At 71.7% G+C, this 115,343-nt stretch carries 83 protein-coding genes and 2 pseudogenes (2 of these 85 only partly in view); 34 read left to right on the forward strand and 51 right to left on the reverse strand.

Annotated elements, in window-relative coordinates; genetic code table 11:
* Both treY and glgX read right to left on the reverse strand, forming a co-directional pair.
* On the reverse strand, positions 1 to 1,925 hold the 5' portion of the coding sequence (gene treY, locus ACIHAA_RS01465; protein ID WP_399811519.1) for a malto-oligosyltrehalose synthase. The gene continues 427 nt to the left of window position 1, outside the view; only the first 1,925 of its 2,352 coding nucleotides appear in the window; the start codon lies at positions 1,923 to 1,925; its stop codon lies off the left edge, out of view.
* A gap of 135 nt (positions 1,926 to 2,060) precedes the next feature.
* Entirely contained in the window at positions 2,061 to 4,172 is a 2,112-nt protein-coding gene (glgX, locus tag ACIHAA_RS01470; RefSeq protein WP_399811522.1) for a glycogen debranching protein GlgX, read from the reverse strand.
* A gap of 205 nt (positions 4,173 to 4,377) precedes the next feature.
* Here glgX and ACIHAA_RS01475 point away from each other — a divergent pair, with 205 nt between their 5' ends.
* The 4 genes from ACIHAA_RS01475 (at position 4,378) to ACIHAA_RS01490 (ending at position 8,841) form a co-directional block, all read left to right on the forward strand.
* The gene (locus ACIHAA_RS01475; protein WP_399811525.1) at positions 4,378 to 5,178 is read left to right on the forward strand and encodes a Tat pathway signal sequence domain protein; all 801 of its coding nucleotides are present in this window, start codon (positions 4,378 to 4,380) and stop codon (positions 5,176 to 5,178) included.
* Between the two features lie 143 nt (positions 5,179 to 5,321).
* Positions 5,322 to 6,644 (forward strand): copper amine oxidase, encoded by a 1,323-nt coding sequence (locus ACIHAA_RS01480; RefSeq protein ID WP_399811528.1) that lies wholly within the window; start codon positions 5,322 to 5,324, stop codon positions 6,642 to 6,644.
* Positions 6,645 to 6,759: 115 nt separating this feature from the next.
* The gene (locus tag ACIHAA_RS01485) at positions 6,760 to 8,001 is read left to right on the forward strand and encodes an SAV2148 family HEPN domain-containing protein (protein ID WP_399811530.1); all 1,242 of its coding nucleotides are present in this window, start codon (positions 6,760 to 6,762) and stop codon (positions 7,999 to 8,001) included.
* Positions 8,002 to 8,118: 117 nt separating this feature from the next.
* The gene (locus tag ACIHAA_RS01490) at positions 8,119 to 8,841 is read left to right on the forward strand and encodes a 3'-5' exonuclease (RefSeq protein WP_399811532.1); all 723 of its coding nucleotides are present in this window, start codon (positions 8,119 to 8,121) and stop codon (positions 8,839 to 8,841) included.
* Positions 8,842 to 8,863: 22 nt separating this feature from the next.
* On the opposite strand, the gene ACIHAA_RS01495 is transcribed toward ACIHAA_RS01490, so the two are convergent.
* The gene (locus tag ACIHAA_RS01495; RefSeq protein ID WP_399811535.1) at positions 8,864 to 9,727 is read right to left on the reverse strand and encodes a phosphotransferase enzyme family protein; all 864 of its coding nucleotides are present in this window, start codon (positions 9,725 to 9,727) and stop codon (positions 8,864 to 8,866) included.
* Positions 9,728 to 9,909: 182 nt separating this feature from the next.
* Here ACIHAA_RS01495 and ACIHAA_RS01500 point away from each other — a divergent pair, with 182 nt between their 5' ends.
* Positions 9,910 to 10,464, forward strand: coding sequence for a DUF1697 domain-containing protein (locus tag ACIHAA_RS01500; RefSeq protein ID WP_399811537.1), 555 nt, complete (start codon positions 9,910 to 9,912; stop codon positions 10,462 to 10,464).
* A gap of 31 nt (positions 10,465 to 10,495) precedes the next feature.
* Here ACIHAA_RS01500 and ACIHAA_RS01505 read toward each other — a convergent pair whose 3' ends face one another.
* From ACIHAA_RS01505 to ACIHAA_RS01575, 15 genes are all read right to left on the reverse strand, one after another.
* Complete coding sequence (locus ACIHAA_RS01505) at positions 10,496 to 11,260, reverse strand: sirohydrochlorin chelatase (protein ID WP_399811539.1); 765 nt, start codon at positions 11,258 to 11,260, stop codon at positions 10,496 to 10,498.
* A 6-nt stretch (positions 11,261 to 11,266) separates the two neighbouring features.
* Entirely contained in the window at positions 11,267 to 12,214 is a 948-nt protein-coding gene (locus tag ACIHAA_RS01510) for an ABC transporter permease (RefSeq protein WP_399811542.1), read from the reverse strand.
* Positions 12,201 to 12,989 (reverse strand): ABC transporter ATP-binding protein, encoded by a 789-nt coding sequence (locus tag ACIHAA_RS01515; RefSeq protein ID WP_399811544.1) that lies wholly within the window; start codon positions 12,987 to 12,989, stop codon positions 12,201 to 12,203. Before ACIHAA_RS01515 ends, ACIHAA_RS01510 begins: the two co-directional genes overlap by 14 nt.
* 36 nt (positions 12,990 to 13,025) lie before the next feature.
* The gene (locus ACIHAA_RS01520) at positions 13,026 to 14,171 is read right to left on the reverse strand and encodes an aliphatic sulfonate ABC transporter substrate-binding protein (protein WP_399811547.1); all 1,146 of its coding nucleotides are present in this window, start codon (positions 14,169 to 14,171) and stop codon (positions 13,026 to 13,028) included.
* A 234-nt stretch (positions 14,172 to 14,405) separates the two neighbouring features.
* A complete protein-coding gene (locus ACIHAA_RS01525) occupies positions 14,406 to 15,734 on the reverse strand; it encodes a sulfate adenylyltransferase subunit 1 (protein ID WP_399811549.1) in 1,329 nt (442 codons plus the stop codon).
* Positions 15,735 to 15,736: 2 nt separating this feature from the next.
* Positions 15,737 to 16,675, reverse strand: a complete 939-nt coding sequence (gene cysD / locus ACIHAA_RS01530) for a sulfate adenylyltransferase subunit CysD (RefSeq protein ID WP_399811552.1) — start codon at positions 16,673 to 16,675, stop codon at positions 15,737 to 15,739.
* Positions 16,672 to 17,253 (reverse strand): adenylyl-sulfate kinase, encoded by a 582-nt coding sequence (cysC, locus tag ACIHAA_RS01535; RefSeq protein WP_399811555.1) that lies wholly within the window; start codon positions 17,251 to 17,253, stop codon positions 16,672 to 16,674. The genes cysD and cysC overlap by 4 nt, the downstream gene beginning before the upstream one ends.
* 2 nt (positions 17,254 to 17,255) lie before the next feature.
* Complete coding sequence (locus tag ACIHAA_RS01540; RefSeq protein ID WP_399811557.1) at positions 17,256 to 17,966, reverse strand: phosphoadenylyl-sulfate reductase; 711 nt, start codon at positions 17,964 to 17,966, stop codon at positions 17,256 to 17,258.
* Positions 17,963 to 18,142 carry a hypothetical protein gene (locus ACIHAA_RS01545; protein ID WP_399811560.1) on the reverse strand — a complete coding sequence of 60 codons (180 nt, stop codon included), beginning with the start codon at positions 18,140 to 18,142 and terminating at the stop codon, positions 17,963 to 17,965. The genes ACIHAA_RS01540 and ACIHAA_RS01545 overlap by 4 nt, the downstream gene beginning before the upstream one ends.
* Positions 18,139 to 19,830, reverse strand: coding sequence for a nitrite/sulfite reductase (locus ACIHAA_RS01550; protein ID WP_399811562.1), 1,692 nt, complete (start codon positions 19,828 to 19,830; stop codon positions 18,139 to 18,141). Before ACIHAA_RS01550 ends, ACIHAA_RS01545 begins: the two co-directional genes overlap by 4 nt.
* 130 nt (positions 19,831 to 19,960) lie before the next feature.
* Positions 19,961 to 20,044 (reverse strand): putative leader peptide, encoded by an 84-nt coding sequence (locus ACIHAA_RS01555; RefSeq protein ID WP_399813677.1) that lies wholly within the window; start codon positions 20,042 to 20,044, stop codon positions 19,961 to 19,963.
* A gap of 125 nt (positions 20,045 to 20,169) precedes the next feature.
* Entirely contained in the window at positions 20,170 to 20,745 is a 576-nt protein-coding gene (locus tag ACIHAA_RS01560) for a GNAT family N-acetyltransferase (RefSeq protein WP_399811564.1), read from the reverse strand.
* A gap of 114 nt (positions 20,746 to 20,859) precedes the next feature.
* Positions 20,860 to 22,242: a hypothetical protein gene (locus ACIHAA_RS01565; protein ID WP_399811566.1), complete on the reverse strand. Its 1,383-nt coding sequence runs from the start codon at positions 22,240 to 22,242 to the stop codon at positions 20,860 to 20,862.
* Between the two features lie 253 nt (positions 22,243 to 22,495).
* The gene (locus ACIHAA_RS01570) at positions 22,496 to 23,809 is read right to left on the reverse strand and encodes a GAF domain-containing protein (protein ID WP_399811568.1); all 1,314 of its coding nucleotides are present in this window, start codon (positions 23,807 to 23,809) and stop codon (positions 22,496 to 22,498) included.
* A gap of 375 nt (positions 23,810 to 24,184) precedes the next feature.
* Positions 24,185 to 25,819 carry an acyl-CoA dehydrogenase family protein gene (locus tag ACIHAA_RS01575; RefSeq protein ID WP_399811572.1) on the reverse strand — a complete coding sequence of 545 codons (1,635 nt, stop codon included), beginning with the start codon at positions 25,817 to 25,819 and terminating at the stop codon, positions 24,185 to 24,187.
* Between the two features lie 121 nt (positions 25,820 to 25,940).
* Between ACIHAA_RS01575 and ACIHAA_RS01580 the strand changes: the two genes are divergently transcribed.
* Complete coding sequence (locus ACIHAA_RS01580) at positions 25,941 to 27,173, forward strand: YihY/virulence factor BrkB family protein (RefSeq protein WP_399811576.1); 1,233 nt, start codon at positions 25,941 to 25,943, stop codon at positions 27,171 to 27,173.
* A gap of 132 nt (positions 27,174 to 27,305) precedes the next feature.
* A complete protein-coding gene (locus tag ACIHAA_RS01585) occupies positions 27,306 to 28,925 on the forward strand; it encodes a carboxylesterase/lipase family protein (RefSeq protein WP_399811579.1) in 1,620 nt (539 codons plus the stop codon).
* Between the two features lie 121 nt (positions 28,926 to 29,046).
* Here ACIHAA_RS01585 and mmuM read toward each other — a convergent pair whose 3' ends face one another.
* The 4 genes from mmuM to ACIHAA_RS01605 form a co-directional block, all read right to left on the reverse strand.
* Positions 29,047 to 30,003 carry a homocysteine S-methyltransferase gene (gene mmuM / locus ACIHAA_RS01590; RefSeq protein ID WP_399811582.1) on the reverse strand — a complete coding sequence of 319 codons (957 nt, stop codon included), beginning with the start codon at positions 30,001 to 30,003 and terminating at the stop codon, positions 29,047 to 29,049.
* Positions 30,004 to 30,140: 137 nt separating this feature from the next.
* On the reverse strand, positions 30,141 to 32,576 hold the full coding sequence (locus ACIHAA_RS01595; protein ID WP_399813678.1) for a PP2C family protein-serine/threonine phosphatase: 2,436 nt from the start codon (positions 32,574 to 32,576) through the stop codon (positions 30,141 to 30,143).
* 359 nt (positions 32,577 to 32,935) lie between these two features.
* Positions 32,936 to 36,946 (reverse strand): HAMP domain-containing protein, encoded by a 4,011-nt coding sequence (locus tag ACIHAA_RS01600; RefSeq protein WP_399811585.1) that lies wholly within the window; start codon positions 36,944 to 36,946, stop codon positions 32,936 to 32,938.
* A 726-nt stretch (positions 36,947 to 37,672) separates the two neighbouring features.
* The gene (locus tag ACIHAA_RS01605; protein ID WP_399811587.1) at positions 37,673 to 38,452 is read right to left on the reverse strand and encodes an alpha/beta fold hydrolase; all 780 of its coding nucleotides are present in this window, start codon (positions 38,450 to 38,452) and stop codon (positions 37,673 to 37,675) included.
* A 241-nt stretch (positions 38,453 to 38,693) separates the two neighbouring features.
* Between ACIHAA_RS01605 and ACIHAA_RS01610 the strand changes: the two genes are divergently transcribed.
* Positions 38,694 to 39,926 (forward strand): MFS transporter, encoded by a 1,233-nt coding sequence (locus tag ACIHAA_RS01610; protein WP_399811590.1) that lies wholly within the window; start codon positions 38,694 to 38,696, stop codon positions 39,924 to 39,926.
* A gap of 13 nt (positions 39,927 to 39,939) precedes the next feature.
* On the opposite strand, the gene ACIHAA_RS01615 is transcribed toward ACIHAA_RS01610, so the two are convergent.
* The 3 genes from ACIHAA_RS01615 to ACIHAA_RS01625 form a co-directional block, all read right to left on the reverse strand.
* Positions 39,940 to 42,852, reverse strand: coding sequence for a glycoside hydrolase family 2 TIM barrel-domain containing protein (locus ACIHAA_RS01615; RefSeq protein WP_399811593.1), 2,913 nt, complete (start codon positions 42,850 to 42,852; stop codon positions 39,940 to 39,942).
* A 7-nt stretch (positions 42,853 to 42,859) separates the two neighbouring features.
* The gene (locus ACIHAA_RS01620) at positions 42,860 to 44,092 is read right to left on the reverse strand and encodes an ROK family protein (protein WP_399811596.1); all 1,233 of its coding nucleotides are present in this window, start codon (positions 44,090 to 44,092) and stop codon (positions 42,860 to 42,862) included.
* A gap of 154 nt (positions 44,093 to 44,246) precedes the next feature.
* Positions 44,247 to 45,494, reverse strand: coding sequence for an FAD-binding protein (locus tag ACIHAA_RS01625; protein WP_399811599.1), 1,248 nt, complete (start codon positions 45,492 to 45,494; stop codon positions 44,247 to 44,249).
* A 296-nt stretch (positions 45,495 to 45,790) separates the two neighbouring features.
* On the opposite strand from ACIHAA_RS01625, the gene ACIHAA_RS01630 reads away from it, so the two are divergent.
* The 3 genes from ACIHAA_RS01630 to ACIHAA_RS01640 all read left to right on the forward strand — a co-directional run bounded on the left by ACIHAA_RS01630 (position 45,791) and on the right by ACIHAA_RS01640 (position 49,922).
* Entirely contained in the window at positions 45,791 to 47,122 is a 1,332-nt protein-coding gene (locus tag ACIHAA_RS01630) for a radical SAM protein (protein ID WP_399811603.1), read from the forward strand.
* A gap of 275 nt (positions 47,123 to 47,397) precedes the next feature.
* Entirely contained in the window at positions 47,398 to 48,849 is a 1,452-nt protein-coding gene (locus tag ACIHAA_RS01635) for a cellulose binding domain-containing protein (RefSeq protein ID WP_399811605.1), read from the forward strand.
* 56 nt (positions 48,850 to 48,905) lie between these two features.
* The gene (locus ACIHAA_RS01640) at positions 48,906 to 49,922 is read left to right on the forward strand and encodes a threonine/serine dehydratase (protein WP_399811608.1); all 1,017 of its coding nucleotides are present in this window, start codon (positions 48,906 to 48,908) and stop codon (positions 49,920 to 49,922) included.
* A 759-nt stretch (positions 49,923 to 50,681) separates the two neighbouring features.
* Here the strand turns inward: ACIHAA_RS01640 and ACIHAA_RS01645 are convergent.
* The gene (locus ACIHAA_RS01645; RefSeq protein WP_399811611.1) at positions 50,682 to 50,909 is read right to left on the reverse strand and encodes a hypothetical protein; all 228 of its coding nucleotides are present in this window, start codon (positions 50,907 to 50,909) and stop codon (positions 50,682 to 50,684) included.
* A 115-nt stretch (positions 50,910 to 51,024) separates the two neighbouring features.
* On the opposite strand from ACIHAA_RS01645, the pseudogene ACIHAA_RS01650 reads away from it, so the two are divergent.
* Positions 51,025 to 51,558 (forward strand): annotated as a pseudogene (locus ACIHAA_RS01650) (tyrosine-type recombinase/integrase); the annotation flags it as partial.
* A gap of 75 nt (positions 51,559 to 51,633) precedes the next feature.
* On the opposite strand, the gene ACIHAA_RS01655 reads toward ACIHAA_RS01650, so the two are convergent.
* A complete protein-coding gene (locus ACIHAA_RS01655) occupies positions 51,634 to 52,176 on the reverse strand; it encodes a DUF4265 domain-containing protein (protein WP_399811614.1) in 543 nt (180 codons plus the stop codon).
* Positions 52,148 to 58,795 (reverse strand): RHS repeat-associated core domain-containing protein, encoded by a 6,648-nt coding sequence (locus ACIHAA_RS01660; RefSeq protein ID WP_399811617.1) that lies wholly within the window; start codon positions 58,793 to 58,795, stop codon positions 52,148 to 52,150. The genes ACIHAA_RS01655 and ACIHAA_RS01660 overlap by 29 nt, the downstream gene beginning before the upstream one ends.
* Positions 58,796 to 59,583: 788 nt before the next feature.
* On the opposite strand from ACIHAA_RS01660, the gene ACIHAA_RS01665 reads away from it, so the two are divergent.
* On the forward strand, positions 59,584 to 63,621 hold the full coding sequence (locus ACIHAA_RS01665) for a hypothetical protein (RefSeq protein ID WP_399811620.1): 4,038 nt from the start codon (positions 59,584 to 59,586) through the stop codon (positions 63,619 to 63,621).
* A gap of 109 nt (positions 63,622 to 63,730) precedes the next feature.
* Here the strand turns inward: ACIHAA_RS01665 and ACIHAA_RS01670 are convergent, their stop codons facing one another.
* On the reverse strand, positions 63,731 to 65,383 hold the full coding sequence (locus ACIHAA_RS01670) for a DEAD/DEAH box helicase (protein WP_399811623.1): 1,653 nt from the start codon (positions 65,381 to 65,383) through the stop codon (positions 63,731 to 63,733).
* Positions 65,384 to 65,470: 87 nt separating this feature from the next.
* Positions 65,471 to 65,674, reverse strand: coding sequence for a cold-shock protein (locus ACIHAA_RS01675; protein WP_399811627.1), 204 nt, complete (start codon positions 65,672 to 65,674; stop codon positions 65,471 to 65,473).
* A gap of 285 nt (positions 65,675 to 65,959) precedes the next feature.
* Between ACIHAA_RS01675 and ACIHAA_RS01680 the strand changes: the two genes are divergently transcribed.
* The 3 genes from ACIHAA_RS01680 (at position 65,960) to ACIHAA_RS01690 (ending at position 68,939) form a co-directional block, all read left to right on the forward strand.
* Complete coding sequence (locus tag ACIHAA_RS01680) at positions 65,960 to 66,241, forward strand: 4-oxalocrotonate tautomerase family protein (protein WP_399811629.1); 282 nt, start codon at positions 65,960 to 65,962, stop codon at positions 66,239 to 66,241.
* Positions 66,242 to 66,500: 259 nt separating this feature from the next.
* The gene (locus ACIHAA_RS01685; RefSeq protein ID WP_399811631.1) at positions 66,501 to 67,799 is read left to right on the forward strand and encodes a multidrug effflux MFS transporter; all 1,299 of its coding nucleotides are present in this window, start codon (positions 66,501 to 66,503) and stop codon (positions 67,797 to 67,799) included.
* Between the two features lie 204 nt (positions 67,800 to 68,003).
* Positions 68,004 to 68,939 (forward strand): LysR family transcriptional regulator, encoded by a 936-nt coding sequence (locus ACIHAA_RS01690; protein WP_399811633.1) that lies wholly within the window; start codon positions 68,004 to 68,006, stop codon positions 68,937 to 68,939.
* Positions 68,940 to 69,044: 105 nt separating this feature from the next.
* Here the strand turns inward: ACIHAA_RS01690 and ACIHAA_RS01695 are convergent, their stop codons facing one another.
* The 6 genes from ACIHAA_RS01695 to ACIHAA_RS01720 all read right to left on the reverse strand — a co-directional run bounded on the left by ACIHAA_RS01695 (position 69,045) and on the right by ACIHAA_RS01720 (position 77,105).
* A complete protein-coding gene (locus tag ACIHAA_RS01695) occupies positions 69,045 to 69,932 on the reverse strand; it encodes a DUF6282 family protein (RefSeq protein WP_399811635.1) in 888 nt (295 codons plus the stop codon).
* Positions 69,919 to 70,623 (reverse strand): RraA family protein, encoded by a 705-nt coding sequence (locus ACIHAA_RS01700; RefSeq protein WP_399811638.1) that lies wholly within the window; start codon positions 70,621 to 70,623, stop codon positions 69,919 to 69,921. Before ACIHAA_RS01700 ends, ACIHAA_RS01695 begins: the two co-directional genes overlap by 14 nt.
* Entirely contained in the window at positions 70,620 to 72,839 is a 2,220-nt protein-coding gene (locus tag ACIHAA_RS01705; protein WP_399811641.1) for an isocitrate/isopropylmalate family dehydrogenase, read from the reverse strand. The genes ACIHAA_RS01700 and ACIHAA_RS01705 overlap by 4 nt, the downstream gene beginning before the upstream one ends.
* Positions 72,829 to 73,659, reverse strand: a complete 831-nt coding sequence (locus ACIHAA_RS01710) for an alpha/beta fold hydrolase (RefSeq protein WP_399811643.1) — start codon at positions 73,657 to 73,659, stop codon at positions 72,829 to 72,831. Before ACIHAA_RS01710 ends, ACIHAA_RS01705 begins: the two co-directional genes overlap by 11 nt.
* On the reverse strand, positions 73,656 to 74,591 hold the full coding sequence (locus ACIHAA_RS01715; RefSeq protein ID WP_399811645.1) for a hypothetical protein: 936 nt from the start codon (positions 74,589 to 74,591) through the stop codon (positions 73,656 to 73,658). The genes ACIHAA_RS01710 and ACIHAA_RS01715 overlap by 4 nt, the downstream gene beginning before the upstream one ends.
* A gap of 1,878 nt (positions 74,592 to 76,469) precedes the next feature.
* A complete protein-coding gene (locus ACIHAA_RS01720) occupies positions 76,470 to 77,105 on the reverse strand; it encodes a helix-turn-helix domain-containing protein (protein ID WP_399811647.1) in 636 nt (211 codons plus the stop codon).
* A gap of 96 nt (positions 77,106 to 77,201) precedes the next feature.
* On the opposite strand from ACIHAA_RS01720, the gene ACIHAA_RS01725 reads away from it, so the two are divergent.
* From ACIHAA_RS01725 to ACIHAA_RS01735, 3 genes are all read left to right on the forward strand, one after another.
* Entirely contained in the window at positions 77,202 to 78,632 is a 1,431-nt protein-coding gene (locus tag ACIHAA_RS01725) for an MFS transporter (protein WP_399811649.1), read from the forward strand.
* A 303-nt stretch (positions 78,633 to 78,935) separates the two neighbouring features.
* Entirely contained in the window at positions 78,936 to 80,036 is a 1,101-nt protein-coding gene (rsgA, locus tag ACIHAA_RS01730) for a ribosome small subunit-dependent GTPase A (protein WP_399811651.1), read from the forward strand.
* A 153-nt stretch (positions 80,037 to 80,189) separates the two neighbouring features.
* Positions 80,190 to 81,428 carry an SGNH/GDSL hydrolase family protein gene (locus ACIHAA_RS01735; RefSeq protein ID WP_399811653.1) on the forward strand — a complete coding sequence of 413 codons (1,239 nt, stop codon included), beginning with the start codon at positions 80,190 to 80,192 and terminating at the stop codon, positions 81,426 to 81,428.
* A gap of 27 nt (positions 81,429 to 81,455) precedes the next feature.
* Here the strand turns inward: ACIHAA_RS01735 and ACIHAA_RS01740 are convergent, their stop codons facing one another.
* The gene (locus ACIHAA_RS01740) at positions 81,456 to 82,436 is read right to left on the reverse strand and encodes a helix-turn-helix domain-containing protein (protein WP_399811655.1); all 981 of its coding nucleotides are present in this window, start codon (positions 82,434 to 82,436) and stop codon (positions 81,456 to 81,458) included.
* Between the two features lie 1,493 nt (positions 82,437 to 83,929).
* Here ACIHAA_RS01740 and ACIHAA_RS01745 point away from each other — a divergent pair.
* The 3 genes from ACIHAA_RS01745 (at position 83,930) to ACIHAA_RS01755 (ending at position 87,918) form a co-directional block, all read left to right on the forward strand.
* Complete coding sequence (locus ACIHAA_RS01745) at positions 83,930 to 85,429, forward strand: protein phosphatase 2C domain-containing protein (protein ID WP_399811657.1); 1,500 nt, start codon at positions 83,930 to 83,932, stop codon at positions 85,427 to 85,429.
* 54 nt (positions 85,430 to 85,483) lie between these two features.
* Positions 85,484 to 87,226, forward strand: a complete 1,743-nt coding sequence (locus ACIHAA_RS01750) for a pyruvate dehydrogenase (protein ID WP_399811659.1) — start codon at positions 85,484 to 85,486, stop codon at positions 87,224 to 87,226.
* Between the two features lie 209 nt (positions 87,227 to 87,435).
* Complete coding sequence (locus ACIHAA_RS01755; protein ID WP_399811663.1) at positions 87,436 to 87,918, forward strand: ATP-binding protein; 483 nt, start codon at positions 87,436 to 87,438, stop codon at positions 87,916 to 87,918.
* Positions 87,919 to 88,017: 99 nt separating this feature from the next.
* On the opposite strand, the gene ACIHAA_RS01760 is transcribed toward ACIHAA_RS01755, so the two are convergent.
* Both ACIHAA_RS01760 and ACIHAA_RS01765 read right to left on the reverse strand, forming a co-directional pair.
* Positions 88,018 to 89,061, reverse strand: coding sequence for a DUF2637 domain-containing protein (locus tag ACIHAA_RS01760; protein ID WP_399811666.1), 1,044 nt, complete (start codon positions 89,059 to 89,061; stop codon positions 88,018 to 88,020).
* Between the two features lie 326 nt (positions 89,062 to 89,387).
* The gene (locus tag ACIHAA_RS01765) at positions 89,388 to 90,233 is read right to left on the reverse strand and encodes a (2Fe-2S)-binding protein (protein ID WP_399811668.1); all 846 of its coding nucleotides are present in this window, start codon (positions 90,231 to 90,233) and stop codon (positions 89,388 to 89,390) included.
* Between the two features lie 459 nt (positions 90,234 to 90,692).
* Here ACIHAA_RS01765 and ACIHAA_RS01770 point away from each other — a divergent pair, with 459 nt between their 5' ends.
* Complete coding sequence (locus ACIHAA_RS01770; RefSeq protein WP_399813680.1) at positions 90,693 to 91,478, forward strand: GntR family transcriptional regulator; 786 nt, start codon at positions 90,693 to 90,695, stop codon at positions 91,476 to 91,478.
* An 87-nt stretch (positions 91,479 to 91,565) separates the two neighbouring features.
* Here the strand turns inward: ACIHAA_RS01770 and ACIHAA_RS01775 are convergent, their stop codons facing one another.
* Positions 91,566 to 92,366 (reverse strand): hypothetical protein, encoded by an 801-nt coding sequence (locus ACIHAA_RS01775; protein ID WP_399811671.1) that lies wholly within the window; start codon positions 92,364 to 92,366, stop codon positions 91,566 to 91,568.
* A 152-nt stretch (positions 92,367 to 92,518) separates the two neighbouring features.
* Positions 92,519 to 94,195: a PucR family transcriptional regulator gene (locus tag ACIHAA_RS01780; protein WP_399811674.1), complete on the reverse strand. Its 1,677-nt coding sequence runs from the start codon at positions 94,193 to 94,195 to the stop codon at positions 92,519 to 92,521.
* A 436-nt stretch (positions 94,196 to 94,631) separates the two neighbouring features.
* On the opposite strand from ACIHAA_RS01780, the gene ACIHAA_RS01785 reads away from it, so the two are divergent.
* The 5 genes from ACIHAA_RS01785 to ACIHAA_RS01805 all read left to right on the forward strand — a co-directional run bounded on the left by ACIHAA_RS01785 (position 94,632) and on the right by ACIHAA_RS01805 (position 101,559).
* Positions 94,632 to 95,522, forward strand: a complete 891-nt coding sequence (locus tag ACIHAA_RS01785) for an FAD binding domain-containing protein (RefSeq protein WP_399811676.1) — start codon at positions 94,632 to 94,634, stop codon at positions 95,520 to 95,522.
* Positions 95,522 to 96,094, forward strand: a complete 573-nt coding sequence (locus ACIHAA_RS01790; protein ID WP_399811679.1) for a (2Fe-2S)-binding protein — start codon at positions 95,522 to 95,524, stop codon at positions 96,092 to 96,094. The genes ACIHAA_RS01785 and ACIHAA_RS01790 overlap by 1 nt, the downstream gene beginning before the upstream one ends.
* A gap of 2 nt (positions 96,095 to 96,096) precedes the next feature.
* Positions 96,097 to 98,478: a xanthine dehydrogenase family protein molybdopterin-binding subunit gene (locus tag ACIHAA_RS01795; protein ID WP_399811682.1), complete on the forward strand. Its 2,382-nt coding sequence runs from the start codon at positions 96,097 to 96,099 to the stop codon at positions 98,476 to 98,478.
* Between the two features lie 419 nt (positions 98,479 to 98,897).
* Positions 98,898 to 100,355 (forward strand): NCS2 family permease, encoded by a 1,458-nt coding sequence (locus tag ACIHAA_RS01800; RefSeq protein WP_399811684.1) that lies wholly within the window; start codon positions 98,898 to 98,900, stop codon positions 100,353 to 100,355.
* 52 nt (positions 100,356 to 100,407) lie between these two features.
* On the forward strand, positions 100,408 to 101,559 hold the full coding sequence (locus ACIHAA_RS01805) for an XdhC family protein (protein ID WP_399811687.1): 1,152 nt from the start codon (positions 100,408 to 100,410) through the stop codon (positions 101,557 to 101,559).
* Positions 101,560 to 101,792: 233 nt separating this feature from the next.
* Here ACIHAA_RS01805 and ACIHAA_RS01810 read toward each other — a convergent pair whose 3' ends face one another.
* The 5 genes from ACIHAA_RS01810 to ACIHAA_RS01830 form a co-directional block, all read right to left on the reverse strand.
* Positions 101,793 to 102,467, reverse strand: a complete 675-nt coding sequence (locus tag ACIHAA_RS01810) for a class I SAM-dependent methyltransferase (RefSeq protein ID WP_399811690.1) — start codon at positions 102,465 to 102,467, stop codon at positions 101,793 to 101,795.
* A 35-nt stretch (positions 102,468 to 102,502) separates the two neighbouring features.
* The gene (locus tag ACIHAA_RS01815) at positions 102,503 to 102,955 is read right to left on the reverse strand and encodes an SRPBCC family protein (RefSeq protein ID WP_399811693.1); all 453 of its coding nucleotides are present in this window, start codon (positions 102,953 to 102,955) and stop codon (positions 102,503 to 102,505) included.
* Positions 102,956 to 103,133: 178 nt separating this feature from the next.
* A complete protein-coding gene (locus tag ACIHAA_RS01820; RefSeq protein ID WP_399811696.1) occupies positions 103,134 to 103,976 on the reverse strand; it encodes an RNA polymerase sigma factor SigF in 843 nt (280 codons plus the stop codon).
* Positions 103,977 to 104,027: 51 nt separating this feature from the next.
* On the reverse strand, positions 104,028 to 104,462 hold the full coding sequence (locus ACIHAA_RS01825; RefSeq protein ID WP_399811698.1) for a response regulator: 435 nt from the start codon (positions 104,460 to 104,462) through the stop codon (positions 104,028 to 104,030).
* Positions 104,459 to 104,833, reverse strand: coding sequence for a hypothetical protein (locus ACIHAA_RS01830; protein WP_399811701.1), 375 nt, complete (start codon positions 104,831 to 104,833; stop codon positions 104,459 to 104,461). The genes ACIHAA_RS01825 and ACIHAA_RS01830 overlap by 4 nt, the downstream gene beginning before the upstream one ends.
* Positions 104,834 to 104,947: 114 nt before the next feature.
* On the opposite strand from ACIHAA_RS01830, the gene ACIHAA_RS01835 reads away from it, so the two are divergent.
* The 4 genes from ACIHAA_RS01835 to ACIHAA_RS01850 all read left to right on the forward strand — a co-directional run bounded on the left by ACIHAA_RS01835 (position 104,948) and on the right by ACIHAA_RS01850 (position 108,635).
* On the forward strand, positions 104,948 to 106,534 hold the full coding sequence (locus ACIHAA_RS01835) for an ATP-binding protein (RefSeq protein WP_399811703.1): 1,587 nt from the start codon (positions 104,948 to 104,950) through the stop codon (positions 106,532 to 106,534).
* A gap of 78 nt (positions 106,535 to 106,612) precedes the next feature.
* Positions 106,613 to 106,924 carry a hypothetical protein gene (locus ACIHAA_RS01840; RefSeq protein WP_399811705.1) on the forward strand — a complete coding sequence of 104 codons (312 nt, stop codon included), beginning with the start codon at positions 106,613 to 106,615 and terminating at the stop codon, positions 106,922 to 106,924.
* The gene (locus ACIHAA_RS01845) at positions 106,921 to 107,934 is read left to right on the forward strand and encodes a WXG100 family type VII secretion target (protein ID WP_399811707.1); all 1,014 of its coding nucleotides are present in this window, start codon (positions 106,921 to 106,923) and stop codon (positions 107,932 to 107,934) included. Before ACIHAA_RS01840 ends, ACIHAA_RS01845 begins: the two co-directional genes overlap by 4 nt.
* Positions 107,931 to 108,635: a hypothetical protein gene (locus tag ACIHAA_RS01850; RefSeq protein WP_399811710.1), complete on the forward strand. Its 705-nt coding sequence runs from the start codon at positions 107,931 to 107,933 to the stop codon at positions 108,633 to 108,635. Before ACIHAA_RS01845 ends, ACIHAA_RS01850 begins: the two co-directional genes overlap by 4 nt.
* Before the next feature lie 14 nt (positions 108,636 to 108,649).
* Here ACIHAA_RS01850 and ACIHAA_RS01855 read toward each other — a convergent pair whose 3' ends face one another.
* The 5 genes and pseudogenes from ACIHAA_RS01855 to ACIHAA_RS01875 all read right to left on the reverse strand — a co-directional run bounded on the left by ACIHAA_RS01855 (position 108,650) and on the right by ACIHAA_RS01875 (position 113,247).
* Positions 108,650 to 109,855: a VWA-like domain-containing protein gene (locus ACIHAA_RS01855; protein WP_399813682.1), complete on the reverse strand. Its 1,206-nt coding sequence runs from the start codon at positions 109,853 to 109,855 to the stop codon at positions 108,650 to 108,652.
* A 134-nt stretch (positions 109,856 to 109,989) separates the two neighbouring features.
* Positions 109,990 to 110,711, reverse strand: a pseudogene (locus tag ACIHAA_RS01860) (sigma 54-interacting transcriptional regulator); the annotation flags it as partial.
* 91 nt (positions 110,712 to 110,802) lie between these two features.
* Complete coding sequence (locus ACIHAA_RS01865; protein ID WP_399811712.1) at positions 110,803 to 111,186, reverse strand: VOC family protein; 384 nt, start codon at positions 111,184 to 111,186, stop codon at positions 110,803 to 110,805.
* A gap of 202 nt (positions 111,187 to 111,388) precedes the next feature.
* Entirely contained in the window at positions 111,389 to 112,387 is a 999-nt protein-coding gene (locus tag ACIHAA_RS01870) for a hypothetical protein (RefSeq protein WP_399811714.1), read from the reverse strand.
* Positions 112,388 to 112,599: 212 nt separating this feature from the next.
* On the reverse strand, positions 112,600 to 113,247 hold the full coding sequence (locus tag ACIHAA_RS01875; RefSeq protein ID WP_399811716.1) for a hypothetical protein: 648 nt from the start codon (positions 113,245 to 113,247) through the stop codon (positions 112,600 to 112,602).
* Positions 113,248 to 113,903: 656 nt separating this feature from the next.
* Between ACIHAA_RS01875 and ACIHAA_RS01880 the strand changes: the two genes are divergently transcribed.
* Together ACIHAA_RS01880 and ACIHAA_RS01885 are read left to right on the forward strand one after the other, a co-directional pair.
* Positions 113,904 to 115,253 carry a phenylacetate--CoA ligase family protein gene (locus tag ACIHAA_RS01880; RefSeq protein ID WP_399811719.1) on the forward strand — a complete coding sequence of 450 codons (1,350 nt, stop codon included), beginning with the start codon at positions 113,904 to 113,906 and terminating at the stop codon, positions 115,251 to 115,253.
* 7 nt (positions 115,254 to 115,260) lie between these two features.
* Positions 115,261 to 115,343, forward strand: the 5' end (the start) of a protein-coding gene (locus ACIHAA_RS01885) for a Gfo/Idh/MocA family oxidoreductase (protein ID WP_399811721.1). 1,000 nt of this gene lie beyond the right edge of the window; the window shows 83 of its 1,083 coding nt (coding positions 1-83); its start codon is at positions 115,261 to 115,263; the stop codon falls past the right edge of the window.

The following is a 115,343-nucleotide window of genomic DNA, read 5'->3' on the forward strand; positions in this document are numbered from 1 at the left end:
ACCCCCGGCATCGTCAGCTGGAGCAGCGCCGCCCCGAGGACGTTCGCCCGGATGTGCGGCGCCAGCTCCTCGCGGAACCCGATGACGAGCCGTCCCGGAGCCCCGCAGGGCCCCTCGCCGACAAACGCGGCCACCGCCTCCTCGTAGGCCGCATCCTGCTCGGTCCAGGTGGTGTGCAGGCCCGCCTCGCGCACCTGTTTGAGCAGGGCCCCGTGCAGGCGGTCCCGGTCGGCGCGCCCGAGTCCGAAGAGCGTCTGCCAGGCGGCCCAGGCCAGATGCGGGTCGGGTCCGGTGCCGCCCGCCCGGGTCGCCTCGGCCAGTACGTCGGCCCAGCGCCCGGGGCACTGGGCGAGCACCGAGACCGCGGCCCGCACATCCCCGCTGCGCTTGGTGTCATGGGTGGACAGCGCGGTCCCGGTGGCGGGCCAGTCGCGCTGCACCCGCGCGCAGTACGCGTGGAAGTCCTCGGGCGCGACGGCCGGGGCGCCGGGGTCGCCGCCCACCTCGTTCGCGGACAGCAGCGGCACATAGCGGTAGAAGGCGGCGTCCTCCAGGGACTTTGCGCGCAGCGCCGACGCCGTCTGCGCGAACCGGGCCCGGAACTCGGCGTGGACGGGCCCCTCCCCGGCCCGGCCCAGCACCAGGTCCCGTACGACGGTCACCGCATGGGCCTCCTCGGGCACCGCGAACGCGGCGCGGGCCCCGGCGGCGGCCTCCTCGGTGACGACCGCGGCGGCGTCCTCCGGCGCGTAGGGCCGGTACACCTCCAGGCGGACGAGGAGTTCGCACAGCGCGGTGCGTAGCGCCCAGGGCGCGTGGTCGCGCAGCGCGGGGTCCGGGGAGGTCTCGCACAGCCTGCTCGCCACCCGGGTGAGGCGGTCCACCTCGGCCGCCAGGTCATGGGTGACCACCCGGTGCGCGGCGCGCCGGGCGGTGGAGGCCCAGTGGCCGCCGCGGTCGCCCGCGGGTGCCGCGAAGCGCCGGTAGTGGCCGAGCAGGTCCGCGGCGCCCGCGGGGTCCGTGAACAGCCCGTCCACCCGGCGCAGGGCGTCGTATCCGGTGGTGCCCGCGACCGGCCAGGTGGCGGGCAGCCGTTCGTCGGCCGCGAGGATCTTCTCCACGACGGTCCAGCGGCCGCCGGTGGCCCGGTGCAGTCGGCGCAGATAGCCCTCCGGGTCGGCGAGACCGTCCGGGTGGTCCACCCGCAGCCCGTCGACCACTCCCTCGTCGAGCAGCCGCAGCAGCGTGCCATGGGTGGCCGCGAAGACCTCCGGGTCCTCCACCCGGACGCCGATCAGCTCGGAGATGGTGAAGAACCGCCGGTAGTTCAGCTCCGTGCGGGCCAGCCGCCACCACGCCGGGCGGTACCACTGGGCGTCGAGCAGCTGAGGCAGCGGCAGCGTCGCGGTGCCCTCGCGCAGCGGCAGGACCAGGTCCCGGCAGCGCAGCAGGTCACCGTCCACCTTCAGCTGCCCGAACTCCTCGCCGAGCCGTCGGCCGAGCACGGGCAGCAGCACCTGACCGCCCCCCGCCTCCCAGTCGATGTCGAACCAGCGCGCGTACGGCGACGCCGGTCCCTCGCGCAGCACCTCCCACAGGGCGCGGTTGTGGCGCGGGTCGGCGGCCATGTGGTTGGGGACGATGTCCACGACCAGGCCCATCCCGTGCTCCCGGGCGGTGCGGGCCAGGGCGCGGAGTCCCGGCTCGCCGCCGAGTTCCTCCCGGACACGTGCGGGGTCGACGACGTCGTAGCCGTGCGTCGATCCGGGCACCGCCTCCAGGACGGGGGACAGATGCAGATGGGAGACGCCGAGTGCGGCCAGGTACGGCACGGCGGCCTCGGCCGCGCCGAACGGGAACTCCGGCTGGAGCTGGAGCCGGTAGGTGGCGGTGGGCACCGGCGGGGCGGGACGCTCAGGTGTCATGGAGCCTACGTACCCGCCCGGCCGCCTTTTGTGCCGCGGACGCGCCGCCGGGTGCCGCCCGGCTTCGCCGGGCGGGTCGGCCGGAGCGCCACCGGGCATCCCCGCGCGACCCGCCGGAGCGCCCCCCCGGCACCCCTAGGCCGGTCGCTGGAGGACCACCATGCTCCGGTCCACCAGGGTCAGCACGCCTCCCGCCGGGAGCTTGTCCCCGGTGCCGGGTGTCACCCCCTCGGGGACGGAGGTGTCGACGATCACCTGCCACTGGCGGCCGTGGTCGACGGGCACCACGAACTCCAGCGTTTTCGGGGAGGCGTTGAACATCAGCAGGAAGGAGTCGTCGGTGATGCGCTCCCCGCGCGGGTCGGGTTCGGAGATCGCGTTGCCGTTGAGGAACACCGTCAGGGCGCCCGCCTGGGACGAGTCCCAGTCCCGCTGGGTCATCTCCCGGCCCTGCGGGGTGAACCAGGCGATGTCGGACAGCTCGTCGTGGGTGCCCTGCACCGGACGGCCGTGGAAGAAGCGGCGGCGCCGGAAGACCGGGTGGTCCCGGCGCAGCCACACCATCGCCCGGGTGAACTCCAGCAGCCCGCCGCCGTCGTCCTCGGGCCACTCCACCCAGGACAGCTCGTTGTCCTGGCAGTAGGCGTTGTTGTTGCCCCCCTGGGTCCGCGCGTACTCGTCGCCGTGGCTGAGCATCGGCACGCCCTGGGAGAGCATCAGGGTGGCGATGAAGTTCCGCATCTGGCGTTCCCGCAGCCCCAGCACGCCGGGGTCGTCGGTGTCGCCCTCGGCCCCGCAGTTCCAGGACCGGTTGTAGCTCTCCCCGTCGCGGTTCTCCTCGCCGTTGGCCTCGTTGTGCTTGTCGTTGTAGGCCACCAGGTCGTGCAGGGTGAAGCCGTCGTGGCAGGTCACGAAGTTGATCGAGGCGAGCGGGCGGCGGCCGTCGTCCTGGTAGAGGTCCGAGGAGCCGGTCAGCCGGGAGGCGAACTCCGCGAGCGTACGCGGCTCGCCGCGCCACAGGTCCCGTACGGTGTCGCGGTACTTCCCGTTCCACTCGGTCCACAGCGGCGGGAAGTTGCCCACCTGGTAGCCGCCCTCGCCCACGTCCCAGGGCTCGGCGATCAGCTTCACCTGGGAGACCACCGGGTCCTGCTGGACCAGGTCGAAGAAGGACGACAGCCGGTCCACCTCGTGGAACTGGCGTGCCAGGGTCGCCGCGAGGTCGAAGCGGAAGCCGTCCACATGCATGTCGGTGACCCAGTAGCGCAGCGAGTCCATGATGAGCTGGAGCACGTGCGGGGAGCGCATCAGCAGGGAGTTGCCGGTGCCGGTGGTGTCCATGTAGTAGCGCGGGTCGTCCGTCAGCCGGTAGTACGAGGGGTTGTCGATGCCCCGGAAGGACAGCGTCGGGCCGAGGTGGTTGCCCTCGGCGGTGTGGTTGTAGACGACGTCGAGGATGACCTCGATGCCCGCCTCGTGCAGGGCCCGGACCGCCGACTTGAACTCCAGGACCTGCTGGCCGCGGTCGCCCCAGGAGGCGTAGGCGTTGTGCGGGGCGAAGAAGCCGATGGTGTTGTAGCCCCAGTAGTTGGCCAGGCCCATGTCGGCCAGCCGGTGATCGTTGACGAACTGGTGTACGGGCATCAGTTCCAGCGCCGTGACACCGAGTTCAGTCAGGTGTTCGATGATGGCGGGGTGGGCGAGCGCCGCATAGGTGCCGCGCAGCTCGTCCGGCAGGTCCGGGTGGCGCATGGTCAGGCCCTTCACATGGGCCTCGTAGATCACCGTGCGGTGGTACTCGGTGTGCGGCCGCCGGTCGTCCCCCCAGTCGAAGTACGGGTTGATCACCACCGACGCCATGGTGTGCGGCGCCGAGTCGAGGTCGTTGCGCTTGTCGGGGGAGCCGAAGGGGTAGCTGTACACCTCCTGGCCCCACGTCACCGATCCGCTGACCGCACGCGCGTACGGGTCGAGCAGCAGCTTCGCCGAGTTGCAGCGCAGCCCGCGCGCGGGATCGTAGGGGCCGTGCACCCGGAACCCGTACCGCTGCCCGGGCATCACCCCCGGCAGATAGGCGTGCCGCACGAAGGCGTCGGTCTCCCGCAGCTCCACCGCGGTCTCCGAGCCGTCGTCGTGCAGCAGGCACAACTCGATCCGGTCGGCGGTCTCCGAGAAGACCGCGAAGTTGGTCCCGGCGCCGTCGTAGGTGGCGCCGAGCGGATAAGCCTCTCCAGGCCAGACCTGCATGGACACGACACTCCCGGTTGTCCTGGCCCCGAGGGGCGCCCTGAAGCCGAGTCTTCCCCGAAAGTCGCGGAACCCCCCATGACTTACATCCCTCTTAACAGCCGACCGGTGCATACGTGGTAAGGCGCAGCCACGCGTGCGACCACGTGTGCCGAACCAGTGGGGCTCTAGCCACTCCCGTGACACAGGGGGAGCAGGGGGAAACGTGCGCAATATCGTGCGCCGCCATCTGGGCAAGGTGGTGGCGGGTACGGCCATCGCGGTGACGGGGACCGCCGTGATGGTCGGGATCACACTGCCGGGTTCGGTGTCGGCCGACGCATCCGGGAGCGGCCGGGCCGCCGCCCGGCAGGACGGGGCGGGGGGCTCCCCGGCGGTGGCGCCGGGCGTCGTCGAGCAGGCTCCCGCCGAAGGGGTGAAGGGCCGCGGTGACGACCCGCTGACCGACGACGAGACGCGGCGCGCCGAGACCGCCGCGCTGACCCGTCAGCAGTTCGCGGCGGGCCGGGACGTGGCGGGGAAGCAGGGACCGCAGCGGCTGAGCGTCGACCTCGCGGACCCCGGCCCGGACCGGCTCGACGACGCGGACGCACCGCGCCGCGCGGAGGTGGTGTTCTACGACTACCAGGACGACGCCCTCGTCACCAGGACCGTGGACCTGGAGACCGGGAAGGTCGAGCGGACCGCCACCCAGCAGGGCGTCCAGCCGCCGCTCGCCCCGGACGAGAACACCGAGGCCGCCCGGCTGCTGATCGCGGATCCGCTGGGCGCGGGCCTGAAGGCCGACTACAAGGACGCCACGGGCAAGGACCTGACCTCGCCCGGTCAGCTGATGCTCACCAGCATCGTCTACCGGGCCGTCCCGGGAGCCCAGCCGGCCGTCCTCGGCCAGTGCGGCCACGACCGCTGTGTGCGGCTCTTCCCGAAGATCCCGAACGGCTCCTGGATCGACACCCGCTCCTTTGTGATCGACCTGAGCAGCCGGAAGGTCGGCAGGCTCGCCTGAGCCGGACGCCGTCGGCGCCACCGGGGCCCGGGAGCACCGCTTCCCGGACCGCGGACGCGCCGCCCGGCCCACCGCCGTACCCCTTCCGCTCCGTTCCGCCCCTCTCGCCGTCGCGCGAGGTATGCAAGAGGAGTCTCTTCGTCATGCGCGTGAACAGAAACAGCCCCGCCCGCAGGCGTACCGCGGCCGCCCTGCTGGCGGCCGGCCTCGTCCTGGGGGGCACGGCGGCCGCGCCCGCCGTCGCCCAGCCCCGGGCCGCCGCCGCGGCCCAGCCGGCCGCCGGGTGCAGCGCGGCCTACCGGATCGAGCAGAAGCTCTCCACCGGCACCACCTGGCGGATGTGCTGGCGCTACGACAGCCATGCCGGTCTCGTCCTCGAACACGTCTCCTACCAGCCGCCCGGCGAGGCCCGCCCGATCCAGGTCCTCAACAGCGCACGGCTCGCCCAGATCGACGTGCCCTACGACGACGGCTCGGTCGAGTACAGCGATCTGACGGGCGCGGGCTTCGCCCAGGGCCTGTCGCCGATGTCACCCGCCGAATGTCCCGGCGGCACCATCAAGCCGGTCAAGGTGCCGAACGCCTGGGACCCGCGCCACCCCACCGTCAACGGCCTCTGCACCACGACCCGTTCCCGTGGCCACGCCTACCGCATGCAGAGCGACACCGGGAACAAGGTCTACCAGACCCAGGGCAAGGACCTGCTGGTCTACACCGTCAACAAGGTCGGCTGGTACGAGTACATCACCGAGTGGCGCTTCCAGGACGACGGCACGGTCAATATGAACGTCGGCGCGACCGGCAGCCTCTCGCCCTTCGACTACGATGCGGGCGACGGCCGCGGCTGGCCCATCGGCAAGGGCGCGCGGGGCTACGCCACCAGCCATAGCCACAATGTCTTCTGGCGGCTGGACTTCGGCCTCGACGGCTCGTCCAAGAACCGGGTCGAACAGTACGACTCCCAGGTCAGCCCGCCCGCCCGGGGCGGCCAGGCGCCGACCAACAAGACCACCCGCACCCCGGTCGCCAAGGAACTCGCGGGCGACGCCAAGAACATGCGCTGGTGGCGGATCGTCAGCGCCACCGGCAAGAACAAGGACGGCCACGCCCGGTCCTACGAACTCGTCCCGGGCGCCAGCACCAAGTACCCCGGGCACGAATTCACCCGCCACGACGTCTACTTCACCGAATACAATGCGTGCGAGCAGTTCGCGAGCGACAATCTGGGCAACTGCGGTGCCCGGGCGGGCAAGTCGGTCGACACCTGGGTCAATGGCCAGACGCTCACTCACCCGGTGGTGTGGATGAACGTGGGCTTCCACCACATCGCCCGCGACGAGGACCAGCAGCCCATGCCGGTGCACTGGCAGGGTTTCGCCATCGCCCCGCGCGATGTCACAGCTATGAATCCCCTCACTCCGCCGGCCCTCGCGGGCCAGAACGGGCATGTGCAGCCTGGCAGTTGATAATCCACCCTGTCCATCCGGCTGCATCCCGCCGCTCTCCCGGAGTACCCTTCCTTGATCGTTGGCTGGGGCCTGGCCCCTGAGGAGGCTCGGGGGAGCGGAAGGCGGTGCGCGGGTGGGCTCGGGAGGGCTGGAGCTGCCCCCTGGTGACGAGGGTCACGAGGGAAACTCCACGGATGTCCCGCCCGGGGCGGTGTCCCTGGCACGGCCGATGGACCTGGGGTCCATCGGCCCGGAACTGGACTGGAACGCCGAGTCCTGGCGCGAGGTGCGCACCCGCGCCCAGCGAGCCGGGCGTGCCTACATCTGGCTGAATCTGGTCGAACAGCGGCTGCGCGCGGTCGTGGCCGCCGTTCTCCGCCCGATCTACGAACCCGTGCACGGCGACGACGACTGGGTTGTCGCCGCGGCCGGGCCCGCCGGGCAGGAGTGGGTGCAGCGTGCGGTGGCGGTACGCGAGGTCAGCCGCCGCAAGGGGTATCTGCTGGACCCCGCCGACGACAATGTCCTCAGCTTTCTGACACTGCCGCAGCTGCGCGAGCTGATGGTGCAGCACTGGCCGTGCTTCGAGCCGTACATAGACGAGCGCCGTGAGGTCGAACTCGCCCTGGACGAGCTGGAAGTGACCCGGAACGTGGTCTCGCGCAACCGGGCCCTGTCGGAGGCGGTGCTCGCCCAGGCCGAACGCGCCTCCGCCCGGCTGCTGGAGATCCTCGGCGCTGGCGGTGACGTGCCCTCCGCGCGGCGGCTGCCCGTGGACGCCGTCGAGGACCTGGTGGGCGACCGCTACGCGGACGTGGTCGCCGTCCATCCCGACCGGGTGCGGCTGCTGCGGCAGTTTCCCGCCGAGGACATCTTCGGCGGCGCCCGCCGCCTGGACGCCATCGGTATCGGGCTCAATCTGCTGGTGCAGAACTTCTCCGGGCGGCGGCTGGTGCGCCTCGCGGAATCGGGCTCCCGGGTGCGCCTGCTGTTCCTCAACCCGGCCTCCAGCGCCGTCAAGCGGCGCGAGCGGGAACTCGGCATCCGCAAGGGCGAGCTGAGCCGGGCCGTCGAGATGAACATCCTGCACATGCGCCGGGTGCGCGCCAGGCTCCGCGATCCGGGCGCCTTCGAGATCCAGGTCTTCGACGAGACCCCCCGCTTCACGGCGTACCTGGTGGACGGGGACGGCTCCGACGGGATCGCGGTGGTGCAGTCCTATCTGCGGCGCAGCCGCGGCATGGAGGCGCCGGTGCTGGTGCTCCGCAACGGCAGCCGGGTGGTCAAGTCCGACGAGGCGGACGAGAGCGGTCTCTTCCCCACCTATCGCGAGGAATTCGAACTCGCCTGGGCCGATTCGCGCCCCGTGTCCTGATCCATCCTGTGATGCACCGGTATCCGCCTCTTCGGGGAGTGCGGCCCCCGGACTGTCAGTGGCGCATGCGAGGGTGAGGACCACTGGGGGAAAGCACCACCGAGAAGGGGGGCCGCCATGGCCTGGCACCAAGAGCTGCTGATCGGATTCGACCTGGAGACGACCGGGACGGATCCCTGCGAGGCGCGCATCGTCACGGGGGCGGTGATCGAGGTCAAGGACGGCGAGCCGCTCGGCCGCCGCGAGTGGCTCGCCGATCCGGGCGTGGAGATCCCGGCGGACGCGGTCGCGGTGCACGGGATCACCACCGAGCGGGCCGCAGCCGACGGCAGCCCGGCCGACCGGGTCGCGGACACGCTCGCCGACGTCCTCACCGGATACTGGAAGTCCGGTGTCCCGGTCGTCGCGTACAACGCCTCCTTCGACCTGACCCTGCTCGCCGCGGAGCTGCGCCGGTACGGACTGCCCTCGCTGCGCGAGCGGCTCGGCGGGGTGGACCCGGCGCCCGTCGTCGACCCGTACACCATCGACCGCCGGGCCGACCGCTACCGCCGGGGCAAGCGCACCCTGGAGGCGGTCTGCGCGGAGTACGGCGTCCCCCTGGACGCCGCGCACGACGCGACCGCGGACGCCCTGGCCGCGGCCCGGCTCGCCGGGGCGATAGCCGACCGCCACCCGAAGATCGCGGCGCTCGGTCCGGCGGAGCTGCACCGCCACCAGATCGAGTGGCATGCCGACTGGGCGGCGGACCTCCAGGCGTTTCTACGCGGCAAGGGGGATCCGGAGGCCGTGGTGGACGGTGCCTGGCCGCTGCGGACCGCGGAGCGGCACACGGTCTGAGGGGCTTCCGGGCGGCCCCGGCTCAGAAGGGGTACCAGCGCACGGTCTCGTCGCCGTCGCGCAGGGACGCCACCCGCCGCTCGAACTCGGCCAGCGCCTTGGGGTTGCTCGGGGCGTGCTGTGCGACCCAGGCGCAGCTGGCGGTCTCCCGCGCGCCGCGCAGCACCGTGCAGCCCGCCCAGTCGCGCACGTCCCAGCCGTAGGTCCGGGTGAAGGAGTCGTACGCCTCGGCGGGCAGCCCGTAGCGGTCCCGGGACAGGGCCATGACCACCAGGTCATGTTCGCGCAGGTCCGCCGCGAAGGTCTCCAGATCCACCAGGACCGGCCCGTCCGGGCCGATGTGCACATTGCGGGGCAGCGCGTCCCCGTGGATCGGCCCCGGCGGCAGCTGCGGCGTCAGACCCGCGGCCGCGGCGGCGAAACCGTCCCGCCGCTCCCGCAGATAGGCCGCGTCCGCCGGGTCGATCGCCGCGCCCGCAAGGCGCAGCCAGCGCTCCACACCGTCCAGCAGATCGCGGGGCGGCAGCGTGAAGGAAGGGGAGGGAAGGGCGTGCACGATCCTCAGCAGCCCGGCCAGATCCCGGGGCTCCGCGGGGCGTACCGGGTCGGGCAGCCGGTGCCACACCGTCACCGGGTGGCCGTCCACCAGCAGCGGCCGGGGTGCGGCCGCCCGCACCGCGGGGACGCCCTCACCGGCCAGCCAGAGAGCGGTGTCCAGCTCCCGCCGCGCCCGGTCCAGCAGCGCGGCGTCCCGGCCGACCTTGACCACCAGGTCACCGGCGGCGAACACCGCGTTCTCGCCCAGGGCGAGGAGCCGCGCGTCCCCGGCACGGCCGGGCAGCACCTCCGCCGCCGCCAGCACATCCCGCGCCGTCGCCTCGTCCATGTGCTCGCCCTCCGTGCCTCGACGCGGTCCTCGTTACGTTCACGAACGGCCGCCGGACACCCCCGGGGCGCGCCTGGACGCCCGTCCGCCCGCCAGTGTCCCACTGCCCCGGGCCGCACCACGCCCGCGGGGCGGCGGACCGCAGGCGCCGACCGGAGGCGCCCCGGATCTACGGTGGGCGGATGACGACGACCTACGCGGCGCTGCTCCGCGGGATCAACGTGGGCGGCAGCAAGAAGCTCCCGATGGCCGAACTCCGCGCTCTGCTGGAGGAACTCGGTCACCAGGACGTCCGCACCTACCTCCAGAGCGGCCAGGCCGTCTTCGGGTGCGACCACGGCGACGAGGAGTCCCTCGCCGCCGGACTCACCGAGGGGATCGAGCGGCGCTTCGGCTTCACGGCCGGGGTGATCGTGCGCGACCACGCCTATCTGAAGGCCGTGCGCGACGTCTGCCCCTTCCCCGCGGACCGTCTTGAGGGCAGACAGCTGCACCTCACCCTGTTCTCGGAACCGGTCGGCGCCGAGCGCTTCGCCGAGATCGACCCGGCCGCGTATCTGCCCGAGGAGTTCCGCCTCGGCGACCGCGCCCTCTACCTCTACGCCCCCGACGGGCTGGGCCGTTCCAAGCTCGCGGAGTATCTCGCCAGGCCCCGGCTGGTCAAGGGACTGATCGCCACCACCCGGAACTGGAACACCGTGGTCAAGCTGGTCGAGATGACCGCGCCCGGGGACTGAACTCCGGCCCCGGGCCGCCGGGTCGGTTGGCTCACGCCCCGAGGGCCGTCAGGCGGGGGAGGAGCGCCTCGTCGTAGCGTTCCAGCACCGTGCCGGCCACCTCCGGTGCGGGGCCCAGCACCTCGGCCAGGACATCCGTCTCGGCGGCGCCCCGGGCGATACGGTCCGGCAGAAAGCCGGGAGCCAGGACATACGGCGCCACGGCCACCCGGGCGCAGCCCGCCGCCCGCAGCGCGCGCACCACCTCCTCGGTCGGCGGAAACCCCGGGGCGGACGCGGCGGAGGCGAACGCGGGCCGCACGGCGCACCAGCCGGTGCGCCGCCACTCCCGCGCCACACCGCCGATCACCGCGATCGCCTCCGGGTCACTGGAGCCCGCCGAGGCCAGCACGACCCCGGTGGAGGCCCGGTCGGCGGGGGTCAGCCCCGCCTCGGACAGCCGCCGTTCCAGTGCGCGCAGCAGCAGCGGTGAGGGGCCCAGCACCTCCGCCTGCCGGATCCGCAGCCGGGACGGGGCCTGGCGCAGCACCGCCGGGATGTCGGCCTTCGCATGGAACGCCCGGGTCAGCAGCAGCGGCAGCGCCACCACCTCGCGCACGCCCTCGGCCGCGAGCGACTCCAGCACCCCCTGCACGGAGGGGACGTTGAAGTCCAGGAAGCCGGTCTCCACCCGTAGCCCGGGCCGCAGCGACCGCACCTGGCGGACCAGGGCGTGCACCGTGGCGGCGTGCCGCGGGTCGCGGCTGCCGTGGGCGATGACCAGGAGAACAGAACGGTGGGACAGACGGTGGGACATGGGAGGTCAGCTCCTGACGAGAAGTCCGCGGCTGCGCAGCACCCACCGCTCCAGCGGACTGAAGATCAGCAGGTCGATCGCGATACCGACGGTCAGGATCAGCAGGACGGCTTCGAACACCATGGACATGGAACTCGCGTTGCGGCCGTTTTCCAGCAGCGCGCCCAGGCCGATGCCGAGATCGGGCGAGGAGGCGATGATCTCGGCGGCCATCAGGGAGCGCCAGGAGAAGGCCCAGCCCTGCTTCAGCCCCGCCAGATAGCCCGGCAGCGCGGCGGGCAGCACGATGTGCCAGGTGCCCTTCAGCCCGGTCGCCCCCATCGTCCGGCCCGCCCGTAGAAACAGCGGCGGCACCTGGTCGACGCCCGACACCAGGCCGTTGGCGATGGACGGCACGGCGCCGAGCAGGATCACCGCGTACATCATCGAGTTGTTCAGACCCAGCCAGATCACCGCCGGAGGCACCCAGGCCACCGACGGCAGCGACTGGAGCCCGGACAGGATCGGGCCGATGGCCGCCCGGACGAACCTCACCCGGGCCACCAGCAGACCCAGCGGGGTCCCGATCGCCAGTGCGAGCAGAAAGCCCAGCAGACCGCGCGAGACGCTGGTCCAGATGTAGCCGAGGAGCCTGCCCTGGAGCCAGGCGTCCCGTACCTCGCCCCACACGGCGCCCGGGGACGGCAGCTTGGTCGGATCGTCGACGACCCCGAAGGACACCAGCGACTGCCAGACCAGCAGGACCAGCGCGAGCGCGAGGACCGGCGGCAGGATCTTGTGGACGAAGGTCTGCCGGAAGGGCGTCCGGCGCGCGGCGGAGGACTCCAGGGCGTCGAGGCCCGCCTCCAGACCGCCCAGCCCGGCGCCCCCCGCGGCGGATCCGGTGGACGCGGTGGACGCGTGGGAGGCGACGGAGGTGTCCGCCCCCGGTTCGGTGGTCTCAGTGCCGGCCATGACGGCTGATCTCCCCCCGCAGTACGTCGGTGATCTCCACGGACAGCTCCGCCACCGGGGCGTCCTCGATACGGCGCGGCTGCGGAAGCCCGACCGTCCACTCCCGCTCCACCCGTCCCGGACGGGACGAGAGCAGCACCACGCGCTGCGCCAGCCGCACCGCCTCGCGCACGTTGTGCGTGACGAACAGCACCGACACCCCGGTCTCCGCCCAGATACGGGTCAGTTCGTCGTGCAGCACGTCCCGGGTGATCGCGTCCAGCGCCGCGAACGGCTCGTCCATCAGCAGCAGTCTGCTGTCCTGCGCCAGGGCGCGGGCCATGGCCACGCGCTGGCGCATACCGCCGGACAGCTCGTGCACCCGCTTGCCGTACGCGCCGCCCAGCCGGACGAGTTCGAGCAGCTCCTCGGCCCGGCCGCGCCGCTCGTTCTTCGGAACTCCCCTGAGCCGCAGGGCGAGTTCGATGTTCTTGCCCGCGGTCAGCCAGGGGAACAGGGCGTGTTCCTGGAACATCAGGGCCGGGCGCCCCTGGGTCGTGATGCTGCCCGCGGAGGGCTTGTCCAGCCCCGCCACCAGGTTCAGCAGGGTGGACTTGCCGCAGCCCGAGGCCCCCAGGAGCGTGACGAACTCTCCCGGGGCGACATCCAGGGTGATGTCGTCCAGGACGAGCTGGGGTCCGGCGGGCCCGGCGAAGGACTTCGAGACATGCTCGATCCGTGCGGCGTGCTCCACGGTGCGGGCGCCGTCGGCGGCCCTGGCGAGTGCGGTGGCCATGGTCGTCACCTCCTGGGGACTCTTCGGGATCCGGGCCTACTGGGTGCCGAGACCGGCGGCGCCGACCGGGCTCCGGCCCTCGGACTCAAGGACCTTGTTCAGCGGGGTCAGGTCGTAGATGCCGTCGAGCTTCGGGGTCTTCAGCAGACCCGCCTTGACCGCGTGCTGCGCCTCGGTGCGCAGGGTGGCGGCCAGCGGGTCGTCGGTCACCTGGATGGACTTCCACGCCGGGTCCAGCACGTCCGCCGGGAGCGCCTTGCCGGAGTCGGCCGCCAACTGCCTGTTCGCCGCCTCCTTCGCCGCCTCCGGATTGGCCTTGATCCACGTGTTGGTGTCGACCGACGCCCTGAGCACCGCCTCCACCGCCTTGGGGTGCTTCGTGAGGAACGTCTGCGACACGATGATGTTGGTGATCACGAACTTCTTGCCGGGCCACAGCGAGGACTCGTCCAGCAGGACCTTGCCGCCCTCGGCGACCAGCTTGGACGCGGTCGGCTCCGGCACCCAGGCACCGTCGATCGAGCCGGACTTGAAGGCGTCGGGGGTGACCTTGTTGTCGCTGCGGACGACCGAGACATCGCCCTTGCCGCTCTGCGCGTCGACCTTCCAGCCCTGCTCCGCGATCCAGTTGAGGAAGGCCACATCCTGGGTGTTGCCCAGCTGGGGCGTCGCGATCTTCTTGCCCTTGATGTCCTTCAGCGACGTGATCTTCTTCGGGTCGACCACCAGCTTCACTCCGCCGGACGCCGAACCGCCGATGATGCGCAGGCTCTTGCCGTTCGACTGGGTGTAGCCGTTGACCGCCGGGGAGGGGCCGATCCAGCCGATGTCGATGGCGCCCGAGTTGAGGGCCTCGATCTCGGAGGGACCGGCGTTGAAGGTCTGGTACTTGGCCTTGGTGGCCCCCAGCGCCTTCTGGAAGAAGCCCTTCTGCACCCCGACGAGCGCGGTCGCATGGGTGAGGTTGCCGAAGTAGCCGATCTTCACGGAGTCCAGGCCGTCGGTCTTCTTCGCCCCGGCCGCGATCTTCTGGTCGGAGGAGTCGCCGGTGGCCTGGGAGCCGTAGCCGCAGGCGGTGAGCGTGAGCAGGGGGAGAGCGACGAGTGCGGCCGCACCGGCGCGCAGCCGGGAGCCGGCGGCGCCGCGTGGGCGGAGGCGGAGGGAGGGGAGGATGACAGGCACGGGAGGCGGTCCTCTCGTTGGCCCGGCGGTCACGGTCTCTCAGGTCGTGGCCGGGAGTCCGGCAGGGGTCTTCGTCGCTGCTGGGACGGCAGGTGGGGGGACAGGGCGCGCAGGCGGTGCGCGTACGTCAGAACGCACATCGCGCGACTCCGCCCTGCCCGCTGCCGAGGGCGCCGCTGCCGACACGGCCGCCCTCCTTGGCGAACGTCGAGTAGAAGCAGGTGGTGGTCATGGTCAGAAGTCCCACCCGTCGTCGTCGGCAGCGTCCGCCACCGGCTCGGGCGCGGCGAACGACTCGCCGACCATGCCCGCGGTCAGCGTGGTGCCGTCGCCCGGATCGATCAGGATGAACGAGCCGGTGCGGCGGGAGTCCGCGTAGGAGTCCACGGGCAGCGGCTCCGCGGTGCGGATCTTCACCCGGCCGATGTCGTTGGCGGCGAGCCGTCCCGGGTGCGGGTGCAGGGACAGGTCGTCCAGGGTGAGCCGGGACGGGATGTCCTTGACGATCGCCTTGACCGTGCGGGTGCCGTGCTTGAGCAGTACCCGGTGGCCGACGGTCAGCGCCTGGTCCGCGACATGGCACACCGTCGCCTCGATGTCCTGGGTGGTCGCGGGCGCGTCCTTGCTCGGCACGATCAGATCGCCGCGCGAGATGTCGATGTCGTCCGCCAGCAGCAGGGTCACCGACTGGGGTGTCCACGCCACCTCGACCGGCTCCCCGAGCAGGTCGATCCCCGCGACCGTGGTGGTGCGGCCCGAGGGCAGCACGGTGACCTGCTCGCCGACGCGGAGGGCACCGGCCGCGATCTGGCCCGCGTAGCCCCGGTAGTCGGGGTGCTCGGCGTTCTGCGGGCGGATCACGTACTGCACCGGCAGGCGCGCGTGGCAGTGCGCCAGGTCATGGCTGACCGGGACGGTCTCCAGATGCTCCAGGACGGTGGGGCCGCCGTACCAGTCCATGGTCGCGGACGGCTCCACCACGTTGTCACCGGCCAGCGCGGAGATCGGGATCGCGGTGACCTCGGGGACGCCCAACTCGGTCGCGTACGCCGTGAACTCCTCGGCTATCGCCGCGAACACGGGCTCGCGGTAGTCCACGAGGTCCATCTTGTTCACGGCGAGCACCACATGCGGGACGCGCAGCAGGGCGGCGATCGCGGCATGGCGGCGGGTCTGCTCGACGACCCCGTTGCGGGCGTCGACCAGGATCACCGTCAGCTCGGCGGTGGAGGCGCCGGTGACCATGTTCCGGGTGTACTGCACATGGCCCGGGGTGTCGGCGAGGATGAAACGGCGGCGCGGGGTGGCGAAGTAGCGGTAGGCCACGTCGATGGTGATGCCCTGCTCGCGTTCGGCGCGCAGCCCGTCGGTGAGCAGCGCCAGGTCCGGGGCGTCCTGCCCGCGGCTCGCCGAGACCCGTTCCACGGCCTCCAGTTGGTCGGCGAGGACCGACTTGGAGTCGTGCAGCAGCCGCCCGACGAGCGTGGACTTGCCGTCGTCGACCGACCCGGCGGTGGCGAACCGCAGCAGGGTGGTGGCCGAGAGCTCTGTGGTCGTGGTCATGGCTAGAAGTACCCCTCGCGCTTGCGGTCCTCCATGGCGGCCTCGGAGAGCTTGTCGTCGGCGCGGGTGGCGCCGCGCTCGGTGAGCCGGGACGCGGCGATCTCGGCGATCACCTGCTCCAGGGTCACCGCCTCCGAGTCGACGGCACCGGTGCAGGACATGTCGCCCACGGTCCGGTAGCGCACCCGGCGCCGCTCGACCGTCTCGCCGTCCCTGGGGCCGCCCCAGTCGCCCGCGGTCAGCCACATGCCGCTGCGCCGGAAGACCTCGCGCTCATGGGCGAAGTAGATGTCGGGCAGTTCGATGCCCTCCCGGGCGATGTACTGCCACACGTCCAGCTCGGTCCAGTTGGACAGCGGGAACACCCGGACGTGCTCGCCGGGCGCGTGCCGCCCGTTGTAGAGCTGCCACAGCTCGGGGCGCTGACGGCGAGGGTCCCACTGGGAGAACTCGTCGCGCAGCGAGAACACGCGTTCCTTGGCGCGAGCCTTCTCCTCGTCCCGTCGCCCGCCGCCGAAGACCGCGTCGAACCGCTCGGCCTGGATCCGCTCCGTGAGGGGGAGGGTCTGGAGCGGGTTGCGGGTGCCGTCGGGCCGTTCCTTGAGGGAGCCCCGGTCGATGTAGTCCTGCACGGACGCCACATGCAGCCGCAGCCCGTGCCGCTCCACGGCACGGTCCCGGTACTCCAGCACCTCCGGGAAGTTGTGCCCGGTGTCCACGTGCAGCAGGGAGAAGGGCACCGGCGCGGGCGTGAACGCCTTCAGCGCCAGATGCAGCATCACGATGGAGTCCTTGCCGCCGGAGAAGAGGATCACCGGCCGCTCGAACTCGCCCGCCACCTCCCGGAAGATGTGGACGGCCTCGGACTCCAGGGCGTCCAGATGCGACAGGGCGTACGGGCTGTCCGTACCCCCCGCGGTCGTGGCGACGGTGGTCGTCATGCCAGCCCCCTCTCGCTGAGCAGCGCGTGGACCGCTGCCGCCGACTCCTGGACGGTCTGGTGCTGGGACTCGATCCGCAGCTCCGGCGACTCGGGCTGCTCGTAGGGGTCGTCGACCCCCGTGAGGCCCGTCAGCTCGCCCGCCGCCTGCCGGGCGTACAGGCCCTTCACATCGCGTACGGAGCACACCTCGACCGGTGTCGCCACATGCACCTCCAGATAAGGGGTCCCGCTCGCCTCATGGCGTTTGCGCACCGCCTCACGGCTGTCCGCGTACGGCGCGATCACCGGGACCAGCGCCATGACGCCGTTGCGGGCGAGCAGTTCGGCGACAAAGCCGATCCGCTGCACATTGGTGTGCCGGTCGGCGCGGTCGAAGCCGAGGCCCGCCGAGAGGAACTCGCGGATCTCGTCGCCGTCGAGCACCTCGACCCGGCGGCCCTCCGCTCGGAGCCGGCCGGCCAGTGCGTGGGCGATGGTGGTCTTGCCGGCACTCGGCAGGCCCGTGAGCCAGACGGTGGCTCCGGTGGTCACGTGGGTCTCCCTGATGGTCGGAAGGTCGGGGGAAAGCTGTGTCATGGTCAGCCGTGCAGCCCGCACTCGGTCTTGGCGCGGCCCGCCCAGCGGCCCGCGCGGGCGTCCTCGCCCGCCAGCACCCGGCGGGTGCAGGGGGCGCAGCCCACGGAGGCGTAGCCGTCGGTCAGCAACGGGTTGCTGAGGACGCCGTGTTCGGCGGTATAGGCGTCCACGTCGTCCTGGGTCCAGCGGGCGATCGGCGAGATCTTCACCTTGCGCCGCTTCTCGTCCCAGCCGACGACCGGGGTGTCCGCCCGGGTCGGGGACTCGTCGCGGCGCAGTCCGGTCGCCCAGGCGTCGTAGTCCCGCAGACCCTCTTCCAGGGGCTGCACCTTGCGCAGGGCGCAGCACAGGTCGGGGTCGCGGTCGTGCAGCCGGGGGCCGTGCTCGGCGTCCTGCTCGGCGACCGTTCGGCGCGGGGTGAGCGTGATGACGTTGACGTCCATCACGGCCTCGACCGCGTCCCGGGTGCCGAGGGTCTCGGGGAAGTGGTAGCCGGTGTCGAGGAAGACCACGTCGACGCCCGGCATCGCGCGGGAGGCGAGATGGGCCACCACCGCGTCCTCCATCGAGGAGGTCACACAGAAGCGGCTGCCGAAGGCGGCGGCCGCCCACCGCAGGATCTCCTGGGCGGTGGCGTCCTCCAGGTCGTGGCCCGCCCGCTCGGCGAGCGCCTTGAGGTCGCCGGTGGAGCGCTCGTGCCGAGTCGCCGTCATATCCCGTTCCCTCCCGTGTCGTCGCGCCGCAGCCCCCGGGCCAGCAGGCCCAGGAACTTCAGCTGGAAGGCCCGGTTGCAGGAGGCGCACTCCCAGGCGCCGTGCCCCTGCTCGCTGGGCCGCAGATCCTCGTCACCGCAGTAGGGGCAGTAGAAGGGGGCCGCGCGCTCGCTCATGACAGGGCCTCCTCGGAGGCGCGGGCGGCCCAGGCCGCGAACCGTTCGCCGTCCTCGCGCTCCGCCTGGAAGCGCTTGAGGACGCGCTCGACGTAGTCCGGCAGTTCCTCGGAGGTGACCTTCAGACCGCGGACCTTGCGGCCGAAGCCCGCCTCCAGGCCGAGCGCGCCGCCCAGATGCACCTGGAAGCCCTCGACCTGCTCGCCCCGGTCGTCGAGGACCAGCTGTCCCTTGAGGCCGATGTCCGCCACCTGGATCCGGGCGCAGGCGTTGGGGCAGCCGTTGACGTTGATGGTGATCGGTTCGTCGAAGTCCGGGATGCGGCGCTCCAGTTCGTCGATCAGCGAGGAGCCGCGGGCCTTGGTCTCGACGATGGCGAGCTTGCAGTACTCGATGCCGGTGCAGGCCATGGTGCCGCGCCGGAAGGGCGAGGGCTGGACCCTGAGGTCGAGCGCCTCCAGGCCCTCCACCAGCGAGTCGATCCGGTCCTCCGCGACATCGAGCACGATCATCTTCTGCTCGACGGTGGTGCGCACCCGGCCGGAGCCGTGCGTCTCGGCGAGGTCCGCGATCTTCGTCAGTGTGGTGCCGTCCACCCGGCCCACCCGCGGTGCGAAGCCGACGTAGAAGAGGCCGTCCTGCTGCCGGTGGACTCCGACGTGGTCGCGCCAGTGCTGCACGGGCTGTTCGGGGGCCGGGCCGTCGACGAGCGGGCGGCCCAGGTACTCGTCCTCCAGCACCTGGCGGAACTTCTCCGTGCCCCAGTCGGCGACCAGGAACTTCAGCCGGGCGCGGGTGCGCAGCCGCCGGTAGCCGTAGTCGCGGAAGATGGAGATGACGCCCTCGTAGACGTCCGGCACCTCGTCCAGCGGCACCCAGGCGCCGAGCCGCTGCCCGATCTTGGGGTTGGTGGACAGTCCGCCGCCGACCCACAGGTCGAAGCCGGGGCCGTGCTCCGGGTGGACCACGCCGACGAAGGCGATGTCGTTGATCTCATGGGCCACGTCGAGCAGCGGCGAACCGGAGATCGCGCTCTTGAACTTGCGCGGCAGGTTGGAGAAGTCCGTGTTGCCGACGATCCGGCGGTTGATCTCCTCGATGGCCGGGGTGCCGTCGATGATCTCGTCCTCGGCGATGCCCGCCACGGGGGAGCCGAGGATCACCCGGGGGGTGTCGCCGCACGCCTCGGTGGTGGACAGCCCGACGGCCTCCAGGCGCTGCCAGATCTCGGGGACGTCCTCGATCCGGATCCAGTGGTACTGGACGTTCTGCCGGTCGGTGATGTCGGCGGTGCCGCGGGCGAACTCCTGCGAGATCTCGCCGATGACACGCAGCTGGCGGGTGGTCAGCCGGCCGCCGTCGATGCGCACCCGCAGCATGAAGTAGCGGTCGTCCAGCTCCTCCGGCTCCAGGATGGCGGTCTTGCCGCCGTCGATCCCGGGCTTGCGCTGGGTGTAGAGGCCCCACCAGCGCATCCGGCCGCGCAGATCGTTGGGGTCGATGGAGTCGAAGCCCCGCTTGGAGTAGATCGTCTCAATACGTGTCCGTACGTTGAGACCGTCGTCGTCCTTCTTGAACTGTTCGTTGCCGTTGAGCGGGGTGAAGTGACCCGCGGCCCACTGACCCTCGCCACGGTGACGGCTCACCTTGCGGCGGGGCGTGGCGGAATTCTGCGGGGAGGCGGCCATGGTGGATACGTCCTTCGGGACAGACGGGACAGCGGCTCTGACCTGCTTATACCGGGTGAACCGGCGCACGTCGGAGGGGCGCGACGCTGCGCGAGGGGGAGGAGCAGGAGAAGAGAGAATGACCGGGGTCTCAGACGGCCGGACAGATGGCGCTGGACATGCGGCCGAGATCGACGTGCCGTCGACTCACCAGGGCGGTTCCCGTTCCAGACATGACGGAAGCGTGGCACGGCGGCTTGGACCCAGTCCAGATCCGTCCGTGATGTGGACACCCCTGTCCCGGGATACGGGACGGGGGTGCTCGTGGTCACCTGGCCGGGATTCTGCCTCCGATGCAGGTCAGGCCGGGTGGAACGCCCCGGTCCAGGGGCCCGGCGTGGGCAGGTCGGGCTCCTCCTCGACCTTGGTGTCGAAGAGCCGGAATCCCCGGCGCCGGTAGTTGTCCATGGCGTGGGCGCCGTCCTTGCTACAGGTGTGCAGCCACACCCGCTTGGTCGGGGTGAGCTCCGGCCAGCGGTCCGCGAGGTCCCAGGCCCGCTCCGTGCCGCGGGTCAGCAGATGCCCGCCGATGCGGCGGCCGCGGAACGCCGGGAGCAGCCCGAAGTAGGCGATCTCCACGACCCCCTCCCCGACCGCCTCCAGCTCGATGTACCCGGCGGGGGTGCCCCGGTCGTAGGCGACCCAGGTCTCCACCCCCGGCCGGGCCAGGTACTCCTGCCACCGCGCGAAGCTCCAGCCCAGCCGGTCGGTCCAGCGGATGTCACCGCCGACCGAGGCATACAGGAACCGGCTGAACTCGGGCGAGGGCACGTCCGCCCGGACGACCCGGACCTCGCCCCCGGGGGCCGCGGCGGGCCGCAGATCGGCCGGGGAGGTCTGTTCCAGGGACCAGGTGGTCACGGTGAGGGTGCTCATGCGGCCAGGGAATCACGGGGGCGCGGGGGAGGAGGAGGGGGGTCCGTCGGGCGAACGGCGGCTTTCTCTTCGGTTCCGGGTGAGGCGGCGGTCCTCCCGGGCGGCCCCGGGTGTCTACTCCAGTGCGCCGTCCACGGCGTCCAGCCGCACCGCGTACAGCACGCGCCCGTCGGCCGAGGCTGAGCCCCCGTCCTCGCCGATCGCGCCCTCCGTCAGCGTCCACAGCTCGTCCGTCTGCGGCCAGTACGACAGGGAGGCGGTGTGCCGCCCCCAGCAGGCATGGGTCTCGTCCGCCGCGCAGATGGTGGCCTTCGCCCCGGACTCCGTCTGCCGCCAGAGCGTGCCGTGGCGGCCGCCGACGGAGGGCGCCCGGTCGACATACCAGTCGGGCCCGGCCGCTCCCGGGCGCGTGTGCGACAGCACGCCCTGCACCCCGGTCGCATCGGTCCGATAGGTCTCACCCGCCCGTACGTCGCCATGGGCGTCCGCCGCCAGCAGTCCTTCGCGGCCGGGGGCGGAGCTGTAGGCGTAGCGCCACAGCCGGGCCGGGCGGTCGGTGCTCCCGGGCCGGAACCCCTCGCTCGCCACCAGGCTCGCGGGGCTGGAGGTGCGGTCCAGGGAGAGCGCGGAGAAGCAGGGGACCGTGCGGTCGGCCGCCCCTGAACAGGCGCCGCCCGCCAGGCGGTAGGAGCCGATCGCGGGCAGCACGAACTGGTAGCCGTGCGCCGAGTAGCCGCCCTTCACCCGGCCCACCGCGTCACTGTCGACGTCCGCCCGCAGGATGCGCCCCAGATCGAAGACCAGCAGCGAGTCGCGTGCGGTGACGATCAGCTTGTCCTGGTACCACACCATCCCGGACAGACGGGCGTGCACGGCCGCGAAGTCCTTGCCGCCGTCGCGCGGGGCGACCAGCAGCACCCACCGGTAGGCGAGCCGGGCCGGGTCCCCGGCGTCGATGAACGCGATCCTGGCCAGACCCCGGTCGGCGGCGGGCGCGGGGGAGCGGCGGTCGTCGTGCGTCCACCCGGACAGGACGACCCGGTCGGGGCCGAAGCGGCCGTCGGCGGTGGCGTCCCCGGAGGTGGTGACCGACCGCGGCCGCCACTCGGTGGTCGTCGCGTCGCCGTCGTCCCAGCAGTATGCGCGCGTGGCCGTCGGCCGCACCGGCAGCGCGGCCGTCTCCGCCGCGTCGCAGTCGGAGCGGTCGCGCATCGGGTGGTCGGCGGACTGGAGGACCTCGTGCACGTCCACGCCGCCGCCCATCGCCCGGGTGAGCGAGTCGACGGCGGGCCGGTCGGCCAGGTCCTCGTGCAGGCGGAGCCCCGCGGTCCCGGCTGCGGCGGTGACCCGGGTCAGGCCCCCGGGGTTGTCCCCGCCCGCCGCCTGGGAGGTGCTGATCAGCGTGGCGGCGGCGGTGAGCGCCAGCGCGGTCCCCGCCAGCGTGGCCCGCAGGGCACGGCCCCGGCGCCTGCGGCGGTGTCTGCCACGGTGCTTCATACAACCTCCCGGCGGCCAACTGCTCCTCACGGACCGGATGTTGACGTAAGGAGCGGATGGGTCGGCCTGTGCAGGGGATGCTACGGCAGTCACCCGAAGGGCCGGTCGAAGACCCGGGAAAAGCAGGGATATCCCCACTGTGAGGGTGAGAGCCGCGCCCCAACGGCCCCCGTGGTCACAGCGGTCCGGCCGCCGCGGACCACGGCTGCGGGCGGCGCCGGGGCCCTCGGCGGCGGGGAACGCGGGCTTCCGTTCACCGCGGGCGGCGGGTGGGCGTCCCGTCCGGCGCGGGGGTGCTCCGGGCCCGGACCACCGCGGGCGCCAGGGAATGGGGCAGCAGGTCCTGGGGGTTGCGGGGCAGCAGCAGTTCGACCTCCGCCGTGTCCCGGAAGCGGTACGGGCGGTGCTCCAGGATGGCGCCGAGGTAGCGCCTGACCCGGGACATCTCCGCCCGGACCGTCACCGTGCGGGCGGGGTCGCCGAACAGGTCGGCGGCCAGCGCGGCGGCCGAGCGGCCCGCGCGGTGCAGCGCGAGCAGACACAGCAACTCGGCGTGGCGCGCGCTCAGTTCATGGGTCCACGACCCGGTGTCGCCCGACACCGTCACCGACCAGCGGCGCGGATGCCCCATGTCCAGCACCACCCGGGTGGTCCGCTCCGGCACGGGCGCGTCCGTCGCCCGGATCAGCCAGCCGCCCGGCAGCGGCTCCACCGAGCAGGGGCCCAGCACGGGCAGCAGACAGCGGCCCGGTTCCAGCGCCCCGGGCAGCGCCACCCGGCCCGTGTACGGCATCCCGGTCACCGCCGCGGTCCAGCCGTCCCGGTCCACCGCCAGCGCCCGGCCGCCCAGCCCGGACAGCAGCGGTGCCGCCACCGCGCGCAGCCGGTCCAGCGAGGTCAGATGCAGCTCCCGCAGATGGGCCTCGGCCAGTTTGGCCACCGTCTCCACCCAGGCGAGCGTCGCCGGATGCATCGTCCGCAGCGGGCCGCTGACATCCACGACGCCGATCAGCCGGCCGTCGCGCGGATCCGTGATCGGGGCGCCGGTGCAGGTCCACGAGGTGTGGGAGCGTACGAAGTGCTCGGACGCGAAGACCTGCACAGGGCGCCGGGCCACCACCGGGGTGCCCACCCCGTTGGTGCCGACCACCCCCTCACCCCAGTCCGCACCGGGCTCGAAGCCCATGCCGTCCGCCCTGCGCAGCACCGAGGGGCTGCCCTCGCGCCAGAGCACCCGTCCGTCCGAGTCCGCGACCACCATGATGTGCTGGGCCACGTCCGCGACCGCGAGCAGGCTTTCCCGCAGCACCGGCAGCACATGGCGCAGCGGCGAGTCCCGTCGGCGCCGCTCGATCTCCTCCTGCCCGAGCGGATCGGCCCGTACGTCGTGGTCGGGATCCACGCCCCCGCGCCGCACCCGCTCCCAGGAGGCCCCGATCACCGGGCGCGGCGGGGCGGGGGCGCGCTGCCCCGAGAGGGCCGCGTCACGGATCTCGCTGAGGACGCGTGCCGCCTGCGCGACGTCCAGCACGGCGAGCCGGGAGACGTCTTTCGCCGAGTGCGCCACGCGTGCCTCCCCCAGGGACCTGCCGCTGCCCGCTACGGCCCGCTCGCCGTGGCCGTCGGCCCCCGTGGCCGGAGACTGCCGGTCCGGTGCCGACGGTGGCTCTCATACTGCCCGCTGCCCGCGACGGAGGGACGCAGTCCGGCCAACTGGGGGTGGAAAGTTGCAACCCTCTGCAACTCTGGTGGACATTCCCGTGGTGGTTGAAGCTTGTGCAACGTCGTTTTGTCGACGTCCGCGCTCCTTGCGGGGGGCCAGGCAAGCGGGGGTGGCGCCGTGTCGGCGCGGCACCACCCCCGTGCGCACCGCTTCCGGCGCCACGGCTGCGACTCGCGTGCCCACCGCTTCCGGCGCCACGGCCGCCCCCGGTACGCGGCGTCAGGCGGCCGGTCGGGCCCGCTCCACCACCGACGCCAGGTCCAGGGTGTGCGGCAGCGTGCCGAAGGCCGCGCCCCAGTCGCCGCCCAGCCGGGAGGCGCAGAAGGCGTCGGCGACCTCCGCCGGGGCGTACCGGACCAGCAGCGACCCCTGGAGCACCAGCGCCATCCGCTCCACCAGCCGGCGGGCCCGCGCCTCCACGCCCTCCAGATCGGCGAGTTCCGCGAGCAGGTCCTTGATCGCGCCGTCCAGCCGGTGGTCCGCACCGCGCCCCCGGCCGACCTCCTGGAGGAAGGCGTTCAGCGCCTCGGGCTCACGCTGGAGGGCCCGCAGCACATCGAGCGCCTGGACATTGCCCGCACCCTCCCAGACCGAGTTCAGCGGGGACTCGCGCAGCAGCCGGGGCATCCCCGACTCCTCCACATAGCCATTGCCGCCGAGGCACTCGGAGGCCTCGGCGACCAGCGGGGTGCAGCGCTTGGTCACCCAGTACTTGGCGGCGGGCACCGCGAGCCGCAGAAACGCCCGCTCCTGCGCGCCCCCGTCGTCGTAGGCCGCCGCCAGCCGCAGCGCCAGCGTCGTCGCCGCCTCCGACTCCAGGGCCAGATCGGCCAGCACATTGCGCATCAGCGGCTTGTCCACGAGCCTGCCGCCGAAGGCCTCCCGGTACGCGCAGTGGTGGATCGCCTGCGCCACCGCCTGCCGCATCAGCGACGTCGAACCGAGGACGCAGTCCAGCCGGGTGGCCGCGACCATCTCGATGATGGTCCGCACCCCCCGCCCCTCCTCGCCGACCCGGCGCGCCCAGGTGCCGTCGAACTCCACCTCGCTGGAGGCGTTCGACCGGTTGCCCAGCTTGTCCTTGAGCCGCTGGATCAGGAACACGTTCCGGGTGCCGTCCGCCAGCACCCGCGGGACCAGGAAGCAGGTCAGGCCGCCCGGTGCCTGCGCCAGCACCAGGAAGCCGTCGGACATCGGCGCCGAGCAGAACCACTTGTGGCCCCGCAGCTCATAGGCCCCGTCCTCGGCCAGCGGCCGGGCCTCGGTGGTGTTCGCCCGGACGTCGCTGCCGCCCTGCTTCTCCGTCATCCCCATCCCGAAGAGCACCCCGGCCTTCTGCGCGGCGGGGCGCAGCTCCCGGTCGTAGACGAGGGAGGTCAGCCGGGGCTCCCACTCGGCGGCCAGCGCCGGGTCCGCGCGCAGGGCGGGGACCGCGGCATGCGTCATCGACAACGGGCAGCCGTGGCCCGCCTCGACCTGCGACCACACCACGAACCCCGCCGCCCGCCGCACATGACCGCCGGGCCGGGACCAGGCCGCGGTCAGCCCGGCGGCAACCCCCTTGCCCAGCAGCCGGTGCCAGGCCGGGTGGAACTCGACCTCGTCGACGCGGTTGCCGTAGCGGTCGTGGGTCCGCAGCTTCGGCGGGTTCTCGTTGGCCTGGATTCCCCACTCCTGCGCCTGGGCGGAACCGGCGCTGCGCCCGAGCCCGGACAGATCGGCGCGGACCTCGTCGAGGAGAGCGGGATCGAGATGCCGCTCGACGGCCTCCGCGAGAGCACGGTCGGCGGTGAAGACGTCGTATCCGACCAGCGGCGGAACCTGGTTGGTCACGGTGTGCGTGGTGGCTGCCATGGGGCGAACCTACCCCTCGGTAGGCCGCGGGTCACCCGTGTCCCCGGACAGCCGGGGGCGCCGCGCGGAGCGGCCCGGGCACGGGATGAGGGCAGGCCCGGGCGGCGGATACCGTTAAGGCGTGCAGCCAGCAGCAAGCGAACCTCCCGAGCGCTCCTCCGGCCGTCTCCACCGGGCCCGCGCCCTGTACCGGAACGTCTCCAAGCGCAGGACCGCCTGGCTGCTGCTGAAGGACACGGTCAACTCGTGCATGGAGTACCGGATTCTCGGACTCGCGGCCGAGGCGGCGTTCTTCACGCTGCTGTCCGTGCCCCCGCTGCTGCTCAGCCTCATCGGGCTGCTCGGCTATGTGGACGCCTGGACCGGCGCCGACACCATCCAGAGCCTGGAGCGCAACCTGCTGGAGGCGTCCCGCACGGTCCTGTCCGACAAGGGCGTCGCGGAGATCGCCCAGCCGATCCTGCACGACGTGATGAAGGGCGGCAGGCCCGATGTCATCTCCGTCGGCTTCCTGTTCGCCCTGTGGTCGGGATCCCGGGCGGTGAACGTCTTCATCGACACCATCACGGTGATGTACGGGCTCGACGGCACCCGGGGGATCGTGAAGACCCGGCTGCTGTCGTTCGGCCTGTTCATCGTGGCGCTGCTGATCGGCTCGGTCGCGCTGCCGCTGATGGTCGCGGGCCCGGACGCCGTGGTGAACGTGGTGCCCTGGTCCGCGACGGTGGTGCAGATCCTGTACTGGCCGGTCGTCATCATCCTGTCGGTCGTCTTCCTGACGACGCTCTACCACGTGTCCGTGCCGGTGCGTTCCCCCTGGGTGGAGGACGTGCCCGGCGCCCTGGTGGCGCTCGCGATGTGGGTGCTGGGCAGCTTCCTGCTGCGCATCTATCTGACCCACACCATCGAGGGGCCCACCATCTACGGTTCGCTCGCCGCGCCCGTGGCGGTGCTGCTGTGGATCGGGGTGGCCGCCTTCGCGGTGCTGGTCGGCGCGGCCGTCAACGCGGCCATCGACCGGGTGTGGCCCGCCGCGGCCACCGCCGCCGCCCGCGCGGCGAACGAGCGGCTGCGGCAGGAGCAGGCCGCCGAGTACGTGGCCCGCGCGGCGGCGGCCCGCGCCGCGGAGCCCGACGACCCCGACGACCCGGACATGCCCTCCGAGTTCCCCGAGCGCTGGTCCCGCTTCCTGCCCCCCGAGGACGTGACGTCCCGCCTGCGCACCCAGGCCCGCGGCGGGTCCCACCCGTCCGGGAAGCCGTCCCACCCGCCCGCGGAGGAGTCCCACCCGTCCGGGAAGGAGCCCCACCCGTTCGGGAAGAAGGGGGATGCGGAGGGGGACTCCGGGCACTGACGGGGGCGGTACGGTCCGGAGCCCGGGGAACCGGGGGGAACCCGGGGCGGCCGGACGGGGAAGGGAACCCGATGCGGTGAGGCGGGCGGGCTCCGGGCGACCGGTCGGGCCCGGACGGGAAGGAGAGCCCGGATGGAGCGTGCGGACGAGGCGGCCACGGACCCGGGGAACGCGGCGGACCCCGTGGTCCGCACACCCCACGGCGCGGTGCGCGGGCGCCACGAACACGGGATCGCCGTGTTCCGCGGCATCCCCTACGCCGCCCCGCCCTTCGGCCCGCGCCGCTTCCGCCCGCCGGTGCCGCCCGAGCCCTGGGACGGTGTGCGGGACGCGGGCGCCTTCGGGCCGACGCCCCCCAAGCCGCCGTACTCCGAGGCGTTCGCCCGCTATCTGTCCGACCCGGTGGTGCCGGGCGACGACTGCCTCAACCTCAATGTGTGGACCCCGGCGCCCGATCCGGGAGCCCGGCTTCCGGTGCTGGTGTGGATCCACGGCGGCGCCCTCACCCGCGGCTCCTCCGCCGTGCCCGTCTACGACGGCAGCGCCTTCGCCCGCGACGGAGTCGTCCTCGTCTCCTTCAACTACCGCCTCGGCGTGGAGGGATACGGCCTCTTCCCGGACGCCCCGCCCAACCCGGGACTGCGCGACCAGATCGCCGCGCTGGAGTGGGTGCAGCACGCCGTCGCCGCCTTCGGCGGGGACCCCGACCGGGTGACCGTCTTCGGGGAGTCCGCGGGCGCCATCAGCATCGGCGCGCTGCTGGCGAGCCCCCGCGCCCGGGGACTGTTCCGGCGGGCGGTGCTCCAGAGCGGGCCGCCCGAGTCGACGGAACGGGACACGGTGCGGCGCCTGGTACGGCGGATGGCGGCCCGGCTGAAGGTACCGGCCACCGCGGCCGCGTTCGCCGGGGTGGACCGGGCGCTGCTGGCCGAGGCCCAGGCGGAGGCGGCCCGCCGGTCCGGCCCGCTCCTCGGCGGCCCCGCCTTCGGAATCGTCGTCGACGGCGACCTGGTGCCCCGCGACCCGCTCGCCGCACTGCTCGACGGCGCCTCCGCGGACGTACCCCTGCTCCTCGGCTGGACCAGCGACGAGTACCGGCTGTGGCTCGTGCCCACCGGGCTCACCGAACACATCGACCGGCTGGGCCCGGTGGCGCTGGCCGGGGCGATGGCCCGCTGCCACTGCGGCCCCGAGGTGCCGCGCGGCTACCGTGCCGCCCGTTCCGGCGCCCCCGCCTCCGAACTGGTGGGCCAGATGCTCACCGACCGGCTGCTGCGGTATCCGCTGCACCGGCTGGCCGGATCCCGCACCGGCGGCGGCCGTGCGCCCGCCCATGTCTACGAGTTCGCCTGGCCCTCCCGGCGGCCCGGCCTCGGCGCCTGCCACGCCCTGGAACTCGGCTTCGTGTTCGACAGCTCCGGAGTGCCGGAGGCGGAGCAGCTCACGGGCCCGGGGGCGCCCCGCGAACTCGCCCGGGAGATGCACTCGGCATGGGTGCGCTACGCGACGGACGGCGACCCCGGCTGGCCCGCCTGGGACCCCACCCGTCCGGTACGAGTCTTCGGCGGCGGAGGGGATCCCGTGGCCCATGGCCCCCGGGACCGGGAGATGGCGCTGTGGGCGGCGGCGTCCGCGCGCGCCGAGCCCAGGCCCGCCGGGTCCGGTGCGGGAGGCGGCTCCTTCCTCGGGAGCGCGACCCCGCTGTCGGCCCTACGGCGGCTGCGCAGGCCGGGGGCCACGCGGCGCCGTTGAACCTAGGAACGGCCCGACCTCGACCCCGCTCCCGCGCCTCGGCCCCGACCCCGCGCCTGGGTCCGGCCGCTCGGTCCGGCTGCCCGGCTTGGCTCCCTCGGCCCGGCTCCCCGGCGGGGGGTCAGCCCGGTGTCCGGCGTCCCGGAGTCCGCAGTGTGTCGGCGATCGAGCTGATCGCCTCCGGGCCCACCCGGCAGCAGCCGCCGATCAGCCGGGCCCCGGCCGCCCGCCACTCCGAGACCTGTGCCGCGGTGAAGGTGGTGCGGCCGTCCCAGGCGCGGGCCCCGGCGTCCCACCGCTCACCGCTGTTCGGGTAGACCACCACCGGCTTGCCGGTCACCCGCGCGGCCGTCTCCACGGCGGCGCCGACGTCCTCGGGCGCGCAGCAGTTCACGCCCACTGCGATCACCTCGTCCGCCTCGGCCGCCGGGGCGAACGCCTCGGTCAGCGGCTGCCCCGCGCGCGTACGGTCCCCGAGAACGCTGTACGACAGCCAGACGGGCACGCCGAGGCCGCGCACCGCCCGCAGCAGCGCCGTGCCCTCGTCCGCGTCCGGGACCGTCTCCAGGGCCAGTACATCGGGCCGGGCCGCGGCCAGCACCTCAAGGCGCGGACGGTGGAAGGCCTCCAGCTCGGCGACCGTGCGGCCGTAGCGCCCCCGGTACTCGGAGCCGTCCGCGAGCATCGCCCCGTACGGCCCCACGGATGCCGCCACCCACAGCGGCCGTCCGACGCCCCCGGCCCGCGCCCGGTCCGCCGCCTCGCGGGCCAGGTCCACGCTGAGGGCGAGCAGCCCGGCCGCGCGGCTGCGGTCGATGCCCCGCTCGGCGAACCCCTCGAAGGTTGCCTGGTAGCTGGACGTGATGGCCACGTCCGCGCCCGCCTCGAAGTACGCGAGGTGCGCCGCGGTGATCGCCCCGGGCCGCTCCGCGAGCAGCCGCGCCGACCACAGCGCGTCCCCGAGATCGTGTCCCGCCGCCTCCAGCTGGTTCGACAGCCCGCCGTCCAGGACGAGCGTCCCGGCGGCGAGGGCCTCGGCGAAGGTCCGGTTCAGCGGGGGAGGGGCGGTGCCGGTCATGTCCCGACGCTAGCCGAGGAACGGGCGGGCCGCCCCGCCCCGTCCAAGGAGTGGTCACCGGGACCGGGACGGGACTGGACCGAGTCCGGGGCCGGGTCCGGTCTCGGGACCGGGTTCGGGTCCGGGGGCGGTGGGGCTCAGGCGACCCGGATGCCCACGATGCAGGTGTCGTCGTCGGTGTCCGACTTGCTGTACGTCAGCAGCCGGTCCAACTGCTGGTCCAGGGTGGGCGGCACGGTCCGGGCGGCGGTCAGCAGCTGGGCGAGGGACTCCTCCACCGAGCGGTCGCGGCGCTCGATCAGGCCGTCGGTGTACATCAGCAGCGTGTCGCCGACGGCGAGCTGGACCTCGTGCTCCTCGTACACCGCCTCCGGTACGGCACCCAGCAGTATGCCTCTGAGCAGGGGCAGCGCGGCCGTCTCACCGTCGCGTACCAGGACGGGCGGCAGATGCCCCGCCCTGGCCCAGCGCAGGCTGTGGTCCCGCGGGTCGTACAGGGCGCACACCGCCGTGGCGGTGACCGCGCCGGTCAGATGGTGCGCCACCATGTTGAGCCAGGACAGCAACTGGCCCGGCCCGGCGCCCGTCACCGCGAGCCCGCGCAGCGCGTTGCGCAGCACGACCATGCTGGTGGCGGCCTCGATACCGTGCCCGGCGACATCCCCCACGCACAGCAGCACCAGCCCGGACGGCAGTACGACCGCGTCGTACCAGTCGCCGCCCACCAGCTGTTCGGTCTCCGCGGGCCGGTAGCGCACCGCCACCTGGAGGTTGTCGGCCTCCAGCGGAGCCTGCGCCGGGGGCATGATGGCGTGCTGCAACTGGAGGGTGAGCCGGTTGCGTTCGCTCGCCTGCTGCTCGGTGTGCGCGAGCCGGTCCCGGGTCGCGGCGAGCGCCACCTCGGTCCAGTGCTGCGCGGAGATGTCCTGGTAGGCGCCCCGGACGACGAACGGCCGCCCGTCGGAGTCGAGCACCGGCTCGGCCACCACCCGGATGTGCCGTGTCACCCCGTCGGGACGCTGCAACCGGAAGGCCGTGGACGCCGGGCGGCGGCCGTGCAGCAGGGTGCGCAGAAACCTGCCGATGGCGACGGCGTCGTCGGCGTGCGCATGCGCGGCCAGAGCCTCCAGGGGCACCGGAGGACTCGACACGGGCTTGCCGTAGAGGTCGAAGAGCTGCCCGTTCCAGGTGATCTCGCCGGTGAGCAGGTTCTCCTCGAAACCGCCGATGCGGCCGAGGCGCTGGGCGTGCTGGAGCAGGCTCGCCAGGCGGGCCGCCTCGTCCTCGATCCGCCAGATCAGCAGCACGCTGCCCGCATGGCGGCTGATGCTGATGTCGGCGACCGCCGCCAGCGGGACCTCGCCCACCAGCGCGGTGAGCCGCATCCGGTGGGCGCGGAACGGCTCGCCCGTCGCGTAGACGCGCTCTATCCGTTCGAACAGCTCGCTGTGCCCGGCCGCCATCGGGTACGCCTCAAGGAGCAGGGCACCGCTCACGACGCCGCGCGGCCGCCCGGCGGGGTCGAGGAAGTGGCTGTTGACGTGCTGGATGCGGAAGTCGACGAGATCCCCGTCGGCGTCGAGCTGGGGCGCCAGCACCAGAGCGGGGTCGTGCAGCCCGTCCGCCAGGTCCATCAGCTCCGCGACGTCCGGCACCACCCGCGGGGACACCTCACCGTCCGGATGCAGTCGCGCGGAGGACTCCAGGGTGTGGGCGCACAGTTCGGCCAGGGCCTCGATCTGACGGACGATCTGCGGCGGTTGCGGGGCCAGCGGTGCGGGCCAGGCGATCTCCAGCACTCCGTGGATACGGCCCCCGGCCCCCGCGGGCAGCGCCACCCGGCCGCCGTCCGGATGGTGGTGCTGGCCGATGGTCGGCAGCCCGGTCGCGGACAGGGAGGCGATCCACTGCCCGGACCGCTCGGCCAGACCCCGGCGCGCCACGGTCGCCACGCCCGGCGGCACATACCGCCAGCGTCCGGCCTCCGCCGCCGAGAAACCGGCGCTGCCCGCCAGGGTGAGGGAGCCGTCCGCGCCCGTGGCCCAGATGGCCACGGCCTCCGCGCCGAGCGGGGTCAGGGCGTGCTCCAGCAGGGAGTCGGCCACGGCCTGGGTGTCGTCGGCGGCCAGCGCGCCGCTCTCCGCGGCTCGCAGCCGTACTGCGGACGACCGGTTCCGGGCGGTGCCCGGGGCCGTGGCGGTCTCCCGGGCGCCGGTGCCCGTGGTGACGGCCAGAAAGGCGGAGGTGACCTCCGAGAGCCGGTCGCGGGACGCCTGGTTGATGACCTCGACCGCGAATTCGAGGGGGGTGGCGCCGGCCTGCTCGGTCAGCTCGGCGAGCTGCCGGGCTGCCTGCGCGGGGCCGCAGCCCAGCCGTTCGACCAGGATGCCCTTGGCGAGTTCGACCAGCGCGCGCCCGTCGGCCTCGGCGTGCGCCGCCAGCACCTCCCGCCGCAGCCGCTCCACGGTGGCCGCCAGCCTGCCGAAGGGGGAGGCGCCGTCCTGCTCCCCGGCACCGGGGCCCGGTCGCGCGGCGGCGCCCGTTCCGACGCGGGCGGCCGCCGGGCGGGGGATCCCCGGACCGCCGGCCCGTCCGGCCCGGAAGCCGTCCGCACCGGGACCGACCACCGCGGACTCGAAGCTGTCCGGATCGAAGCCGTCCGGCCCCGATCTGTCCGGACCCGACCTGTCAGAGCCCAACCGGTCAGAACCCGATCTGTCCGGACCCGACCTGGCCGGACCGAAGTCGTCAGGACGCGCGGGCGGGCCGGAAGCGGGCCGTTCGGGGTGCTGCCGTTCGGGGGGCTGCGGTTCGGCGGGCTGCGGGGGGTTGCTCACGATGGGCCTGTTCCTCGGCTGGGACGTCCCGGGACGCCACACGGAGGGCGCCCGCGGGCGCCCGGTCGGCTGGTGCGTGCGGCGGGCGCCCCCTCTCAGGCGGGCAGCCAGCGTCGGACGCAGGCGATGAGATCGTTGGTGTCCACCGGCTTGGTGACGTAGTCGTTCGCCCCCGAAGCGAGGCTCTTCTCCTGGTCGCCCGGCATCGCCTTCGCGGTGACGGCGATGATGGGCAGGTCCGCGTACTGCGGCATCGTACGGATCTCGGCCGTGGCGGCGTAACCGTCCATCTCCGGCATCATCACATCCATCAGCACCACCGCGATGTCGGGGTGGGCGAGCAGCGTCTCGATGCCCTTGCGGCCGTTCTCCGCGTGCAGCACCCGGAAGCCGTGCAGCTCCAGGATCCCGCTGAGCGCGAAGAGATTGCGCGCGTCGTCGTCGACCACCAGCACCGTACGGCCGAGGAACGCGTGGTCCAGGGGGTGCGCGGTGGCGTGCTGCGGCTCGTCCGCGCGGACCAGGGACAGCACGTCCCCCGGCTCCTCGGCGGACAGATGCAGGGTGATGTGCTCGCGCAGCTCGTCCAGGCTGGACAGGAAGTCCAGCGGGCGGCCGCCCGAACTGGACCGCAGGGCATGCTCCTGGGACAGGTCCACCCGGTGGCCGCTGTGCACGAGCACCGGCACGCTCGCCAGCGCGGAGTCGCCCCGCATCGCCTCCAGCAGGCGCGCGGCCTCCTCGTCCGGCATACCGAGTTCCAGTACGACGCAGTGGCACGGCTCGGCCGCCAGGGCGCTCGCCGCCTCCTGCGCCCCGATGGCGGTGATGATGTCGATCGCCCCGCGGGTGTCCCCGCTGTCGTGGTCCTGCACGATGTCCGCGACCGCGCTCTCCGCGACCAGGGTCAGCAGACCGCGCGGCCGTTCCTCGACGACCAGCAGCCGCCGTCTACGCTGCCCGGGCATCACCAGCGGGATGCCGCCGGAGTCCGGGCGCGGTGTCGGCACCACCGTGGCGGGCAGCGTCTGGTCGCTCGGCTCCAGGGCCCGGCCGCTGCCGTCCACCAGCTCCTCGAAGTCGGCGCGCGCCACCGGCAGATAGAGCGTGAAGGTGCTGCCCTGCCCCGGGGTGCTGTCGACCGTGACGGCACCGCCGAGCAGATGGGCGATCTCCCGGGTGATCGACAGGCCGAGGCCGGTGCCGCCGTACTTGCGGCTGGTGGTGCCGTCCGCCTGCTGGAACGCCCCGAAGATCGTCTCCAGTTGCTGCTGGGGAATGCCGATGCCGGTGTCCATGACCCGGAAGGCCACCACGGTGGCGCCGCGGAGGACACCCGCGGGCACCTCCTTGTCGGCGGCGGGCTCGATCCGCAGCTCGACATTGCCCTGCTCGGTGAACTTCACCGCGTTGGAGAGCAGATTGCGCAGGATCTGACGGAGCCGGGAGTCGTCGGTGAGCAGGTCGGCCGGGGCGCCCGGGGCCGTGGTGACCGTGAACTCCAGGCTCTTCTGCGTGGTCATCGGGCGGAAGGTCGCCTCGACGTACTCCAGCAGCTGCCGCAGCGAGACCCGTTCGGGGCTGACGTCCATCTTGCCCGCCTCGACCTTGGACAGATCGAGGATGTCGTTGATCAGCTGCAACAGGTCGGAGCCCGCGGAGTGGATGATGCCCGCGTACTCCACCTGCTTCGGGGTGAGATTGCGCGAGGGGTTCTGTGCGAGCAACTGGGCCAGGATGAGCAGGCTGTTCAGCGGGGTGCGCAGCTCATGGCTCATGTTCGCCAGGAACTCCGACTTGTACTTGGAGGCGAGCGCCAGCTCCTGGGCGCGGGTCTCCAGCTCCTGCCGGGCCTGCTCGATCTGGAGGTTCTTGGCCTCGATGTCGCGGTTCTGCGAGGCCAGCAGGGACGCCTTCTCCTCCAGTTCGGCGTTGGAGCGCTGGAGTTCCTCCTGCTGGACCTGCAACTCCTCGGAACGGGCCTGGAGTTCGGCGGTCAGCCGCTGGGACTCCTCCAGCAGCTCGTCGGTGCGGGCGTTGGCCACGATGGTGTTGAGGTTGACGCCGATGGTGGGCATCAGCTGGGCCAGGAAGTCCTGGTGGATCTGGGTGAAGCAGGAGACCGAGGCCAGTTCGATCACGCCGAGCACCTGGTCCTCGACCACGATGGGCAGCACCATCAGGGCGCTGGGGACCACCCGGCCGAGCCCCGAGGAGATGGTGACGTATCCCGGCGGAAGCTCCTCCACGCTGATGGCGCGGCGGTTGCGGGCGGCCTGCCCGACCAGCGAGCGGCCGACCGGGATCCGGGCCGGGCGGTCCTCGTCGTCGGGGAAGCCGTAGGAGCCCACCAGCCGCAGTTCGGACCCGCGTTCGCTCTCCTCCGCGAGATAGAAGGCGCCGTACTGGCCCGACACCAGCGGCGACAGCTCGTCCATGATCAGCTCGGCGACCACCGGCAGGTCCCGGTGGCCCTGCATCAGACCGGAGATCCGGGCCAGGTTGGTCTTGAGCCAGTCCTGCTCCTGGTTGGCCCGCGTGGTCTCCCGCAGGGACTCCACCATGGAGTTGATGTTGTCCTTCAGCTCGGCGACCTCGCCGGAGGCCACCACGGTGATCGACCGCGTCAGATCGCCCTCGGCGACCGCGCTCGCCACCTCGGCGATCGCCCGGACCTGCCGGGTCAGGTTCCCGGCCAGCTCGTTGACGTTCTCGGTGAGCCGCTTCCAGGTGCCCTCGACGCCCTCCACCTCGGCCTGGCCGCCTAGCCGTCCCTCGCTGCCGACCTCGCGGGCGACGCGGGTGACCTCGGCGGCGAACGAGGACAGCTGGTCCACCATCGTGTTGATGGTGGTCTTCAGCTCCAGGATCTCGCCGCGGGCGTCGACGTCGATCTTCTTGGACAGGTCGCCGTTGGCCACCGCCGTCGTCACCAGGGCGATGTTGCGCACCTGGCCGGTGAGGTTGTTGGCCATCGAGTTGACGTTGTCGGTGAGGTCCTTCCAGGTGCCGGCCACATTGGGTACGTGCGCCTGGCCGCCGAGCCGTCCCTCGGTGCCGACCTCGCGGGCGACGCGGGTGACCTCGTCGGCGAAGGCGGACAGCGTGTCGACCATGGTGTTGATGACGTCCGCGAGGGCCGCGACCTCGCCCTTCGCCTCGACCGTGATCTTCTGCGAGAGGTCGCCGCGGGCCACGGCGGTGGCGACCTGGGCGATGGAGCGCACCTGGCCGGTCAGGTTGGACGCCATCACATTGACGTTGTCCGTGAGGTCCTTCCAGGTGCCCGATACACCTCGGACGATGGCCTGGCCGCCGAGGTTGCCCTCGGTGCCGACCTCGCGGGCGACGCGGGTGACTTCGTCGGCGAAGGCGGAGAGCTGGTCGACCATCGTGTTGATGGTGTTCTTGAGCTCGAGGATTTCGCCGCGGGCGTCGACGGTGATCTTCTGGGAGAGGTCGCCCTGTGCCACCGCGGTGGCCACCTGGGCGACGTTGCGGACCTGGGCGGTGAGGTTGCCCGCCATGAAGTTGACCGAGTCGGTGAGATCGCGCCAGACACCGCCGACCCCGGGCACCTGGGCCTGGCCGCCGAGCCGTCCCTCGCTGCCGACCTCGCGGGCGACGCGGGTGACCTCGTCGGCGAAGGCGGACAGCTGGTCGACCATCGTGTTGACGGTCTCCTTCAGCTGGAGGATCTCGCCGCGGGCCGGCACATCGATCTTCTGCGAGAGGTCGCCCTTGGCCACCGCGGTCGCCACCTGGGCGATGTCACGGACCTGGGTGGTGAGGTTGCCGGCCATGGCGTTGACCGAGTCGGTCAGGTCGGCCCAGGTGCCGGAGACGCCGGGCACCTCCGCCTGGCCGCCGAGCGTGCCCTCGGTACCGACCTCGCGCGCGACGCGGGTCACCTCGGAGGTGAACACGGACAGCTGGTCCACCATGCCGTTGAACACGGTGGCGATGTCGCCGAGCAGGCCCTCGCCGTCGGACGGCAGCCGGGTGCCGAAGTCGCCGTCGCGCACGGCGGTCAGCCCGGCCAGCAGCTGCCGCAGCTCCTGGTCGCCCGGTGTCCGCTCCACGGTCCCGGTCGTCTTGCTGGTCATGCGCACCCTCGTTCCGCTCCCCAGGAGCCCTCACGCCGAGGACTCGGAACCGCGCCGGGCCCGCGAACGGTCCCGTTTTACCGCCCCCGCGTTTCGGCAGTTCACAGGATCTGCCGGTTGAAAAATCCGTCGAAGGTTAACTCAGTTGTCGTGTGACAACCAAAGTCTGTCGCAAGGGCTCCCGGTTCCGCATCGGGCTGCTTCGGACGCCCACGGATGCACCACCGGAGCCCGCGCCCGGGCGCACCGAGCGCGGGCCGCCCGGGCGCACCGAGCGCGGGCCGCCCGGGCGTATCGAGCGCGGGCCGCCGGAGCGCAACGAATGCGCGCCGCCGGGGCGCGCGACGGCCACTTCACGCCCGGGCGGGTGTCATGGTGGCCCGGACGGGCCCCGTCCGCGTAGGACCGTTGACCTCCCGGTGCCGTGCGCCTACCTTTTCGGCGTTCGGAGGACGGGACGTGACACGGCGTCCCGGAGGCACCGCTTTCCGCCATTCGTCCGGTGAGGCGCCGGGTCCCCGGGGTACCCGGGTCTGGTGCACGGCGCGCCGGTGACGCAGGATTTGTTACTGGAGGGTCGCTCACGTCTGCCGCGGCCCCCGACGCGCGGGTCCGGCACATCTGCCGTACGCCCCGCCCACACGCCCCTGGGGCGTCCCGACCGGAACCGGGGCGCCCCAGGTCCCGCCCCGCCCGGGCACGCCGACGCCCCGGGAGTCCACCCGGTCAGTCGAGCAGTGTCTCCACCATCCGCGCCGCGAACTCCCGGGGATGCTCGACCGCCCCCAGATGGCCGCCGGGGAACTCGGCGAAGCCGCCGCTGGTCAGCTCGGCCGCCAGGGCGGCGGTCCGGTGCAGCAGCCGGCCGCGCGAGGCGGTCCCCGCCGCCAGCACCGGCGGCGACGCGGCCAGGGCGCCGAGATCCGGCTCGTACGCCGTGAACCGGGGGAGGACACGGCTCAGGAAGAGGGCCATGGGGCTGTTCAACTCCTCCTCGGGCGCCAGCGGCCGGGCCGGCCCCGGGGCCGGGGCGGACGTGCCCGCCAGCCCGGCGGCCATCAGGGCACCGGCCGCCTCCGGACCGCTGGAGCGGTAGACCTCGTACACCTCCGTGAACATCGCCGACTGCCGGTCGGCGTCGGGCAGGATCCGCACCACCGGCGGCTCGTGCGCGAGCACCCGCCGCAACCGCTCCGGGTGGCGGGCGAGCAGATCGAGTACGGCGACACCGGCCGAACTGAAGCCGAAGACATACGCCGCATCGCCGTCCGGCAGTACCTCGCCGAGCACACGGTGCGCGCCCTCGCTCCAGTCCGCCACCCGCTGCTCCGGGACGGGCAGGCCGAGGCGGCCGTGGGCGAGTCCGAGAGGGTCGTACGTCACCACCGTGAAGTGTCCGGCGAGAGCGGCCGTCAGCGGCTCGAGCCCCATGGGGTGCCCCGCGCCACCGGGGACGACCAGCAGCACGGGCCCGTCGCCGCGGACGTCGTAGTGAAGGTCGCTCATGGTCCTGCTCTCCTCGAACGGTCGCTGAGGCGCGCCGGGTTGCGGCCCGGCGCACCCGGTCGGGCGCAGTCTAGGAGCGGCCGTCCGGGGGACGACAGCGGTTTTCCACCGTGCCTCCCGGGCCCGAAATTCGATTGGCCGGGCCCCTCCGCAGTGGTATCCGTTGGCCGTCCGGTCGTTCACACCGGGACGGCACGACGGCACCACGGCACGACGGCAACGAGACACGGGGGACGGGCTGTTGGAAGAGGCGCGGGCGCGGCGGGGGAAGAGGGACTTCGGGATCTTCTGGGCCGGACAGACCCTCTCGGTGCTCGGCGACTCCTTCGCCCTGATCGCGCTGCCGCTGCTGGTGCTGGACGCCACCGGATCCGTCGCCCGCATGGGGCTGCTGACCGCGGTGGGCGGGGCGGCCTCCGTGCTGGCCGGGGTCTTCGCCGGGGTGGTGGTGGACCGGGTGGACCGCAGAAGGCTGCTGATCGCCTGCGACCTGGTCCGCATGCTGCTGTACGGGCTGATCCCGCTGCTGTGGCTCACCGGGCCGCGCATCTGGCTGCTGTACGCGGTGCTTCCGCTGTGCGAGGCCGTCGGCATGCTGTTCTCCGTCGCCTATGTCACCGTCGTGCGCCAACTGGTGGACGGCGAGCGGATCACCGCCGCCAACGGACGGCTGAACGCGACCGCCGCGGCCGCCGGGGTGATCGGCCCGGTGGCCGCGGGCGCCGTGGCGGCCTGGGCGGGCCCGGTCGCCGCCGTGGCGGTGGACGCGGCCAGCTTCGGCGTCTCGGCAATCTGCATGGTCCTCGTACGGTTCGCACCGGCCGCGGGGCCCGGACCGGCGGCGCCCCCGCTGCGGCTGCGGCGGGATCTCCTCACCGGCGCCTCCTATCTGTGGCACCACCCGGTGCTGCGGACCCTGACCGTCCTGCTGTCCCTGTTCAGCTTTCTCCAACTGGGCCTGAACGACCTGCTCATCTACCACCTCAAGCACGACCTCCACCGAAGCGACCACGCGGTCGGCACCGTGCTCGCCGTCGGCGCCCTCGGGACGGTCGCCGGGTCCCTGCTGGTGGCCCGGATACGCCGCGGCCTCGGCTTCGGACCCACCTGGATCGGCGCGGTCGCCCTCTGCGGCCCGGCCCTCGCCGGGATCGGCTGGGCGCGCTCCGCACCGGTCGTCGCCCTGCTGACCACCGTCTTCCTCGGGAGCACCGCCGTCGCGGGTACCTGCTCCATGTCCCTGCGCCAGGAGGTGACCCCCCGCCATCTGCTGGGCAGGGTCACCTCGGCGTTCTGGACGATCCACTACGCGGCCGCCCCCATCGGCGCAGTCACCCTCACCTGGGCCGCCCAGCACCGCGGTACCGCGGCGGTGGGCGTGGCAGCCGGAGTCTCCTGCACAGCCATAGCGGCCCTCGCCCTGCTCACCCCCGTACGCCTACGCCACCCGGAAGTCACGGCCGAGGCGGCGTGAGGGGGCGCACTCGTCACCGAGCTCCCGTCACCGTGAACACAAACGAGAACTCCGTGGGCTCGGCCCGCAGGAAGTAGCGTGGCAGCGGTCCCGGGCCGCAGGACTGGGAGCCGATGCCGTGCTGGCCGTGGTCGAGGTTCACCCAGACCCGGTCGCCCGGGGTCAGATCGGTGCGGTGGTCGGCCGCGTCCAGTTCCTCGCTGGTCCAGCGGCGGGCGGTGAACCAGAACTCCGGCTCGCCCTCGATCCGCAGGCCCCCGATCTCGGCCCAACGGACGTCGGCCCGGGCGCCGTTCTCCTGCGGCCGGACGTAGGGCGTGTGCAGGGCGTCGACCGTGGACTCCCAACGGCCGATCCGGGACGCCGACTTTGTGTCCGGGTACGCCTCACCGGGCCCGCCGCCGTACCACCGCACACGGTCCGCGGAGCCCGGCAGTCCGAAGCGGACGCCCAGCCGGGGCAGCGGCACCGTCCACTCGCCCTCGGGCGTGACGGTCACCGTCAGCTTCAGCCGCTCCCCGTCGGAGGTCCAGCGGTACACCGTGGCGAGCCCCACCTCCCGGGCGGCGGGCGCGACCCGCGTCCGTACGGTCAGCGCGTCCCCGCCCGCTTCCACCGCGTCCAGCCGGTGCCGCATCCGGTGCAGGCCGAGGGCGCGCCACAGCAGACCGTGGCGGGGGCCGCCCTGCCAGGAGGCGCCCTCGTCGTTGTCGGTCGGTGCCCGCCACACATCCAGGCGGAGTCCGGTCAGATCCACCGGGCCGATGGACCTCGGCTCACCCGTGCGGGCGTCGAAGGAGGCCGGCCCGAGCGTGATCCTGCCGTGGCCGACCCGCGGGACACGGTCACCGGCGAACCCCAGCCGGGGTCGCTGCGCCACCGGGAACTGACCCCATGCCACCTCGTGCCCCCGCCGCGCCCAGGGGGTGTCGCTGGCCAGCACCGCCCGTACCGTCCAGTGGGTCTCGGCACCTTGAACCCCGGGCGGTTCCGGCAGCTTCACGTCCGCCGACTCGCCCGGTGCGAGCTGCGGCACCGGCAGCGCGCCCCTCGCGACCGTCGCGCCGTCCGCCTGGAAGGACCACTCGAAGGCGAGGGCCGAGAGGTCGGCGACATCATGCGCGTTGTGGATCCGCACGGTTCCGCCCCGGCCCCCGCCTTCGATCCGCACGGGCTCGATGACCTTCTTGTACTCGATCAGACCCGGCGAGGGCTCCCGGTCCGGGAACAGCAGCCCGTCGCAGACGAAGTTCCCGTCGTGCAGTTCCTCCCCGAAGTCACCGCCGTAGGCGAAGCCATGGCGGTCGTCCGTGATGCCGTGGTCGATCCACTCCCAGACGAAACCGCCCTGGAGCCGCTCGTACGCCGTGAAGAGCCGCTGGTAGTCGGCGAGTCCACCGGGGCCGTTGCCCATGGCGTGCCCGTACTCGCAGAGCAGGAAGGGCAGTTCGCGGCGCTTGTGGCCCCCGCCGTCCAGCCGTCGGCCGATCCGCTCCACCTCTTCGTGGTCGGCGTACATCCGCGAGTAGAGGTCCGTGTCCCGGCAGGAGCGGTCACCCTCGTAGTGCAGCAGCCGTGAGCCGTCCCGGCCGCGGATCCACTCGGCCATCGCGGTCAGCCCGCGCCCCGTGCCGGCCTCGTTGCCCAGCGACCAGACGACGACCGACGGATGGTTCTTGTCCCGTTCGACCATGCGGACGGCGCGGTCGAGGAGCGCCGGGGTCCAGCGGTCGTCGTCGACCGGGTTGCCGCGCCAGGACTGCTCGGTGAAGCCGTGGGTCTCCAGGTCGCATTCGTCGATCACCCAGAGGCCGTACGCGTCGCACAGGTCGAGGAAGGCCGGATGCGGGGGATAGTGCGAGGTGCGTACGGCGTTGATGTTGTGCCGTTTCATCAGCAGTACGTCTTCGCGCATGGTCTCCGGATCGAGCGCGCGGCCCGTCCCGGGATGCCACTCGTGCCGGTTGACCCCCTTGAAGAGCACCGGCCTCCCGTTGACCTCGATCAGTCCGTCCGTGACCGCCACCGTGCGGAAGCCGATCCGCAGCGGGACCCGCTCGCCCTCGGTGGCCAGCACACCGTCGTAGAGTCTCGGGATCTCCGCGGACCACGGCTCCACGGGGACGCTCACCGGCTCTCCGGTGGCGATGTCGATGCCGAGGGCGGGCACGGTGACCCGGCCGTCCACATCCGAGTCGACCCTGAGCGTGCCCTCGCCGGAGCGGTGGTCGTACGAGGCGTGCACAAAGTGGTCGCGGACGGCGCCCGCCGGGCGGTGCAGCAGGGTGACGTCCCGGAAGATGCCCGGCAGCCACCACTGGTCCTGGTCCTCCAGATAGGAGCCCGCGGACCACTGGTGGACCCGGACCGCGAGCACATTCCCGCCGGGCCTGAGCAGTTGCCCGACGGCGAACTCGTGCGGCAGCCGGGAGCCCTTGAAGTCGCCCAGCTCCGTCCCGTTCAGCCAGACCCGGGCACAGGACTCGACCCCGTCGAAGCGCAGCACGGCCCCGCCGTCCCGGGGCCAGCCCTGCGGCAGGTCGAAGAGGCGCAGATGGTCGCCGGTGGGGTTCTCGGTCGGTACGCGCGGCGGGTCGACCGGGAAGGGATACCGCTGGTTGGTGTAGATCGGGGCCCCATGGCCCTGGAGCACCCAGTGGCCGGGGACCGCGATCTCGTCCCAGTCCCCGGCGTCGTATCCGGGCTCGGCGAAGGAGTCGTCCCGGGCGTCCGCCGTCGGCGACAGACGGAAACGCCATCTGCCGTTCAGACAGAGGGAGGCGGCGTCCGAGGCCGCGTACCAGGCGCGCGGCGGCAGGCACCCGCGGCCCGGCCCAACGTCCTCGACGTAGCCGACGACAGCCGACCGGGGAGCGGAGGCGGCGCAAGGAGGGGCGGGGGAGGAGGGAGAGGTGTGGTGGGACATCGTTCTCCTAGGTCCTCGGTGGGGGCGGGCCAGGCGTGGTGCGGGGCGTGCCGACCGACCGGAGCGCGCCTTCGAGGGCGAGGACCGCCGCTCCGAGGCACACCGGATCGGTGGGTACGGTGGACAGAACGATCTCGGTGGCGGTGAAGGACCGTCGCAGCGCGTGCCGTCCGACGGCCGCGCGCACCTCGGTCAGCAGCGGTTCGCCGAGCGCCGCCGCGACCCAGCCGCTGAGCACCACCACCTCGGGGTCGAGCAGCTGGACCAGACCGGCCGTCGCGGCCCCCAGAAAGCGGGCGGTGTCGTGGACCACCGCGAGCGCCACGGGATCCCCCTCGGCGGCCCCGCGGCCGAGGGCGTCGAGGGTGGCGGTCTGGTCCCCGGGGCGCAACAGGGGGCTGTCCGGGCTCCGTTCCCGCAGATTCCGCAGGATCCCGGGCGCCCCGACATAGGCCTCCACACAGCCGCGGTCACCGCAGGGGCAGGGCCGCCCGTCCAGCACCAGCGTCGTATGGCCCCACTCCCCGGCCCTGTCGCCGGCGCCCCGGTGCAGTCCGCCGCCCAGCGCCAGCCCGGCCCCGACCCCCGTGCCCAGAGTGACGACCACGGCGTCCCCCCGGCCGCGGGCGGCACCGAACCACTGCTCGGCGGTCACCGAGGCACGCAGCGGACTGTCCAGGTACAGGGGATGGCCGAGGTGCTCGGCGAGCAGGCCGAGCAGCGGCACCTCGGGCCGGTCCCCGTGTGCGGCGTACCCGGCCGTGCCCCGGTCGCGGTCGACCGGACCGGGCACACAGATGCCGGTCCCCAGGACCCGGGCACCTGCCGCACCCGCCTGTGCGACCACGGCGTCGACGGCCGCGGCCACCCGGGCTGCGACCTGCTCCGGACGGATCCCTGTGGGGCGTATCCGCTCCTCGGCGCGCGCCCGTACGGTCAGCGCCAGGTCGAACAGCTCCACGCGGACCCAGGTTTCCGCGATGTCCACACCGATCAGGGCGCCCCCCGACCTGTGCACCGCGACCAGCCCCCGCGGCCGCCCGCCCGCGGAGTCCTCGAATCCGGCCTCGGTCAGCAGCCCGAGACCGAGCAGTTCGCCGACCAGTGTGGCGACCGTGGCGAGACTGAGTCCGGTGGCGGCGGCCAGCTCCTGCCGGGAGGCCGGGGAGCGGGCGATGATCCGGCGCAGTACCTCGTACCGGTTGGCGGTACGGATGTCACGTGAGGTGCCGCGCTTCATCTGCCCCTCCGCACGCCCGGGCGTACGCGCCCGGCGCGGCGCGAGCCTATGACTGCCCACGTGGTTTCTACAAGGACGGGGAGAGGGGGCCCGACACAGCGGCCGAAGCCCGCGGACACGGCCGGGGGATCCGCTCAGGAGCCGGGCCATCCGCTCATGCCGCCCCCAGCACGGCCCCGACGAACGCGTTGCGGAACTTCCCTGCCGGATCCAGCCCGGCGGCCAGCGCGGCGAAGTCCCCGAGCCGCGGGTAGCGATCGCGCAGCGTCCCCGGGTCCATGGTGAACACCTTGCCCCAGTGGGGGCGGGCCTCCAGCGCGCCGAGCGCCTCCTCCACCCGCCGGACCACCGGCAGCACGGCCGCCGTGTCGTCGGTCCAGGTGAAGTGCAGCGCCACCGAGTCCCTGCCGTACGCGGGGCTCAGCCACTGCGCGTCGGCGGCGACCGTACGTACCTCACAGGTCTGGAGCACGGGCGCAACCGTCGCCCGCAGCGCGTCGAGGGCGGCGAGCGCCTCCCGGGCGTACGGGCGGGGCAGCAGATACTCCGACTGGAGTTCGGCACCGCTGCTCGGCATGAAGTCCGCCCGGAAGTGGGGGAGCCGCTCGTGCCACGGCCCCGGGACCCCGGACTGCCGGGTGCAGTGGACCGCGGGCATGCCGGGCACCGGGTGCAGCGCCCCGGTGGCGGGCCGGGCCCAGGGGAAGTCCACCGGCGCCCGGTCGGTGCGCCGCTTCAGCCACACCTGCCGGAAGCCGGGCGCACGCCAGTCGGTGAACAGGCTCACGCTGTACGCGGCCGCCGCCACGGCCTCGAAGTCCAGCCCCTCCAAAGGGAGTTCGGTGAACACATGCTGCTCGACACGGAAGGCCGGTTCCAGGCCCAGGGTGAGTGCGGTGACCGCGCCCAGCGCGCCGAGGGCGGTCACGGAGCCGTCGAAGCGGGGGTCGGCCCGCCCGATCCGCACGGCCGAGCCGTCCGCCGTGAGCAGTTCCACCTCCCGTACGGCCGAGGCGAGCGAGCCGTTCGCGACCCCCGAGCCGTGCGTGCCGGTCGCCACCGAGCCCGCCACCGAGATGTGCGGCAGGGACGCCATGTTGTGCAGGGCGAGCCCGTGTCCGTGCACCACCCGGGCCAGCTCGGCGTACCGCACACCGCCCCCCACCCGTACCGTGCGGGCCGCGGTGTCGACGTCCACCTCGCCCGGCAGTGCGGACAGCGAGATCAGCACACCGCCGGGTCCGGGTTCCGCGATCTCGTTGAAGGAGTGGCCGCTGCCCAGGATCCGCACCTTCGCCCGCGCGGCGATCAGTGCGCGCAGCTCGTCGAGCGAACGCGGCCGGTGCAGCTCGTCGGCGGCGTAGACGATGTTGCCCGCCCAGTTGGTCACGCTTCCGGTCATCCCGGCGTCCCTCCCCGCGGCTCACGAGAGCCGCGCGTCCGCGCGTACCTGCCCACCGCCGAACCTATATCGCCGGGCCGCCCAGCTACGGCTCTCCGGCCTTCGCCGTCCCGGCCCCCTCGTGCTGGACCCTCCGACGGGTGTGCCCGGGCTGGACCCTCCGACGGGTGTGCCGCAGGTCACCCCGGGGTGGCCGCGCCCCGGCGCGGGGGGACCCGGCACGGCTGCCGCGCGGGCGGGGGCATACCGTGAGGAGTCGCATGCCTGAGCAGGCCTGAGCAGGGAGGAGAGCCGGGATGGGCAGTCGTACCGCACTGGTCGAGGATCTGATGGAGCGCTTCCCGCACGTACCGCGGGAAGCGGTCTTCAAGGAGGACCTGCTCCGCGGGGGTGTGGCCTTCGACGCCTCCGCCCTGTCGGACAACGAGAGCGGCGAGGTCAAGCCGAAGTCGTACTTCATCTTCTCCTTCGACCACGGCACCCTGCCCGAGCTGGGCGAGGCAGCCCTGCGCCGCCCGCCCGAGGAGATCATCCTCACCGGGGGCCCCTACGACCTGCGCCGCACCGTCGTGTCGGTACGGGTCAATCCGGCCTCGCCCTACCGGGTGGCCGCCGACGAGGAGGGCATGCTCGGGCTCTACCTCGACGGACGGCGGATCGCGGACGTCGGCGTACCGCCCATGCCCGAGTACTACCGGCACACCCTCTCCAACGGGAAGTCCGTGATGGAGGTGGCCCCCACCATCCAGTGGGGCTATCTGATCTACCTCACGGTCTTCCGCGTCTGCCAGTACTTCGGCGCCAAGGAGGAGTGCCAGTACTGCGACATCAATCACAACTGGCGCCAGCACAAGGCGGCCGGCCGCCCCTACACCGGGGTCAAGGACGTCGAGGAGATCCTCGAGGCGCTGGAGATCATCGACCGCTACGACACCCAGAAGGCGTCCACCGCCTACACCCTCACCGGCGGTGCGATCACCTCCAAGGTCGCGGGCCGGGACGAGGCGGACTTCTACGGGCACTACGCCAAGGCCATCGAGGAGCGCTTCCCGGGCCGCTGGATCGGCAAGGTCGTCGCCCAGGCGCTGCCCAAGCCCGATGTGCAGCGCTTCAAGGACTACGGCGTGCAGATCTACCACCCCAACTTCGAGGTGTGGGACCGGCGGCTGTTCGAGCTGTACTGCCCCGGCAAGGAGCGCTACGTCGGCCGGGACGAGTGGCACAAGCGGATCCTGGATTCCGCGGAGATCTTCGGCGCGCGCAATGTCATCCCGAACTTCGTGGCGGGCGTGGAGATGGCCGAGCCCTTCGGCTTCACCACCGTCGACGAGGCCATCGCCTCCACCACGGAGGGCCTGCGCTTCTTCATGTCCCACGGCATCACGCCCCGCTTCACCACCTGGTGCCCGGAGCCGACCACCCCGCTCGGCAAGGCCAACCCCCAGGGCGCGCCGCTGGAGTACCACATCCGCCTGCTGGAGGCATACCGGGCCACGATGGACGACTTCGGACTCTCCTCGCCCCCCGGATACGGGCCCCCCGGACCCGGCCGCGCGGTGTTCTCCGTCAGCTCCTTCATGGACAGCCTTCCGGCCCGGGAGCCGTCCGAGGACACCTCTCCCGCGTAACCGCGACAGATATCCGCAACAGATACAGCAGAAGTGACGCAGGGCCCGCGGGCCCCGGTACGGAACTCCGTACCGGGGCCCGCGGCCGTACCTCCTACCACGGCGTGCCCCCCGGACGGCGGCAAATGAATAGGTCGCTTGTCAGTTGTGCGGAAAGCGTGAAAGGCTCTCGGAACGCCCTGGAAATCCCACCAACTCCTGCACCCACCAGGAGAGTTGACGTGACACTCCAGTGGCATCGCATGCACGGAGAAGCACGTGACGCAGGAGCCGCCATGCCCGACCTGCCGACCCCTCAGGACGCCGCCGAGGCCGCGCTCCTGTCGGAGTGCTGGGACGCGGTCCTGTCCTACGCCGAGCTGTGCACCGCCGGTTCGGGCGGAGCCCGGCAACTGGCCGCCGAGGCGTTCGGCCGCGGTATCGGCGAGGTCCGCGACAGTGAGGCCCGGGCCGGAGCCACCGGCCACCGCACCGCCCGGCTGCCCCGGATCCCGCTGCTGCTGGCCGCGGTCCGCACCACCGCCGCGGCCTGGGAGCAGCAGGGCAGGGGACATCTGCTCGACCCGGACCTGCGGCTGTGGCTGAACTCCGGGAAGGCCGCCCGGTACACCGGACCGCCCCTGCTGCGCCCCCCGGCCCTGCGTGGCCTGAGGGACCTCCAGGCACCGGACGCGGCGCTGCTGTGGCTGACGGAGGTGGAGGCACTGCCCCCGCCCGACGCGGCCCGCAGGCTCGGTCTGGACCCGGCCGCCGCCGAGCGCGAACGCGACCAGGTACGGGCCCTGTTCCGGGACCGCTGCCGACGCAACCACCGTGAGACACCGATGAGCCCCGAGTGCCGCGGCTACGCCCGGCTCCTCGACGCGGCGAGCCCCGCCCCCGGCACCGGCACCGGCACAACGCCGGAGGGCCTCTTCCTCCACCTCGCCACCTGCCCCGAGTGCACCGAGGCCGCGGCCTGTCTGCGGGCCCGGGGCGAGGGCACGGCCGCCGCCCTGGCGAGCCAGGTGATCGGCTGGGGCGGCCTCGCCTACCTCGAACGACGCCGCCGGGCCGCGAAGGCGGGGCTGAGCGGCGGCCGCGCCGACGCGGGCACGGACCGGGGCATCGCGCCGGGTACGGCGGCGCGCCGCCCCCGGATCGGCCGGACCGGGACCCTGGCCGCCGCCCTGACCGTCTCGGCGCTGGCGCTCACGGTCTCCCTGCTCCACTCCGGCGACCCGAACGACCGCGCTCACGCGGACGCCGACCCGGCCGAAGCGGCGGCCGCCGTCCCCACACCCTCCCTGCCGACCCCGCCCCGTTCCGCCACCGGGACACCCAAGGCCTCGGCCGCCCCGACCCGGACCGGCGACTCCGACACCGAACCCCAGTCCACCTCGAACAGCCCCGTACCCGACCCGTCGCCCGCGGCCTGCCGCGTGACCTACACGATCACCGACGCCTGGCCGAAGGGCTTCCAGGCGGCCGTCACGATCACCTCGGCCCGGGCCCTGGACGACTGGCACCTCGACTGGACCTACGGCAACGGCCAACGCATCACCCAGCTCTGGGACGGCCACGCGGCCCAGCACGGCCCCCGGGTCACCGTCCGGGCCGCCGACTACAACCGCCACATCGCCGCCCACGGAACCGCCGCCTTCGGCTTCATCGCCACCCGCCACGGCCCGGACACCTCACCCACCGCCTTCACGGTGAACGGCACGCCGTGCACACTGGCCCCCTGATCCGCACCGGACCCGCCCGGCGCGCCAACGGCCCGTTCCCCCACAGGAGCACCAGCGTGCACCAGCTCACGTACGGCGACATCACGGCCGCCGCCGACCGCACCACCGGACACATCCGCCCCGTCACCCTCGCCCCCCTCGACCCCGGCGCGATCCCCACCGCCCACCGGAGCACCCCGGACGAGCGCCCCCGACAGCCCTGCCAGGTATGGCTGGCCCTGGAGTTCATGCAGCACACCGGATCCTTCAAGGCCCGCGGCGCGTACAACTTCCTCCGGGCCCACCGCGACGCAGGCACCCTGCCCGAGGCCGGGGTGACCATCGCCTCCGGCGGCAACGCCGGTCTGGCCTGCGCCTGGGCCGCCCGGCAGCACGGCGTGCCCGCGACCGTCTTCCTGCCCGCCACCGCCCCCGCGGTGAAGGTCGAGAGGCTCCGCGGCTACGGCGCCGAGGTCCGGCTGACCGGCACGGAGTACGCCGACGCCCTGGCCGCCTGTGAGTCCTTCGCCGCCACCACCGGCGCGCTCTCCTCCCACGCGTACGACCATCCGCTGATCGCGGCCGGTGCGGGTACCTTGCTGGAGGAGATCCACCGGCAGCTCCCCGGACTGGACACCGTGGTCGTCGCGGTCGGCGGCGGCGGACTGTTCGCAGGCGTGGCCACGGCCGCCCGGCACCACGGCATCCGCACGGTGGCGGTCGAACCGGACAACTGCCGCGCCCTGAACGCCGCCCTACAGGCCGGCCGTCCCGTCGACGTCACCGTCGACTCCGTCGCCGCCGACTCCCTCGGCGCCCGCCGCGCCTCCACCATGGCCCTGCACGCCGCCCAGCAGGAGGAGGTGTGCTCCCTCCTGGTGCCGGACACCGAGATCATCCGCGCCCGCCGACTGCTGTGGGACCACCGCAGACTCGCCGTCGAACACGCAGCCGCCACAGCACTGGCCGCCCTGACCTCACCCGACACCCACTACCGCCCGGCCGAAGGCGAAAAGGTCTGCGTCGTCCTCTGCGGCGCCAACACCGACCCCACCGACCTGGCCAACCCAAATCCGAGCCCCGACGCCGAATGACGCCGACCCCCGCCCGATCACTCCGGACCAGCAGTACCCCCTGAATCCCCCCGCGGGCCCCGGACATTGCCGGGGCCCGCCCGCAGCATTGGCCAGATCGCCGATGAGGCGCCCGCGACGCCGAACTCACCGACCAGGCCGTAGCCGCCTACGTGACCAAGTACGTCACCAAATCCACCAACGCCTCCGGAGCCCTCGACCGCGCCCTGTTCCGCCGCCCTTGCCAGGGACGCGGTCGCCACCCTCCTGCCCCACGGAACGCCGCTCCCGCGTACCGCCTGCGTGAACCGGTACCGCGTCCCCGGCCTGGCCAAGTAGAAGCTCGCCAAACTCACCGCCAAGGATGTCCGCGCCTGGCTCAATCAGCTCCGCGTCACCTGCCAGTGCTGCTCGCACGGCATCGATGTCAATCGTGATGAGGCCCGTTGCTGCGCCGTCGGATCGTGCTGTTCGAAGCGACTCTCTCCGCTGACGCTGGCCTACATCCACTCCGTGCTCAAGTCTGCCCTGGAAGCCCGCCAGTTCCTCACAGTCGCGTGCAGACACCGGCTCCATGCCCTGTTCGAACTTGCGCTCCACACCGGACTCCGTAAAGGCGAACTCCTCGGCCTCTGCTGGGAAGACCTCGACCTCGACCTCGGCCGGAGCACGGCCGCCATCCGCCGCACCAACACCTGGAGCCCACCAGTTACGACCTGTAAGGCCTCAGGTTTGCTGTCACAACTACACGGAGCCGATGCAGCCTATACGCGGGAGGCCTTACGTCCCATCCGCCTGCTCTTCGGAAATGCGGCGAGCCGCGTCATCCGCAACTTCGCTCCACAAGATGAGCCCCTCGGATTCGAATTCTTCCTGGAGGGCCTGGCGAATTTCGTCCACCGGGCGCCCCTTGCGGGTTCCGCGAACCTTCCCAAAGGCACGTTCAAATTTACGCAAATGCTCTTGCATGTGAGGAATGTCCTTGTCGTACTCTGCGGGACCGACCATGTGAACGTCACCACCTATCACTTTCAGGGTCGCACGGCACTCATAGGTTCCTGCGATAGATCTGCTGTGGGTACGGCAACGCTCCTGGGTCGAAGATGTGCTCGACCCTCCCGCTCATGTCAAGACCCCGGCGCCCCGCCCCCGGCGCTTCACGCCGTTCACCGCGAGCGAGGCCCGGCAGTTCCTCCACGCAGCCAGCAGCGACCGGCTCCACGCCCTGTACGAATTCGCCCTCCCCACCGAATGCATCAACTCCCTCAAGATCCACCAGGAACGACAGCAGGAAGAGCGTCAGGCGGCCGAAACGAACTGGACGGACAATGGGCTCGTCTTCACCACCCTGACCGGTAGACCGCTCGACCCCACCAATCTCACCCGCCGCTTCCGCCGACTCCTCCACAGTGCACAGCTCCGGACCATCCGTTTCCACGATCTCCGACACTCGACGGCCACTCTGCTCCTAGAACAAGGCATCGATCTCGTCATCATCAAGGAACTCCTCGGGCACGCCCACATCCGCGTCACCGCCGGCGTCTACGCCCATGTACGACTCCGCCTCCAGCGCCACGCCATCAACACCCTCGGCAACGCCCTCGGCCAGGGCGACGATGTCCCCGACGACCCACCCACCGCAGCCGTCGGCCGCTGACGTTGCCGTCACCGCCGTCAAGCACCACAGAAGCCCCACCAGAATGAAACCCGGTGGGGCTTCTGCGGCGCCATATTAGCGGTCTGAGTCTGGCAATCCGAGTCCGCTGCGGTGAGCCCGCGCGAGGGCACTCTCTTCGATGCCAATTTTCCCTTCACCGGCAATACGAAGGAGAGCATTCCTCATAGATGCGTAATCGACGTGCGGCGGCACATTGATTGCCCACAAAGACCCGGTTGCATCAATCTCCCAGGAGCAATCAAAGGCGCGAAGCGTGGCGTCGACTTCCCCTTCCGCGCCGTCGCCTTTGATGATGATACGGACTGCGGAATGGCCGGACTCAGAAACGAACTCCTCGAACACGAACTCCCTGCGCTCGTGATCAGCCCTGACCCGCACGATATCCCCGAAGGCAACACCCTTCACGTAGAAGGGGGTGTTCCGAACCTGAACCTCCATCTTCACGGAAGTCTTCCCAGTCCAGAGCCGCTCCACAGATGCACACGCCCAGTGCGCCGTCTCTTCAGGGAGGTCGAAGGCTACCTTGTACAGCCTCTCCGGCTTATCGTCCGACGTCAACTTTCCAGCGCTAGTCATCGAGGAATTCTCTGAGCTCATCGTCCCAATCCTCCAGAGGCTTCGTGGACTTATCCCTGTTGCATCGACGACAGGCCACGGCACCATTATGGTCGCCGCCATGTCCGCCACTGGCCCTCGGCTCTATGTGGTCGATCTGGGCATCGTCAGGCCTTCCCTTGATGGCGTTTCCATCGGCATCTCGCGATGCGCGCCGTTCCACCGTCTGCCCGCAGTAGTCGCACTTGTACTCGCCGCCATTCTTCGCGGCGTTAGCGTCGTAGACCTTCTGCCTCTCAGCATCAGTGAAATCCAGACCAGCCCTGTTGCAGTTATGAACAAGAACCGGTGTGGCCCCGGCCAGCACATAGTACGTGTGCAGGTGGTTGACGGTCAGGTCGTAGGTTGTCCGGTGCTGGTGGAAGTTGCGGACCGTGCGGACGGTGATGGTGGTGCCGTCGGGCTGGCGGAGCTTGGTGCCGGGGGTGAGGTTGTGGGCGTCGGTCCAGCGGTGGTGGGTGGCGTCCCAGAAAGGGTGGTGCCAGGTGGTGGTGAGTGTCTGCTGCTGGGTGGTGGTGTGGTGCGGCGGTCCGCGGACCGGGGCGGTGTCCAGGGTGAGGGTCGTGAAATCACGGTCGGTGGTGGTGACGATGACGCGCTGGACCTTCTCCGGGGCGGTGACGCCGGTCTGGGGGTCGGTGGCCAGGACGGTGTCGCCGGCCTTCACCTGGCTGATGGGTTTGGAGGCGCCGTCGGCGAGGCGGACTGCTGTGGTGGGGACGAAGCTGTGCGTCGCGCAGCCGGCCGCGTCGGCCCCGGCGCTTTCGGCATCACTGGCTTCTCGGAAGGCGCGCTCGGCGTCCAGCGCGTCGTCGGCGATTTTGGCGGCTTCCTCCGCGTCCTTGACCGCGGTGTAGGCGCGGTCAAGGGCTCGCCAGACCTTGAATGCCTCGATGCCCACCTTGATGGCTTTGAACACTTTGCCCCAGGGGACGGCGGTCAGGGCGGTGTTGATGCAGCCCATGACATCGCCCTTGGTGAAGCAGTTGTAAGCGTCGGTCAGGCCGATGACGTCCGCCACGAGACTGAGAATTTGGTGTTTGAGGCCGGAGGCCTCCTTCTTGGCGGCGAAGAGGGTCGCGTCGGCGGTGGCCTTCGCGCGTTCCACGGCCTGGTGCCAGGCCTGTTCCGGGTGAGCGGACTCGCTGATGTCGGCCTTGTTCTGCTGGGCGTAGTGCTTGGCGTAGGACTTGGTGTTGTTGGGAGTGCTGCCGGAGCCAGGGTGGTCGTGCATCGCCCGTGCGATCGAACCCGGGTCACCCGGGGTGGCGTTGAGGCAGTACGGGCAGTTGCGGGTGGGACAGTCCGCTGCCGCGCAGGCACCACTGGGGTCGGAGGTGGTGACCGGGCTGTCGTCGGCGTAGTCGTAGGCGTTCCAGGACTGTGGGGCGCCCGAGTCCAGGAGGGGATCAGGACTGAGGAATCGGCCGATGGCCGGGTCGTATTCGCGGGCGCCGAGGTTGGTCAGGCCTGTGTTGTCGTCCTGGACGCCACCGACATAGCCGCGCTGACCTGCCGTCCAGGTGCCTGTTTGGTCGCGTTGCTCGCCGAAGGGCTTGTACTGGCGGCGGGTGACGGCCTGGGTGCCCGAGTCGATCGCAAGGCTGCCCGTGCCCTCACGGTCGGGGATCAGATAGGTGTAGTGGCCGTCGGAGGAGTGCGTGGCCACGGTCTGGCCGGCGAGTGAGACATAGCGGATGCCATCGGCACTGGCGGAGCCCTTCTTGAGGGTGATCTCCTCGTCGCCCGTGTAGAGGGTGGTGGCGTCGGGGCTGTGACGCAGCAGCAGCCCGCCGTCGGCGTCGTACACATACTTGGTGTCGCCGCTGGAGCCGGTGGAGGACAGTTCGCTGAGCTTGCCCTCGTCGTCGTAGGTGAGAGTGTCCGTGCCGGAGCGGGAGGTACGGGTGAGGGCGTTGCCGTCCTCGTCGTAGGTGTAGCTGTTGGTGGTGTTGGCGGTCGCGTCGCCCGGTGTCACCTTGGCCACCTGGGACACCGCGTGAGCGGGTCCCTTGCCCGCCGCGAACGGGGTGTAGGTGGCAGTCGTGTCATGGGAGGTGTTTCCGGAGGGGTCGTGGTCGACCTGGCTCTGCCGGGCTCCCGTGGCGTCGTAGGTCCAGGACTGCCAGTACGGGGAGGGACCGCCCACCGTGGAGGAGGCACCCGGCGTCGGGGTGGCCGAGCAGGAGTCCGTCGCCGTCCATGCGGCTTGCAGGCGCTGCGCCCAGTCGTAGGTGAAGCACTGGGTGTCCGTCTGGCCGGTGTCCAGCTTGTCGCTGATCCTCGTGACGTTGCCGGAGGGCTGGTAGGTGTAGGCGGTCTTGTCGGCCATCGCCGCACCGGACTTGGCCACGGTGGTGGAGTCGGCCAGCCGGTGGGTCTGGTCGTCGTAGTTGAGGGTCTGCTGGGCGAAGTTTCCGGAGGTGCCGTACGTGAACTGGTACGGCTCGTCGAACTCGGTGTAGCTGAGCTTGCCGACGTAGGCCCAGGTGTTCCAGCCGCCGACACCGATGGGGCGGCCGTAGTCGTCGTAGGTGTAGCCGATGGTCTCTTCCGGCAGCGTGACCGTGCTCGGATCCTGGTCGGTGTAGTGGGCGAGCGTGCCGGTGAGGTTGTAGTTGTTCTGGTGGATGTAGTTGCCGGCGAGGGCGCCCTCGGCTGTCGGTATGACGAGCTCGGTGGCCTGGACCCAGCCATGGCTGTCGTAGCCGAGGACCTTATCGGTGTAGGCGGTGCCGCCGGCGCCGCCCACGTAGCGGGTCGAGGAGGTGGGCTTGCCCTTTTTCAGGGAGTCATAGGTCCAGGAGGCCAGCTCGTTGCCGGTCGAGGGGGTGGCTCCGCCGGTGGTGTCGTATGCGGCCGTCTTGCGGCCGAGTTCGTCGTAGGCGTAGCTGACGGTCTTGTGGCGGTTGTCGGTGGTGGTCAGCAGCTGGCCGGCGTTGTCGTACGAGGAACTGGAGGTGCCCGTGTCCGGGTCGGTCTGGGAGATGCGGCGGCCGAGGAGGTCGTAGGTACTGGACCAGGTGTGGCCCTGGCCGTCGTCCTGGCCGGTCTGGTGCCCGGCCGCGTCGTGGCTGTAGGTGACGGTGTCAGCGGCGCCGGTGGGTGTGCTGCCGTGATAGCGCAGGAGTTTGACGGTCTGGCCACGCGCATCGGTGTACGTCGAGACGGGTGTCGAGCCGGTCGGCGGAGTGACATCGGTCCGGTCGGACCCGGGGTAGGCGGTGGTGGTGCGCCAGGTCTCCGAGGCGAAGTGGTAAGCGATCGAGGCGGTGACGCGGCCGGCGCCGTCGTAGACCGTGCCGGTCTGGGACGGCGTCTGGTTGTCGGGGGCGTCCACCAGCGTGCCGGAAGGGGCGCCGCTGTTGTAGTAAGGGGACGAGGAGCTGACCGCCCAGCCGTGGCTGTCGTAGACGGTGTCGGTGATGATCCGTCCGCCGTCCAGGGTCGCGGTCTGCGCCTCACGCTGGCGCAGCATCGCGTCGTAGATCGCGATGGAGGTGCGGTAGGTGTTGTTGTCGAGCAGGGACTGAGTGGTGACCGTCGAAGGCGCGTCGGGGCTGAGGCTGTAGCTGTACTTGATGTTGGGGTTGTTGCTCGTGGAGAAGCCCGGATTCCATACGGCGGTGAGCCGTCCCAGCGGGTCGTAGGTGCTGGTGGTGGAGTAGCCCGCTGTGTCGGTGGTCTTCAGGTCCAGGCCGCGGGCCGGGTCCACGGTGGTGGTGGAGGAGAAGGCGGCGCTCTGGCCGGTGACCTTGGGCTGGGTGACCGTGATGGAGTTCGGAGCGGCACCGGTGGCGGGGCTGTACGTCGTGGTGGTGGTGCGGCCGTCGGCGTCGGTCTCGGTTTTCTCCCGGCCATAGGCGTCGTAGGTGTTCTTCAAGGCGGTGATGTAGTGCACCGTGCCGTCGGCGGTGACCGAGTCGGCCTTCTGCACCATCGTCACATCGCCCGTCGTGGGGGACGCGGTGTTGTCGGTGGAGTTGTCGAAGAACGTCAGGTCGTCGCTGATCAGGTCACGCGGGTAGGTCGGGGTCGCGGAGCAGGAGACGGCGACTTCCTGGACGCGGCGGGGGGTGGGCAGAGTGGCGCCCGAGGTGTCCTTGGCGTACCAGGTGCGGGTGCACATGTCGTCGGCGGCGGTCGAGGTGTCGCCCTTGTCGTCGACGCTCTGGGGCAGGCCGGTGGCGTCGTCGATGCTGTAGTCGGTCTCGGTGGTGCGCTGGGTGCCGTCTGCCTTGGTCGTAACCGCGCGGCTGCGCTGGATGTTGACGCGCCGGGAGACGAGAGCGTCCAGGCCGGACTTCGTACGCGACTGGCTCGCCGTGACCGGTGAGCTCCAGGGGTCGGTGATCTCGTCCGACAGCAGGGCGCCGCTGTCGCCGTTGAAGCCCAGGGCTTCGAACGCCTGCCCCGTCAGCCAGTCGGAGTCCTTCTGAGCGTCGTCACCGGCGCGGTCGTTGAGGGTGACGCTACGCGTTCCGGAGGAGGTCTTGTCGCCGTCCATGCCGCGGAAGTAGGTATCCCGGGCCAGGGTGAGCTTCTGGGGCGAGGTGCCAGTGCGGGTCTCCACCGTGCCGTAGCCGCGCCACTGGTTCCACGTGCGGTACTTGGCCTGGGTGAGTGGGTCGTCGTTGAAGTGCCAGGCCGGGTCCCCGAGATAGGTGTAGGAGGTCTGGACGGGCAGGCCGCCGGCGGTGGGGTCCTGTGTGGTGACGGAGTTGACGACGAACTTGTTGAACCAGTCCAGTTGCGGAGAGGTCTGGCCCGGCGGTGTCCAGTAGGACGGATAGCACCGGTAGGTGTTGCTGTCCTGGCTGGAGGGCAGCACCGTGGTACCGGCGCGCTGGCACTGCGGGCCGGAGTAGTTGGCGGTGATCACTTCGCCGGACTCGGTGGTGATCGTGGTCAGCCGGTAGCGGGTGATCGGCTGGTAGCCGTCCAGGCCGTCCACACGGTTGGCCAGTGCCTGCCCGGCGAATTTCACCGCGGGCATGGCCAGGCTTCCACCGCCCTTGCCGGTACGGGTGATGGAGGACAGCCACAGCGACGGGGTGGTGGTGTCCCCGGTGGAGGGGAAGGTGTGCGACAGCGACCAGCTGTCCACGTCCTGGTAGGCCGAATTGACCAGTATCTGGGAGCGGATGCCGGTCAGGCGCTTGGTGCTGAAGTATGCCGGTCCGTGGTTGTTGCATGCGCCTGACGAGGCGCAGGTCTGGTCGACCGGCACGTCCGGCCAGTGTGTGGCGTTCGCCGTCGTCATCTTCGAAGCGGCGCAGTCGAAGCCGGAGTTCGCGAGGCAGCGTTCGGAGGTGTCGAAGAACACCTGCGCGGCCGCCGGTGCCGTGGAGTCGTAGACCTTGCCCGCCAACTGCCCGTACTGGATCTTGGCGAGGTAGCCGCCGCGTGTGTACGAGGTGGCGGTGGTGGCGTTGTCCCGGCCGTAATAGCCGGTCTCTGGCGTGTACCAGTAGCTGAGGGCGTTGCCGTGCTTGTCGACGACGTAGTCGAGATTCCATCGGTAGCCCTGCTGGCACCAGGACGCCGCGAACGTGGAGGCGTGGCACGGCTCGCCCGTGTCGTTGCCGTAGACCGGCGTGGTGAACACCGAGTTGGTGGTCGCCTTGCCCGAAGCCCAGCCGGGCAAGCGGTTCAGTCCGAAGTAGTACTGGGTGCCGTCGGCGGTGGTGACGACGAAGTACTCGTGGTCGTTGTCGTCGTTGACCGTGTCGGTCTTTATCTCGATCTTCTCGCCGTTGTCGCCCTGCGGGTGCCAGGTGCCCGTCTTGTCGTCGTGGACGAGGGTGTTCGACGAGCCGTTCAGCGACAGCGTCAGGGTGTCGACCGCGTCCGACCAGCACTCGTCAGAAGTCTTCGGCGAGCCGTTCGCCGTGTCGTCCGCGCAGGACGCGTAGGTGCGTTCGACGAAGCCCGGTGAGTAGTCCCAGCCATCCCCGATCCAGGACGACTGGGCGTTCGTCGAGGAGGTGCGCCCGTCCACACTCTGCGAGTTGTAGCCCAGGGAGACGGTCGGGGCCAGGCCACCGGGGACGTCGGGAACCGTGATCGGGTACGAGTAGGAGAAGGCTCCGCTGGAGCCGCCGCCCGACCACTGGCCGGACGGGGCCAGCGAGGTCGCCGCATAACTGCCGCCGCCACCCGACGCACCGGCCTCGGCTGCAAGCACCATCGGCTGTGCGGCGGCCAGTTGTCCGGTGACTTCCGCGGCGCTCCTGCTGGTGTGTGTGCCGGCGGGCAGCACGACGTCAGCCGAGACGGTCTGGGACTTGGCGTCGTTCGTGGAGGCGAGTTGGGTCTGCGTCCGGCACGCGGGCTTGCCGGGGGTGGTCAGCGCGCAGGCTGGCAACTGAACGAGGTGCAGCCGCCCGGACCAGTCGGCACCGTAGGCATCCTTGAACGCCGAGTAGTCCAGACTCAGGTGAGCACTGCCGCCAGGGTTCCTGGTATCCGGCTGGACGGTGAACACCATGCCGCGCACGCCCAGCTTCTCGGCGGCCGACTGGCCCGGCAGGCGTACATGCAGCTTGGTGCCCGTCTCGGCGCGGCGGCCCTTCTCGCCCGCCGAGAGGGAGAGCGGCATGCGGCCGCCCCGCTGAGGGACGGAATTCCGCGCCGAAATGGCGACGTCCGCCGAGCCTGCGGTGGGCCAGGCTTTCCGGGCCGTGGCCGGGTTCCAGCGGCCCATGCGCGGTGCCGCGGCCGGTTTTCCCCTGACCGGCACCACGGGAACGGAGTGTTCCTTTTCGGCTTTCACCAGGTAATTCTTGGAACGTCCGGAAGCGATGGCGGCCTGCGGAGAGAGGAGACCGGCCAGAAGGCTGAGCGAGGCGACGGCAACGATCCACAAAGCGGCTGGTCCGTGTATCCGTACAGCCCTGCCGTAAATTCGCCACACCGATTTTCGACGCACCCCGGCCCCCCAATTCAGCGTCACTGCCGAAAAGGAATTCGATCACACCGTGAGGGGTCTTCACAGACTCTTCATGGCAAGGATCAGGCCTTGCTACTGCCATGAGAAGTCCATGGCATGGTCAAGAAATGCCAGATCTGGCCTGAAGTAGCCCAGTGGGCGGGCCGTTCGTCAAGCAAATCTCAAGGAGGCATTCACAAGGAAGTTGCGTCGGCTCTTCAGGTCGCGAGCCGGAGGGTGGCATACCTTCTGGTTTCCGGTTGCCGCCTTGGTGCAGTCGCGGGTAGCCTCCTGGCGCCTATCGGTACTTATTTCTACGGACACAACCTGGGGGGCAAATGTCCGGCCTTTTCCGCCCGTTCTCTATGCGTGGGGAATCCGCAGAGAGAACGCGAATATCCGGTCGACTACTGGTCGCAGCCGTGGTCGGCGCGCTGTCTTTGTCCGTACTGCCCGCTGTGTCGGCTTCAGCAGACACAGGCCCCGGCTCGGTCGAGGACGTCACGGTCGGCCAGCCGGACATCACCGCGGCACCTGCCCGTCCCACCGAGGAACCGGAGCCGACCGGATCCCTGCGCGCCGAGGACGGCGGCGATCTGACGACGGCCCAGCAGAGCGCACTGGCGTCGGCGCAGAAGCAGGCCGCGGCATCCGGTCGGCCTGTCGGCGTCGACGCCCTCACCACGGAGACCGCCACCACCACGGCCAACCCGTCGGGCACCCTCACCTACACCTCGAGCCTGCTGCCGGTAAGGGTCCGCAAGGGGCACGGCTGGGCCCCGGTGGACGCCACGCTGGTCCGCCGGGCCGATGGCACCTTCAGTCCCAGGACCACGCCCGAGCCACTGTCGTTCTCGGGCGGTGGCACCACCCCGCTGGCCACCATGGTGCGGGGCAACGCCTCCCTTGCCCTGTCCTGGCCCAAGGCGCTGCCCGCACCACATGCCTCCGGCGCGAGTCTGACCTACCCCGGCGTCCTGCCCGACGTGGATCTGAAGGTCACCGCCGACACCCAGGGCGGCTGGTCCGAGATCCTGATCGTCAAGAACGCCCGGGCCGCGGCCAATCCCGCTCTCCGGCAGATCACACTCGCCACACGGGCCAAGGGCGTTGCCGTGACCGATGACGGACACGGCAACCTCGACGCCACCGCCGCGGACGGCCGGGTCCTGTTCAGTGCCCCGCAGCCGGTGATGTGGGACTCCAGCAGTCCCAGCTCCCAGCAGGCCATTTCTGGGCAGGGGCCCGCGCCCAGGTCCAAAGTGGCCCGGGTGCAGGGGCGGTTGCACGGCAACGCCCTGTCTCTCGTCCCGGACAGCCGCCTGCTCAGTGATGCGCACACCAGATACCCCGTCATGATCGACCCCTCCTGGAACCCGCACTACGCCACCGGCGTCAAGCAGCACTACATGGAGACCCAGGCGGGCTGCCCCACGGCGAAGAACTACGACTCCACCCAGTACGGCGACCCCGGCACCGGCTACAACAGCTGGTCCGGCTGCATCGGCCAGGAACGCTCCTACTTCCAGCTGGCCGTGCCCTCCAGCATCTACGACGCCCATGTCGTCTCCGCCACGGTGGACGCCAAGGAGAACTACTCCGCAAGTTGCAGCCTGTCCTCCGACGTCTATCTGTACTGGTCCGGCGGGATCGGCTCCTCCACCACCTGGAACAGCAAGCCGTCACTGAGCAGCAAGCTCGCCACGAAGAGCTTCGGACCCGCCTGCTCCAGTGAGCCCTCCGGCGGCTTCCCGATCACCTCCACGATCGCGAAAGCCGCCTCGGACCACTGGGGCAACTTCACCTTCGCCCTGGTCAACAGCCACAGCGGCAGCGGGGACGGCAACTACTTCAAGCGATTCGACAGCAGCCCGTCGATGTCCATCGAGTACAACCACGTACCGAACAAGCCGGGGAGTCTGGCCACCAAGGTCGGCTCCACCTCGCTCGGCTGCGGCACCTCCACCCCCTACCCCGTCGTGGGCAAGACCCTGGCCACCACTCCACCGACCTTGAACGCCACCGTCAGCGACACCGACAAGGACGCCCTGGCCGCCACATACTCCTACTGGGTCGGCAGCGGCTCCGCCACCACGACCACCAGCGCAACGGTCTCCAGCGGCTCAGGTGCCCCCAAACAGCTGTCCTCCTCGTTCATGAGCGGCCTCGCCGACGGCAGCGTCGTGAACTGGAAGGTCACCTCCAGCGATGGCGAGGACACTTCCGCGGCCTCCGCTACCTGCCACTTCACGGTCGACCTGCACAGTCCCGCCCAGCCGGCCATCAAGAGCGCGGACAGCCTCTACCCCGAGGACTCCCCGGGCGTGGCCAAGGCGGGCACACCCGGCAAGTTCACCGTCTCCGTCGACCCCGGATCCAACGGCAACAACGCCGCCAAGTTCCTCTACGGCCTGGACGCCGCTCCACCGACCTCGAACACACCGCCCTCGCAGACGGCAACCGCCGCCAAGAACACCGCCACCATCACCGTGACCCCACCCGCGCCGGGTACGCACACGCTGTATGCCTACGCCGTTGACGCCGCCGGCAACGTCTCCGCACAGCAGCAGTACGAGTTCACCGCGCTCGGCCACGCCGCCAAGACCTATGCAAGCCTGCCGGCAGCCTTCAACAACACCGCCGTCACCGACGACGGCAACCACACCACAGGCGACGCCGATGGCTATGGCGCCACCTTGTCCTTGCAGGACCTCAAGGCGGCCGGCTGGCAACCCGGCGGCAAGATCACCGTTGACGGCGCACCCTTCACCCTGCCCAACTTCGGCTCCTCGGCAGGCGACAACGTGATGGCCGCCAACCAGACCATCCGGATGAACGGCAGCGGGCAGGCACTTGTCTTCCTCGGCTACTCCACATGGGGCTCCGTCTCGTCCAAACACCACGACGACGACTCCACCAGCCCTGTCGTGCCCGACGGCACCAACACCTCGGCCACCAACTGCAGCCTGGGCAGCGGCACCTACGAGGACTGCGTGACCCCTCGGGGGAGTATCACCTACGGTGACGGCACGACGCAGGGCTACTACCTCACCATGCCCGACTGGGTATACGGCTCCGACACCCTCGCCGCCGTCACCCTCCCCCATCGCAACAGCAAGACCACACAGCAGACGCGCAACACCAACATCTATGCCTTCGCCGTCCCGCTCAAGGCAGGAGCCGCCCTCGACTCGGTGACCCTGCCCGACCTGGCGGACGCGGCACGCGCATTCGTCCCCGGGATGCACATCCTCGGCATGAGCGTCCGGGACACCACCACAGCGGCCGACGGTGCCACCTGGACCGGTACCTGGAGCGCACCCACCGAGCAGCGCCTCCAGTTCACCGACGTCGGCGCATTCAAGGACCAGACCATCCGCATCATCACCCAGAGCAGCGCCGGCGGCGACAACGTCCGGCTCCGGCTGTCCAACGCCCTGGGCACGGACCCGCTGACCCTCGACCACGTCACCACCGGCTACTACAAAAGCGGGGCCGCAACGACGGCCGCACCCGTTGACGTGACCTTCGGCGGCAGTAGATCCGTGGTCATTCCCGAAGGCGGCGAACTCTACAGCGATCCCATACCCATGCACGTGGCCCCCGGCATATCACTGACCACCAGCATGCATCTGGTCAATGTGGTCAACTACCTCGTCATGCACCCCTGGGCGGCACCCGACACCCTCGGCTACGTCAGTGCCGCCGGCAGCGGCGACCACACCACCGACACCACCGACACCGCGTTCAACGGCACAGGAACCGCCACGGGCCGCTTCTCCGACATCCTCACGGAAGTCGACGTCACCAGCACCGATCACCGGCCGGCCGTATCCGTACTCGGCGACGGCCTGGTCAACACCGGTTCAGGCTTCACGGCCGGCAACCAGACGCTCCGCTACAACAACGACCTCTCCTACCGCCTGCGCACCAACACCGACAACGTCCCCGACTACGGTGTCCTCGCCTCCGGCATTCCGAACAACTACCTGGCCGACGACCAGGACACCGGCGGCCGCGCCGTCCTCACGCGCCTCGACCGGGATGTCCTGTCCATCCCCAACCTGAAAACCGTCATCGTCGCCCAGGGACTCAAGGACATCGTCGCAGGCAACGACGACACCGACGTCGTCAGCACACTCACGCTGCTCCGCGACCAACTCAGGACCTGGGGTGTCAAGGTCATCTTCACCACCCTCACCCCCTGCCGCGGCAACAGCGCCTGCACCAAGGCCATCGACCAAAACCGTGCCCAGACCAACAGCTGGATCACCGACCAGACCGACTACACCGCTCCCCGCGTCAGCTACGTCGATGCCGAATCGACCGTCGCCGTCCCTGACACCACGAGCACCGACGACCCGACGCCCCTGATGCTCAACGCCGGCGCCGCACCCCATGACTACGACTCCGGCGATCATGTCAATCTCACGGCCGACGGCTACAGCGCCATCACCAGCACCATCGACCTGACCACACTCGGTCCCGACAACTGATCAGCCGGCAGGCCGTGCCGCCGCCCCGGGGTCACGTCCGGTGTGATCCCGGGGCGGCCGATCCGATGGGCAGCGGCAACCGGCGTGTGGCCTGCTCCTGGGGGACGCCCTAGGTGGCCGAAGGGCGTCGGCCGCCCCGGCGGTCCGTGCCGCCCCGGCCGCCGGTGGCGGTGGTGCCGGTCGTGGTTCCGCCGGTCGTCCTGCGGCGGCGGGAGCCGCGGGCCTCGTTGCCCGCTGCGGTACCGGCCGCCGTCCGGCGGTCGGCGCCGCGTCCGCCCGCCGTCCCGCCCGTGCGGGAGGCGGAGCCGCGTCCGCCGGTCGTGGAGGTGTCACCGGTGGTGGTCCGACGGTCGGAGCCCCTGCCCGCGGTCCCCGTCCCGGTGCCGCCGCCGCTCCGGCGTCGGCGGCCGGAGCGGCCGCCGGGCTTGCCGTCCGGGCGGGACGCCGCCGGTGCGGCAGGCTGGGGGACCTCGATGGTGACGGGCACGCCGGACGGTTCGCGGGCGCCGGTGAGGGTGGCCAGTTCCGTGTCGCTCGACGTGATGCGGGCCGTCCGGGGGCGGATGCCCGCATCGGACATGAGCCGGGTCATGTCCCGCTTCTGCTCGGGCAGGACCAGGGTGACCACGCTGCCGGAGCCACCGGCGCGGGCCGTGCGTCCACCCCGGTGGAGGTAGTCCTTGTGGTCGGTGGGGGGATCGACGTTGACGACGAGGTCGAGGTCGTCGATGTGTATGCCCCGGGCCGCGACGTTCGTCGCCACCAGCGCGGTGACCTGGCCGTTCTTGAACTGCTCCAGAGTGCGGGTGCGCTGCGGCTGGGAGCGGCCCCCGTGCAGCGCCGCCGCGCGGACACCGACGGCCAGGAGCCGCTTGGCCAGCCGGTCGGCGGACCTCTTGGTGTCGAGGAACAGGATGACCCGTCCGTCGCGGGCCGCGATCCGCGTGGTGACGGCCTTCTTGTCGGTCTCGTCCTGGACGTGGAGCACGTGGTGCTCCATGGTCGTCACCGCCCCCGCCGAGGGGTCCACGGAGTGCACCACGGGGTCGGTCAGGAACTGCTGCACCAGGCGGTCGATGTTGCCGTCCAGGGTGGCCGAGAAGAGCATGCGCTGCCCGTCGGACCGCACGTTGCGGATCAGCTTGGTGATCTGCGGCAGGAAGCCCATGTCGGTCATCTGGTCGGCTTCGTCCAGCACCGTGATGCGTACGTCGCCGAGCACGCAGTCCCCGCGGTCCACGAGATCGTTGAGCCTGCCGGGGGTCGCCACGAGCACCTCGGCACCGCGCCTGAGCGTGGCCGCCTGCTTGGTGATCGACAGCCCGCCGACCACGGTCGCCAGCCGCAGGTTCACCGCCGTCGCGTAGGGGGTCAGCGCGTCCGTCACCTGCTGGGCGAGTTCCCGGGTGGGCACCAGCACCAGGGCGAGGGGCGCCTTGGACTCCGCGCGCAGTCCGGCCGTACGGGCCAGGAGCGCGAGCCCGAACGCGAGGGTCTTGCCGGATCCGGTGCGTCCCCGTCCCAGCAGGTCACGTCCCGCGAGAGAGTTCGGCAGCGTCGCGGCCTGGATGGGGAAGGGGGTGGTCACGCCTTGCGCGGTGAGGGTCTTCAGCAGCCCCGCGGGCATGTCCAGACCGGCGAAGTCCTCGACGGCGGGAAGTGCGGGTGTCGTGCTCTCCGGCAGCCGGAATTCCCTCGGCGACGACACGGACGACGGGGATGACGAGGGGCGCCGGCTCGGCTTCTGGGGCCTGCGGGACATGCGGTGGTCTGCCTTCCTGGAAACAGCACAAACCGGGGTCCGCACCGTGATGGTGCGGACCCCGGTGAGCGGATACGCGTCCGGCGATTAGGCGGGGACGATGTTCTCCGCCTGCGGGCCCTTCTGGCCCTGCGTGACGTCGAAGCTGACCCGCTGGCCCTCGAGGAGCTCACGGAAGCCCTGGGTGGCGATGTTCGAGTAGTGGGCGAACACGTCCGGGCCGCCGCCGTCCTGCTGGATGAAGCCGAAACCCTTTTCGGCGTTGAACCACTTCACGGTTCCCTGTGCCACGACCTTCTCCGTTCTGTAGGCAGAGGCCCCATCCGGAGATGCCGGAAAACAACTAATGCGCCTCAAGGAGAATGCATTCCTGTCAGGCGCACATGGGTTCATGGGTACCACAACTGCAACGCAAAGACCGTAGCACAGCTCGGCGCCCGTGCGGGGACATCGCCCACGGCGACACCAGCTGTGGTTGCTCCGGCCGCGATGACACCGGCCGCGGCGACACCCGGTATCCATCACGATTCGTGATCCGTCCCAGAGCGTATTGCGTCTTGGACGGCCCCGGGCCCGGTGCTGGACTGGATCCGCGGCGGATCCCGGCCGACCGGCCAGGGGCCGTACGCCGTCGGTACCACCTCGATCCTGGAGAACGCGATGCCTCTCATCCATGTGCAGCAGACCCCCGGCAAGACCGCCGAGCAGAAGGCCGAGCTGGTTCGCGAGCTGACCGACGCGTACGTCAGGGCCACCGGCAGCAAGCCGGAGAGCGTCTGGGTGACCGTGCAGGAGATCGGCACCGACAGCTGGTCCGTCGCGGGCGAGACGCTCGCCGCCCGCGCCGCCCGCAGCTGACCCGCGGCGGGCCGCCCTCCAGCCGACCCGCGGCGGGCCGCTCCCCAGCTGACCCGCGGCGGGCCGCCCTCCAGCTGACCCGGCGGGCCGCCCCCCCCAGCCGCCGTTCCCGGGCGAACATCCCCCGTTTCGCCCGGGAACGGCGCCTCTCTCGGGCCGCCCGGCCCGTGTACGGCCGTGAGAGACCCCGCGGCCCAGCCGCGAGAGGCCCCCGCAGTCGGACAGGAGTCGACTTGATCAAGGAAAGTTGCCACGTGTCATGAAGACCGCAACAACACGCACTCCCTACGCGCTGTTGCTCGCCGTCCTGTCCTCGCTGAACGCGGGTGGTCTGTTCGCCTCCGACATCAATCTGCCGGGCGTCCCGGCCACCGCGCACGCCTTCCACACCCCGGTCGCATCGGTGCAGTGGACGTTCAGCGCGTTCATGATCGGCATCGCGGTGTCGCAGGCGGTCTACGGGCCCATATCGGACGCCTACGGCCGCAAGCGCGTCATCGTCTCCGGGCTCGGTCTGTTCGTCCTGGCCTCGCTGGTGTGCGCGGCGGCGCCCACGGTCGAGGTGTTCGGCACCGGACGGCTCCTTCAGGCGCTGGGCGCCGGTTCGGGCATGGTGCTCGGCCGTGCGGTGATCAGCGACCTCTACGAGGAGAAGGACGCGGCCCGGATGTTCGCCACGGTCATGCCGATCGTCGGTGTCTCCCCGTCGGTCGCCCCGCTGATCGGCGGCTATCTGACGACCTACGTCTCCTGGCGCGCGCCCTTCGTGGTCACCGCGCTGATCGGTCTGGTGACCCTGGTCGCCATGGTCACCGCGATCCCGGAGAGCCTGCCGCCGGAGCGGCGGAGCAAGCACTTGGGCGCCACGCTCCGGGGCTACCCGAAGCTGCTGGGCCGCCCGCTGTTCTGGGCCTACACCGTCAACCTCTGTGTCGCGTACGGGGGCTATTTCGGATACCTGGCGGCCTCTCCGCTGGTGTTCGAGAAGATGCGGCTGGCCACCGAGACCACCAGCTACTGCTACATCACCGTCTCGCTCGCCTATGTCGCGGGCAACCTGACCTCGCGCGCCCTGGTCCGCACCCGGTCCGTCAACCGGCTGCTGTGGACGGGCCACGGGTTCTTCCTCGCCGGGGCGCTGATGATGCTGGGGCTGGGCCTCAGCGGGGCGGGCGGCCGCTGGGGGCTGCTGGTGCTGGTCTTCATGCCGGTGATGACCTTCGGCAACGGTTTCCTGCTGCCGCTGTCGATGAGTGCGGGGGTGACCACGTTCCGGGCGACCGCCGGTTCGGCATCCGGCCTGATGGGCGCGCTCCAGCTGCTGTCCGCCTCGCTGGGCATCTATCTGTCCAGCCGGCTCCCGGCGGGCGATCTGTTCGCCCTCGGCTGGTTCGTGCTCGCCGCCGCGGTGCTGGGAATCTGCGCCTTCGCCCTGTTCCTTTCCCTGGCGGCCCGCACGGCGGATGCCGTACCCCCGAAGGACCGCGCGGCCCGCAGCGACGAACTGCCGGACGCGGAAGTGCAGGAGGCCGCCATGCAGGAAGCCGCCATGGAATAGCGCCCCCCGGCCACCCGCCGCACGGCACCCGCCGTACGGCCGCCCCGGCCGCACGGTGATGACAGCGGGCCCGCCCCAGTGCGGGTCCGCTGCCTGATGTGGGAAGATTCCTCTGCGGCGGCTCCGAAGGCTGTATTGGGATATTCAGCAGAGATATTTTGAGTTTCAACCATAGGTGTCGCCCGCTCTGAGGCTGGGGGGCCCGTGGAACTGCGTCAGATCCAGTACTTCGTCGCCGTAGCGGAGGAACTGCATTTCGGCCGGGCGGCGCAGCGGCTGCATATCGGCCAGCCCGCGGTCAGCCAGCAGGTGCGCCGACTGGAGCGGGAACTGCGCGCCCAGCTCTTCGACCGTTCCAGCCGCACCGTCACGCTGACACCGACCGGCCGGGCCCTGCTGCCCGAGGGCCGCGAACTGCTCAAGGCGCTGGACTCCTTCGTGGCCAAGGCCGAACGGCTGGCGGCGCAGAACGAGGCCACCTTCCGGGTCGGGATCAGCTCCGCGCTCGGGGCGCGCCTGGACGACTTCCTGGACGCGCTGCCCGACTCCGGATCCGGCACGCGCTTCGAGTTCCAGACGCTCGGCGCCCGCAGCCGTCTGGAGGAGGTACGTGCCGGACGGCTGGACGCGGCCTTCGTCCGGGGCATCGAGAGCGCCCCTGGCCTGCGGCTTCTCACTCTCTGGTACGACCCTCTGCTGGCGGCGCTGCCCGCCGCCCACCCGTTGTCCGGGCGGAAGATTCTGCACCTCGCCGACCTGGCGGACGTACCGCTGCGCATCGCGTCCCGCGGCCAGAACCCGGTGCTCCACGACGCGGTGGTCGCCGCCTGCCGGAAGGCGGGCTTCGAACCCGCGTTCGGGCCGCCCTTCACGGGGTTCCAGGACACCCTGGCCGAGATCGGCGCGAGTGGCGACGGCTGGACCCTGATGTATCCGACGGCGGCCGACACGGTCTCGTCGCGCCGGATCGCGCTGCTCCCGCTGGACGGGGAGCCCATCACCATGGGTATGTTCCTGGCGCTGCGGGACGACGCGGACCCGGCGCGTCTGGAACTGCTCACCGCCACCGCCGCGCGGGTCCGCAGAAAGGTCGCGGAAGAACACCGGAACCGGCCGGTGCCGACCGATACGGTCGCGTAACGCAGCACGCAGCACTCGCCACGCCCGGAATGCCCGGCGACCCCGCGACGCCCGCACCCCCGCAACGCCCGGGGCGGCCCCGCAGAAGCGGGGCCGCCCGGCGTCTCAGAGGCTGAGCATCCTCAGCGGCGCGTCCCGCACGACCTCGGTGATCCGGGCCTCGTCCAGACCGGCTTCCGTGAACCAGTCCTGGCTGCGCGCCATCCACTCCCCGATGTCCATCTGGGAGGTCTGCCCCAGGTCGGAGCTGTAGACCACGCGCGGGACCCGGGCGAGGACGGCGGCGAAGTCGTCCCACTCCTGGTAGCCCAGCAGATGCGTCAGCGCGGTCTGCTCGGCCCAGACCTGCTCGGCGGACGCGATGTCCAGAAGATCGGAGCAGGTCAGACCGGTCATCGGGTTGGCCGGCTGATTGAGCATCAGGCGCGGCACGTCGAGCCGTACCGCTTCCTCGACCAGCAGGGCCACCTCGCGTCCGTCGGCGTGCCCGGTGGAGACGACGATGGGCAGGTCACGAGCCATGCGCAGGATCTCGCGCACCTCCGCGCGGAGCCCGCCGCCCTCGTCCGTGACGGTGAGCGGGCGCAGTCCGTCCCGGGCCAGCAGGGGATGGGCCGGGGTGCGGGCCAGGCGGCTCTTGTGGGTCCGGCCGGTCACCGTCGGCAGATGGACAATGAGGCGCAGACCGCTGTCCTCCCCGTGCTGGATGACGGCCTGCTGCACCAGCCGGGGGTCCAGGCCGCCCGCGATGTCGTTGAGCACGATCGACCCCGAGACGGGCAGACCCTGCTGACGGGCCTCCCACGCCTGGGCGGCGGTGGATCCCAGGTGGTTCTTCAGCACCACCCAGCCGCCGAGCTGCGCGTAGCGGACACCGGCCGTGGCCGCGGTGCGCCGCCGTACGTAGGCGTCCGGGCCGACGTGGTAGTGGACGTCGACGAACGCGGCCTGCTCGGCGGTGGTCGTCGTGGGCCGGGGGTCAGTGAGCGTCATCGTGTCCCTCGTCCTCCCAGGGGCGGGCGTAGCCGTAGCGGGCCCGCGCCTCGTCCAGCCGGGTGCCGTCGAGGGCGGCCTCCCGGATGCGCCGTTCCGTCCGCTCCACGGCTTCGGCGCGGCGGACGACCTCCTCGACGAGGTCGGCGGGGATGCGCAGGGCTCCGTTGTCGTCCGCGAACACCAGGTCGCCGGGGCCGACGAGGGTGCCTGCGATGTCCAGGGTGCCGCCGGTGCGGTCCAGCACCACCCGGTTCTTGCCGCTGACCATGGTGACGGCGGTGCTGAAGAGCGGGTAACCGGCCTCGCGGGTCTCCCGCACATCGCGGACGGCCCCGTGCACGACGGTGCCCGCGATCCTCCGGCGCAGCGCCACGGAGGTCAGCAGGGATCCCCAGTTGGTGCAGGCGCCGGTGCCGCCGTTGTCGACGACCACGACCGAACCGGGCGGTACGTCGTCGATGTAGTTGGCGGCGTTGTGGAAGGTGCTGTCGTCCTCGACGGGCCGGTAGCGCAGGGTGAACGCCGGGCCGAAGGCCACGCTGCCGGGGGTGCGGGCGGCGATGCCGGGCAGGACGCAGGGCGCTGCCCGGAGGCTGTCCACCGCGTCGGAGAGGGCGGCGGTGTCCAGCCGTGCCAGGCGGGCGCGCAGGGCGCTGTCCAGCAGCGGGTCGGCGGATGCGGTGGTCATGCGGTCTCCTCCACGAGACGGCGGGCGACGGTCCAGGCGGCGAAGTGGGCGGCGTAGGTGAGGACTTCGGGTCCCCGGTTGGGGACGGTCAGCTCGCCGGCGGGTTGCCCGGCGCGGTCCTGTGCTCCGCCACCGACCGTGCACAGGAGGCGTACGGTGCCCGTGTGGTCCTGCGGACCGCCGCCGTCCCAGGCCGCGTCCAGCGTCACGGACACCCGGCCGGACGGGTCCTGGTCCGGCGCCGTCTGCCGCTCGGCGGCCACCTCGGCGGCGAACCGGCCGCCGGTGACCCGGTCGTCCGCCACCTCCAGGGCCAGGCCGCGGGCGTCGAGCAGGGCGGCCAGTTCCTGGACGGCGGTGCGCTCCCGGTCGGTGACCACATATGTCCCGAGGGCGTCGTCCAGCCTCTTCGCGAGTTCGTCCGCGCTGCCGGGTGGGCAGTCGATCCGGATGTCCACATAGGGGTAGTGCCAGCGGTAGGCGGGCTTGACGCTCAGCCCCAGGTCCTGGACGAGGGCGTCGACCGCGGCGGCGGCGTCCGCCTCGATGACACCGAGGGTGCGGCGGAACACCGTGACCACGGGCTCCGGTTCGGGAAGGTGACCGAGGCCGTCGCGCAGCAGGGCGTCGAGCATCGGCAGGCACTCGCGCGGCGGCCCGGGGAGCATCGCCACAGTGGTCCCCTGTACGTCGAGGCGGCAGCCCCAGGCGGTGCCGTTGGTGTTGGGCAGCAGTTCGGCGCCCTCGGGGAACTGCGCCTGGCGGCGGTTGTCCTCGTGCACGGCGACACCGAAGCGGGTGAGCCGTTCGACGACACCCCGCCAGGCCTCCTCGCGGTGCTCCAGCGGGCGGCCGAGCGCGCGGGCGACCCCGGCCCGGGTCACATCGTCCGAGGTGGGGCCGAGACCGCCGATGACCACCACCACGTCGTCACGGCCGAGGGAGGCGCGCACGGCGTCCGCGATCGCCGCCTCGTCGTCCCCGACGGTGTGCCGGACGCGGGTCGGCACACCGCGGGCGGCGAGCCTGCGGGACGCCTCGCCCGCGTTGGTGTCGTCCAGGGCGGCCCGCAGCAGCTCGTCCCCGACGGTGACGACAGCGGAGGTGTGGGTGCGCGGCACGGCACGGCAGGCGTCCAGCACCGACGCGGCGCACTCCGTGGTGGTCGCCGTACCGCCCAGGTCGTACGTCACCCGGTCCCGGCGGCGCGTGACATGCGAGACGGCGTCCCGCACCTGGCCCGCGGCCTCGCCGAAGCCGAGGTGCTCAAGGAGCAGGCCGATGGTGAGGAAGGCGGCGAGCGGGTTGGCCCGGCCGGTCCCGGCCAGGGCGGGGGCACTGCCGTGCACCGGCTCGAAGTAGTTGCCGTTCTCCCCGATGTTGGCGCTGGGGGCGAGGCCGAGCCCGCCCATCACGCCGCCGCCGAGGTCGGACAGGATGTCGCCGAACATGTTCTCGGCGACGATGACACCGAAGCGCTCCGGGCGCCGCGCCATCCACAGCGCCACGGCGTCCACGTTGAGGATCTCGTACGCGATCTCCGGGTAGTCCGCGGCGATCTCCTCCAGCCGCTCACGGGCGTACGCGCTGCTCTGTCGCAGGACGTTCGGCTTGTCCGCGAGAGTGACCAGGGGGTGCCCGTGGGCGCGGGCATGCTCGAAGGCGAAGCGCAGGATGCGGTCGAGGCCGTGCCGGGTGAGCATCCGCACGCTCGCGGTGGTCGCCTCGCGGCCGCTGCGGCGGGCGTTGGGGTGGTCGGCGACGAGCGGCCACATCTCCTCGGGCACCCGGTCCCAGTCGAGGCCCGCGTAGAGGCCCTCGGTGTTCTCGCGGACGACGCAGAAGCGGTACGGGGTGCCGCCGAGGTAGCTTTCGACCGGCCGGAGGTTGGCGAACAGGTCCAGCCGCTGGCGCAGTTGGATGATGGGCGAGATGTAGTGCGGGGCCCGGTCGCGCAGGTCCGGGTTCAGGTCGGCCAGGGCCTCACGCCCCGGCTTGCTGGTGGTGGCGCCGAGCAGTACCGCGTCGCTGCGCTCGATCAGGTCCCAGGTGCGCCGGGGCACCGGGTCCCCCTCGGTACGCCAGAACTCCCAGCCGATGTCCCCGTGTTCCAGGGTGATGGGCAGATCGAGGGCGTCGATCACCGGGAGGGCCGCATCGAGTACTTCGGGGCCGATGCCATCACCCGGAAGGACTGCGACGGTCTTACTTTTCATGGATCCTCTTCGTTGACGGTGGTGCCAGGAACGCGGCGACGGCTTGCCGGGTGGCGTCCGGCCGGTCGGCGTGCGGGCGCATGCCCGCCTCCGGGATGCCGACGCGGGTGTGTCCGGGGCCGGTTGCGAGGTGGTGGTGCCGGACGAGTCTCGACTCGGTGCCGTAGACGTGCAACAGCTTGCCGGGGAACGCCTCGACGCGGCGGCGGGCGTCCGCGCGGCGCAGCAGGCGCAGTCCGGTGGCCAGCCGCCATCCGCTCAGTGCCTCGTCGTCGAGGTGCCCCGGCGCGCCGGGTGCGGGGGAGGGCTCCGCGGGACCGCGGACCACCTCGTGCAGCAGACGCAGCGCCGCCGCCGTTCCGTCCGGTTCCACGGCTGCCGCGATACGTTCCAGGGTCGCGTCGAGCGTCTCGTCGGCCACCGTGGGGGCGGACAGCAGGACGACACGGGTCCGGTGCGTCCAGGGCCGGTCGAGGAGTTGTTGTACGACGGCGCCGCCCAGCGCGTTGCCCGCCAGCAGGTCGGGCTGCTCGGCGCGGAGGACGTCAGCCCACCGGTCGGCGAGTGCCGCGAGGTCGTCCCCTGCGCGCAGCAGCGACAGGGTGTCGTACACGGTCACCCGGTGGCCGGTCGACAGCAGTGCCTCGGCGACGGGTTCGAAAAAGGCTCCGTGGTCCCACTGGGCCATGACCGGGGCGAGTACGCAGGCGGTGCGGGGTGCGTGCGGGTCGCCCAGGTGCACGGCGACCGGGGCCGGTGCCGGGGCCGGTGCCGGCGCACCGAGGCGCGCCGGTACCGTTGTCGAGGACTGCGAGGTCACGCCGGGACCGCCGCAGAGGTGAGTTCGCGCGCGGCGGTGAAGGCGGCACCCATGTGGTCCACGGGCAGCTTGGCGCGCTCCTCCACCGAGAGGTCGAAGTGGCCGAGGACCAGGTCGGGCAGCGGCAGTGAGGGCTTGGCCTCGGCGATCTCGGACTCCATGCGGTGGGCGAGGGTCAGGATCCGCCCGAGGTCGTACCGGTCGGTCCGGCCCGCCCGCCCCAGGTAGGCCAGCCACTGTTCGGTGATCAGGTTGCCGGGGCCCTTGCCCATGCCGAGGACCGAGGAGTCGATCCAGGTGGCGCCCGCGTCGACCGCCGCGATGGAGTTGGCCAGGGCCAGGCCCAGGTTGTTGTGCGCGTGCAGGCCGATCGCGGAGCCGGTCACCGAGCGCACCAGGGTGACCAGTCGTGCGACCTCGTCCGGCAGGAGGCTGCCGTTGGAGTCCGCCAGATAGATCACGTCCGCGCCCGCGTCCTCGGACATCGCGGCGAGTTCCACGAGCCGTCTACGGTCCAGTTGGCTGACGCGGGTGATGTTCACGGTGGTGGTGAAGCCGATGTCCGCCGCCTTGCGGAGCATGGCCAGCCCCGGCTCGGGCGCCTTGGAGGGAAGGCAGAACCGTACGAGCCGGGCGCCCGCCTCGAACATCTGGGTGAGGTCGGCGTCCTCGATGTTCTTCGGGTGCAGGATCACGCAGATCCGCTCGGCCGGTATCACGTCGGCGATCGCCCGTATGTAGTCGTCGGCGCCCAGGCCCGTCAGCCCCACGCCCGGCTTGGGCTGGAAGGAACCCTTGCGGTAGCCGATCTCAACCCACTCGACCCCGGCCGCCACGCTCTCCTGCGCGTGGTGCAGGGCGTAGTCGAGCGGGAAGTCGAAGTTGTTGCGGTAACCCCCGTCTCGCAGCGTCACATCGAGATTGGTGACCATGTCTCCTCCGTTGACTGTCCGAGGTGGCGGCTGTGAGGGTGAGCGATGCCCGGAGTCGAGCGCCCGGTCGCGGGCGATGGTTCGCATCGTGAGCCGCGACGCATAAGTCGGTGCCGGTCGGCTGACACATGGCGTTTCCCCCGTCCCCCATTGCCTTGTGTGTACTTCTTGCCTGGTGCGTACTTCAACAGGCCCGCGTGACACGCCGGAAGTTTCCCGTACGGAAAACTTCCGGGCAGGCCTGGAATTCTTCGCGGCACACCGGATATGCAATCACATGGCCGGTTGCGACCCCCGAAGGCGAAATGGATGCTATCGACACCGGCATGGGCCCGCAAGCCTCGCCGGTTTACGTCGGTACTGAATCGGGCGGGTGCCTGAGGAATAACTCAGGCCTGGCCTGGAGCGACATCCGGGCGATTCCCACAAGGGGTGAGAATGGTTAATCAGATGTTCACCAGCGCTTTTATTGCCGCCCAGTTGCGGCCTGGAACCCGCAGATCACCGGGGTTCGGAGTGAAGGTGCCCGCGAGCGGGGCGAAGTACTGGGACGGACGGGTCCGATCCCTTTCCGCTGTTTCGGCCGGGGCAGCGCGCGACCCCTCGAAAACCCCACCCGTTTCCCCCGTGTGTGTCCGTATGGCATGGCGGAATCCCCGCCGTCGAACTTTCTGTGTCGACGAAAGGGGAAACCGCTGGAAGTGATGTTCCCACAAGGTGCTGCACGCGCCGAAAAAGTTTACCTTTTGTGTACCATCCGCCGTCCGACGACCAGTGCGACCGGCCGCGCGCCGCTGCCCGCGGAGCGCCCCGTCACTCGCCAAGTCCAGCACCCGTGCGCGAGCCGTCCAAGGCCCAATTCGCTCTGACAGCCATCATGATCAGTGATGGCCCGAGTGTGCCGAGTGGGCCTACCCCCCGGCGGACGCGGCGACCAGGATCAGACCATGCGCACCCGCTCATCCTCAAGACCCTTCCGCCGCCAGGGGCGTGATCCCGCCACCCTCCCGCCGATCCCGCCGAATTCGTCCTGGCTACCCCGTTCTGCCCGCGTCTGCCGCCGCTTGCACCCCTGGTCGGCCCGCTCGAGAACGCGGCCTCCCCACACGGCAGTTGACGGCACCCCCGAGAACGCCGCGTGGAGGGACGGGAGCCGACGGAAAGGGACCGACGGACAGGGACCGACTGGCAGGACTGCCGGAGCATGCCGCGCCGATAACATCACCGCATGCCTTCTCCGAGAGCCCGCCGATACGTAGTGACGGCCTTGCTGTTTGCGGCACTGACCGCATTCGGCTACTACGCTCTACAGCCCGTACGGGAAGTCTGCGGGCTCACCTCCGAACTGTATGGCTCCACCTTCAACCCGAACAGCGTCCAGTCATCCGGCGGCGGCCGGTGCGGCGAAGAGCGCACGCGCATCATGACCTGGTTCGGGGGATAGGCGCAGATGCCTGCTGCCCACCTGGGTCTTTCTCGGTGTTCAATCGCTAGATCAGTCCTCGGGTTGCGCTGATCGCTTCACCGTAAGATTCGAGTGGCGTGCGGTGCTGGACCTGATTATCGGGTGGGTGGGAGGAACCCGCACATACCGGCCGGAGGAAGGCGAGTATCTTGGATTGTAGAACCCTCCCAGAGCTTGTTGCCGAGGGGGCAACTTTTATGGAGGCCCTTGAATCCCTGCACCAGAGGGGCTCTCGTCCCCTCACTCCTCTTGAGTTTCTCATGGTTTTCCAGGAGGAGCTCGGAATCTCGTTCATCGAGTCGCGGAAAATGCTGGAGTATTTCGACCCCTGTATGCGTCCGACAGTCGATACGGCTCTCATCGACGAGCGCGGGCATCAGGTATTGCAGACATCTAACCCGCGAGGCTGACGATCACGGCGTTGTTGAGGGTGGGTTGGGGGTGATCGGTGGGGCGGGATCGGTCTGGGGTGGGCCGGTGCGGATGACGGCCTGGTCTCCTCGGGGGCCGAACAGGTGCAGGATCTCTACGGCATTCGCGTCCGCGGGGCCGAACCAGTGGGGCTCGGCAGTGTCGAATTCGGCCACTTCGCCGGGGCGCAGCGTCAAGTCCCGCGCCCCGAGGATGAGGCGTAGCCGACCGGCGAGGACGTAGAGCCACTCGTAACCCTCGTGGGTGACCAGTTCCGGCTGGCGGGGTGCCAGGACCTGTTTGAAGACCTGTACTCGGCCCGGATACTGCGTCAGGGGCACCAGGACGCTCCCGCGTTCCTTGTGCAGGGGCCGGAGATGCACCCGGGGGTCGCCGCTGGCCGGTGCCGCCACCAGTTGGTCGAGCGCGACGCGGTGCGCCCGGGCCAGTGGGATGAGCAGGTCCAGGGTCGGGTGCCGCTTGCCCGATTCCACCCGTGACAGTGTGCTGACCGAGATCCCGGTCGTGGCCGCGAGAGCCTCAAGCGTCAGTCCCCGTTCCCGGCGCAGCCTGCGCAGCCGGGGCCCGATGCCATCGAGGATCTGCTTCAGCTCCGCGTCACCGGACCCTGTGTTCATGGGCCCAGTTTTGCAGAGTCCGCAAAATCGATGGGCCGCGGCCCCCGCCCGGGCCGAGCCTGGCCGGGCATTGTTCCCGGACCCCAGAGGCAGACCGTGACCACGACGACATCCCCGACGACACAGCCTGTTCCACCCACGCTGAGTGCGCGCAGACGCTGGACGGTACTGGCCGTCTGCTGCCTGAGCATGTTCCTGGTGGGCCTGGACACCACCATCGTCAATGTGGGCCTGCCCGCCATCGGACGCGGCCTGGATGTCGGCACGCGCGGTCTCGAATGGACCGTGGACGCCTACACCCTCGTCCTGGCCAGCCTCCTGATCTCCTCCGGCGCGCTGGCGGACCGCTTCGGACGCCGCCGGGTGTTCCAGTGCGGGCTGGTCGTGTTCGGCGCGGCCTCACTGGTCTGCGCGCTCGCCCCGTCGGTGGGCCTACTCATCGTGGCGCGCGCCGTGCAGGGCGTCGGCGCCTCGATGCTCAGCCCCGTGGCGCTCGCAATCGTGGTGAACGCGATGCCGGACCCGAAGGAACGGGCACAGGCGATCGGCGTCTGGGCGTCGGTGTTCGGACTGAGCATGGCCGCCGGACCCGTCACGGGCGGCGCGCTGCTCGCAGGGCTGGACTGGCGGGCGCTGTTCTGGATCAACGCACCCGTCATCGCGGCCGCCCTGCTGCTCAGCGCGGTGTTCGTACCGGAGTCCCGGGCACGGCGGGCCCGGCGGCTCGACCTGCCCGGCCAGGTCCTGCTGACCATGGTCCTGGCGGCCGTGGTCGGCGTCCTGATCGAGGGGCCGCGCATCGGCTGGACATCGCCTGCGGCACTGGCGGGATACGCGGGGGCCGCCGTGGCGGCAGCCGGATTCGTCCGGGTCGAGTCCCGCCGACCTGAACCGCTGATGGATCTGCCGCTCTTCGGGCGCCCGGTCTTCACCGGTGCCGTCGTCGGTGCGGTGGCGGTCTTCGTCGCCCTGAACGTGACCCTGCTGCTGAACACCCTCTACCTTCAGCACACTCGGGGATGGACGCCGCTGGCCGCAGGCGTGGCGACCTTGCCCCTGGCCCTCGGAGCGACCGTCTGCGCCCCCTGGTCCGGCCGCATGGTCGGCCGCGCGGGACCGCGGCTGCCGCTGCTCCTGGCCGGCGGTTTCATCACGGTCGGCGGGCTCTGCCTGGTCCGGCTCACCCCGCACACGAGTGTGCTCCTGCTCCTCGCCGCGTACGTGCTCATCGGCATCGGCTTCGGCTTCGCCAACGCCCCGATCACCAACACCGCGGTCAACGGACTGCCGCCCGCCCGCGCAGGCGTGGCCGGGGCGATCACCTCCACCGCACGGCAAATCGGCTCCGCCCTCGGCATCGCCATCGCAGGCGGCCTGGTGACGGGCACCGGCCCGGCGGGTCTCGCGCACGCGTCCCGTCCGGGCTGGATCCTGGTCGCCGCCTGTGGCGTACTGCTCTTGCTCGTCGCCCACGTATCCCGGCCGAAGCAGGCCACCACGGGCCCCGCCGCCCCACAGGCGCGCTGAGCCGTGTGATTCACGGCAACGCACTGCGGTCCGCCCCGGGGCCCGGTCGGAAAACTCGGTGGCGTCGCGGTGTGGTCGTCCCTAGGGTGAGAACCGCTTCACGCAGTGGCTGTCGGCTGCTGCGTTCGTTCGGTGATGAGCCGCGTGAGATACGGGAGGTGTGACCGATGGCTGTCTCTGTGATGGGTGCTGCCCGCAATCAGACGTTTGTCCACTCCACCCCCGTGGTCTCCGGCTGACACTTCCTCACTTCAGCGCGTACGACGTGCGCGTGGCCGGGGCCGCCCTTGTGAAGGGTTTCCCTTGACTTCCAGCACCGATTTCTCCGCCTGTTCCGCTCTCGTTCCCTACGGCTGGGACGAGGCGTGGGCGGAACAGTTCGCTCCCTACGACTTTGAGGGCCTGCTCCCCGGGCGGGTGATCCGTGTCGACCGCGGGCAGTGCGATGTCGTCACCGCCGGCGGCGTCGTGCGGGCCGACACCGCCTTCGTCACCCCGCACGACCCGCTGCGCGTGGTGTGCACGGGGGACTGGGTCGCCGTCGACCCCGGCGGCGCCCCGCGCTATGTACGGACGTGTCTGCCGCGCCGTACCGCCTTTGTGCGTTCCACCTCCTCCAAGCGTTCCGAGGGGCAGATCCTCGCCGCCAATGTCGACCACGCCGTCGTCGCCGTGTCCCTCGCCGTGGAACTGGACCTCGGCCGTATCGAACGCTTCCTCGCCCTCGCCTGGGAGTCCGGAGCGCAGCCCGTCGTGGTGCTCACCAAGGCCGATCTGGTGCCGGACGCGATGACGCTCTCGTATCTCGTCAAGGACATCGAGCAGGCAGCGCCCGCGGTGTCCGTGCTGCCGGTCAGCGCCCGGCTGGGCGAGGGGCTCGACGTACTCGCGGCCGTCCTCTCCGGCGGTACGACCGTGCTGCTCGGACAGTCCGGCGCGGGCAAGTCCACCCTCGCCAACGCGCTGCTCGGCGAGGACATCATGACGGTGGGGGCCACCAGGGACACCGACGACAAGGGCCGCCACACCACCACCACCCGCAATCTGCTCGTCCTGCCGGGCGGGGGAGTCGTCATCGACACCCCCGGACTGCGCGGGGTGGGACTCTGGGACGCCGGGGACGGGGTGGGGCAGGCCTTCGCCGAGATCGAGGAACTCGCCGCCCAGTGCCGCTTCCCCGACTGCGCGCACGAGACGGAGCCCGGCTGCGCGGTGCGTGCGGCGCTCGACTCCGGGGAACTGCCGCAGCGGCGCCTGGACAGCTACCGCAAGCTGCTCCGCGAGAACGAGTGGATCCTCGCGAGGACGGACGCACGGCTGCGGTCCGAACTGCGCCGCGAGTGGAAGCGGAGGGGCGCCGAGGGGAAGGCGGCCATGGAGGCCAAGCGGGGACGGTGGCACTGACGGGCGCTGCGGCGCGGACCGTAGCAGGGTGTCCCGAATCGCCTGGTCACTCGAATGTGTGACGGGGTGTTATCCCGTCGACGTGTCCCGGGAAGACATGGAGCGCTTTCCGGCTCCGTGCCCGGGGCCGTCGGCGCGAAAGGGCGAGCCCATATGAACCACCTGCCCGAGATCACCGCAACCCGGCGCCGCTGCCTGTCCGTTGTCGTGTTCACCGCCCTGTCGACCGCCGCCGTCTTCCCGAGCGCCGTGGGCCGGGCGGAGACGGCACCTCGGTGGACCGGCACCTGGGAGGCCGCGCCGTCCGGCACCGCCCCCGCGCTGCCCGGCACCTCGATCCGCAATGTGGTGCACATCGGCGTCGGCGGCAGTGACGCCCGGATCCGCCTGTCCAACCGGCTGGGCACCGCCCCGCTCCGCCTCGACGCCGTCACCGTCGCCGTCGCCCTCCGGCGGGGCGGGTCGGCCGCCGGAGCCGGGGCGGTGCCGGGGTCCCTGCACACCGCCACCTTCGACGGCGCCCGCTCGGTGACCGTCCCGCCCGGCCAGGACCGGGTCACCGACGCCGTCCGGCTGACCGTGCCGGCGGACGCCGACCTCCTCGTCACCGTGCACACCCCGGCCGACTGCGGACCGGCGACCTACCACCGCACCTCCCTCCAGCCCGCCTTCCTCGCCCGGGGCGGCAACCACGCGGCCGACACCCCGGCCGCCGCCTACACCCACCGGGTCTCCCACTGGTACTACGTGACCGGTGTCGACGTCCTGCGCCGTACCGCCCCCGACAGCGTCGTCGCGCTCGGCGACTCCCTCACCGACGGCACCGGATCCTCGTACGGCACCGACCACCGCTGGCCCGACCTGCTCTCCCGGCGAGTGCGCGAACTGCCCGCCGAGCGACGCCCCGGGATCCTGAACGCCGGGATCTCCGGGAACCGCCTGCTGCGCGACGGAGTCGGCCCGAGCGCCCTGAAACGCCTCGACGCGGACGTGTTCTCCCGCACCGGGGTGCGGACACTGATCGTCTTCGAGGGCGTCAACGACCTCAAGGGCACTCCGCCCCAGACCGATCCGGGCGCCTTCGTCCGCGCGTACCGCCGGATCGTGAAGGAGGCCCACGCCCACGGCATCCGTGTCATCGGCGCGACCCTCACCCCTTTCGGCGGCCACAGCGCCTGGACCCCGGCCCGCGAGGGACTGCGGCACGCGGTCAACGCCCAGATCCGCAGCGGGGTGTTCGACGCCGTCGCGGACTTCGACGCGGCCGTCCGCGACCCCGGACGCCCCGACCGCATCCGGCCGGTCTACGACTCGGGGGACCACCTCCATCTCGACGACGCGGGCATGGCGGCGCTGGCCGCGGCCGTCGACCTGACGGGATCCGGCGGCTGACCACGTCTCCGGTGAACGGGCCGTCCGTCAGTTGCGGGCCACCCAGCCGCGTTCGTAGGCCTGCCAGCCGAGTTGGAGCCGGGTCGTGACCCCGGTCAGCTCCATCAGCCGCTTCACCCGCCGCTGTACGGTGCGCAGCCCCAGGTCGAGCTGTTTGGCGACACTGGCGTCGGTCAGCCCCGCGAGCAGCAGTGACAGCACCTCCAGGTCGGTGCCGTCGGGGCCGTCCGGCGCCTGTTCGGTCGCGCCCGACGCACCGAGCCGCAGCGGCAGCGCGTCCCGCCACACCGACTCGAACAGGCCCGACAGCAGTTCCAGCAGCCCGCTGGCGTGCACCACCAGCGCGGCGGGCTCCGCACTGTGCGCGGTGAGCGGAACCATGGCCAGCGCCCGGTCCGCGACCACCAGTTTGGTCGGCACCCTATCGGCGACCCGCACCTGTTCGTCCCGGCTCAGCGCGGCTGCCAGCTCGGTGACGCCCTCGGGCCGGTCGAGCACCGCGCGCTCGACGACCACCCGGTAGCGGACACCGCGTCCGGCGGCCTGCGCCTCCGCGTCGTTCTCCGTCCCGGTCACGGCCACCGGGGTCCCGGTGACCAGGGCGCACACCTCCTCCGTGGCGCCCAGCTGGAGCTGGAGAAAGCGCTGGGTGACCGCGGCCGCGCCGATCACCACCTCGACCAGGTCGTGCACCGCGGGCTCGGAGGCCGCCGCCCGGTACTCCTCGGCCAGCAGCGCGGCCGCCAACTCGGCCTTCTCCAGCTCGTGCCGCTGCTGGGTGAGCAGCGCCCCCAGCGCCACCCCCGGCGGTGCGGCCACCCAGCGGCCGGGCCGCGCCGACGACTGGGCGGCGAGGCCGTGCCGCTCCAGTCGCCGCAGCACACGCTCGGTGTCGCGCTCGCCGAGTATCAGCCGCCGCGCCAGATCGGGCACATCTGCGGCGCCCACCGACACCAGTGCCCGGTACGCGGACTCGTGTCTCTCGTCCAGCCCTATCGCTGCCAGCATCAGCCGTCGTCCCCTCCCCTGAGACAAGACCCGCGGTGTCGCGCGTGGCGGGAAACAGCCACGGCGCAAACCCGCCTCGGAACATCATCGCCGCAGCCCCCGTGCGTCTGCCAAGGTGGCGCCGTCGAAGGTGTTCGCCGCTCGAACCGCCGTCCACGCCCTGTCCGTACCGCCCTGTGGGGTCTGTTCGGCCTGCGCGGACGCGGACCGAGGGAGCCGTGGGGCCTCGAAGACGTGACGGGAGACCGGAGGCGTGCCGGACCCGTCACCCCGGTGCCGTCGGGCGGTTCCCCCGTGGGGGGTGGAATCGTCCGGCGGCCCGACCTGCCCGTCCGGCGCCGGAATCCGCGGTATTGCGGGGCACCCGGCACCCCGTCAGGTCCTGCCGAAGAGAACCGTTTTCCCGATGACCCGTTTCCGGGGGCCGCGCTCGGTGGACACTTGGGGACATGAGTCAGCAGGGGGAGAAACCCGACGGCTACGAGGACGACTGGTGGGGGCAGTTGTACGACGACTCCCCCGGGGACGCGGGACCGGCCCCCGGGGCCGACAGCCTGGACGACCGCTTCGCCTCCGCGGCGGACACCGTCGGCGGGGAGATCCCGCCGTCCGGGCCGCCGGAGGAGGGGCGGGGGAGTGAACCGGGTCCGCAGCCTCAGGGGCGACCGGCGGACGGTTCCGGCCACTTCGCCGCTTCCGCGCCGGGCATTGCTCCGCCCGGCCCCGGAGAGCCCTGGCAGCCGGCCCCGCGGTCCGGCTCCGACCCGCATTCCGGCTCCGGCCCGCATTCCGGCTCCGGCCCGCATTCCGGCTTCGCCGGGCGGTCAGACTCCGGCCCGCATTCCGGCTTCGCCGGGCGGTCAGACTCCGACCCGCGTTCCGGCTCCGGCCCGCGCTCAGGCTTCGCCCCGCGTTCCGGCTCCGATCCGCGTTCCGGTTCAGCCTCGCGTTCCGGCCCGGCCCCGCGCTCGGACTCCGCCCCGGGTTCTGGCCCCGCCCCGGGGTCCGGTTCAGTCCCGCGTTCCGGCCCGGCCCCGCGATCGGACTCCGCCCCGCGTTCCGGCCCTGCCCCGTGGGATCCGCCGTCCAGGCAGCCGCGGGGTCCGGTGACCTTCCCGTCCGGCCCTGAGCCGTCGGGCTTCGGCACGGAGGCCCGGCCGGGCGAGGGCTCTACGGAACCACCGCCTGCGGCACCTCCGCCCATGGGCCGTGCTTCGGCCGACGTGGAGCCCGGGCGTCCTCCGGCGGCCGAGCCGGCTCCGGGGCGCCCTCCGGAGGATGTGCCGTCGGGGCGTACTGCGGCCGATGTGCCGCCGGGCAGTCCTTCGGCCGATGTCCCGACGGCTCGCCCTCCCGCGGATGCACCGCCGCCTCCGGACCATCCGCCGACCCTTGCGCAGCAGCAGCCTCCGGGTGCTCTCTCGCGGGATGTTCTGCCGCCGCCCGACCGCTCCCCGTCGGATGTGCCCCCGTTGGATGTGCCTCTGTCGGCCGTGGATCCCCGTGCGGCCGCGCCCGCAGCACCCGAGCGCTCGTCCCCGGATCGCGCCCAGCCGGGGCCGCCCCCGCCGGTCGTAGACCCCCGTTCGCCCGCACCCCAGCTCCCCACCCGTCCCTTCCAGGACCCACCCCCGCCGACCGGGGCGCCCCGGACTGCCGTACAGCCGTCCCCTGTCCACCCCCTCCCCGACGCACCGCCGCCTCCTGCCCATCCCCCCGCCTTCCCCACCGGATCCACCCCGGACCCCGCCGAGGTCGCTCCCACCGCACCAGTCCCCGACCTCACCGAGGTCGCCCCAGCCCCCGTCGAAGCCGCCCCGAACCGACAGGCCCCGGCCCCCACCGCACCCACCCCCACCGAGGCTCCCCTGGACCCCATCGAAGCCGTCCCGAACGGACAGCTCCCGCCCCTCGCCGTAGCCGCCCCGCCCCTCACCGACCCGCTCCCCGCCGCAGCCGCCCCACCCTCCACCGACCCGCTCCCCGCCGTACCCGCTCCACCCTCCACCGACCCGGCCCTCACCGACCCGCCCCTCACCGACTACGTGGGCTCAGGGCCGCCCACCTACGATGCCGAGCCCAGTGCTCTGCCGCTCGCTGATCCGGACGGGCTCGATGAACTGGTTCCGGACACCGTGCTGGACGGGGCGCGCATCGGGGCCGGTACGCTGCGGGCCGCCTCCGTGCGCGGCGACTCCGCGCGGTTCCGGGGCGAGCCGCGCCGGGACTGCCTGCTCACCGCCCGTTTCGGCACCGGGGAGCAGGCCCTCGTCCTGGTCGCCATGGCGACCGGCGCGCGGGGCACTCCGGGGGCGCACCGCGCCGCCGCCCAGGTGTGCCACTGGATTGGACGCGCCGTCGGGCGCAGCCATCTCCGGCTCGTCGAGGACATCCGTGCCGCCCGCCGCGGCGAGCTGAAGTCGGGCCTGCACCGGCTCACCGACCGGGGCTTCGGCAGGCTCCGGGCGAGCGCCGAGGAACTCGGGGCCGACCCGGAGGAGTACACCGCCGACCTGCGCTGTCTGCTGCTGCCCGGGGACCCGTCCTGCCGGACCCGGGTGTTTTTCGGGGTGGGGGAGGGCGGACTGTTCCGGCTGCGGGACGGGGAGTGGCAGGACATCGAGCCCCGGTTCGCCGGGACGGCGGGCGAGGCGGTGGCCGGTTTCGGTTCGCCGCCGTCGGAGACACCCGAGGGCGACCGCGTCACCCTGGACCTCGGTGTCACGACGCCGCCGGACCTCCCGGACCCCGCCGAGCCGCCCCGGGACCCCTTCCGTTTCCGGGCCTCCGTCGCCCGCCCGGGTGACACCCTGCTGCTGTGCACCAGCGGCCTGGCCGACCCCCTGCGCGGCGAACCGCAGCTCGCCGAGCATCTGACGCTCCGCTGGTCGAGGGGCGGGCCGCCGGGGCTGGACGCGTTCCTCGCGGACACCCGGGTGAGGGTCAAGGGGTATGCGGACGACCGTACGGCGGCCGCCGTTTGGGAGGCGTGATCGCGGTCACTGTGGATTGATGGACCCCAGGAGACGGAAGGGGTGCATGGATCCATGGCCAAGCAGAACGTCGCCGACCAGTTCGTCGACATCCTCGCCCGCGCGGGAGTCAAACGTCTGTACGGAGTGGTCGGCGACAGCCTCAACCCGATCGTGGACGCCGTACGCCGCAACTCCGCACTCGACTGGGTGCATGTCCGGCACGAGGAGACCGCGGCCTTCGCGGCGGGCGCCGAGGCGCAGATCACCGGGAAGCTGACCGCCTGCGCGGGCTCCTGCGGCCCTGGCAACCTGCATCTGATCAACGGCCTCTACGACGCCCATCGCTCCATGGCGCCGGTGCTCGCCCTCGCCTCCCACATCCCCTCCAGTGAGATCGGCCTCGGCTACTTCCAGGAGACGCACCCCGACCGGCTGTTCAGCGAGTGCAGCCACTACAGCGAGCTGATCTCCAACCCGAAGCAGATGCCCCGGCTGCTCCAGACGGCGATCCAGAACGCGATCGGCCGCGGTGGTGTCAGCGTGGTCGCGCTCCCCGGTGACATCGCCGACGAGCCCGCGCCCGACAAGTCCGCCGAGACCGCCCTCGTCACCTCCCGGCCCACCGTCCGCCCCGGCGACGCCGAGATCGACCGGCTGGTGGCGATGATCGACGAGGCGGACCGGGTCACCCTCTTCTGTGGCAGCGGCACCCGGGGTGCGCACGCCGAGGTCATGGAGTTCGCCGAGACGATCAAGTCCCCGGTGGGGCACGCCCTGCGCGGCAAGGAATGGATCCAGTACGACAATCCGTACGACGTCGGAATGAGCGGGCTGCTCGGCTACGGCGCCGCCTACGAGGCCACCCACGAGTGCGATCTGCTGCTTCTGCTGGGCACGGACTTCCCGTACAACGCCTTTCTGCCGGACGATGTGAAGATCGCCCAGATCGATGTGCGGCCGGAGAACCTGGGCCGCCGCTCCAAGCTGGACCTCGCGGTCTGGGGCGATGTCAAGGAGACGCTGCGGTGTCTCACCCTGCGGGTGCGGGCCAAGCAGGACCGGCGCTTCCTGGACAAGATGCTGAAGAAGCACGCGGACGCGCTCGAAGGCGTGGTGAAGGCCTACACCCGCAAGGTGGACAAGCATGTGCCGATCCACCCCGAGTATGTGGCCTCCGTGCTGGACGAGGTCGCCGACGAGGACGCGATTTTCACGGTCGACACCGGGATGTGCAATGTCTGGGCCGCCCGCTACATCTCCCCGAACGGCCGCCGCCGCATCATCGGCTCCTTCTCCCACGGCTCCATGGCGAACGCGTTGCCGATGGCGATCGGGGCGCAGTTCACCGACCGCGGGCGGCAGGTCGTGTCGATGTCAGGGGACGGCGGTTTCTCCATGCTGATGGGCGACTTCCTGACGCTGGTGCAGTACGACCTGCCGGTGAAGGTGGTGCTGTTCAACAACTCCTCGCTGGGCATGGTGGAGTTGGAGATGATGGTGGCGGGACTCCCGGCGTACGGGACCGGTGCCAAGAACCCGGACTTCGCGGCCGTGGCGGAGGCCTGCGGGGCGTACGGCGTCCGGGTCGAGAAGCCCAAGCAGCTCGCGGGCGCGCTCAAGGACGCCTTCCGGCACAAGGGGCCCGCGCTGGTGGACATCGTCACCGACCCCAACGCGCTGTCGATCCCGCCCAGGATCAGCCGGGAGATGGTGACCGGCTTCGCGCTCTCCGCCTCCAAGGTCGTCCTGGACGGCGGAGTCGGCCGCATGCTCCAGATGGCCCGCTCCAACCTGCGCAACGTGCCCCGCCCCTGACGGCCCCTCAACGCAACCCCGCAACAGAGCCTCACAACAGAACCCCGCGACACAATCCCACGGGCGGTGGTCGTCCGGGAAAGTCCCATCTGGTGCTGTACGCACGTCAGTTGACGATTCGACAGGACTGGCGACTGCCGGATGGGGCATGGATCCCCCTGACGGGTTCGGGTAGGAGGGGTACCGACAACCACGTACGGGCGGGGGCCATGAAGAGGCGAGTGCGAGGAGGCGGTCCCGCGACCATCGGGGCCTTCTCGGCGAAGAAGACGGCGGAAGCGGCCGAGGGCGCGAGGGGACGCGCAGCGGACCCCCAGCTGAGCCGCAGGCTGGGACGGGCGGACTTACGGGCGGTGCCCGAGGCACGCAGGGCACTGCGGGAACTGCTGAGGCACTGGGGGAAGCCGGAACAGTCCGAGATAGCCGAACTGCTCACCAGCGAACTGGTCACCAACGCTCTGGTCCACACCGACCGCGACGCGGTCCTGACGGCGACCGTCTCCTCCCGTGGACTCCATGTGGAGGTACGGGACTTCGTCCGGCGCCGACCGCATCTGCGGATGCCGACCACCGACGACGGCACACACGGCAGGGGCCTGGTCCTGGTGCAGTCCCTGGCCGACGCGTGGGGGGTCCGGGCGCACGGGGTGGGCAAGGCGGTCTGGTTCGACCTTGAGGCGGAGGCGGCCTGACCACCCGAGACGGAAGGGGGCGCGGCATGCGCCGCGCCCCCTTCCTACGACGACCGATGACGACCGATGGCGGCCCGGCGCCGGCCAGGTCCGGTCTTCTCAGCCGAACTGCTGTTCAAGGTCCTTGAGTTTGCGCTCCAGGGAGTCCAGCCGCGGCAGGGCCATGGTGTCGTCCTCCGCGGTGAGGTCGACCCGGATCGGGTCGGCGGAGGAGTTCCGGACGGGCTGGAGCGAGGGGCGGTTCGACGAGGGCAGTTCCCCCGCCGCCGTGGCGGCCTCCGCGGGGACCGGCGCGTCGGCGCGCTCCACGGTGGGCATGTCCACCTGGCGTCCGCCGTTGCCGCCGCTCAGCGCGCGGTGGCCCCGGCTGAGGGCCTTCAACTGGGCGCGCTCCATGCGCTGCTGCTCGCGGCGGCGCGTCCGGTCCTGCTCCTTCTGGCGGCGGTCCTCGCGGACCTCCTCGACGGCCTCGTCCAGGCTGCGCACGCCCTCCAGCAGCATCAGCGACCAGGCGCGGTACGTCTCGCGCGGGGCCCGCATCCAGCGGACGATACGGATCTGCGGCAGCGGACGCGGCACGAGGCCCTGCTCACGCAGCGCGGCCCGGCGGGTCTGCTTCAGCGCGCGGTCGAAGAGCACCGCGGCCGACAGGGACATGCCCGCGAAGAACTGCGGCGCGCCCGCGTGGTCGACGCCGCGCGGGGCGTGCACCCAGTTGAACCAGGCGGAAGCGGCCGCGAACGTCCACACCAGGATCCGGGAGCCGAGGGCGGCGTCACCGTGGCTGGCCTCGCGCACCGCGAGCACGGAGCAGAACATGGCCGCGCCGTCCAGGCCGAAGGGGACCAGGTACTCCCAGCCGCCCGTGAGGCCCAGGTTCTGCTGGCCGAAGCCGACCAGGCCGTGGAAGGAGAGCGCCGCGGCGACGGCGGCGCAGCAGAAGAGCAGTACATAGGACGCCGAGGCGTAGATGGTCTCCTTGCGCCTGCGGCGCTCCTCGGCACGCTCCCACGAGTCGTCCGCGCTCGCTTTCTCCCCGGAGGAGCGCTTTCCGCGCGCGAGCACCGCCACCGCCGCCACTGCGCCCAGGAGCAGCACGGCGCCGGGAAGCAGCCAGTTCAGCGATATGTCGGTCAGTCTCATCTGGGGTCCCTTGCATTGGGATAGGGCGTAACGCCCGCCATAGTGGCCCAATTCCACCGGCCCTCAGGGGGTTTCGGGGCAAGAGGCCGCCAAGGAAGTGCAAGGGGATGCCCTGGGCGACGTTCTGCTCGAACTGCCGCGTGAGGGGCGGGAGTTGAGTGCGAATAAGACTACCCGGACGGGCGGTTCCGCGAAAAGTTACTGAGGCGGGTGGGGGCGGTGTGATACACCTGCCGTCCGAGTGGGGTCTCGTTCGAGTGGATCTTACGGCACGTCACACAGCCTCCGGTCCGCCGGCCCCCGGCGGACCGCACGCCGAAGACGCCTCAACTCGCGGCGAGCGCGGTCTGCTTGGCCGCCCTGACCGGGTCGCAGGAGCGCGGGCAGGTGGCGCACATGTCCTCGGGGCGCAGGGTGTAGAAGAGGCAGCAGCTCACCCGGTCCCGGGTCGCGCGCGGCTCGCCGTCCGGACCGGCCAGCTTGCGGAACCCGGCCGAACCGGCGTACGGCTTGGTGGCGCCCGGCAGCAGCAGCTCCAGCTCGCGCAGGGCCCGCCGCTCCTCGCCGAGCAGCCTGGCGACGTACCAGAGGCCCTCGACCAGTTCGTCCGTCGCCATTCCCCACAGGGCCCGCCCGCGCCGTCGCATCCGCGGGCCGAAGGCGGCCAGTAGTGGCTCCAGGTGCTCGGCCACGGCCTCCCGCACCTCGGCCCGCAGTGCCTCCTCGTCCGCCACCACCCGGGCCCCGGGCAGCGCGGCGGCGGGGTCGTCCGGCAGGCAGGCGAAGGTGCCGGTGCGCACGGCCATGCGGCCCGTACCGCGGTGCAGGGCGACCTGTTCCACGGACAGCCGGGGCACCCGGCGCAGCAGGAACCACGGGAGGGAGATCAGCAGACAGGCCGGCCATGCGTAGCGGTGCAGTCCGAAGCTCGCCACGACGTCCGGCCGGGCCCGCTGCCCGTAGTCGCGGAGCACCTGGGCCTCGTCCCAGGCCAGGAACGCGTCGAGAGCGGCCTCGTCCTGCGCCAGGCGGGCGGCCGGAAGCCAGCCGTCGCCCTCGGGGGTCGCCTCGTCCGGACCCGGCTCCCCGATGGTCAGCGCCGGATACGCCTCGCCGAGCCGGGCGTACGCCGCCGAGAGCGGGGACGGGTGCAGGACGGAGAGGGAGGGCATGGGGGGACCGCCGTTTCACGAGCTGTCGTAGGCAAGCCTTACCTTACCTAACGTATCGAAGATGAAAGGCGGGGGAACCGGAGCGTAAGGTGCCCAAGGTGTTTTACGAGCGGTAAACAGCCCCAGCGGGACGTGCTCGGCCCCGCAGCACCGTCAGGACCCCAGGAGGAGCCCGTGGAGCAGGCCCGTTCGCGCCGCGCGGAGGGCTCCGCCGGGGAGCGCACCGCGGACGCCCGGCCCGGGGCGGTGCGGCCCGATGCGGCGGACGGGGTCCGCGAGCGGGGCGCCCCCGAGCCCGCCACCCGCGGTGAGCACACCCACGGCGAGCCCGCCGTCCCGCGCCCCCGCCTGCCGAAACGGCCTTCCTGCGGCGACGGAGGCGCCCTCGGCGGCGAGCACCCTGGGGGCGGGCAAGCCGCAGCGGCCGATGGGCGGGCGGTGGCGGCCGCCGGGGGAGCCATGACGGCCGCCGGGCAAGCCGTGGCGGCCAACGCGGGAGTGGCGGCGGCCAACGGGGGAGTGGTGGCGGCCTACGCGGGGCCGACGGTCCGCGGAGAGTGGCCCGGGGTGGGCCCGGAGGGGGCCGGGTGCGGGACGCCGTCCGGGGAGGGCGGGCGCCCTGCCGTGCAGCGGGCCACCGTCCGCCGCCAGATCCTGGACGCCCTGCGCACCGCGCTGGTCGCGGGAGAGCTGGCCCCCGGGGAGGTCTACTCGGCACCCGTGCTCGCCGAGCGCTTCGGGGTGTCCGCGACCCCCGTGCGCGAGGCGATGCAGCAGCTCGCGCTGGAGGGGGCGGTCGAGGTCGTCCCCAACCGCGGCTTCCGGGTCGCCGTCCGCGGCGCCCGCGAACTGGCCGAACTCGCCGAGATCCGGGAGCTGATCGAGGTCCCGGTGATGCTGCGGCTCGCCCGTACCGTGCCCGCCGAGCGCTGGGCGGAGCTGCGGCCGCTGGCGGAGGCGACCGCCCGGGCCGCGACCTCCGGGTGCCGGGCCTCCTACGCGGAGTGCGACCGCGCCTTCCACCGTGCGGTGCTCGCCCTGGCGGGCAACGAGCAGCTGGTGCGGATCGCGGAGGACCTGCACCGCCGGGCGCAGTGGCCGCTCCTCGGCGCCCCCGGTACCCGCGGTCACGCGGACCTGATCGCGGACGCCGCCGAACACACGGCCCTGCTCGACGCCCTGGTCGCCCGGGACCTGACGGTGGTGCAGTCCCTGGTGCGCGAACACTTCACCGGCGCGGCCTGAACCGAACACACCGATCGCCCCTCCGCCTGCACCCGCGCCCAGCGCCCGGCGCCCCTGCACCCGCGCCTGCGCCTGCGCCCAGCGCCCCTACGACGCAGCCGGTCCGGCCACCGGTCCCGGCGCCGGTCTCACCGACGCCAGCTGCCGTGCCAGCCACGTCGGTACGCCGCCCAGGAGGCGGAACAGGCGGCCCGCCTCCGCGCGCAGCCGGGAGGCGTCCGGTTCGGCCTCCGTGTCCGCGAGGGACGCCAGCGCGGGGGCCGTACCCACCAGATAGCCCAGTTCCTCACGGATCCGCAGCGACTCCGCGAAGCCGTGCCGGGCCTCCGCCAACTCGCCGTCCCGCAGGGCGAGTCCCGCCAGATGGCGCCAGGTGAAGGAGAGCAGCAGCGGGTCGCCGTGCGCGGTGGCGCCCGCGTGGGCGCGGCGGTAGGCGGCGCGGGCGGCCTGCGGGGAGCGGGCGAGGTTCTCGGCGAGGAGCCCGCGCCGGAAGTCCAGCAGGGCCCGCCCCGGGGCGCCCGGCGGAATCAGCGCCGCGGCCCGGCCGAGGGCGGCCCGTGCCTCGTCCGCCCGGTCCCGTACCCCGTGCAGCGTGGCCGCGTAGGCCAGTTGGCCGCGTTCACAGGCGGCCGCGCCCCGCTCCTCGTCGCTGTGGGCCCGCGCCTCGGCCGTCCGCAGCGCGTCCTCGGCCTCCTCCCAGCCGCGCTCCGTGTACAGGCACCGCTCGACGAACAGCGAGGCCCGTTGGAGCGACGCCCCGGCCGTCTCCGGTGGCAGCAGGGCTGCCGCGTCGGCCCAGCAGGCGCGGGAGCGCAGCCGCCACACCGCGGTCTGGAGCGGATCGTCATCTGCGGTCGTTCCGGAACCGGACATGGCGGTATGCGCCACGTTGCCCTCCCCGAGCACGCCATTGGGCTGTTGAGTGGTGGCGGCATTCCAGCACCAATCGCGGCACCGGGCCAAGGGGGTGGGTGAAGGAATTCACAAAGTCGTGTGACGCCTGGGGCGGGTGGTGCCACCGGTGCCCGAGGGCCATGACCTCAGCTCATCCGCAACGCCAGGAAGAAGTCGAGCTTGTCCTCCAGGCGTGACAGATCACGTCCCGTCAACTGCTCGATACGCCCCACCCGGTACCGCAGCGTGTTGACATGCAGGTGCAGCCGGGCCGCGCAGCGGGTCCAGGAGCCGTCGCACTCCAGGAACGCCTCCAGGGTCGGGATCAGCTCGGCGCGGTGCCGCCGGTCGTAATCGCGCAGCGGGTCGAGGAGGCGGGCCGTGAAGGCACGGCGGACGTCGTCCGGGACGAACGGCAGCAGCAGGACGTGCGAGGCCAGCTCGTGGTGGCCGGCGGCGCAGACCCGGCCGGGGCGGGCGGCGGCCACCCGGCGGGCGTGCCGTGCCTCCTCCAGCGCCCCGCGCAGCCCCTCGGCCGAGTGCACCGCGGCGCTGACGCCCAGGGTGAGCCGCCCGTCGTCGTCAAGGCCCGCGGACAGCGGGCCCCGTACGGCCTCCAGCAGGGCGTCGGCGAGGATGCCCGGCTCGGCGGCGTCGGGCTCCCCGGCGACCGCCGGGAGCGGGACCAGGGCGATCGCCTCGTCGTCCGAGTGGGCGACCGCGATCCGGTCGGAGGGCTCGGGACCGGCGGACCGCGGGTCGACGAGGATCTCCTCCAGCAGCGACTGGGCGACCGGGCCGCCCGCGATGTCCTCGCCCGCCGCGCCGTCCCACTCGACGCGCGCCACGACCACCTGCCAGAGCGGGGCGGCGCCCAGCCCGGGCAGCAGCACGGGCGCGGCGACCCGCAGCCGGGCCGCGATCTCGGCGGGCGCGGCACCCGTCTGCACTAGTTCCAGGACCTCCTGGGCGAGCCGCCGCCGCACCGTACGGGCCGCGTCCCGCCGGTCCCGCTCCACCGCGATCAGCTGGGTGACGCCCTGGAGCAGGTCCAGCCGCTCGGCGGGCCAGTCCCCGGCGTCCGCCTCGACCGCGAGCACCCAGTCCGACAGCACCGTCTCGCGTACGTCCCGGGCGCCGCCGCCCGGCCGTCCGCCGCTGCCGTGCACCGGGAAGAGCGAGTAGGTGTCCGCCCCCACCGTCGTCCGGTACGGCCCCCGCCGTCCGGTGCGTGCCGCCGCGAGCTGCTCGGCCGCCAGCGCGGCGCACACGTCGGAGCCGGGGCCCGGCACCGGGCCCGCGATCGGCCGCCCGGTGGGGGAGAGCACCCAGGCGCGCAGGTCCAGGTCGGAGCCGAGCAGATCCAGGACGACGTCCGGGCCGCCGCCCGCCGGTCCCGAGGTCATCATCCGGCGGTGCCGGTCCACCACGGCCGCGAGGTCCCCGGCGCGCTCGCCGGACACCTGGCGCACCACATGCTCGGTGATGGTGGCGAAGGCCACGGACTCGTGCACGGCGAACAGCGGCAGCCGGTACCGGGCGCAGGCCTCCAGCAGATCGTCCGGGACGTCGCCCAGCTCCGCCTCGCCCACGGCGAGCGCGGCGACGTCCGCGCCGGCCAGGACCCGGACGAAGGGTTCGGCGTCCGACCCGTCGTGCCGCCACGCCAGGCCGGTGAGGACCAGTTCGCCGCCGGACAGATAGCGGCTCGGGTCCTTGAGGTCCGTCGTCATCACACCCCGCACGGTGCGGTCCAGCTTGTCCTCGCCGCCGAGCAGCCGCAGCCCCAGGGCGTCGGTGTTCAGCAGTGCGCGCAGGCGCATGTCTCGTCGCCGCCGTTCTTGTCCAGAAATCCATGTTCGGTCAGGGTGAGGGCCCGGCAGGCGGGTCCTCGCTCCGGGAGGAGGTCCTCCCGTCCGGAGCGCGCGCCCACGGTGTGCCGAGGGGGTGTTCTCGGCCTCCGAGAGCAGTCCGGGACGATGCCCCGGGGTGTGGAGGCCGCTCGCGTCCCCCTCCGGAAGGGTGCTGTGTTTCCGGAGGAAAGCGGAGAGGTTACCGAGGGCCTCCGTTCATATGAATCTACAAGATGGCGGCCGTGGCCAGCCAACTCCTTCATGGTTTCGGTGACTGATGGCGATGGCGTACACGGCGGTGTACTGGGCCCACCCCTTGTGGAACAGGACCTTGAACGAGCCGCGACCGCCGCACCCGATCTGGCTCGATTACCATGCCTCACGAGACGGAGAAGAGAGCCGTTCAATGGACTTCCTTCGCCCCGCAACCTGGGAGGAAGCGCTCGCCGTCAAGGCGGAGCACCCTTCCGCCGTGCCGATCGCGGGCGGCACCGATGTGATGGTCGAGATCAACTTCGACCACCGTCGCCCCTCCTGCCTGATGGACCTGAACCGCATCGGGGAACTCCAGGAGTGGGAGACCGACGGTGGCAGCGTGCGGCTCGGCGCCTCGGTCCCGTACGCGAGGATCATGGAGCAGCTGCGGACCGAGCTGCCGGGACTGGCCCTCGCCTCCCACACCGTCGCCTCCCCGCAGATCCGCAACCGCGGCGGCGTCGGCGGCAACCTCGGCACCGCCTCCCCGGCCGGTGACGCCCACCCCGCCCTGCTCGCGGCCGGAGCCGAGGTCGAGGCGGAGTCCGTGCGCGGCACCCGGCTGATCCCGATCGACGACTTCTACACCGGGGTGAAGCGCAACGCGCTCGCCCCGGACGAGCTGATCAGGGCGGTCCGGGTGAAGAAGGCCGACGGCCCGCAGCAGTACGCCAAGGTCGGCACCCGCAACGCGATGGTGATTGCGGTGTGCGCCTTCGGTCTCGCCCTGCACCCGGAGACCCGCACGGTCCGCACCGGCATCGGCTCGGCCGCCCCGACCCCGGTCCGGGCCAGGGCCGCGGAGGACTTCCTGAACGCCGTACTGGAGGAGGGCGGCTGCTGGGACAGCGGCGGGCCCGTCCCCCCGTCGGCCGCGCGGCAGTTCGCCGAGCTGTGCGCCGCCGCCTGCAACCCGATCGACGACGTCCGGGGCACCGCGGGCTACCGCCGCCACGCCATCGGCGTCCTCGCCCGCCGCACCCTGGCCTGGACCTGGGAGTCGTACCGCGGCACCGCCCGCACCGCGAAAGGAGCCGCGTGATGCGTGTCCGCTTCACCGTCAACGGACGGCCGCAGGAGGCCGACGACGTGTGGGAGGGCGAGAGCCTGCTGTACGTGCTGCGCGAGCGGCTCGGCCTGCCCGGCTCCAAGAACGCCTGCGAACAGGGCGAGTGCGGCTCCTGCACGGTCCGCCTCGACGGGGTGCCGGTGTGCTCCTGCCTGGTGGCCGCGGGACAGGCCGAGGGCCGCGAGGTGGTGACCGTGGAGGGCCTGGCTGAGTACGCCGCCGAGCGCTCCTGCGGCACCGGCGGCCGGGGCACCTCCCTCGACGAGGCCAGGCGCTGGGACGCCAAGGGCTCCGGCCCGGGCGGCGGCCAGGGCGCCGAACTCTCCCCGGTCCAGCAGGCGTTCATCGACGCGGGCGCCGTCCAGTGCGGCTTCTGCACCCCGGGGCTGCTGGTCGCCGCCGACGAGATGCTGGAGCGCAGCCCCAACCCCACCGACGCGGACATCCGCGAGGCGCTCTCCGGGAACCTGTGCCGCTGCACCGGCTACGAGAAGATCATGGACGCGGTCCGCCTGGCGGCCGCCCGTCAGTCCGAGGGGGTCTGAGCATGCCCAACGGCGCTCCCACCAAGATCACCCAGGGCTCGGGCACCAGGGGCGGCATCGGCGAGTCCACGCTCCGCCCGGACGGCACCCTCAAGGTCACCGGCGCCTTCGCCTACTCCTCCGACATGTGGCACGAGGACATGCTCTGGGGCCAGATCCTGCGCTCCACGGTCGCCCACGCCGAGATCGTCTCCATCGACACCGCCGAGGCCCTCGCCACTCCTGGCGTGTACGCGGTCATGACCTACGACGACCTGCCGACCGAGGTGCGGCACTACGGACTGGAGATCCAGGACACCCCCGTCCTGGCCCACGGCCGGGTGCGCCACCACGGGGAGCCCGTCGCCATCGTCGCCGCCGACCACCCGGAGACCGCGCGCCGCGCCGCCGCCAGGATCCGGGTCGAGTACCGGGAGCTGCCCGTCATCACCGACGAGGCCTCCGCCACCGCCCCGGACGCGGTCCTGCTGCACGAGAACCGCGACGACCATCACGCGGCCCATGTCCCGCACCCGAACATCGTCCACCGCCAGCCCGTCGTCCGCGGCGATGTGACCGCGGCCCGGCGGCGGGCCGATGTGATCGTCGAGGGCGACTACGTCTTCGGCATGCAGGACCAGGCGTTCCTCGGCCCCGAGTCCGGGCTCGCCGTCCCCGCGGAGGACGGCGGCGTCGACCTCTACATCGCCACCCAGTGGCTGCACGCCGACCTCCGCCAGATCGCGCCCGTCCTGGGCCTGCCCGAGGACAAGGTCCGGATGACCCTGTCGGGCGTCGGCGGCGCCTTCGGGGGCCGCGAGGACCTGTCGATGCAGATCCACGCCTGCCTGCTCGCCCTGCGCACCGGCAAGCCCGTCAAGATCGTCTACAACCGGTTCGAGTCCTTCTTCGGGCACGTCCACCGCCACCAGGCGAAACTGCACTACGAGCACGGCGCCACCAAGGACGGCAGGCTCACCCACATCAGCTGCCGGATCGTCCTGGACGGCGGCGCCTACGCCTCCTCCTCCCCGGCCGTCGTCGGCAACGCGGCCTCGCTCGCGGTGGGCCCGTACGTGGTGGACGACGTCGACATCGAGGCCGTGGCCCTCTACACCAACAACCCGCCCTGCGGCGCCATGCGCGGCTTCGGAGCGGTCCAGGCCTGCTTCGCCTACGAGGCCCAGATGGACAAGGTGGCCGGTCGGCTCGGCATGGACCCGGTGGAGTTCCGGCGGCTCAACGCGATGTCCCAGGGCGCGGTCATGCCCACCGGGCAGATCGTCGACTCCCCGGCACCCGTCGCCGAACTGCTGCGCCGCGTCAAGGCGTTGCCGCTGCCGCCGGAGCGCCAGTGGGAGAGCTCCGAGGGCACGGATGTGCGCCAGCTGCCGGGCGGACTGTCCAACACCACGCACGGCGAGGGCGTCGTACGGGGTGTCGGCTATGCCGTCGGCATCAAGAACGTCGGTTTCTCCGAGGGCTTCGACGACTACTCCACCGCCCGGGTCCGTATGGAGGTCCTCGGCGGCGAGGCCGTCGCCACCGTGCACACGGCGATGGCGGAGGTCGGCCAGGGCGGGGTCACCGTCCACGCCCAGATCGCCCGCACCGAGCTGGGCGTCAGCCAGGTGACCATCAACCCCGCGGACACCCGCGTCGGTTCGGCCGGCTCCACCTCCGCCTCCCGCCAGACCTACGTCACCGGCGGCGCCGTACGGCACGCCTGCGAGCAGGTGCGGGAGAAGGTCCTCGACCTCGGGCGCCGCCGCTTCGGCCCGTACCACCCCGCCTGGGCCACCGCGGAACTGCTGCTGGAGGGCGGCAAGGTCGTCACCGACGGCGGCGAGGTACTCGCGGACCTGGTGGACGTCCTCGGCGAGGAGGTCGTCGAGCTGGAACGCGAGTGGCGGCACCGGCCGACCCAGCCCTTCGACCTGCGCACCGGCCAGGGCAACGGACATGTCCAGTACTCCTTCGCCGCGCACCGCGCCGTGGTGGAGGTGGACACCGAACTGGGCCTGGTCAAGGTCGTCGAACTGGCCTGCGCCCAGGACGTCGGCAAGGCGCTCAACCCGCTGTCCGTCATCGGCCAGATCCAGGGCGGCACGACCCAGGGCCTGGGCATCGCGGTCATGGAGGAGATCGTCGTCGACCCCAGGACCGCCAAGGTGCGCAACCCCTCCTTCACGGACTATCTGATCCCCACCATCCTCGACACGCCGACCATCCCCGTCGATGTGCTCGAACTCGCCGACGACCACGCCCCCTACGGGCTGCGCGGCATCGGCGAGGCCCCCACCCTGTCCTCCACCCCGGCGGTCCTCGCGGCGATCCGCGACGCGACCGGCCTGGAGCTGAACAGGACCCCTGTGCGGCCGGAACACCTCACCGGCACCGCATAGGACCCCGCGCCGCCCCGACCGGCGTGCCGCCTCGGCGGCACGGCGCCGGGCGCGACGGGGCATCGCCGCCGGACGGGCCTGGCCAAGGGCTCGTGCGCGACGGCACACCGCCGCCGGACCGGCCTGACCGAGGGCTCGGGTGCGACGGCAACCGCCGCCGGACGGGCCCGACCGAGGGCTCGGGCGTGACGGCGTATCGCCGCCGGACCGGACCAGCCGAGGGGCCGGGCACGGTGGCACATCCGCCGGACGGGCCCGACCGAGGGCCGTCCGGAGTGCAGCACCGCACCACCGTTTGTCGCAGTACGGCACCACCGTTCGTCTCGGGCCGTCCCCCGGGTCGTCCATTCCCAAATCCCGGGCGCGCCGCCACCGGGCGGCCGCCACGGGTGCCCCTGTGAACCTTGGGAGATGGCACCATGACCCAGCAGTCCCTGGAGCCCAGGACCACCGCCGAGGAGGCGGGCGCGGGAACCCGCGTCCCGGCCGGCCGGTCCTGGCTCGACCGGTACTTCCACATATCCCGGCGCGGTTCCACCGTCGCCCGCGAGGTGCGCGGCGGGATCACCACCTTTATGGCGATGGCCTACATCCTGCTGCTCAACCCCGTGATCCTCTCCGGCCGGGACGCGGCGGGCGACACGCTCGGCCGCCAGGCCCTGATCACCGCCACCGCGTTCGCCGCGGCCCTGACCACCCTGCTGATGGGATTCGTCGGCAAGGCGCCGCTCGCCCTCGCCGCCGGACTCTCCGTCTCCGGTGTGCTCTCCTCCCAGGTCGCCCCGGAGATGACCTGGGCGCAGGCTATGGGCATGTGCGTGCTGTACGGCGCCGTGATCATGCTGCTGGTCGTCACCGGCCTGCGGGAAATGATCATGAACGCGATCCCGCTGGCACTCAAGCACGGCATCACCATGGGTATCGGCCTGTTCATCGCCCTGATCGGCTTCTCCAAGTCCGGATTCGTCCACCAGGGCAAGGCCACCCCGCTCACCCTCGGCCCGGCCGGGCAGCTCACCGGCTGGCCCGTCCTGCTCTTCGCGGGCACCCTGTTGCTGATCTTCATGCTCCAGGTGCGCAATGTGCCCGGCGCCATCCTGATCGGCATCCTCGGCGGCACCCTCGTCGCCGCGCTCCTCAACGCCACCGGGGCCGTCGGGGCCCGCGTCTGGGCGGCCGGGCCCCCCGAGCTGCACGGCGGCGCGGTCTCCATGCCCGACTTCTCGCTCTTCGGACATGTCGCGTTCGGCGGCTGGGGCAGGGTCGGCGCGATGACCGTCGCGATGATCGTCTTCACCCTGGTCCTGGCGGGCTTCTTCGACGCGATGGCCACCATCATCGGCGTCGGCACCGAGGCGGGCCTCGCCGACGACAAGGGCCGTATGCCGGGCCTGTCCAAGGCGCTGTTCATCGACGGCGCGGGCGGCGCGATCGGCGGGGTGGCGGGCGGCTCCGGACAGACCGTCTTCATCGAGTCCGCCACCGGGGTCGGCGAGGGCGCCCGCACCGGCCTCGCCTCGGTCGTCACCGGCCTGTTCTTCGCGGCCTGCCTGTTCTTCACCCCGCTCACCGCGCTCGTCCCGCAGGAGGTCGCCTCCGCCGCGCTGGTCGTCATCGGTGCGATGATGTTGATGAACGCCCGGCACGTCGACTGGGCGGACCGCGCCACCGCGATCCCGGTCTTTCTGACCGTGGTCCTCATGCCGTTCACGTACACCATCACCGCCGGTGTCGCAGCGGGAGTCGTCGCGTACACCGCCGTCAAGACAGCCCAGGGCAAGGCCCGCGAGATCGGCGCCTTCATGTGGGGCCTGACCGTGATCTTCCTGGTCTACTTCGCCCTCCACCCGATCGAGAGCTGGCTGGGCGTCCGCTAGCCCCCGTCCGTCCTTCCTTCCCCCCCCCACACACCGCCAAGGAGATCGAGAGATGCTGGACATCGCCGACGAGCTGCACCGGTGGGCCGCGCAGGGACGTGACTTCGCCGTCGCCACCGTGGTGGCGGTCGGCGGCAGCGCCCCCCGCCAGCCCGGCGCCGCCCTCGCGGTGGACGCCGAGGGCACGGCGATCGGCTCGGTCTCCGGCGGCTGTGTGGAGGGAGCCGTCTACGAGCTGTGCCGGGGCGCCCTGAAGGACGGCATCACCGTCTCGGAACGCTTCGGCTACAGCGACGAGGACGCCTTCGCGGTGGGCCTGACCTGCGGCGGAGTAATCGATGTCCTGGTCACCCCGGTCCGGGCAGCCGACCCCGACCGGCCGACGGTGGCGGCCGCGCTGGCCGCCGCCGCCTCCGGCACCCCCACGGCGCTCGCCCGGATCGTCGCGGGCCCGGCGGAGCTGCTCGGCCGGGCGCTGCTGGTGCGGCCCGACGGCGGGTACGAGGGCGGTCTCGGCGCCCACCCGGAGCTGGACCGGACGGTGGCGGCCGAGGCGGCTGACTTTCTGGAGGCGGGCCGCACCGGCACACTGGAGGTTGGAGAGCAGGGCTCTCGTTGTGGAGCACCGCTCACGGTCCTGGTCGAGTCGTCCGTCCCGCCGCCCCGCATGATCGTGTTCGGCGCGATCGACTTCGCCTCCGCGCTGGTGCGCATCGGCAAGTACCTCGGCTACCACGTCACCGTCTGCGACGCGCGCCCGGTCTTCACCACTCGTGCCCGCTTCCCGGACGCCGACGAGATCGTCGTGGAGTGGCCGCACCGGTACCTGGAGCGCACCCGGACCGACGCGCGCACCGTCCTGTGCGTCCTCACCCACGATGCCAAGTTCGACGTGCCCCTGCTGAAGCTGGCCCTGCGCCTGCCGGTGGCGTACATCGGCGCGATGGGCTCCCGCCGCACCCATCTGGACCGCAACGACCGCCTGCGCGCGGTCGGCGTCACCGAACTGGAGCTGGCCCGGCTGAGGTCGCCCATCGGCCTGGACCTGGGCGCCCGGACCCCCGAGGAGACCGCCCTGTCCATCGCCTCGGAGATCGTGGCGGCCCGCCGCGGCGGCAGCGGTGCCTCCCTCACCGGCGCACACACCCCGATCCACCACGACATCGCCCGGGCTGTTGCGCGCCGGATCGGCTCGGTGGCCTGAGCCGGGCAGCGGGCAGCGGGCCGCAGGCCGCGCGTTGCGGGCCGCGGGCCATGGTCATGGTGTGGTGGGTCGGTTCGGTGGTCTGAGGTGGGCGGTTCGATGGCCTGCCCCGGACTACGGGTGCGCCGGATCGAATCGGTGATACGACCCCGGTCAGCCGGTCAGCCGGTCAGCCGGTCAGCCGGTCAGCCGGTCAGCCGGTCAGCCGGTCAGCCGGTCAGTCGGTCAGTCGGTCAGCCGGGCCTGCGGGCGAGCAGGCAGGCCTGCGGAGTCTTCTCGTGCTCCCCGTCGGCGGCCCGCACCAGCTGGGCGACCTCCTCGAAACCGGCCCGCCCCAGCAGCTGGGAGATCCGCTCCGGCGCGTACCGGTACACCTCCAGGGAGAGGTCGTGGCCGTAGGCGTGGTCCAGATGCGTCTGCCCCTCGCCCGCCTTGAAGGCCAGCAGCAGCTGTCCGCCCGGCGCGAGCACCCGGTGGAACTCGGCGAACAGCACCGGCAGTTCCCCGGGCGGGGTGTGCACGGTGGAGTACCAGGCGACGGCACCGGCCAGCGCCCTCTCTCCGAGATCGAGAGCTGTCATGGACCCCACCTCGAACCGCAGCTCCGGACAGGCCTGCCGGGCCACGGCCACCATCCCGGGGGACAGATCGACACCGAACACATCCAGCCCGAGCCGGGCCAGATACGCCGTGATACGACCGGTGCCGCATCCGAGGTCCCCGACGGGCCCGCCACCGCCGTCGAGCACCCGCTCCGCGAACACCCCCAGCATGGCCCGGTCGAAGGGCATCCCCGCCAGCGCGTCCCGCAGCAGCCGGTCGTAGTCGGCGGCCACCGTGTCGTACGACGCCCGGGTGGTCCGCAGATGCGGCGGCTCCCGCCCCGCCTTCCCGGGGAGCGAGGGCATGAGTCCGGGGCGGGGTCTCGGTCATGGCACGGACCCTACGGCCCACCACTGACACCGGGCCCCGGACCGGTCCCGAGCAGCCCGTCCACCGCCCGCCCGAACATCCACCGGGCCGCCCGCTCCAGCGACGGGTCGAAGAGGCCCGGCAGCGGACGTACGGAGAGATCCTCCCGCCACTCCACACACGAGCGGTCCTCCCCGCGGGGCCGCACCTCGATCTCCGCCCAGCCGGTCACCACCCGGCCGCGCTTCTCCAGCCGGCAGAACGCCGGGGGCTGCCAGACGGTCACCTCCATCGTGTCGTCGAAGGTGAACGGCCCCCTCCCGGAGCGCGCCACGAACACCGTGCCCACGGCCGTCGGCGGCGGGGTGAGCACGGTCACCCGGGTCAGGGGCACCACGTCCCCGTGGCGCGGCCAGTCCGTGAGCCGCTGCCAGGCCTGGTCGGCGGGGAGCGGAGCAAGGCGTTCGAGGCGGAAGAGGACCACCGGGGGATCGTACGCAGCGCCCGCCGCCCGCCACCGCCCCGACGCGCGCACCGCGCTCCTCGGCGGGGGAGCCGTTCGCCCGACCCGCGCCCCCGGCAACGCCGAAGTCCGGCCCGGAAACGACGAAGTCCGCCGCGGGGCGGCGGACTTCGGGGGACCGGGCGATCGCGGGCGGTCGTCAGTGGGCGGCGAGCATCCCCGTCCGCAGCCGGGCGAGGGTGCGCGTCAGCAGGCGCGAGACATGCATCTGCGAGACGCCGAGACGCTCCCCGATCTGGGCCTGGGTGAGTTCCTCCACGAACCGCAGATGGATGATCCGCCGCTCGCGCTCGTCGAGCCCGGCGATCAGCGGGGCCAGCGCGTGGAAGTCCTCCACCAGTCCCAGCGCCGCGTCCTCGGACCCGATGAAGTCCGCGAGCACGGTCTCGCCGTCCTCGCTGCCGCCGATCGTGGCGTCCAGGGAGGCCGAGCTGTAGCCGTTGGCGGCGAGGCGGGCCTCCACCACCTCCTCCTCGGACAGGGAGAGCAGTTCGGACAGCTCCCCGGTCGTCGGAGTGCGGCCCAGCCGACTGCTCAACTCGTCCGTGGCCTTGGCCAGTTGGACCCGGGCCTCCTGGAGGCGGCGCGGCACGTGCACGGCCCAGGAGGTGTCCCGGAAGAAACGCTTGATCTCGCCGACGATGTAGGGCACGGCGAACGTGGTGAACTCCACCTCGCGCGACAGCTCGAACCGGTCGATCGCCTTGATCAGGCCGATCATGCCGACCTGGACGATGTCCTCCATCTCCTGCGGCCCGCGGCTGCGGAACCGCCCGGCCGCGAAGCGGACCAGGGACATGTTCATCTCGATCAGCGTGTTGCGCGCGTACTGGTACTCGGGCGTGCCCTCCTCCAGTACGGTCAGCCGCTCGAAGAAGAGCTTCGACAGCTCACGGGCGTCCTTCGGTGCCACCCCGGAGGCGTCGCCCACCTCCGGAAGCGCGGCGCCGCGGGTCTGTGCGGACCTGATGGCGAACGTCACGATCTCTCCCCTCCTGAAACCCAAGCCGAAGTCGAAGAAGCAGCTGTTCCGTCAGCCGCGCGGCAGCCGGGTGACGGTTTCGAGATAGAAGGTGTCGATGCTCTGCACCGCACGTTCGAAGTCCTCGAGGTTGACCGGCTTGGTGACATAGGCGTTGGCGTGCTGCCGGTAGGCGCCGGTGACATCGTCGGGTGCGGACGAGGTGGTGAGGACGACCACCGGGATCGCGCGCAGATCCTGGTCCCCCTTGATGACGGCGAGCAGCTCACGGCCGTTCATCCGGGGCATGTTGAGGTCGAGCACGATCAGGTCCGGCCGGGGGTTGGCGGGATCGCGGAGGTAGTCGAGACCGGCGACGCCGTCGTGGACCTTGGTCAGAGTGCGGGTGCCGCCGCGGGCCAGGAGCGCGTCCTCGATGAGCATGGCATCGGCTTCGTCGTCCTCCACCAGCAGCACATCGTAGGGACGGACAGGGGCGATCATCATCGGGGGCTCCCGGGCTCGGAGGGTGCTGGGGGGTCTGCGGGGGACGGCGGTTGGTTGAGCAGGCCCGGCCACCGGCGGCGGGCACCCTGCCTCGTCAAGTTGGAGGCTCTGCCGATCTGCGGATAGCCGGCTCCGGCGTCGGCCGCCTGATGGGCGGCCTTGGCCTCGAGCTGGTCCACGGCCTGCTGGAGATAGGTGAGCAGATGGAGGTGCGCCAGGGCCTCGGCCTGCTCGGGTGAGTGCGCCACCGGCCCGGACACGGGCTCGAAGACCTCGGGAAGAAGCCGACCGACGAGGTCAGCGACCTCACGGGCGGCGAGCTCGGCGATCTCTGCGTCGGCCATCCGGAGCGAGAAATGGATGCCTGGCATGCGCACACTTTAGGGGCAGTCCCGCGCGGATGACAACATGCGTTGTCGTGGCGCTAGAGTGTCCTCGCCGCACGCAGGGCGCAGCGGCCATCCGGACACCAAGGAGTATTCGCGATGACGGCAGCGCAGGAACCGGCTCCCCGCAGAGCCGGCCCCTCGACCTGGACCACCCGCCGCTGGCTGCGCCACGGCATGGGGGTGGCCCTCGTTCTGCTGGTCCTCCTGGGCGGCGTGGGCGTCTGGGCCATGGACCGGGCCACCTCGATCACCGGGGAACTGGTCGACCGGCGCTCGCCCGCGCTGACCAACTCCGTGCGGCTGGAAGCGGCGCTGGTCAACCAGGAGACCGGCAGCCGCGGATACGGCCTGACCGGCGAGCGGCAGTTCCTGGAGCCGTACGAGCAGGGGCTCCGCGACCAGAAGACGGCCACAGCGCGCCTGGACGACCTCCTGGCCGGGCACCCCCGCGACCTCGCCGACCTGCGCACCGTCCTCAGCCGCGCGCAAGCCTGGCAGCAGCGCATTGCTGCTCCCGTCGCCGCCGCCCCCGCCGGTGCCCCCGTCAAGCTCGCCGGTGACCGGGCCGCCGAGGGCAAGTCGTTGTTCGACCGCCTGCGCCAGGCGATGACGGCCCAGCAGAACCGCCTCCTCGACTCCCGTATGTCCGCGGTGGACGACCTGCGGAGTGCCGAGCGCCTGCGCAATGGGGTCTTCCTTGCGATCGCCCTGGTCATCGCGGGGATGGCGGTCGCCGTGTTCGAGGGGCTGCGGCGCGGTGTCACCGACCCGCTGACCCGGCTCAGCACCGACGCGGGCCGGGTCACCCGCGGCGACTTCGCCCACCGCATCACTGCCTCGGGCCCCGCCGACCTGCGCGGTCTCGGCGCGGACATCGAGTCCATGCGCCGCCGTCTCGCCGATGAACTCGCCACCAGTGAGCAGCACCGCCGCCTCCTGGACGAGCAGGCCGCCGACCTCAAACGCTCCAACACCGAGCTGGAGCAGTTCGCCTACATCGCCTCCCACGACCTCCAGGAGCCCCTGCGCAAGGTCTCCAGCTTCACCCAGCTTCTGCAACGGCGCTACGCGGGCCAGCTCGACGACCGCGCCGACCAGTACATCGGCTACGCGGTGGACGGCGCGAACCGTATGCAGACCCTCATCAACGACCTTCTCGCCTTCTCCCGGATAGGCCGGGTCCACAACGACCACGACGCCGTCGACCTCAACGCCCTCGTCGACCAGACCCTGGACACACTCAGCATCTCCATCGCGGAAGCCGGTGCCCGGGTCACCCGCGACGGCCTCCCGTCCGTCGTCGGGGACTCCACCCAGCTCGGCATGCTGTGGCAGAACCTGATCTCCAACGCGGTGAAGTTCCGCGACCCCGACCGGCTGCCCGAGATCCACGTCGCCGCGGCGGAGCAGGACGGCCTGTGGCGGTTCACGGTCACCGACAACGGCATCGGCATCGACCCCGAGTACGCCGACCGGATCTTCGTCATCTTCCAGCGCCTGCACACCAAGGACCGCTATCCCGGCAGCGGTATCGGCCTCGCCATGTGCAAGAAGATCGTCGAACACCACGGCGGCACCATCGCCCTCGACCCCACCCCCGGCCCCGGCACCCGCATCACCTTCACCCTCCCCGCCTCCGCTCCGCGATCCGACGCCGAGGCGGTCGGGGTGGAGCAGGCATGAGCGCTTCAACCTGACCGACACCCCGCACGTATGATGGCGCGTCGGTTGTGCGATCAGGGGCGATGCGGGGAAGCTGCGGTGGAACAAGGATTCCGGGTCCATCCGGGCGCGTTGACGTCCTACGAGCAGGTCATCCAGGACCAGACCGACCAGCTCGCGCAGATCTGGCCGAGGCTGGAGTCGGTGCCCCTGTCGTCGGAGGACTTCGGCAAACTGCCGGACGCACACAACCTCTACGAGGCCTACCAGGAACATGTGCAGGCCGAGCGGGAGAACTTCGCCGACCTGCTGGAGCTGCTGCACGACACCTGCGAGGGCCTGCGGACCACGGCGGCGAACTACGAGAGCCAGGACGCGCACATCGAGGCCTCGTTCGGGGGCGGGCAGTGAACGGCGGCACGTTCCAGCAGATCGGCGACGCGTACAAGTGGACGCGGGACTTCATCGAGGAACCGATGATCCCCCTTCCGCAGATCGACAATCCCGTCGCGGACGGCCTGGACGCGGGTCTGGACAGCCTCGTCAAGGCGGCCCTCGACTCCACCGGGCTGATGGACAGGCTGGAGGAGGTCACCGGCAACCTCGCCGGACTCACCGCGGCCTCCCAGGAGTGGCAGGCCCAGGCGAAAGCGATGCGGGCGGTGAGCACCGCGCTGCGCGAGGGCGGCGGCACGCTCGCCGGGCAGTGGGAAGGCACCGCGTCCAACGCGTTCGGCACGCACATGGGCCAGGTGGTCGAGGCCATCGACGGCACCGCCAAGGACATGGACGAGGTCGCGCAGATCATCAGCCAGGCGGCGGCCGCCTGCCAGCTCGCCGAGAACCTGATCATCGAGATCATCCGGGAGGCGATCGAGGCACTGATCGTCTCCCTCGCCGCGATGGTCGCGATCGACATCCTGACCCTCGGCCTCGCGACCGCGGCCGACGCCCTCGTGGCGGATGCCGAGATCACCGTGTTCATCAAGCGGGTGGAACAGGTCTCCACCGATCTGGCGAAGACCCTGGAGGACTTGCAGGCGGCGGTCCGTAAGATCAAAGAGTCCGGCAAGTCCTTCCGGACGATCAAGGACGGCCTGAAGGCGGCGCACGCTGTGAAGAAGTTCGGCGGTGGGATCAACCAGGCCAAGATTGCCGGGCGGATGGTCCGCTCCCCGTCGCTGGCGAACCTCGGGGATTTCGCGGCCGCCCGTGCCACCCAGGCCGTGTTCGGCGTCCCGAAGGGCGTCGTCGCAGGCGGCATCGGAGCGGTGATCGGCGCCGACGGCCCGGTGAGCGCGGTCACCGACGAGCTGAGCAAGGACACGGCCGTTGATGCCCTGACCGGCCAGCTCGACGGCCGCAGGGACGAGGCTCCCTACCGTGTACCGAAAACACGCATCGAGGAGGACTTCGGATGAAAGCCCACCAGTACGGCCCGCCGGAGCCCGTCTTCGAACCGCGCATGTGGGATGGCGGCTCCTATGCGCCGTTGGTTGCACCGTGGTTGCATCCGCATGAGCGGCTGCTCGGGATCGTCAAGGTGGAGCTGAGCACTCTGATCCGCCGCAGACTGCCCCGCAAGGTGCGGCCCGGCAAGCACGCAACAGGCGTACTCGGTGCGATGGCCGGTGCCTTCGAGGCCGTCCTCTCGATCGCGGAAGCCTTTGAGTTCGTCGATTTCGGCATCACCCGCACCATTCGGCGTGTCGTGCGCGGGGCCGGTCTCAAGGGCGGATGGCAGAGCCTGGCGGGCCAGTTCGCGATCGCTGTGCGCACGGGACCTCGCACCCGCTCCTCGAGCAACTATGACAACAAAGATGCGATCATGGTCTTCACCGAATCCAGGATCCTGGTGATGGAGACGACCTTTGCCAGGGGGCCACGGCCCAGCAATCTTCCACCCGAGCGTCAGCATCGGGAAGCCCAGTGTCTGGGCGAGATACTGCCGGAACAGCTTCGAAGCGTCGAAGTCCGGCACACATCGCTCTCGGAACGTGTAGACCTGCACTTTTCCGACGGGTCCATGGCGGCGGTAGACGTCGACAAGGATCAGGTCCAGGCCCTGGAGGCACTGAGCCAGGGCATCGCACCGCCCCCGCGTCCGGACCGCGGCAGGTGAACGCTGCCCGGGGCTCAGCCGATGGTGACGACACGTGCCCACGGCGGTGGGCCGTCCGGGACGTAGTCGGGGTTCTCCTCGTCCACGCGGCGGGTGCGGCGCGGGAAGAGTCCGACCACGGTGCGGCACGGCGGTGGTGCGGAGGGCCACGGAGTCTGACCGTCCGTCAGGGCCACGATCACATCCGGGCGGGGGCGGGATCTGAGCGCCCGGGCGAAACCGGAGCGCAGATCCGTACCACCACCGCCGACGAGTGCGATGTTCTCCGCGCGGCAGAGCGGTACCGCGACCCCGGCCGCCGCGTCGCAGGAGATCACCGAGACCAGATCGCGTCGGCCGCCCACCGCCCGTGAGATCGCCGCCACCTCCAGCAGCGCACTGCCCAGCTCGGCGTCGCTCACCGACCCGGAGGTGTCGATCACCACGCTGACCCGGGGTGGCGTACGGCGCAGACTCGGCAGCACCACCTTGGGGACACCGGCCGAGCGCCGGGACGGACGCCGGTAGCTGTGGTCCTCGCCCGCCCCCGGCGCGCTGGCCGCCGAACGGACCGCTGCCCCCAGCAACTGCCGCCACGGCTGCGGCGGATGGAACGCCTCCTCCGCCCATCGGCGCCATCCCTCCGGCGCGTCGCCGGGCCGTCCCTTGATGCCCTCGGCGACTCGGAAGCGTACGGCGTCCCGCTGCTGTCTGCTCAGCCCCTGCCCACCGTCGGGCCCCAGTTCCCACGGCCGTTCCTGTCCGTCGGCACCGCTGCCGCAGTCCAGCCAGGCCAATTCGGGAGTGATCGCGGACATCGACACCATCCCCAAGTACTCCTCCGTCAGCAGCTCTTCGGGCAGGCTCAGCAGCGACGGCAGTACCACCCCGGCGGGCAGGGGCAGCCCGTCACCGTAGATGTCGTCGTTGATCTCGAAGTCGGCGGCGATGTTCCGCCGCAGCCGCGCGCCCGGACCGTACTCCTCGTGCTCGCGTGCATACACCTCATCCCGGCCGTGGTGGTCGCGCAGCAGGTGGGACACCTCGTGCACCCAGACACCCGCCAACTCCTCCACCGGGGTCCGCGCCACAAAGCCGGGGGAGACGTAGCAGCGCCAGTACGAGTCCACCGCCATGGTCGGCACCGACCGGTCCTCCACCACATGCAGCGCGAAGAGCGCGTCGGCCAGATAGGGGCGGACCTGCACCGCGTGCAGCCGGGCGGACAGCAACTTCGCCATGTCCAGCGGGAGTCGGGGACCTCCACCCGACGACTCCGGTACGTCGGCCACGTCGGCCATGCCGGGCCGCCCCGTGCGCGGCGGCGCGGGCCGGGGCACGGGGAACGGGGTGGCCGGCAGCCTTCCGGCACCCTTCATCGGCCCGCCCCTGTCGCCGTACGCGAGGCGCTCGCCGATGCCGCTGCCCGCCGCACCGACCCCTCCGCCCGCCGGGAGAGGCCGATCACCTCGGTCAGCCGCTCCACCGCCGCGGGCACCTCCCAGTCATCGCGCCGCAGCGCAGCCAGCGCCGTCGCCGGGGCGACCAGCAGGTCCGGGGCGCCGGTCTCGCAGGCCCGGACCAAGACCGCCCAGGCCGCCTCCCACCGCTCCTGCCGCGGCCGCGCACCGACGGCGGCCACCACCGAGCCAGCCGGGGCAGCTCCGCCCGCGGCCAGACGCCGCCCAGCCCGCGTACCACCACCTCCCGGTCGTGCACCCAGTGCAGATGCACGAACCGGTTCGCCAGCGGCGGGCTCAGCTCCCATCCGTCCGCCGCCGACGCCCGCGGATTGGCCGCGGCCACGATCCGTACTCCCGGCGGCAGTTGCAGCGCCCCGACCCTCCGCTCCAGTACGACCCGGAGCAGTGCGGCCTGGACGGCCGGGGTGGCCGTGGAGAGTTCGTCCAGGAAGAGCAGCCCCCGCCCGGCCAGCACCAGCTCAACGGCCCATTCCGGCGGCGCCATCGGCACCCCCTACACCGCGGGGTCGTCGCCGACGATGGGCAGACCGGAGAAGTCGGACGGCTCGTGGACACTGGCGACCACCGTCGTCAGCGGCAGCTCCAGGGAGGCGGCGAGCTCCTGGCGGCCCGCATGCGCCGTGTCGGCACGGAATGCTGACCGACCGAGGGCGCGGGGTCTCAGGTCATCCGGAACCCGGCGCGCCGATTCCGGGCGCCAGGTCTTACCGGTCTCCCCCGATGATTTTCGCCTGGAGCTCGGGCTTCCACTGGACGTACTCGACTTGGCAGCCGTCCGCGTGCCGAGCGAACAGGTAGGAGCCCGTAGGCCCTTCCACGGGGCCGTAGGTGACCTCGCCGCCGAATGAGGCAAGTAACGCCTGAACCTCGGCGAGGTCACTGACGACGACCGTCGCGGTTGCGTCGGGAAGCTCGGCGGCAGCGGCTCTGCTCCCTGCGATCACCAGGAAGTTGCCTATGGCGCCCACCTCCACCCCGCCGATGCTGAACCGGATGTGCACGTCCTCACCGACCAGTTCGACCAGCGGCGGCAGAGCCTTGTCCAGGTCCTCGCTCCACAGCCGGGCGTATGTCTTGAGAATGGCCATTTCAAACTCCCGTGCCTACGTCGGATGTGTGCACACCGTACGAAGGCCCGCGATGACCGGCAAGAATGTGCTCTCGGGTGAGAGCGGCTCACCGGACGACTACGAGGAAGCCCCACGTCAGCCGACGTATGGCGACGGTCCGCGCAGGGAGGCGGCCCGGTGAGCGGACCGGACCGCCTTTGTCTGCCCTTACCGCTCGTTGTCAGTCGCCGGGGTCGTGGGCCGTGCCGTCGTCCAGGACGATGCTGATCGTTTCGCCCTGACCGGTGACGTCGGTGAGTTCGGCCTCGATGCGGCGGTAGGAGGTCGTCGCCAGGGCCCAGTCGCCTTCCAATGGGGTGGCGTCGGAGCGGGTGTTCCACAGCTCGATCAGCAGGGCGATGAGGGTACGTCCGGACAGGACAGTGCGAACGCGGCCCTCCTTGATGTCCTCCACCGCGGGCGGGGTACGGAAGTGCCCGTGGTGGACGGCCCGTGCGGCGAGCCACTCCCAGGTGTCGCGGTGCGCGACGAGTTCGGCGGAGGCGACACCGGCGGCTCGCAGCAGCAGAAGTCCGTGGGCGATGCGCGGATCTTCGGGACCGGTGCTGGACGGTTGCGGCGCGGCGGCCGCGGCCCCTGCCGGGGCTTGCGTGCCGCGGTAGGCGGACTCGATCGCCTGCTTGAGGACGAGATCCTTGCCGCCGCTGCCGGACAGGGGCTGCGGCTGCTGGTCGATGGTCGTCATGGTGTCCCCCTGCTCATCGGTGCCGGGCTCGGTGCGAGGGTGAGTGTCGGCTGCGGACTCGGAGCCCGGCGTGTGCCCGGTCGATGCGGCGGAGTCAGCGGGCAGTACGTCCTCCGCTCTCGGTGAGGGGGTGGACGGCCCATCGCCGGTGGCTGATGATTCGCCTCGGCCGACGCTGCTCGGAAGCGGATCGGCGTTGCGCAGGACGTCGGCAAGATCAAGAAGCTGCCGCAGTTCAGCCCGGGTGTCGTTCAGGTCGTTGATCAACCGGTCCTGGCGGCGGCGTACTTCGCGGTTCTCCTCACGCAGCCCGGTGACGCCGCCTTGGACGGCCTCAAGGATCTTCAGACGGCTCTGTGTGATCTCTCCGCGCAACGCCGACAGCCCGACCGTCGGATCATCGAGTCGGTCGAGTTGCTTCCGGCCCTCCCGCAGTTCCCTCATCGCATCGTCGAACGCCTGTTTCCACCCCACGTGCCCCCCTGGTCACCTTTTGTTCATGACCGCCCGTATCTCCCCACACCGACGTCGCATGATGCGGCGATTTTCGGACCTTCAGGAGTGGGGCTGCGCTCGGAGATGCTGCCGTACTGCCCCGGTAGTTTGAACAGTTGCACCGGCGCGCGCCGCCGGACGCTCCCCGTGCCGTTGCGCGGAGAGCGTGGCGGCATCGCCGCAGCGTGCGGTCACGCAAGAGCCAGGCAGCCGATGCCGGTCCAGGATGTGAAGTCCCGGTAGCCGTGCACAACGGCGTAACCGGCCTGCGCATAGCCGGGGTTCTGGTAGCGGCAGGCCGCGCTCAGATCGATGCGCGCACCGGCGCCGCCGTTGCCGCACATCCAGCCGTCCACGTTGTGCACCGCGTTGTAGGCGTCCCCCAGCCCGACGGAGTGACAGTAGCCGGACAGGTCGAGGCCGCCGCTCAGGTCGATCCGCTTGTTCACCGCCCCCTGGCACACCCATCCCGTGGGGCCGGAGCGTTCGTGCTCCTCGTAGACACCGATGCCCTTGGCCACCGCGTCCGCGTACTGGTACTGGCACGCCGAGGTGATGTTCACCGGGCCGCCGCCGTTGCAGGACCAGCCGGAGGCGCTCGCGGAGTTCTGGACGGCGTTGGGGTGTCCCACCGAGCGGCAGTAGGCGTCGAGGTTCACGGCGCTGATGACGGTCAACTCGGTCGACCTCGGGGCCGGGGTGGCGGTCGCGGCGGCGGCCGGTCCCGCCGGGAGCAGGACGGCCGCAGCGAGCGCCGCAGCGCCGGAGAGGACGCCGATCGCTCTGTGCAGGGAGCCGCGGGCTCTGGTGCGGGCGGGGGACGGGACGGTGTTCGGCATGGCGAGGTCCTCTCCAGAGGGAAGGGGTGTGCGCGGTCCGGCGGTACAGCAGCACTTCCGGGCGGCATGCCGTGCGGCCCTGTCTGCTGCCGGTGCCGTCGTGGCCGGTACCGGTGCCCGCACCCTAGGGATGAAGCCGACCGCAGCGGTACGCGAGTTCCGGCCAAGGCCCCGAGGGGCAACTCAAGGCCCTGACAGGCAACTCACGGACCGGACGGGCAACTCAAGGTCCTGACGGCAATCCTCGTGCCCGCGCCCTGGTGCGCCGGACATCGCCTCGCGGAAGCAGGTCGGCCCCGCCCCACCCCCACCCCCGTTCCCGCCCCCACCCCACCCCCTCCCGAGCCCGCACCGCAGACCGCGCCCCCGCCGGACGGCTGCCCGCAGCAGCCGTATATCAGCTGCGGAACGCGCGTAGACCGGCCGCGGATCGGCGTGGGCGAAGCTTCTGCGTGTCGGGGGGAACAAGCGCCCCCGATGAGCCGGAGGAGGTGAATTTCGATGACCATCACCCTGAAGGAGGCCGCCTGAGTCGGCCCATGACGCGGCAGGTGCGGGCCTCCACTCGAAGGCCCGCGCCTGGCCTGCGCACTGCCTGTCAGGGCACTGCTGCTCGCCGAGCCTCCCCGGTGGCCGGTGTCGAGAACGACGGAGAGATGATGACTGGTCACCACTGGTGGCACAACGCCAGCCTGCGCACCGCGGCGGCAGTGGGTGAAGGGTGGCGGCTCTTTCAGACGGTGTACCTGCCCGGCGAATACGACCGGGAGACGCTGGAGTTGATCCGGCGCGAACGGCTGGCCGGTGCGCTGCACCGCGCCGCCCTCACCTCCTACTTCGCCCCGCACCTCGCGAAGACGCCGGTCCTTCCGGAGCAGGCGGAATCCGTCCTTGCCGGGCTGCCGGTCCTGGAGAAGGAGGTGCTGCGCCACTCGCCCGAGGCGGTCACGACCGGGCTGGTGGACGCCTGGGACGAGCTGCGGGTCCACACCTCGGGCACCACGGGCGACCCGGTCTGGATCACCCACGACGACTCCCGGCTCACCGAGTCGGCCGCCACCAACCTGCGCTTCCTCGCGGCCTACGGACTGAGCCCCGGCCTCCGTATGATCCGCGCGACCGCCGACCCGGCCCATGCGCCGGTGGCCTTCGAGACGATGCACTACCTGGGGGGCGCCCTGGTGCTCCGCATCAACGTGTCGTCTCTCTCCCCGCGGGACACCCTCCATCTGGAGCGCCTGTGCGCGGACTTCAAGCCCGACATCCTGTGGGGCCAGCCGCTGGAGGTGCTGCTGGCCGCACTGCGGCAGCAGGAGGGAATGCTGCGCCTGCCGAAGCTGTCGGCGGTGTTCACCCATGGCGACAGCTTTGACGCAGGCACCCGCGAAACGATCACCCAGGTCTTCGGGTGCCCCCACTACGACCAGTACGGGCTACAGGAGTTCGGCAGGGTGGGCTGGGAGTGCCCGCAGAGCCCGGGCACCTACCACGTGGAGGAGGAGCGGCTCGCGGTGTCGGTCGACGACGACTCGCACATCCTGATCAGCTCCCTGACGAACCGCGCGATGTCACTGCTGCGCTACCGGCCCGGTGACCGGGTGCGGCTGCTGCACGAGCCGTGTCCCTGCGGGCGTCCGCACGCCCGGATGACCGGCCTCGCCGGCCGCAAGCGGGCGCTGATCGCGGACGCCGACGGCACCCTCGTCAACGTCAAACGGGTGCGCGCCGTCCTGGACCGCACACCGCTGCACCGCTGGCAGGTGCGTCAGCAGGAGGCCGGACGGCTGGAGGTGCTGATCGTCCCCGTCGACCCGGCGGACGGAGCGCGTACGGCCGAGGAACTGAGGGGTGAACTCGCCGGGACGGTCAAGCTGGACGAGCTGACCGTGCGCCCCGTCGAACTCGTCGAGCTGGCCACGGCCGCCGGAAAGGCGCCGCAGTTCCGCCTGTTCACCACGCAGCACACGCTGAGCGACGCGGTCGCTCAGGGTACCTCCCCCAGGTGAAGCGGGGATGAGAGTCGCGATTATCGGAATCGGCAGGATCGGTCGGCTCCATGCCGGGAACCTGCGTGCGGCCGGACATCGGACGGTCAC

Source organism: Streptomyces sp. NPDC052040, assembly GCF_044548405.1.
Lineage (GTDB): Bacteria > Actinomycetota > Actinomycetes > Streptomycetales > Streptomycetaceae > Streptomyces.

Excerpts from the sequence above, each read along its gene's own strand:
- ACIHAA_RS01490 (WP_399811532.1), top strand. The coding sequence starts at position 8,119 with ATGGCCTGGCACCAAGAGCTGCTGATCGGATTCGACCTGGAGACGACC.
- ACIHAA_RS01525 (WP_399811549.1), bottom strand. The coding sequence starts at position 15,734 with ATGACCACGACCACAGAGCTCTCGGCCACCACCCTGCTGCGGTTCGCC.
- ACIHAA_RS01740 (WP_399811655.1), bottom strand. The coding sequence starts at position 82,436 with ATGCTGGCAGCGATAGGGCTGGACGAGAGACACGAGTCCGCGTACCGG.
- ACIHAA_RS01645 (WP_399811611.1), bottom strand. The coding sequence starts at position 50,909 with ATGGTCGGTCCCGCAGAGTACGACAAGGACATTCCTCACATGCAAGAG.
- ACIHAA_RS01770 (WP_399813680.1), top strand. The coding sequence starts at position 90,693 with ATGACGGCCGCCGGGCAAGCCGTGGCGGCCAACGCGGGAGTGGCGGCG.
- ACIHAA_RS01795 (WP_399811682.1), top strand. The coding sequence starts at position 96,097 with ATGCCCAACGGCGCTCCCACCAAGATCACCCAGGGCTCGGGCACCAGG.
- ACIHAA_RS01785 (WP_399811676.1), top strand. The coding sequence starts at position 94,632 with ATGGACTTCCTTCGCCCCGCAACCTGGGAGGAAGCGCTCGCCGTCAAG.
- mmuM (WP_399811582.1), bottom strand. The coding sequence starts at position 30,003 with ATGACCGGCACCGCCCCTCCCCCGCTGAACCGGACCTTCGCCGAGGCC.
- ACIHAA_RS01565 (WP_399811566.1), bottom strand. The coding sequence starts at position 22,242 with ATGAAGCACCGTGGCAGACACCGCCGCAGGCGCCGGGGCCGTGCCCTG.
- ACIHAA_RS01880 (WP_399811719.1), top strand. The coding sequence starts at position 113,904 with ATGATGACTGGTCACCACTGGTGGCACAACGCCAGCCTGCGCACCGCG.
- ACIHAA_RS01625 (WP_399811599.1), bottom strand. The coding sequence starts at position 45,494 with ATGACCGGAAGCGTGACCAACTGGGCGGGCAACATCGTCTACGCCGCC.
- ACIHAA_RS01810 (WP_399811690.1), bottom strand. The coding sequence starts at position 102,467 with ATGCCCTCGCTCCCCGGGAAGGCGGGGCGGGAGCCGCCGCATCTGCGG.
- ACIHAA_RS01630 (WP_399811603.1), top strand. The coding sequence starts at position 45,791 with ATGGGCAGTCGTACCGCACTGGTCGAGGATCTGATGGAGCGCTTCCCG.
- ACIHAA_RS01850 (WP_399811710.1), top strand. The coding sequence starts at position 107,931 with ATGAAAGCCCACCAGTACGGCCCGCCGGAGCCCGTCTTCGAACCGCGC.
- ACIHAA_RS01585 (WP_399811579.1), top strand. The coding sequence starts at position 27,306 with ATGGAGCGTGCGGACGAGGCGGCCACGGACCCGGGGAACGCGGCGGAC.
- ACIHAA_RS01875 (WP_399811716.1), bottom strand. The coding sequence starts at position 113,247 with ATGCCGAACACCGTCCCGTCCCCCGCCCGCACCAGAGCCCGCGGCTCC.
- ACIHAA_RS01500 (WP_399811537.1), top strand. The coding sequence starts at position 9,910 with ATGACGACGACCTACGCGGCGCTGCTCCGCGGGATCAACGTGGGCGGC.
- ACIHAA_RS01655 (WP_399811614.1), bottom strand. The coding sequence starts at position 52,176 with ATGAGCTCAGAGAATTCCTCGATGACTAGCGCTGGAAAGTTGACGTCG.
- ACIHAA_RS01505 (WP_399811539.1), bottom strand. The coding sequence starts at position 11,260 with ATGTCCCACCGTCTGTCCCACCGTTCTGTTCTCCTGGTCATCGCCCAC.
- ACIHAA_RS01865 (WP_399811712.1), bottom strand. The coding sequence starts at position 111,186 with ATGGCCATTCTCAAGACATACGCCCGGCTGTGGAGCGAGGACCTGGAC.
- ACIHAA_RS01855 (WP_399813682.1), bottom strand. The coding sequence starts at position 109,855 with ATGGCGAAGTTGCTGTCCGCCCGGCTGCACGCGGTGCAGGTCCGCCCC.
- ACIHAA_RS01720 (WP_399811647.1), bottom strand. The coding sequence starts at position 77,105 with ATGAACACAGGGTCCGGTGACGCGGAGCTGAAGCAGATCCTCGATGGC.
- ACIHAA_RS01825 (WP_399811698.1), bottom strand. The coding sequence starts at position 104,462 with ATGATGATCGCCCCTGTCCGTCCCTACGATGTGCTGCTGGTGGAGGAC.
- ACIHAA_RS01660 (WP_399811617.1), bottom strand. The coding sequence starts at position 58,795 with ATGCCGCTCTCCCTCTCGGCGGGCGAGAAGGGCCGCCGCGCCGAGACG.
- ACIHAA_RS01670 (WP_399811623.1), bottom strand. The coding sequence starts at position 65,383 with ATGTCCCGCAGGCCCCAGAAGCCGAGCCGGCGCCCCTCGTCATCCCCG.
- ACIHAA_RS01755 (WP_399811663.1), top strand. The coding sequence starts at position 87,436 with ATGAAGAGGCGAGTGCGAGGAGGCGGTCCCGCGACCATCGGGGCCTTC.
- glgX (WP_399811522.1), bottom strand. The coding sequence starts at position 4,172 with ATGCAGGTCTGGCCTGGAGAGGCTTATCCGCTCGGCGCCACCTACGAC.
- ACIHAA_RS01555 (WP_399813677.1), bottom strand. The coding sequence starts at position 20,044 with ATGTCTGGAACGGGAACCGCCCTGGTGAGTCGACGGCACGTCGATCTC.
- ACIHAA_RS01550 (WP_399811562.1), bottom strand. The coding sequence starts at position 19,830 with ATGGCCGCCTCCCCGCAGAATTCCGCCACGCCCCGCCGCAAGGTGAGC.
- ACIHAA_RS01830 (WP_399811701.1), bottom strand. The coding sequence starts at position 104,833 with ATGCCAGGCATCCATTTCTCGCTCCGGATGGCCGACGCAGAGATCGCC.
- ACIHAA_RS01695 (WP_399811635.1), bottom strand. The coding sequence starts at position 69,932 with ATGACGCTCACTGACCCCCGGCCCACGACGACCACCGCCGAGCAGGCC.
- ACIHAA_RS01685 (WP_399811631.1), top strand. The coding sequence starts at position 66,501 with ATGAAGACCGCAACAACACGCACTCCCTACGCGCTGTTGCTCGCCGTC.
- ACIHAA_RS01600 (WP_399811585.1), bottom strand. The coding sequence starts at position 36,946 with ATGACCAGCAAGACGACCGGGACCGTGGAGCGGACACCGGGCGACCAG.
- ACIHAA_RS01800 (WP_399811684.1), top strand. The coding sequence starts at position 98,898 with ATGACCCAGCAGTCCCTGGAGCCCAGGACCACCGCCGAGGAGGCGGGC.
- ACIHAA_RS01750 (WP_399811659.1), top strand. The coding sequence starts at position 85,484 with ATGGCCAAGCAGAACGTCGCCGACCAGTTCGTCGACATCCTCGCCCGC.
- ACIHAA_RS01545 (WP_399811560.1), bottom strand. The coding sequence starts at position 18,142 with ATGAGCGAGCGCGCGGCCCCCTTCTACTGCCCCTACTGCGGTGACGAG.
- ACIHAA_RS01805 (WP_399811687.1), top strand. The coding sequence starts at position 100,408 with ATGCTGGACATCGCCGACGAGCTGCACCGGTGGGCCGCGCAGGGACGT.
- ACIHAA_RS01510 (WP_399811542.1), bottom strand. The coding sequence starts at position 12,214 with ATGGCCGGCACTGAGACCACCGAACCGGGGGCGGACACCTCCGTCGCC.
- ACIHAA_RS01615 (WP_399811593.1), bottom strand. The coding sequence starts at position 42,852 with ATGTCCCACCACACCTCTCCCTCCTCCCCCGCCCCTCCTTGCGCCGCC.
- ACIHAA_RS01480 (WP_399811528.1), top strand. The coding sequence starts at position 5,322 with ATGCGCGTGAACAGAAACAGCCCCGCCCGCAGGCGTACCGCGGCCGCC.
- cysD (WP_399811552.1), bottom strand. The coding sequence starts at position 16,675 with ATGACGACCACCGTCGCCACGACCGCGGGGGGTACGGACAGCCCGTAC.
- ACIHAA_RS01735 (WP_399811653.1), top strand. The coding sequence starts at position 80,190 with ATGAACCACCTGCCCGAGATCACCGCAACCCGGCGCCGCTGCCTGTCC.
- ACIHAA_RS01790 (WP_399811679.1), top strand. The coding sequence starts at position 95,522 with ATGCGTGTCCGCTTCACCGTCAACGGACGGCCGCAGGAGGCCGACGAC.
- ACIHAA_RS01575 (WP_399811572.1), bottom strand. The coding sequence starts at position 25,819 with ATGGCAGCCACCACGCACACCGTGACCAACCAGGTTCCGCCGCTGGTC.
- cysC (WP_399811555.1), bottom strand. The coding sequence starts at position 17,253 with ATGACACAGCTTTCCCCCGACCTTCCGACCATCAGGGAGACCCACGTG.
- ACIHAA_RS01835 (WP_399811703.1), top strand. The coding sequence starts at position 104,948 with ATGACGGCAGCGCAGGAACCGGCTCCCCGCAGAGCCGGCCCCTCGACC.
- ACIHAA_RS01780 (WP_399811674.1), bottom strand. The coding sequence starts at position 94,195 with ATGCGCCTGCGCGCACTGCTGAACACCGACGCCCTGGGGCTGCGGCTG.
- ACIHAA_RS01705 (WP_399811641.1), bottom strand. The coding sequence starts at position 72,839 with ATGAAAAGTAAGACCGTCGCAGTCCTTCCGGGTGATGGCATCGGCCCC.
- ACIHAA_RS01700 (WP_399811638.1), bottom strand. The coding sequence starts at position 70,623 with ATGACCACCGCATCCGCCGACCCGCTGCTGGACAGCGCCCTGCGCGCC.
- ACIHAA_RS01495 (WP_399811535.1), bottom strand. The coding sequence starts at position 9,727 with ATGGACGAGGCGACGGCGCGGGATGTGCTGGCGGCGGCGGAGGTGCTG.
- ACIHAA_RS01605 (WP_399811587.1), bottom strand. The coding sequence starts at position 38,452 with ATGAGCGACCTTCACTACGACGTCCGCGGCGACGGGCCCGTGCTGCTG.
- ACIHAA_RS01540 (WP_399811557.1), bottom strand. The coding sequence starts at position 17,966 with ATGACGGCGACTCGGCACGAGCGCTCCACCGGCGACCTCAAGGCGCTC.
- ACIHAA_RS01760 (WP_399811666.1), bottom strand. The coding sequence starts at position 89,061 with ATGAGACTGACCGACATATCGCTGAACTGGCTGCTTCCCGGCGCCGTG.
- ACIHAA_RS01620 (WP_399811596.1), bottom strand. The coding sequence starts at position 44,092 with ATGAAGCGCGGCACCTCACGTGACATCCGTACCGCCAACCGGTACGAG.
- ACIHAA_RS01715 (WP_399811645.1), bottom strand. The coding sequence starts at position 74,591 with ATGGTCACCAATCTCGATGTGACGCTGCGAGACGGGGGTTACCGCAAC.
- ACIHAA_RS01515 (WP_399811544.1), bottom strand. The coding sequence starts at position 12,989 with ATGGCCACCGCACTCGCCAGGGCCGCCGACGGCGCCCGCACCGTGGAG.
- ACIHAA_RS01560 (WP_399811564.1), bottom strand. The coding sequence starts at position 20,745 with ATGAGCACCCTCACCGTGACCACCTGGTCCCTGGAACAGACCTCCCCG.
- ACIHAA_RS01635 (WP_399811605.1), top strand. The coding sequence starts at position 47,398 with ATGCCCGACCTGCCGACCCCTCAGGACGCCGCCGAGGCCGCGCTCCTG.
- ACIHAA_RS01765 (WP_399811668.1), bottom strand. The coding sequence starts at position 90,233 with ATGCCCTCCCTCTCCGTCCTGCACCCGTCCCCGCTCTCGGCGGCGTAC.